The organism is Alteromonas sp. ABV4_150, assembly GCF_056311745.1.
In genome coordinates this window covers 3690458-3805800 of sequence record NZ_CM149971.1, presented here as the reverse complement: position 1 = coordinate 3805800, position 115343 = coordinate 3690458, and the positions used below count along the sequence as shown (strand labels likewise).

Sequence of the window (115343 nt, the reverse complement as noted above, 5' to 3'; positions counted from 1 at the left end):
CCTTTTATGAAGCTAACGTAACGCTGCTGCTCTGGCTGGATGTCCCACTGGGTTAAATCAAAACGCACGGCCAGCTGCATTTTAGCTAAATCTAAATGTTCACGGGCAGACAGGTCTAATGAATTAGTCACCTCAACATGTGAACGAGTATTCAGTAGCGCTATCATTAAGTACTGTGTGGCTAGGTATTCATACTGGCAGAAGATAAGAAAGCCAGTTTCTACCGTACCTGTATCAGCTAAAGTACGTACTAAGCGGTTTGTCGCCGATACAGAAAACCCGTGAAACGCGTCTTCTACGTTGTCACCCGCTGCTTTTTGAATATCCATGTACTGCCTGAGGCCTTCGGCGAACTCAGCCACATTCTCGGTGCTTTTTTGTGTAGTAGCTTCGCCTTCTTCGTTTTCCACTTTTGCTTCGCGAGTAACTTCTGTTACAAAATGCCCCACGCCTTTTCCGGGTTTAGCATTGAAGCTATGGTTGATTTGATGGGCTAAAAGCTCAATTTCCGGCGTTACTGCCAAGCAGTTATCACGGGGAATTGCTTCAATTTTCTCTTCTTTGTTTACGATCAAGCGATGTACAACAAAGTGATGAATCAGTGCACTCATAGAGTATCTGGTGTCCTGTTGCTTAAAAAGTGTCAGAAATATTCAAAGAATTGCGGGATTTTAGAATGAATGATTGTACTCACTCAAACAACGATTATAATCATTTTACGTTTAAAACCATTCTTTTTATCAAAGATAATCATAAAAAAGAGGCGTAGCAATGCCCCAACAGAGCCGCTATAGCAACGACGAATTCGAAACGCTAATGAATAACGTTATTCTAACCCTAGAAGAAGGCGGTGCAAACCGCGATCTTTCACTTATGGTGTTAGGCAACGTCATTACACATATTTTAAATACTCAGGTTGCTCCTGAAAATCGCGAAGCCATGGCAGCACAGTTTGCCGATGTACTTAAGAAAAGCGTAACAAAAAGCTAAGGGATTGCATGATACTTGCCGAATCACCTCGTCGCCAGCGCGTTACTAAACTGGTAAATTGGGGGCACTGGTTTGCCCTGGCGAATATTATCATCGCCATTGTTATCGCCTCTATTTTTGTTTTCTCATCACCTATGCCAGGCACAGGTGTCGGCACCGTGTACCTTTTAGCTAATTGGTTTGGTCATATCGGCTTTATGACCTTTTTTGGCTTTGTCATTTTCGTTCTCCCCCTTTGTTATTTGGTTAATAACCCTAGAGTAATAAAGGCGAGCGCTTCCATTATTGCCGCTGTGGGCTTAGCGCTTTTAGCGTTTGATGCGTTGCTGTTTAACCGCACGGGGTTTCATATTAGCTTTCATGCTGCAGACTTACTGCGCAGTGAAGCACAATCCACTATGGCTATAGAAAGCTGGCAGCAGTGGGCGTTTTTGTTTCTGCTTTTCATCGTTTGGCTTGGCTTCCAGCTAGTTTTAGCTAATGCGATATGGAAGCGTGTAGAACGATTTACTCGCTATAAAGTGGGCATTCCTGTTACAACATTTTTCGTCAGTTGTTTCGTAACCAGCCACGCTATTCATGTGTGGGCTGATGCCAAGCTTTATCAACCTATTATTGCCCAAGACAATATGTTTCCGCTTTCCTATCCCGCGACGGCAAAAACCACCATGTCGCGCTACGGCTTGCTTGACTTAGCTGCCTATGAAGAGCGAAAGCAGCTGCAATTCAACCCTGATATTCACAATATTACCTATCCTGCAGAACCGGTTTATTGTTCTATTGAGACCGATAAAAACCTTACCGTGGTTGTTCAACTCGACGATGATAACGCCGTAGACTTAAGTGATATTGAAGGTGTATCGCTAAATACCCTTTCCAATTATTATTCAACGGCCAGCAGTGTTGAAGGTTTAATGACAGCAACTTTATTTGGCGTGCCCGAAATTTATCAGGATGCCTTATCTCAAAAGCGCCCTGTACTATTAGCCTTACCTTTGGGTTCGGGCATGCCAGTATCGATACACAGCGATGTCGAGCTTCCACTCCCTCAATTATCAGGTTATTTGCAACCTTTAAGCAATAACCATGAAGGTCTGCACATTGCGTTTATGAAGGGCTCGGATATTAAAGACTACGTTAAAAATACGATTGACAGGAAACATGACGTCATAGTAGCGACAGGATTTGGCAGTGAAAATGATAAGGGAACACTTTATAGCACCCTAGATGTCAAAGCTAAGTTAGCGAGTACGGAAGACTTGGCTCCAACCATATTGAATGCCTTGGGTTGTAATGCACCGTCAACCTTCTATTCAACTGGGCAAAATTTGTTGGCACCATCGCGTCCTTGGTTGGTAAGTACTTCAGGCGAACGCATCGTAGTATTTAATAATAATAAGCGAACAGATGTGCTGAGTAACGGTAGCTATGAAATTAGTGACTTATCTTCTGGCAAACGCAGCAAAGACGCTTTAAACATTGATTTACTCAGTCAGGCCATAAAGCATTTATCCCGCTTTTCTACTCAAAACTAGTCAGAACTAGACCTGTTCTGTTGCAACGATAGGCAAGCCTATCGCTGCAACACATCTTACCTTTCTCTCGTAATAACAAGGACTTAAAGAGTTACGCGTTACCCTTTTATTATTTCAGATAAGCTAGCAACGCGATATACACGGTGAGAAGAACTAAGTTTACTCAACTGCTCATCAGTTATAAGTTTATGTGACAAATAGAAGCTTTCCGTTAGACCGGCAGCATTAGCGGCCTCTATATCTCGCCAGCTATCGCCAATGAGTATGCTGTTGGCTAAGTCGATATCAAGCTCTCTAGCAGCATGATGCAGCATGCCTGGCAATGGCTTTCTGCACTGGCAGTCGATAGCAAACTTTTTTACACTACCTTGAATGTGATGAGGGCAGTAATAGACAGGGATATGGTTTATATCATGAGAGGCGAAATCTTTTTGCACTTGCTCCATCAACCAATGAAAATCTTTTTCAGTGTAATAGCCTCGCGCTATTCCACTTTGATTTGTAACAATCACAGGTAGGTAACCCTCAATTTGAAACTTGCGTACTACCTCGAAGATACCTTCTACAAATTCAAAATTTTCATAGTTACCTACGTAACCATGGTCAACGTTAATAACGCCATCCCGGTCTAAAAAAAGCGCTTTTTGTTTATGACCGGACATCTACTTTCTCATCAACTACGTTCGCGTCCTTTTTCCACACCTGAATATGAAAGTCTGCGGTTACCTTGCCTAACGACGTTACTATAGACTCAATTTTACCGTGTGGTAATTTCCAATAAAAAGGTGTCATTTTTATAAGTGCTAACTTGTGATCGTCACTTTCAAAATTGATGGGAAATGCAAAACACTCCTCATGGATGCGAGTGAATCCGCTCCTGGGTCCATCATCAATTTGATGTTTTCTAGGTGTATCGTAAACTTGCTGTTTAAGCTCAAACAGATGGTTCGGCGCTGGGTCTACGGTTAAAAGTAGCCCCTCTCTTTTCAGTACCCTTTCATACTCTTCGTTGCTTCCAGGCGCAAAGACCTGTATCACCAAATCTTGAGTAGACTTTTCAAGGGGCAGTTCAAAGCTGCTAGCCACAACAAACTGAGCATGTTTATAAGCCTTAGCGGCTAACTCCACAGCTATTTTGGATATATCACTGCCCGCGGCCTCAATAGAGAAGCCTTTAAGCGATAGACCTTGAACTATTGCGTCTAAATAACTTCCTTCGCCGCAACCCGCGTCGTAAATAGAGGTACATTGCTGCGAAGACTCTTCTGGCTTCGAATTACGCGGCTTAACAAAAAAGCGCTCTGCTAGCTCTACTAGCCTATCTTTCAACGGTTTATAGGTGTCTAATTGGTGAAACTCTCTTCTGGCTTTCACCATATCCTTATCGTCACCCGGAAGTTTCGATTTTTTAAACTGAACCGGCAATAAATTTACGTAGCCAGATTTTGCTTTATCGAAACTATGGTTATTATCACACCGGATTGGCGTTGAAGTTAATGAAATAGGTGATTTGCAAAGTGGGCAGTGCCACATGATGAGATCTTTGTTATTTTGAATTTGCCGCAAAGGATATCAAAGTCGGTACCTCCACGGCAATAATTGCGCAAAATAACGATTGGGGTGCTAAGTAAGAGCACTGAACTTTATTAGTGCTATATCAGTGCTGTCGAAAATGAGTTCGCTTACTTAACTTGTGCCTATTTGCTATAAATGCCTCTTCCACGTTCAGTCAAAAAAGCGTTTTATAAACCAGATAGAGGATGACTATCTGCAGGCCATGGAGAAGTAAAGAAATGCTCCACCACATCCTGCGGCACATCTTCTACTCTTTTATACTTCCATTGGGGCGACATATCTTTGTCAATTAATAAGGCTCTAACGCCCTCCTGAAACTCACCGCTTTCACCGCAGCGACAAGACATATTGGCTTCCATTCTAAAACAAGCAGCAAGGGTCATATTAGCCCCTCTATTACACTGCTCATAAACTAAATGCATAGTTATAGGAGAACCTTTTGCCAGTGTGCCTTGTGCTCTCGACAACCATTTATCATGGGCCATATCTGCGCCAAGAATGGCATTAACGATGTCGGCGACATTATCAGCCGCACACAGTTCATCAATGAGCGCCATATTAGGTTCTACATTGCCACTAGGTACAGATTCCGGTGTCGCTAGAGAATTGAGAATAGTCGATACAGAGTCACCTAGACTTGTACTTTCAATTTCATTCCATGAATAGTTGGATAGCTTATGTAAAAGAGCCTCTTTTTCTGAGCTAGCTACTAGCGCATCTGCTAGGCCCACAAAACGAGCGTCGGATCCATTCATTTGCCCGCCCGTTAAGCCTAAGAATAGACCTGACTTTCCAGGTAGACGGGGAAGGAAATAACTACCTCCTACATCAGGGTAGAGTCCGATAGTAATTTCTGGCATAGCTAACCTTGACGTTTCCGTTACCACACGATGGCTAGCACCACATAGAAGGCCCATACCGCCCCCCATCACTATACCGCTTCCCCACACAATAATGGGCTTGTTATAGTTGTGGATAGTGTAGTCCAGAGTGTATTCGGTCTCGAAAAACGTTTCCAAGAACGATGGAATTTGCCCCTGTGCCTCTACCATAGACCGATACATAGATACGATGTCGCCACCAGCACAAAACGCTTTATCACCTGCAGCATCCACTACCACAGCAACGACGTCACTGCGTGACTGCCACTGTTGAAGTGTCCTTAGCATGATTTCTGCCATAGCCAAATCTAGCGCATTTAGGGCTTTAGGCTTATTCAGTGTTAAACGCCCTATTGTAAAATCGCCGTTTGATGTTTTTAACTCATCAACAATGACCACTGACTCCGTATCTGTCATATCAACTTTTCTCCACTATTCGTTACATTGAAACGCATTTCGTTCTAATCTATTGCTAAATGAATTAAAGAACGCTTCGCTCATCTGAAAGTAAACGGCGCCCAATAATAACCCGCATGATTTCGTTGGTACCTTCAAGTATTTGATGAACACGAACATCTCTTAAGTGACGCTCAAGGGGATACTCTTTAATATAACCGTATCCACCGTGCAGTTGCAGCGCATCGTTACACACATTAAAACCCACATCTGTTGCAAAGCGCTTAGCCATTGCACAGTAAGTCGTTTTATCAGCGTCATTGTTGTCTACTTTACAGGCTGCCATACGCACCATTTGCCTAGCTGCAACTAACTCAGTTGCCATGTCAGCTAGTTTAAACTGAAGCGCCTGAAAGCCAGCGATAGGTTTACCAAACTGTTCGCGCTCATTCATATAATCACGTGCGACGTTTAGCGCTTGTTGGGCTGTACCTACTGAACAAGTAGCAATATTAATTCGGCCGCCATCAAGCCCTTGCATGGCCATTTTAAAACCTTGACCTTCTTCACCTAACAACCAGCTTTCTTCGAGCTTTACATTGTCAAATGTAATCATACGAGTGGGCTGAGCATTCCATCCCATTTTCTCTTCTGCTTTACCGTATTCAATGCCATCTGCATTAGCAGGGACAGCAAATGCAGATACCCCTTTTGGCCCATCTTCACCAGTTCGGGCCATAACTACTAAAACGTCTGTACTTCCTGCACCAGAAATAAACACTTTAGATCCATTTAGTATATATCCACCGTCAGCCTTAGTTGCTCTGGTTTTAAGTGAGGCAGCATCAGATCCAGCGCCGGGTTCTGTTAAGCAATAAGAGGCAAGTTTGTCACCTGTTACTAGCTGTTCACACCACATATCTTTAACTTCGCTGGTGCCCCATGTTGCAATCATCCATGTAGCCATATTGTGAATAGTTAACATGGCAGTAGTTGTGGTGCATCCCATTGAAAGCTGCTCAAAGATAATCGAAGAATCAAGTCTTGATAAGCCAAGGCCACCTGCACTTTCAGGGGCATACAAGCCACAAAACCCTAATTCGCCGGCTTTTTTAATTGCCTCTACGGGGAAATGATGCTCTCTATCCCACATAGCAGCATTTGGTGCTAGTTCTTGTTGGGCAAATTGACGGGCGGTTTCTTCAAAGGCTAATTGGTCATCGGTTAATTCAAAGTTCATTAGACATACCTTCAACTGAGTTGCTTTTTAAACACAATAACCAATACCTACCCCTTACGTAAACGTAAAGGTAAATATTTATTTAAATATATGCACGCATAACGTAAATATTTTGTGACGTGAAGCTTATTTTGATTCTGAACCTAATGCGAGTCGATAAAACTTATCCTTTTTAATAATGCACTTTTCCCCAGCCGCTGATAAGCTAGCTAAAGTTGTTATTATTCATATGATCGCCGTGGAATTTAGAATAGCCATAGTAGAAGACAATGCTACCGCTCGAACAGCGCTTCGAGGCCACCTCATGTCTATTGCTAACTTGTCGGTGAGTAGCTTTGCATCAGGCGTAGAGCTAAAAGCAGCACTAAAAAAGCAAAACTTCGAACTCTTGTTAATGGACTACCACCTAGGTCATGGGAAAACAGGAGTTGAGTGGGTACAAAATTTAAGAGAAGCAGGATTTATTCGACCGAGCACGGGAATTATCTTCCTGACTTCAGATCGCTCACCACAGATAATTGGCAGGATCATGGATCTGCAGCCGGATGTTTTGCTCATCAAGCCCTACACTATCGCTTCATTAACTCGGCAAATAAATCACTATTTAACGTACCGTGAATTTATCAAAAACGTTTTACACTCCTTGGACAATAAACAATTAGAGAGAGCGATCTCTGTTGTACGCGCCAAGATTTCAGAAGGCATTCCCCCTCGTCTTGTGGCAGATATACGTAAGCTATATGCACGGCTGCTTTATGAAAATGGCGATATTCAAAGAGCATTGAGTATTTATGATGATGTGCTTACCCGCAGTGATAAAGTGCTGTGGGCTCAATGGGGCAAAGTTAAATGTCAGTATGCATCTGGGCAATGGCCTCACTGTAAAAGCCATTTAAGCCAAATGGTAAATTCGAGCTTGGCACGAGATAAAGCGTTTGAATGGCTTGCCTCTATTTCCTTTGAGCAAGACTCATATGATCAGGTGGAAAAATATCTAAGTGAGATAAAGTTTAGCGAATTGAGTTTACCCGCAGCAAAACTTAAAACTCTTGCATATCAAAAACAGGACAAGGTTGTTGAAGCTATCGATCTTTTGCAGAAAAAACGTGCGATGCATCGAAGTGCTAAAGACAGCTTTAACGACTTCACCTTTGAATTAGCAGAGTTTTACTTATTTTTGGCTGAAGAATCACCTGAAACCAATAGAGAGGAGAGCTTATCTCAAGCTAGAAAATTAGTTGGTATTGCAGGAAGAAGCCAAGGCGACCCACAGACACTACAAAAAAGAGATTATCTGTTGGCATTTTCAGCAGTATTAGATGGCGACTTTGAAAAAGCCGCTCACCTACTAGAAGGCGACCATATTGAAAATTACCTGCGTACCGAGCCATCTATATTAGTTATTGCTGCAAAGGTCCATCACGGGCTTGGCGATGAACGCAAAGCGGGAGAACTATTGTTAATGGCAAAACAGAAAAATGCTGAACTGCGAGCCATATCAGAACAAGTGATGAACGATGAGTTAATTTTCTCTGGAGGTGAACGCTTAGGGCTCAATCACGAGCAGGCTATTTCTATTAACGAAACTGGCACTCAGCTGTTTATTGAAGGGATGTTTGATAAAGCAATGAAGCATTTCTACGATGCATTTCAGCTTTCGCCGGACACCGCAGCTTTTGGGTTGAACCTGCTTCAATGCATGATTGAAGCAGACACCGGCGTTTACCGTAAATTCAACATCAATTTCCTACTTGAAAAAATCACTTCATTACCCTTGAGCGAAACAAATAAAAGCCGATTAGAACAGCTTACCTTGTCCGCCCACGAGCAATCACTTTAGTTATTCAAAGAGCGGTAGCGTTTTCTGGCGATAAATACCCTCCAGAACAAGACTATTTTAATCGGGTAAGCAAGCTAGAAGTATCCCAACGACCACCACCGAGCTTTTGAACATCTGCATAATATTGGTCAACAAGCGCCGTTAGCGCTAGTGTAGAGCCGTTTTTACGTGCTTCATCAAGTGCAATACTTAGGTCTTTACGCATCCAATCTACAGCGAAACCAAAATCAAAATTGTTATTTAACATGGTGCTAGCTCTGTTTTCCATTTGCCACGACTGTGCAGCGCCTTTGCTTATAACATCAATGACCGCGTTACAATCTAACCCAGCGCGTTGACCAAAATGGAGCGCTTCGGCTAAGCCTTGGACAATGCCGGCTATACAAATCTGATTCATCATTTTTGCTAGCTGTCCACTGCCGCTTTTGCCTAGCAGTTGGCTATGGCGAGCGTAATGCGCCATGACAGGCTCTATTTGAACGAAAACATCTTCATCGCCACCAACCATGATAGTCAGTTGACCATTTTCAGCCCCAGCCTGCCCACCAGAAACCGGTGCATCTAAAAAGCCGATTTCTTTATCTTTACTGCATGCGTAAAGTTCTCTCGCTACATCTGCCGATGCGGTTGTGTGATCGACTAGCACACTACCCGCTTTCATTATTTCTAATGCTTGTGTACCCACGTCTCTCACGTCATTGTCATTACCTACACACATGAAAACGATATCAGCGTCTTCACACGCTTCAGCGACTGAGCTGCAGGCGCTTGTTTTTGCATCAGCGTTGCCATAGGCGGCAAGCCAATCTTGTGCCTTTTTCGCGGTACGGTTGTACACGGTGACAGAATGCCCCGCTTTGCTAAGGTGTCCAGCCATAGGAAATCCCATCACACCTAAACCTAAAAAACTCACTTTTAAATTACTCATACAGAATATACTCTAGATGAAAAATAGACATGTTTGCATTACTTAAGAGTAACAGACTTAACGACAACAAAAACACAGGAATATAACTTTGGAACTCTATGCTCACCCTATTACGTTAAACAACGGCGAACAAACTACACTTGAGCAATACAAGGGAAAAGTGCTACTTATCGTTAATACAGCCAGTAAATGTGGCTTTACCCCCCAATATGAAGGACTTGAAGCGCTTTATAAGAAATACCACGACAAGGGTTTTGAGGTTTTGGGTTTTCCTTGCGATCAATTTGGTCACCAAGAGCCAGGAAGCGATAGCGATATAGCACAGTTTTGTAGCGTAAATTTCGGTGTGTCGTTTCCTCTATTCAAAAAGACAAACGTAAACGGCCCAGATGCAAACCCGCTCTTTGAAGCTTTAAAACAAGACGCTCCTGGGCTGCTGGGAACTAAACGTATTAAGTGGAACTTCACTAAGTTCCTGGTTAATTCGGAAGGTAAAGTGCTTAAGCGCTATGCACCTACCGTAAAACCTGAAGCCATTGAAAACGATATTGTTAAACTTTTAGTGGCGTAAGTCCTACGCACGCGCTCCGATGCTAAAAGGGTGTTTTAACATTAATTACGCCCTTTTGATTTTATTGATCTGTGTCTACACACTTTAAGTTTCACCGTGCTAAGTTATTGCGCACTGATATATTTATCGTGCAATAACCGCTGGATACAAAAATGAAAGTCACTTCATGCAAAAAAGCGCACTCAAACGAAAGCAACTTTAGTGACAAAAATATCGTTTTCTTCAGTACTCGCTCTTACGAGCAAGTGATATTTTCGGAACTGTTAAAAAATCATAATGACTCTGATGGTCAAACTATTAAAGCTTGCTTCTTTGAACACCCGCTTAACCCGTCAACTGCTATAAGCTGTGAGGGATTTAGCGATGTGGTTGTATTTGTGAACGACGATGTGAATTCAGCAACCATCAAGGTGCTAAAAGACTGCGGTGTTAAACACATAGCATTGCGCTGTGCAGGTTTTAATAATGTAGATATGGCCGCTGCGGCTGAAGCTGACATTGCAGTAAGTCGCGTGCCTGCATATAGCCCTGAAACGGTTGCTGAACATACGCTCGCTCTCATTCTTACCTTAAACCGAAAAACCCATAAAGCTTATAATCGGGTGAGAGAAGGGAATTTTAGCCTAGATGGATTAATGGGGTTCACACTACACGGCAAAACCGTTGGCGTTATAGGTACAGGGAAAATTGGTAAAGCCGTTATTCGCATACTTTCAGGGTTTGGGTGCAAAGTTCTTTGTTTCGACCCAAGCCAAGATGATGATGTAAAAGCTATGGGAGCGCAGTATGTTCCGCTAAACACGCTGTTAGAGCAAAGCGTTATAGTGACGTTGCACTGTCCGCTTAATGAAAAGAGTTATCATATAATCAATGCCGACAACATAGCGAAAATGTCAAAAGGCGTGATGCTCATCAATACCTCTCGTGGCGGGCTTGTTGATGACACTGCCATTATAAAAGGGCTAAAGTCGAAACAAATAGGCTGTTTGGGGCTAGATGTTTATGAAAGAGAGTCTGAACTCTTTTTCAGTGACCACTCACAGGAAATCATACAAGATGACATTTTTCAGCGTTTAACAACCTTTCCCAATGTATTAATAACCGGGCACCAAGGCTTTTTCACTTACGAGGCATTAAATGAAATCGCGGAAGCAACCCTTAAAAACATCCTTTCCGGTGAAAATACACTATAAGCAACTTGTTGGTCACCCCAAATACATTAGAGCTGACTGTAACCTCAACCGACTTGTGGCTTTTCCAGAATGAGTTGGAAGTATTTACCTAGCCACAAGTAGGGCTCCTGCTTGTGATACTGCCTTTCAAGTGCAAGCAGGTCGTCAAATTTGCTGCTTTGGTGAGTAATATCGCGCATATAATCGTGAAAACAGCGAACGCCCGCTTTATCCAGTATGTTAAAACCCAACGATTCACAGTGTTCGACAACACGCATCGCGCTAAGCGGCTGATTCGGGTTTAGTCTAACCTGCTTTTTCGCCTTCATACCTTTGGCTATATAATCAAAATTGCCGTAGATGGCGTTAGCAAATAAGTTCGCATCTTGATTAAAGAAGCTCAAGCTTAAACGTGCACCGGGTTTCATATTACTATATATAAAATCTATGGCGTCAAAGGGCGCATCTAGCCATTCTAGAACCGCATGACAAATCACAAAATCGAAATCGTTTAGGTCTTCTAATTGTTGTAAATACTGATGCCGAATTTTTATATTCGGCGCGCCAGAAAGTAAAGACTCTGCTTGATTAAGCACATCTTTTGACGCATCGGTGAGCACAACAGCATGTCCTTTCGCGGCTATATGAGCCGTCATCACCCCTGTGCCCCCACCTATTTCAATAACGCGAACAGGCGCTTTTAAATAAGGTTCAAGAACATCACATAGTAATGAGTGCCGCAATTTACCCTTGGTCGTTCCGTAAATATTGTTTGAGAACTTTTCTGCAATACCGTCGAAGATACGATCGTTGTTCATAAACTACAAACTTCGCTATGCCGGGTTGTCGATGTCAATAAACTCAACAGACACGTCGAATTGCTGCTCAATATGCTCGCCCAAAGACTTCACGCCGTAGCGTTCGGTTGCATGATGGCCGGCCGCAAAAAAAGTAATACCCATTTCCCTTGCTGTATGCACGGTTTGTTCTGATACTTCACCAGTAATAAATGCATCTACACCCAACTCTACAGCTTGTTCTATAAATCCTTGGCCACCGCCAGTGCACCATGCAAGGGTTGAAATTGGTTTTGACATAGGCCCTTCTATCAGCACATCTCGTCCCAGCAACTGCTGCAATTTAGCTTGTAGAGCCAAGCCTTCAATTGGTTCCTCGAAGTTTCCTTGCATAACAACTCCCACAGGTTTAACGCCAGTAACTGCGCTGATATTTTGAATATCTAGAATCGAAGCAAGTTGGCGATTATTGCCAAATTCAGGATGAACATCTAAAGGGAGATGGTAAGCAAACAAATTTAGATCATTGGCGAGTAAAGTAGAAAGACGGCGCTTTTTCATGCCGGCTACAGCCTGCGATTCACCTTTCCAAAAATAGCCGTGATGCACGATTATCGCGTCGGCGTTTGCTTCTATCGCCGCATTTACTAAAGCCTGAGATGCAGTTACGCCTGTCACAATTTTCTCAATATTGCCTGTTCCCTCTACCTGCAGACCATTGGGGCAATAATCACTGATTTCGCTAACCCTTAACATTCCATCAAGATAATTTTGTAGTTCTAGGCGGCTAATAGACACAAGTCCTCCGGTTGAAAGTTAGACAAATTGTTAAAAAAACGCTATAAAATACGCGAACGTTTCGTATAACACCTATAAGTCGACAAACGCTTATCGCGGGAAAGCGAAAAAAGAGTGGATTTCTGAAAGCAATACCTACTTTTTAATTCGCTTTATCGATAGCGCGTTGTGTTTTAATTAATCAGTCGTCACTTATTAGTATTACAAGTCAAAAACGTTCGTCATCTTAACAAAATAAAGAGCAAAAAAGCATGGCAAACTTAGACAAAGATGCAGTTATCGCGGCTTTCACTGAAGCCTATAAAAAAGCTAATGGCAAAGCGCCGACTATTGAAAGTAAGAGCGGTTGGTACAGCGTAGATGGCGGCAAAAATATGCGCTTAGCACAGCTTCAGGAAATGGCAGAATCGCTAGCATCGAATTCGTCTGAAAAAACAGAAACGAAGAAAGAGAAAAGCGAGACCAAAGCAAAAGCCAAACCTGCTACGAAAAAAGCATCAGCTTCTAAAAAATCAGGTTTCTCAGTTAAGGATTTTTGGGCTGAGAAGCTAAACGCTGAAGCACCTGGCGCGACTCTTCCCCGCTAGCTTCAACAAGCATTTCTCATAACGCCTATTCCACACTATGCCTAGCCTTCATTTTGGAGGCTAGCGCTTTGTTTATACGTAAGCTATAAAAATGGTTTATTTGCCGGCAAGTCCCTGTGCGACAAATGGAACAAGATGCTGGATGACTTCTTTTATATCTACGTGTTTATGAAAATCGGACTCAGCGATTTCAGTTAATGCCTGACTCGATGCCATCGAAAAGACAAAACTTCCCATCGCAAAATGCAGTCGCCAAAACAATTCTTCCTCAGGAAGTTCAGGTAAACAGCGTCTGATAGCGTCTACTAGAGCGCGTATACAGTCACCGTAATCATGCATCAAAAACTTACGCAAGTGCCCTTGTGTTTCGTTATATCCTCGGCCGAGCAGCTTAACAAAAGTGGCAGTGCCCTGCTCGGAGATAGCATTAAGATTTAACATGGGAGGGATAAGCGAATATAAGAGCTGCTCAACGCCTTTGGCGCCTTCAATAGGCGGTAAACCGTCTAAGCAAACCTTTACCTGTGGCATAAGCTCATCAAAGTATCGCTTAAACACCGCTTGTATTAAGTTTTTCTTGCTACCAAAATGGTAATTCACCGACGCCAGATTTACTTCTGCTCTGGCAGTGATTTCCCGCATCGAGGTTTGGGTAAACCCACTTTGAGAAAACAAGTATTCTGCCGCATCTAATATATCGTTTTTAGTATGCCGTGCCATATTCTTTTTATTATCTTTTGTCGGTTAAAAATTTAACGTCCATCTGTGCTTATTGACGGTGGGTGCTATACGTCATGCCGTAATAAACACAGATGGTTTATAGCTATTAAAACCAATGGCGCGCTTTGTTCATGCTTTTCATAAACACACGCTCAACAACATTAGCTGCCGACATACCCAGCTTTTCCGCAACGTTTTTCTTCACAGCATACTTAACGCTGAAGATTTCGCGCGCAGGGTAATGCGAAAGAATGTAGTCATCGGACGTCGTTATATCGTCAACCAAGCCAAGTGTTTTTGCCTTGATTCCTGGCCAGTATTCACCAGTAGCTACTTTGTCTATATCCATTTCAGGACGCTGACTTTGCACGAAGTCTTTAAAGAGCACATGAATCTCTTCAATTTCCTCTCTAAACTTAGCGCGACCTTCATCATTATTTTCACCGAAAATCGTTAGCGTGCGCTTGAACTCTCCCGCGGTATGCTGCTCAAATTCTATATCGTTTTTCTTCAGCAACTTATTGAAGTTAGGCAATTGAGCTAGAACGCCAATGCTGCCGATATATGCAAACTGTGACGCTAACAACTTATCGGCAACACACGCCATCATATAACCACCACTTGCCGCAACTTTATCTACGGCAATGGTTAATTTCAGCCCCTTTTCTTTAATGCGCTGTAGTTGCGACGCAGCAAGTCCATAGCCATGTACTACGCCACCGCCACTTTCAAGGCGTACTAAAACTTCGTCTTCTTTATTTGCTACGCATAAAATCGCAGTGATCTCTTCACGCAGGTGCTCGACCTCATTGGCATCCATAGACCCTTTAAAGTCGATAACATATAACCGAGACTTTTCAGACTCTTCACCCTGCTCTTTTGCCTTGTTCTTAGCCTTGCTCTTCGCTTTGGCCTCTTTTTTCTGTTCTTTAGCTAACTTTTTTAATGCGTTTTTATCTAAAAGGACTTCTTTAGCGTAGTTTGTAATGTCCTTTAACTGCTCAGATATAGACACGATTTCAAGTTGCCCTTTCCCCTGCTTCTGTTTACTTGCTACACCAACTATGGTGGATACAACAACAACGAAGGCGACAACTAACGTTACTGCTTTGGCAACAAACAAACCGTACTCGTACAAAAACTCCAAACTTTACTCCTAGTAAAATAAACGGGTAAGCAAGGTTGTTTACCCACAACATAAAGAGCGGCCTTACCCAATATAAGGCAAAGCCGCTGATGTAATTGCGTTATAATACCAGTCTCATCTTATTCTGACGATAGGTTAACCTGCTCTATCTTGTTTGCTTCAATCTCTTCATCAGTGAAATAGATATCCCGCAGTGTAGGTTGCGTAGAATAAAGTTGTGTTTGGTCTAAGAAGTGCTCACTGCCATATTTACGAGACTGTGAGTAAGTCAATATACCTCGGCCCTTTGGCCCTTCATCGGTGAAGCTGATAACCATCGCCCAACTTGTGCCATAGTTAATGTGATAGCCCTCAGCTTCAGCACTCATTGCTGTATTACTGTTTATTGTTTCGTAGCTATGTCTCGGCAACTGGGTTCCATTTCTACTGCTACTAACATCAAATACGTTAAAGCCACCTTCAATGTTATGTGCGCCAGCCCACGGTAATTTAACACCTGAGGCAGAACCATCGGGTAAGCTACGTTCGACAAATTGCACATCACCGAGCGGGGCATCAAATGCTACCCCAGCTTGTTCAACAACCTGTGTAGCGCGTGCCAATTGCTCAAGGGTAGTATCGTTTTGGACTAAACCTGATGGCGTAGTCACAGGTGCATCAAGAGAGAACGGTACTTCCCACTGGGGAGCTTGGTTAAACTGAAAGGCAAATTCTCTGAATACGTGTGCACCAGTACTCGCGAGGTTCATTGTACCGTCCCAGTCCTCTAGTGCTGCACAGGCTTGTGATACATCAACACTAGCTCCATCAACATCTACTGGTGTATCACCTTGATCTGCGCATAGTTCAAGGAGAGATGGCAATATGTTTTCTGCCAAGTAGCTTCGGTTATTTAATAATAGCCCTTCAACTTCCTCAGGTGTGAAAGTACCATCACTTCCAGCTTCATTTTCAATAAACTGCTGCCCTAAACGTGAACGCAGTGTTTGCTGATATTCCACGCTACCAAACAACGGGTTGCTCACAACAATCGGTGAATTTAAATTGGTTAACCAGTAGCTGTCATTTGAATTTTGAACTGAGTCTGTTCCCTCGTATTTCGGCGCCTCTTCATAAGGAACTGGGCCTTCAAAATCGAATTGAGAAATATTACCCGGCAATACGGTAAAACCGGCTGCCGCTTTAGTTTGAATAAGCAAGGGGTTCGTTGTTAGTTGTTCAATTGCAGTTTCAGTTAAGTTCGGTACGGTTGAATCGTCAATATAGAATACCTGGCCATCGGCTGAGGCCGCCATTGTGTTATTGAATATAACCCCATCATAGTCTTTAAACGCCTGCTTAAATTCGTCCATTGACGTAGCCATATTCATGGCAAGCCAATGATCAACAATATCAAAGTTAGGCAGATTGGCGTCTTTAATGGCAAACGCATTGTTTGAGTTCCAATCGAAGTTACCAGGCACTTCAATCATTGGGCCGTAGTTCGTGTAGTATGCGGTTTTATTAAGTTTGATGGTTTGTCCGCCACCTACAGCAACGTCAATTTGAAGCGGCTTCTCGTAAATAGTGCGCTTATTGCCATCAACTATATGAGTAAGCCCTGACTCATCGTTCTCATCAAGGGTTAGCTGATAAACCACGAAGTGTTCAGCAGTTGAAAATGTGTGAGTCCAGGCTACGTTTTCATTGAAGCCGATGTTTACCGCGCCGGGTAACCCTGTGAGAGAGCCACCTGTAACATTCAAATGACCAGGTACTTGTGCGTGAAAGTTCCAAAAACGTAAGTTTCCAGTGTGAGGGAAATGAGGATTACCTAATACCATTCCCTTCCCATTAGTGGTTTTATCGCTTCCTAACCCCCACCCGTTAGACCCCATTTCCTGTGGATTTCTGTCAGGCAGCCCCACTGTTGGCGAAATCGTAAATGTAGAGGCAACTTCACTTGATGACTCGGCAGGTGTTGGTAAATAGCTCTCACCTTGTGGCGCAGCAATAAACATTGGGCCTAAAAAGTTTGCAGCGCCGGGTAAAAGCGCCACGCCCAAGGAGTATGTTAGAAGGTCAACGCTATCAATTTCTGTTACCCAAGGTTGTCCTGCACAGCTTTGGTCTTGCTCTTCTACAGGTGTTTCATTCAAGTATCTGTTATACCCTGCCGTATAACCCTGAAACATTGCGCGAGAATTAGCAGACAAACGTGGTAAATTCTCTTCCGCGAGCTCTCTAATACCAAGTGTTAAAAAGCCAAAGTCGTTAATGAGGTGCTCAGAGTCGCCGCTTCCAGGCACTTGATCTGGGCCGAAAAACTTGGCACGCTCTGAGTTGTATTTAACAATTTGGTCAGCCAGTACGCAAAGGTTATCTCTCGCAAATGCGTACCCCACCCCATAGGCCATGCTCTCGAGATTATCAGCTTTTACATGCGGAACACCGTAGGTTGTCCATGTTACGTCAGCAGACAAAGTACCATCCGGTGAAAAAGCAGGAATAGGCGTAGGCGTAGGTTCTGGGTTTGTGGACGTGGGCGGCGCTGGTTGTTCTACATTGGAAAAGTCGTTGTCGTTATCGCCACATGCGGTTAGTAGTCCGGCAAGTGAGAGTGCAATAAGCGTCCGCTTAGCGGTAAATGTGTTTTGGTTGGTCATCGCAAATGTTCCCTAAAGAATAAAAGATAAGGTCCTTCTCTCGTGCTTTTATGATCGTCAACACATTGATTTTTATTACCAATGAAACTGATCGGACCTTAAATTTACACTACATTAACATTCGCAAACATTCAAACAACATTCGTCTTTTTCACACAAAAAAGCCGGCTTTTAAGCCGGCTTAAACTCACTAAAATGTAAGCAGCTGTTACACTGCTTTTTAAAACAAATTATGTCTGCTTAGTTTGCAACGACACTCTCGTCAGAAATGGGAAGCGCAAGTGCGTCAGACGCAATATATCCTGCCACCTCTTTTTGCATCTCTGTGGTTACCGCCGCGCTTGCCGCTGGACTTAAGCTAGAGGCATGTGCGCCGCTATTGAACTGCACAATACCGCTAATTGGGTCTGTACCAGGCCCTTGAGTAGTAGTAATTTGCTCTAGACCAATTGTAGCCGCTAACGGAAGCTGACCAGAAAGAGGCAAGGCAGTCGAAACTGGAATTACCTGATCAGGTAAGTTTTCTTCGCTACCATCACCTACCACTGTCATCATGTGAACGGGTGTATTACTTCCTAGGGTTTGCGCATAATTAGTAGGATCACCAGCATCCATCACCGTTTGTGCAGCGAATGCAAATTCAGCAAATACAGCATTCACTTCTGCAGCTTGCTCTGCGGTTAGATTATCTTCAAAAATGGCAACTGCTGCACTAAGCTGCTCTTCACTGACATCTGTTGTTTCATAAAGCTGATTAAGCAATGCAACAAAGTCTTCAGACGCTTGTGATAGCAATAGGCCTTTAATTAGAGGTCCGAATGAAGGCGACTCTAATAAGAATTGCGCTACGCCGCCTCCTGGCGATTCAAGGGAGGCTTGTCTAACAGCAAACATACCATCAAGTGCTGCTAAATCGCCGCCCATTGACATATTTGCCACCGCGGCAAAGTTACCACCTGTTATTGCACCAAGTGACACGCCCATGATAGATACACGAGACATATCAAACTTAACGTTTTGTGCTGCAGTTGTATCTACAACAGCATTAAGTCCTAAACGTAGACCCAATAAATCAGAGACGCTTTGACGTAAGTTATCGCGGGCAGTGGGTAGGCTAGCAAGGTTCATATAATGGGTTGCACTTACGCTTGTAGCGTTTAGGTCATCTGTACCGTCACCATCAAGGTCGAAGCCACGGCTACCGTGTAAAGGTTGGTCTATAGCAACTGATGCAATACCTGCAAGTGAGAGCGTACCTGTAATAGCAAGCATGTCTTCTTTTTGACTGGTAATACCGTGAGCCAATATAACTACTGGCCAACCAGCTTCAGGCATACTGATCGGGAAGCCTAACGCGCCCGCGATAGCTGGATCAGGAATAGTAACCTGCACATCTAGTGTTTCTGTTCCCATGTTCCCGCCTGTCGGCTGTGGATACGGGTTAAATTTGGTAATATTCCTTGCGCTATCAAGCATTTCGCCATTTATTCGAACGTCTGCAAGGCCTAGTGAAGAACACATTGCTGCATTTGGGCCTGGTTCAGCGTTAGCGAGTAACTCTTGCGGTGCACCTGCTAGCACAATTCCGCTGTCGCACGCCGCTTTCCAGAAGTCATTAACCGGTGCTAATGGGTTTTCAGCACTAGGTACACCCAAGAAATAAGGTAATGCTATATTGCCTTCATAACGTTGAGCCGCACAAAATGGCCCTGCTTGTGCAAGAATACCTGTGGATACTCCAACAGCAAATTCATTCAACGCGCCCCACTGTGCAGCAAGTTGACCCGATACCGTACCGGCAAGGCCCGCACAGGTTTCAAGTAGGCTAAAATCTGTTGCATCAATGGCCGCTTGGATATTATCTGGCAGACCCTGCTTGCCTAGCTCGACGGCACCTGCTACAACAGCTTCGTTAACAAGTCCTAGCGCTTCCATGGCATTTGGCGCTGCAGACACATCGCTAACAGTAATAGCTGGTAGTGCAGCTGCGGCTGACGGATCGCCGCCAGCTGCAAGCTGAGCGAAGGTACCAATCATTACCTTCTTAATTGTATCAAGTGAATTTCCTACCGATTGCGTAGTAAACGCAGAGACATAGGTTAAATCTTCGCGGGCAAAGCCAGCTTGCAGAAGCGGGTTAACATAAGAATTAACCAAAGCCTGTAGGTCTAACTGAGAAGCGCTTGATAGCGGATCGGTATTTATATCTTGTCTTACCAAATCCCATGTCGTTGAACCCTGCACTGACTTACCTGAAGAATCTTTCAAGTCTGTAGTCATAACCAGCATATAGCCTTGAGCAGGCTTAAGAGGCTTTAATGGAACAAATGTGATGGTATTGCTATCGGCGAGGCTAAGTACGTAATCCACGCCAAAGGTAAGTTGATCACCAAGCTTACAACCTGCAGAAGGTGTTGCTACCTGAGCACAGTCTGGGTCGTTTTGGTCAAGACCCAGCGTGGCTTCATATAGCAATACACCAGAAGCTAGCGTGCTTTCGTCTAGCGAAGCGCCCGCTGGTGTTTCAACGTTGATAACGAAAGGATGCTGCGTCGACCAGCCGTCTAGCACATTAAGTGCATTTTGCGGGTCAGCAAAATCTGTGGGATCAGCCACTGGAATGTTGAGTGTATAATCAAAGAAACCGTCATCGCCAGGAAGCATTAGAAGGTCGTTAGGAATATTTAGGTTACCATTGGCAGGGTCAAAAAGGATCCGCGAAAATGGTGTTTGGACTTCTGTTTCGGCCTGAATGTCGGAAAGGGTTTCATCGGAGCCACCACAGCCTGCTAGACCCAGCGCAAGGGCCACACTGGAACTTAATACGAGTTTTCTCATCTCTACTCCCTACAAGCATTGTTGTTATTCTGTGTCTAAAACTGAACTCTATTAAAAGTAGCTTGGTCTACCCTGTCTTAACAGGCGTAGATGATAGTTTTAAACATGTTAGACCAGTTGTATCTTCCTCAATCTTATTGACTTTGTTGCAACTTTGCAAAGTTTTGTTAACTACTTTTGTTAACTTTTTTTACGTTTGAAGAATTTTTCATTCATTGTTTTACTTGTGAGTCAGGCTGAGTATGATCTGATGTATGATTCTTAGCGGGGTCTACAAGCCCCATATAATGCGAAAAAATTAACCTTTTGAAGGAAAACGATGAACGATTACAACGCACCAGCGGATTTACTACGCGATAAAGTTATTCTTATCACCGGAGCTGGCGATGGAATTGGTGCTCAAGCTGCAAAGACGTATGCTGCACACGGCTCTATTTGTATTCTATTAGGGCGCACCGTGTCGAAACTTGAAGCCGTGTATGACGATATTATCGCCGCAGGCGGTCAGGAACCTGCCATTGTTCCTTTAGATATAAAAGGTGCAACGCCCTCTCATTATCAACAAATGACACAGACCATTATTGACCAGTTTGGTCGACTAGATGGTGTCCTTCATAACGCTAGCATTTTAGGCCATCTTAGTGCGTTTAAAGATATTGATGCGCATGAGTGGCAAGACGTAATGCAGATAAACCTTAACGGCATGGTCTATATGACTCAGGCCCTTATCCCGGCATTAGAAAAAGCGGAAAATGCATCAGTTATTTTCACTACATCGAGTGTAGGAAGAAAAGGTCGCGCATTTTGGGGAACATACGCTGTATCGAAGTTCGCTACAGAAGGCGTAATGCAAACTCTAGCAGATGAATATCAGAATAAGACGCTGCGTTTCAACTGCATTAACCCAGGCGGCACCCGCACACATATGCGTGCACAAGCTTTTCCTGCAGAAAATCCGGATACACTTAAAACACCAGAAGATATTATGCCTATGTATCTTTACCTAATGGGTGATGAAAGTAAGGAAGTAAACGGTCAGTCTCTTGATTGCCAGCCGAAGTAAGCAATTAAGCCCCATGCTTTAAAAACAAAAACCGCTTTAGTTTGCACTAAAGCGGTTTTTTATTTAAGCATATAGCGCGTAATCAATAATTACATTACTCGCCCATTTTAGCCCATGTGTCTCTTAGCCCTACCGTGCGGTTGAAAACTGGTTTGTTGTCTGTGCTGTCTTTATCTACACAGAAGTAACCAGTACGCTCAAACTGCCAGGCGCCAACTTCAGGAACATTGTCTGCCAAACCAGCCTCTACCCAGCCTTGTTTAATTTCAAGTGAACCAGGGTTTATTGCATTTGTGAAGTCTTCTTCAGCCGCTGGGTTAGGCACGTTAAACAAACGGTCGTAAAGCCTAAACTCCGCTGCCTGTGCTGTTGCGGCATCAACCCAATGAATAACGCCTTTAACTTTGCGGCCATCAGCCGGATCCTTACCTAAAGTATCCGCATCATAAGTACAATAAACGGTTGTTACATTGCCGTTCTCATCTTTTTCAACGCGATTAGCTTTAACTACATAGGCGTTACGTAGACGTACTTCTTTATCTAGTACTAAACGTTTAAACTTTTTGTTTGCCGATTCACGGAAGTCTTCTGCTTCAATATACACTTCGCGGCTAAAGCTGATGCTACGTGTACCCATGGTTTCATCGTTAGGATGATTCGGTGCAGTCAGCGTTTCTGTCTGTCCTTCATCGTAATTTTCAATGACAAGCTTAATCGGGTCTAATACTGCCATCGCACGCGGCGCGTTAGCATTTAAGTCATCGCGAATACAAGCTTCCAACATAGACATTTCAACCATGTTGTCCATCTTGGTTACGCCAATTCGCTTACAGAATTCAACCACAGAGCCTGGTGTATAACCACGACGGCGTAAGCCTGCAATAGTAGGCATACGGGGGTCATCCCAGCCACTTACGTGATTCTCATCGACTAATTGGATAAGACGTCGCTTACTTAATACCGTGTATTCAAGATTAAGACGGGAAAACTCATACTGACGAGGCGTACAGTCAATTGAAATATTTTCAATAACCCAATCATAAAGGCGACGATTGTCTTGAAATTCTAGGGTACATAATGAATGCGTGATCCCCTCAATAGCATCTGAAATGCAATGCGTAAAATCGTACATTGGGTACACACACCATTTATCACCAGTCTGGTGGTGGTGAGCATGCTTAACGCGATAAATTACCGGGTCACGCATACACATAAATGGCGATGCCATGTCAATTTTAGCTCGCAAACTACACTCACCTTCTTTGTAGTCGCCCGCCGTCATCTTCGCAAATTCACGAAGGTTAGTTTCAACGTCTGTGTCGCGATAAGGGCTGTTTTGGCCAGGCTCTTTCAGCGTACCACGCATCTCGCGCATGACTTCTTGCGCAGAAAAATCGACGTAAGCTAAACCTTTTTCAATAAGCTCAACCGCATATGCATGAAGCTGGTCAAAATAATTCGACGAATAACGCGCTTCGCCATCCCACGTGAATCCAAGCCACTGAACGTCTTCTTTTATCGAGTTAACGAACGCAATGTCTTCTTTTGCTGGGTTGGTGTCGTCGAAGCGCAAGTTGCACGACCCTGTGTAGTCTTGTGCAATACCAAAATTCAAGCAAATAGACTTGGCATGACCAATATGTAAAAAACCGTTCGGCTCTGGTGGAAACCGAGTTTTAATAGCGTCATGTAGACCACTAGCCAGGTCTTTATCTATAATCTGACGGATAAAATTGGTCGGACGGTGTTCAGTCTCGGCCATTCGCTTGTTCCCCTTATGCACGTAATATTTCAAAATCTCGCTGAGTATAACACTCTCGTAATTACTTCAACCATGTTTTATTCAAAGAAGCCTAACAAGTGATTGATTTAAGAGCGATCCACTCAAAAACCGCACTATAACCATCATAATAAAACCCGCTGAAACGTACTTTATGAGTAACGCTTCATTAATTTTGATTAGCATTTAGGCGCATATACAGCAAAAAGCGCGCGCTATTCGAAAAATATGGTAATCTAATTCGGCGACAACATTGTCGTAGCAGCAAAACATGGTGTTTATGAAAGAAAAAGCAACCTCTTTTGATATTGCACACTTGGCAGGGGTTTCGCAATCAACCGTCTCGCGAGCGCTAAACAACAGCCCGCTAGTCAACCAAGAAACTCGTGAACGCGTTCAGCGCATTGCCCGGGAACTTAATTACAAGGTAGATAAGAACGCCAGTAATTTAAGAAAACAAAAGAGCAGCACAATTGCCCTACTCTTATTTGAAGATCCTACGTCTGACGACTCAATGATCAATCCTTTCTTTTTAGCCATGCTTGGTAGTATTACTCGCGCTTGTGCGCAAGCGAACTACGACCTACTCGTGTCGTTTCAAAACTTAGAAGACGACTGGCATGCAGAATATGAAGATTCAAACAAAGCCGACGGGATTATACTGCTAGGCTACGGCGACTATACTGATTATCAAAACAAAGTCGCTCAGCTTGAGTCACAAGGTACACATTTTGTTCGCTGGGGCGCACCAGATGAAGCGCACCCGGGTGTAAGTATCGGCTGTGATAACTACCAGGGTGGTCAAAGCATTACCTCACACCTCATCGAACTGGGTAAAACATCGTTTGCCTTTATTGGTGATAATGGCGAGCACGCACCGGAATTTAAAGCACGCTTTGACGGATATTTTAAAACTTTACAATCTCATGGCTTAGCGCAATCAAGTGTCCAACGTAACGCCATTTCTACCGAAGATGCTGGCTCAGAAGCAGTTAGATCATTGCTGCAAGCAGGCGAACTACCCGAAGCTATTGTCTGTGCGTCAGACCTTATTGCTATGGGTGTTTTACGTGCGCTGCGCCAAGCGAAAGTGAATGTTCCGGACGATGTTGCTGTAGTGGGTTATGACAATATTGCGGTGTCTGCTTACACGACACCTTCGCTTACCACGGTACAGCAAAACACGAAGCTTGCCGGTGAGCTATTGGTAAATACCCTATTGAAAGCGATAAACAATGAAGAGGTAGAGGATTACTTAATGCCAGCCGACATTATTGTACGTCAATCTTGTGGCAGCGAATAAACGGCTTAAGCTTGTACTCTATCTGAATAGCCAACTAATCAAACGAAAAGCCCCGAACGTTTAACGTTCGGGGCTTTTTTTACTTTCTATTAATTGTGCTTTGAGTGCTTTTATTGACGGGCCAGCTGATGTTTTATTTGAGAGAGCAACGCCGGGTTGGTAGGTTTGCCCTCGAGAACCCAAACTTGAACGCCATTAGCCTGAACCTTAGCGATTAACGCAGAGCCGTTCGCTACGACCTGTGTTTGCCCCGACAATTGCTCTACCCAGTTTCCTGACTGCATGAAGTTACTCACCTCAAATGATTGTGCCTCATCACTCTTGTTCAGCAGCACAAGCGCTGTTTGCTGCGCATCTTTAGTGTCGACAACGCGATAGAATGCGGCACGATGACCGCTAAGCTCTAGATTAACCTGCACACCGCGCTGCAAGGCGACAGTATTTTTACGTACGTTGGCGATTTTTGTTAGCGCTTGTTGAATAGGATGACTCTTAGCCTGATTAATGCGTTCTTGACCAAGGTAATTACGATTACCGGCATGTTCAGCCGTACCGCGCATGAAACCTATCTCAGAGCCCATATAAACAACCGGTATACCTCGAACAGTAAATAGCCAGTTGTGCGCATTTATAAATCCTTCATCTGTGGCGTTAATGCGCGCCATATCATGGTTGTCATAGAAGGTGGTTAGTTCATAGGGGTTATTATAAGGGCCGTGAGTAAGATGAAGTACCTTTTCTAAGTCTGCAAAATCGCTTTTAAGCGGCTTTTCAAACACGCTTACCATGGCTTTTTGCATAGGAAAGTCTAGGACGCTTACGCCGCCATTTTTAGGTAACGTATGCTGCGCAATATTGTTAGCTTCGTAGTCGAACGCTTCGCCAAACATAAAAAAGTCTGGGTTTTGTTTGCGAATACGGTCAGACGCTTCACGCCAAAATGAATGCGGTACGTGCCTTATGGTATCTATTCTAAATGCATCAGCGCCTTGCGATATCCAATAAAGATAACTGTTAATTAAATAATCCCGAACTTTTGGGTTCTCGTCATCCAGATTTGAAAGCTTGACTAAATCTGGATAGTTGTGAAAAAAGCTATGCAGCGGGTTGTTTTTAGGGTCTAACTCTTCAGGTGCTAGGTTTTGATGGTCAGCAACTAAGTTTCCATCTTTATCGTAAAGCTCACCATAACCTGGCAAGTCTTCTTTCATTGTGAAGCTTGGTGTGCCGTGATTGGCAACGATATCAAACACTGACTTAAGGCCGTGTTCGCGCATCTTCGCGGTATAGTCACTTACGCTCAAATCGTCACTAACGAGATGCTCATCAGCTTTATAAAAGTTTGTCGCCCAATAACCGTGATAGCCAGTTTTTCCGCCATCTTTGAATGCACCGCCATATGTAATAGGCTCGTCGCCGTTAAACGCATAGTCAGGGTTATCGTGAACAGGCGTCATCCATACGGCAGTGAAGCCCATATCTTTAATGTAATCCGCGTTATTTAAGATACCTTGTAAATCACCGCCCATGTAACCCACATAGGCTTTTTCACCGTCGGGCCCTTCCAGCGGCAACTGCCAAGTGGGATGTTCCCCGCCTTGGTCTTCGTGGTTATTCGAAGAGTCGCCGTCGACAAAGCGATCAGTTACCACAAAGTAAACTGCCTCGCTAGCAAATGGCGTACTGGTGCCTACAATAGCCTGAGCGGTATGCTTTTCACTATTGTCTAAAGACGATGTAGCCGTGCTAGTGCAAGCAGAGCAAAATAAACCGGCTAACGTTAATGCAATTGCTGAACGTTTGAATAACATATTAAGATCCCTGCTCCGCTTCAAGTTCTTGTTTATCCGTCTCTTTAACGAAAAAGACAGACACTGCGCCAATCAGCATAGAAACACCGGCCACGACAATTATGTACTTGGCATCGTTGTTAAATACACTGCTTAAGATCCAACCGGCAGTTAAACCTGAAACAATTTGCGGTGCAGCCACGGTGAAGTTGAATATCCCCATGTAAACACCCGTCTTATTCGCTGGTAATGCGCCGGCTAACATGGCGTAAGGCATAGCAAGAATTGCCGCCCACGCAATACCTACCCCTATCATTGGGATAAGTAGTTTCACTGCGCCTAACGGCACAGTTACTTCAGTAATAAGCAGGTTAACGTTCACCATAGTAAGGTCTTGGAATAGTAGGAAACTTACATAGCTAAGGCCACCTAGCGCTAAAGACGAAGCGTATACAGTCTTGCGACCGAATTTATCTGCCAGCTTTGCTAAGAAAATGGAAAAAATAGCAGCGAACACAGAATATGCCGCGAAAAGTATACCTACCCAGTCACCAGCAGCACCTTTTGCCATAACAATAGTTTCAGGCACCATAGGCGCAGCGGCGATATAAGCGGGATCAAACCATTGCTTATCTACGTTCCAAATATGTTGAGTAATCGCCGGTGTGGTGTAAACCCACATAATAAAAAGCGCAAACCAAGAGAAAAACTGAACAACAGCCAGTTGTTTCATGGTGGTTGGCATGTCTTTTACTAAAACTAAAAACTCACCTAAGCGCTGGCCAAGCGGTGCTTTAGCCTTACTTTCACTTGCAGGGGCTTCTTCGGTAAGGCCCTTGTAGCGATTGTACTCGTCTGGCGCATACTCTTTCGTGCGTATAACGGTCCAAATAACCGTACCTAGTAGTACAGTCGCACCTATGTAGAATGCCCACATTACAGAAGGCGCAACCTCCCCCATTTGAGCGGTATTTTCTAGGCCTACCACATTAGTTAGAATGAATGGCAGTATAGAGCCAATTACCGCGCCGATATTGATAAGAAGCGACTGAATTGAATAACCCACGTTGCGTTGTGACGCTGGTACCATGTCTGATACTAACGAGCGAAATGGCTGAAAACACACATTAAACGAGGCGTCCATCAGCGCAACCATTAAAGCGCCCATAACCATAGGCGCTAAGAAGGCAACGAAGATCGGAGCATTAGGTAACAAAATCATGCCTACCACTGCAGCTATTGCACCAGCAAGTATAAACGGCCGACGGCGACCTAATCGATTCCACGTTCTATCAGATGCTGAGCCAACAATTGGCTGAACGATTAACCCCATTATTGGCGCTACAAGCCAAAATAATGATAGCGAGTGAAGGTCAGCCCCTAAGTCTGAAAGGATCCGGCTTACGTTTGCGTTTTGCAGTGCAAAACCGAATTGAACACCTAGAAAGCCAAAGCTGACGTTCCATATTTGCCAGAAAGAAAGGCGTGGTTGAGTTGCTTGCATATTTTGCTCTATTTATTGTTTTACTGTAATTGATACGGTTATTGCACAATGAACACGTTAGCCGACATTGCAGGAAGACTTAAGGTTTCAGAGGCGTTAAATGTTTGACCGTCGCTCACGCGAGTTATTGATACATCTGTACCCAATACCTCTGCGTACTTTGCTAAAGATAGATCTACCGTTTTTTTGTTAAGGATAACCATAAGCTTCTGTGCTGTTTCGTCGGCTACACGAAAATACGTGTAAACACCGTCTACGGGCGCATAATGTTTAAGCTCACCTTTAAATAGTTGGGGATGAGATTGACGTAGCGCTAATAAAGTTTTTATACGCTCTTGCGCCCAAAGTTCGTCATCAGAAAGGCCTTTGCCGCTAAACGCATTTTTTTCGCTATCCGATGGCCACCCGCCAGGAAAATCTGATCGAATAATACCGTGATCTTCTGTTCCTTCATTACCCATCAAAATCTCGGTTCCATAGAATACTTGAGGTATACCTCGAGTAGTTAAAAACAACGTCATTGCCATATTCCATTTGGCTCTGTCGTTGTTTAATTGGGTGAAAATTCTGCTCATGTCGTGATTATCCGGAAAGATAACCAGATTATTTGGATCACCATACAAGAAATCGGTAGCTAATGTCTCATAAACTGAAATAAACCCAGAGTTCCAGCTTTCATCGCTATTAAGCGCCTTAACAACCGCAGCCTGAAGAGGAAAGTCCATTACAGATGGCAAAGCACTGTCGTAATCGTCGTGGCGTTTGCTACCTGCTTGCCAATAAGCCGTAATGGCAGGGTTTACCGACCACTCTTCCCCTACAATATTAAAGTTAGGATATTCTTTCATAATACGGTTGGTCCACTGACTTAAAAACCCTTTGTCAGGGTACGAATAAGTATCTACTCGTATGCCGCTTAAATTTGCGGTTTCCACCCACCAAATGGCATTTTGAATCAAATAATTTGCCAAATGTGGGTTGCGCTGATTGAGATCTGGCATGGTTGGTACAAACCAACCGTCGCTAAACCCTTTGATATCGCTCGCTATGGCGTGAGGGTCGTGAAGCGATTCACGCTTGTGGGTAGTGCCGACAAACTGACCGTTGTTATTTATCCAATCAGAAGACGGCGTATCCTCCATCCATACATGCTCACTACCGATATGATTAAGCACCATATCCATAATAACGCCAATGCCGTTTTCGTTGGCTTTTTTACTTAGCTTTATTAAAGCGTCATTAGAGCCAAAGCGCGGGTCTATAGTGTAATAGTCGGTGGTTGAATAGCCATGGTAACTATACTTCTCCATTGCATTTTCAAGCATTGGCATTGTCCATATTTGGGTGAACCCCATCTCTTTTATATAGTCGATGTTGTTAACAATGCCCTGAATATCCCCGCCATGACGTCCGCCTTTAAAGGCCCTATCTACTTTATCTTGATACCCATCAATGTTGTCATTTTCCACGCTGCCATTAGAGAATCGGTCAGGGGCAATCAGGTAGATGGCATCTTCTGGCCCAAAGCCTTCCCTCGCTGACGAACCTTCAGCACGCTTTTCCAATGAATAGTGAATGTCTCGCGAACTACCGTCTTCGTCCTTTAATGATAACACCAATTCTTGCGCACTCGCGTCGCCAATATCTAGCGTTACAAATAGATAGTTTTCACTGTCAAGTGCCCTGCTCTGTTTTATTTGCACACTGCCTTCGGACACGGAAACTTTATCATCAGCAACGTCTTTGCCATAAATCATCAGTTCCACTTCAGTATGTTGCATCTCTGCCCACCAGTTAGGTGGATAAACACTTAGGCTATTTTCTTGTGAAGAAAAAGCAGAAATTGCAGGCAAAAGTGTAGCAGCGCCGACAAAAAGTGAGAGCGAAACACAGCGTGATGGAAAAATACCATTAGTAACGCGGTTACGATTAAACATAGAAACACCAATGTTAAAAATACGTTAAGTGCAAGATAATACAGAGATACTACATTGCATAAGCAAACTGACCAATGCTCTGCATACGTATTCACGAGACACCATGCCAATAGCCATGGCATCTCGTCTAGATAAAATAATTAGTATTAGATTACGTTAACAGCGCTAAACACTAACTAGAAGGCAAATACTTTCGTCTCTAGGCCATTTAGAGATAACGAAGCTTTGTAGTTAACATCGTCCTTTTCTAAGCTAATGCCGTCATGAAAAAGAAGTGGCTCAAGGCTAATAGTTTTACTACTTACACCCATCACACCAGCCGGAACAGTGATTTCCATTTGTCCTGTAGGTTTATCACTGAAGTTTGCGATAACCACAAAACCATGCTCGCCTTGCATACGAGTAAATATAAATTGCTGCTCTGAATACGCTGAATTTTCGACGCCAAGATTGAGTGCATGAAGGCTGCGGTACTCACCTATAACGGCTGGATTACTAGCGGCAATAGACATTACGTGTTCGTAAAAGTTATGCAGATCTATTTCAGCTTTCGTAGATTGACCACCATCAAATTTGCCATCATTCATAAATCGCTGATGGGCAGGAACACCAACATAGTCGAAAATAGACGTACGCGTTGGGTCGCCAAACCCTGTCTCTTCACTTCCGTCTTCGCCTACATCTTGTCCAAAATAAAGGAGCGTTGGTGAACTACTTATAAGCGCACTCACAGCAAGCGCTGGCTTGCCTTTTTCAGCGCTACCCGCGAAGTCAGGACTCGAAATACGCTGTTCATCGTGATTCTCTAAGAAGTGCAGCATATGTGGTGCAATATCGCTAATTTCCTCATGGACAGCCACGAGATCGCTCACTTTTCCCTGCCCTTGCATGATTGTTTTTAACGTATCGTAAAACCCTACTTTGTCGTAGAGATAGTCCATCTTGCCTTTATTGAGGTAATCTCTGTATTTGTCAGGCTGGTAAACTTCTGCTAGTAAGAAAGCATCAGGTGCTTTTTGCTTAATGCTGCTGTTGAGAAAAGACCAGAACTCTACTGGCACCATTTCAGCCATGTCAAAACGAAATCCATCAACACCTTTATCAATCCAATAGTGAGCAATGTCTCTGAATTTGTACCACGAGTCAGGAAGAGCTTTTCCTTGCCAAAACGCGGCGTGTTCTTCGATGGATTTTTGACTGTATTCGTCAGGTAGCAAGGGAAAATCATAAGTGCCGTCTGGCTTCACGCCATAATTCACCTTTACCGTTTCATACCAGTCATTAATATCTGGCTGCGCTGCTCTTGCACCGTTCCCTGTCCATTTCGCAGGAAACTCTTCGAACTTACCGTCTGACAATGGGTGGGGTTCGCCGCCTAGAGGCTGGTAACTGTCGGCGGTGGGCACTTTAAACGACTCTCCAACAACATAATAGAAATTGTTATCTCTGGCATATTCAACAGACGTATCGTCTTTCGCACCAAAATCACTTACACCTTCAGGAGCTGAGAGCGAATGATAATCACGGGCTACGTGATTGGGAACAATGTCGATAATAACTTTCATCCCCGCAGCATGAGTTCTTTCAATCAGAGCTTCGAACTCTTCTAGCCGCTTCTCTGGGTTATCGGCCAGGTCAGGGTTAACATTGTAGTAATCTTTTACAGCGTATGGGGAACCTGCGCGTCCTTTCACTACATCTGGGTCGTCATTTGATATACCGAAGTCAGTATAATCGTTGATTACGGCGTGATGCGGCACACCGGTATACCAAATGTGGCTGGTGCCTAAAGACTTTATGGCTTCAAGGGCTTTAGGGGTAAAGTCGCTGAATTTGCCTACGCCATTTTGCTCAATCGTACCCCAAGGCTGATTTGTAGAATTAGTGTTTCCAAATAGTCGAGTAAATACCTGATAGACCACAGGCTTCCCTTGCCTTTCACTGTTTTCAGAATGCGTTGACATATCACTCTGTTGACTTGGCGACGAAGGCTTACTCCCTACGCTACTTTGTGTTTGGTTATTTGTTGAAGGCGCTGGACCAGAACACGCCATTAAACCCAATGAAAGCATAGCAACAGATAATGCCTTAAGAGAAAAACCTGACTTTTTATTAACCATAGTACTCGTGACAAAATTGTAAATTATGCCAACAGGATACGCGTTAAAGGTATGTTAAAAAACATGCATACGTATTCAGAAACGAAAAAGCCGTCCAAGGGGACGGCTAATTAATAATGTGATGTTAAAATTTAGGCAGCTTGCGCCACTCGCAATGGTTTTTGCGTTGGAAGAGCGGTATGTGATGGAAGAGTTTCAATAGCTTTTAAGGCACTATTAAGCTCGTTATTGATCTTCGTGTGAAAATTTTTAAGAGGCTTTGCTAAGTCCTCTAATAACACCTGTGGCGATAGCCTGTAAGGCACACGCTTACCGTTAAACTCTACTGCGTCGCCTACTGAATTAAAATGAATACCAAATGCTTTCATTCTTCGTGCTAACTTTGGCTCCATCAAAACGTATGCGTGCTTAACATTTAGATGTTGGCAAATGCTGGTTGCCATTAAATACAGCGCAATAGAAAGGTATGGAAAGTGCTCTACATTAAATGGCGTACTCTTCTTTCGCTTTATTTTTTCAAGCTTCTTCGATGGCAGAATTTTAGCACGCATTTGACGAACTCTGAACTCTCTTGGGATTGCCAATCTTGATATCTCACACACGCTTAACGGGTCGCAGTTAGAAGGTAGAAGAGCACTATCCTCAAATGCTTCACCGCACTTTTCCTCTAAAGGTAACGACAATCCAGCTTCTGTTGGCAATACCAGCCGAATTGTACCTGCGCATTCACCGGTAGGCCGGTGTTTGATATAACAATTGATTGCGCGATCATCGTACTTATCTTTTTCAATGGCAGCGGCATTTTGTTGCTCGAAGTTCATTTCCTCGCAATAGACTTTGTGACGAGTTTTATAGCTCACTTGTTTGTCAATGTCTTCGTTTGCTATAACAAGTTCATAACGACTAAAAAAGAAGTTGGAAATACTTTCTTCAAGCGACAACCGACGTGGAAATGCTTTTAGTAGTTGTTGCGGTAACAGGTTTAACTTATTAGTCACTGCACTATTTAGCGCACGAGCAGCGCTTATTGTAGTTTTCAACGCAAAAGTCCCCTAATTTTAAATAATTGTTTGGCACGTGGGTAACTTCCTGTTAGCAGCAGTAGCCTTAGGTATATTTTTCTAAATTGGTAATTAAGTCGTTATCTAATCTTTGTTTTATTATTCGTGTCTCGGCTTTGTCTGATAAGTGCATCCCCACTTACGTACTCAGACTTTGATAGACGGTCATACAGTAAAACATTGGCTGTTGCCGCCAAATTCATACACGAATAAGTGGGTACATAAACGACGTGATCGCACCATGACAAAACATCTTCGCCCACGCTTCCATCTTCTGGGCCTAAGATATAAAAGGCATTTTCTGGGTGTTCAAACGTCGGTAAAGCTTCTGCACCTTCGACAAGTTCTACTGCAACAACAGATGCGCCTTCTGGGACAACATCCCGTAAGTTTTCAACGCCAACTGTCGGGATAACCTTGTGAAACGCTTTTGTATCTGCATTAAAGTCTTTTGCAAATCTATAACGCTGACCCGTATAAAATACGCTCGCGACGCCATAGCACCCTGCAGCACGAAGGATCGACGCAACATTCACCGGATTCTTTGGATTTACCAATCCAATTGAGATTTTTTGCTTCGCTAATTGCACGTTTTATTTTGCTTTTTCTAATTATTCTCAAATACTGCCACGTCTCTTTGCCCACATCTATGCATAGCAAGAAAAAGTAGCCTTAAGTATTATGCTGCATACTTAAAAGTTGTATATCATTTTATGATTGCTAAGCGCTATCTGCGTAGCGCACGACACAGTCAATGTAGTGCGGTAGAGCTTGTATATATTGTTTTTTATGATGTTTTTTGAAAATATCGCTTTCTTAAAAAAACATATGACATAACGTGTCTGCAATTCAGCTTGCGTCACTACAATGTATAGACGCGTATAACTTTACCTTAAAACTTTCAGCAAAATACAGACCAATACTATGAAACTTTTGCAAGTTGAGTGAAAAGTTTACACACAACTATTTAAGCTTTAGTTAAAGTTGCTAAATATCAGATGGTTATGAAGGTGAGCGCTAAGCGTTGATTTTTGGTGCTGTAGTGATGAAAACAACTGGAGCTTTGGTACGGGTGTTACCACTAGAAAAATACTGGTCGCGATAGCTTAAAAATGGATAAATCCACAAGGGTTGTGTAGTCAATTTGCAACACTGCAACCCATTGAGAAACAAGCATTTTGAATCTATAAACAAAAAAGCCTGGATAAATCCAAGCTTTCTGGCTCTACTGTTGCTGAATCGCTACATATTGTACGGGCCAAAGTTTATGCAGACTTCTGATTTATCACAGGGCCGAGGGCTTTAATATAGCGTCTGGCCATACGTCTACCCTGACCATAGCCCCTTAACAATTTTTTCTTATCCATGGTTAGGCGTTTTACGCTGAAAGCTTCGTCTGGCGCAATTACTTTGATGATGCAGTCGCTTGGTGGATTATTTAGAAAATCTAGCGTTTCGTTATAAATGGCTGCTCGCTGGAGCATCTTTTCAAGGATCGCAGGCTGGTTTCCATACATTTTTTGCATTAACCAGGTTGATTTGACTTCAGGCTTGGTAAACCCAAGTGGCTGAGAAAGTATTACGGTAATGTCCCTTGCGCCCATGTCATAAGCTTTGATTGCCGGTATTGCATCTGCAACTCCGCCATCTAGGTAACGCGTACCGTTAATGACTATTTCATCTCGATATGCAGTGGGTAACGCACAGGACGCCACCATCAACTCGTCTACATTATCTTCTGTGGCCTGAATATATTCACATTCACCTGACTCAGCATTCGTAATCCCCACATACAAAGCCATACTGCCCTTTTCACCTGGAGCGGGAATGTTCATTGATTGCTTTGAGTGATGCCATAACCAATGAACATCTGTCATGTGCCCCCCTTTTATGAAACGAAGCGGGCTGAAAAACTCTCGCTTCGTTGCATATTGGGTGATAATGGTTTTGCTCAAACCTTGCATTTTAGACACGTAAGTCGACAAATTTGTCGCACCAGCAGACACCCCTAGCGTAAAATCAAAGGGGTAATAGTCTTGCTCCATGAATTTATCTAGTACGCCAGCCGCAAATATTCCGCGCATAGCGCCGCCTTCTACAACTAATGCACTTTTCATCGGTTCTCTCCCTGTAGATACATTTAAAACCTTCTGGTATGACCACTCCCAGTATCAACTATCCTACAAGAGAATCAAGAGATATGCCAAGAAGAAAAAACCGCGAACAAGGTCGCGGTTTTTAAATTGTTAACACTTAGACGTTAACTAAACTTTCTGATGAGCGTTTATTTCATCGTTACTGTCAACATGGGGGCATTACCATCGGGCCCGGCAACCTTAAACTCATACAGGCCAGATTCAGCGATTTCAATCATCAAATTGTTATTGCTTGCGCCTAAAGCTTTAGGCTCACCTGGCATGACGATATTACTCGCTGCATCATTAGGATTACCAAGGTTCACCGTCGACCAATCTTCAGAGGCAACTTTAAATTCGATGCTACCTGCACTTAACTCGATGTCGGCGGCGTAGATACCCTCTCCTTGATATTCAAACATATCTACTGCGCCCCAACCGTTCATACCACCGCGGATATAAACTTGGGTGTCTCCCCAAAACGCTTCTTTAAATACACTAATGGTAGGGGCATCTAAATCAGTCACGTTGAACACAAACACATAGCGATCAGCGGTTTCAATGTTTAGAACAAGGTTATCGTTAGTCGCAGCCAACCCAAGGGTTTGACCTGGCGCTAAGTTACGGTCGGCATCGTCGGCAGACAAAGCCCCAAAGTTCACTGTGCTCCAGTCTTCAGACGCAACTTTGAACTCGTACATTCCAGGCTCAATATCTCGAGCAAAGGTATAGATACGCCCACCTTGGTAAGAGAACTCCTCGTCTGTCCCCCATCCATTCATTGCACCACGAAGATACACAGGCGTTCCAACGTAGGGCTCTTCGTTTTCAACCATCAGAATAGGCGCTTCGCTGTCTGATGCATCAATGGTAAACAGGTAAGTCGCGCTGATATCAGGTGTAAACGATAGATTGGTATTCGTACGTGCGAGTACTTTTTCTTCACCTGCTATCACTAATCCATCTTCACCATCTGCAGCACCAAAATTCACGGTACTCCAATCTTCAGAGGCAAACTTAAACCCATAAGTTACACCACCTTCAAGTGAAGCGGTAGCTGTATATATACCGTCGCCTTGGTAGGTAAATGCATCATCAGTTGACCAACCGTTCATGTCTCCACGAAGGTAAGCAAGGGTATCGCCGTAAGGCACAACGTCAGGTGCGCCAGATGTTGCGAACGCTGATAGACCATAACCTTGAGCGCCAGACTGTGGCTTAACGAACACGGCAATAGTAAGTGCAGGTACAGTAAAGGTACCGTTACCGTCTTCACCCTCAACAAAAGTAGCACCACGTACCGCGGCATCAACCGAATTCATTTGTGTAGCGTGAAGTAAAAAGCCGGTTGCTGTATTTACAGTGATAGATTTCTCTTCGTAACCCGTGTTAACGAGTACCATCACCGCATCGTTCATCATATCTAAGTCTTGACGAGGTACTTCGCTGTTAGCTGATACACCGTCGTCAATACTCATCGCAATAAGACCACGCTGTTGGCGGGCGCCAATATTGTGAAACCCGATACGATCGATAATATCTTCTGCCGTGGTTAATCTGAATAAGGGGCTGGTCATTCTAATATTAAGCAATTCTGCAAACACATCAGAAGCAAACATAATGTCCGCCATAGAAGCTGCACGGTTAGGGTTGTAAATGAACTCCCCCATTTCTTCCCAACGGGTTTCATTGTCTTGTGCTAATGGTAAGCCTACATTCCAGTTATTAGTCTCATATGTGAAGTCTACATAGTTAAACCAGTCACCAGAATCGTAAGTATTTCTGTCCATTGATTTAGAACGAAGCATGTCGCCGCCCATTTGTAAAAATGGAATACCTTGCGACACTAGGTTGATACCCATAGCCACATTTTGTGCGCGTACTCGCTGCTCAAGCGTGATGTCCTGTGGAAGTGTGTAGTTTAATTGGTCCCACAAGGTTTCATTATCGTGTTTAGACACATAGTTAATAATATCTGCTGGATCTTCGGCATAGCCGCCCAAGTTACTCGTCGCACCAGCACTGCCTGAAGAGGTCTCCAACACATAGTCTTTAAGCGTACCAATCATGCCCATTTTTACACGGTCTTGTGCACTTAACAGCCCATCATCTTCGGGTCTGAATATCGCGCCCTGACGAATAGCTTCACGAATGCGGTCGTTATAAGTGCCAATTTCAGTACCAGCCATATTAAGCTGGCTGGCTTGTTCGTAACCGCGGTCTATCTTGGTCCAACCCTCGCCATAAAAGTAATTGTCTTCGTCAATAGCTTGAACAGCATCACGAAGGCGTACCATGGTATCTTTGGTTGCCTGGCTCATGATATCGAAACGGAAAGAATCGTACTTGTAGTGTTCAGCCCACATAAGCAATGAGTCTTCCATGAATTTTTCCATCATGACATTGCGTGGCTCTGTATCATCACAGCAAGTTTCGCGAACAATCGCCCCGCTATCTACTTCATAGCGGTGGTAATACCCAGGTACAGCTTTATCTAGAACAGACTTACTGAAAACACCAGATGCGTTGGTATGGTTATAAACCACATCAAGTGCAACGCGAAGGCCCATTTCATGAAGCGCTTGGATCATAGCGCGCATTTCTACAATACGTTCAACACCTTCAGCGCTTGATGCATAGCTACCTTCAGGCGCATTAAAGTGATGAGGATCGTATCCCCAGTTGAACGTATCCAGATTGCGTAAATCATTAGTCAACTGCTGAGCTTTACCCGCTTGTGATAGCGGGTCGTAAGCATTGTAAACGTCAATCAACAAAGCGTCCGCGCTTTCTTCTTCACATACCGCAGCACTGCTATTTAAACGACAAAGCTTACCCACTGTATCGTACAAATCAACAGTGTTGCTTGGGTCTTCATCAATAGTTGCGATGTCATTTGCCGGAAGGATATGGTAATAGGTTAACCCTGCTTCTACTAATTTTTTAAGATGTTCAACCGGTGCCGTGCCCTCCTCGGTAAAGGCAAGGTATTTGCCACGATTTTCTTCAGAAGTAGACATATCGCGCACACTGAAGTCACGTATGTGACCCTCGTAAATAACCGCGTCTTCATAGTTTTCAACCGTAGGAATGGAGTGAGTATCCCACCCCTCAGGTTTTAAATCTTCATCAGCAAGGTTTACAAAGCGTGAGAAACGCCCGTTAGTGCTAAGCGACACAGAATATGGGTCTGTCACAAGCAGCGTTTCTACGTTGCCTGTTATAGGGTGATATACCGTAATCTCATAGCGATAAAGCTGACGGTCTAGCGACATATCGCCTTCATAGCGCCATACGCCTGACGCGTCATCACGCAGCATATCTATACGCTGACTCAACGTTTTATCATCGTTATAAAGCAAAAGGTCGACATTTGAAGCGGTAGGCGCCCACAGTGCAGCGGTAATACCTTGGTCTGTATAAACCCCGCCAAGTTGCGCTTCGTCGGCATCGTCGTCACCCATCGTATACAGCGCATCAATGGCGTTTGCCAATTGAATACCGGTCGCTGCTACAAGGGAACCATCAGCATCATATCCACCAACGACCGCTTGTGTGGTCAATACACTTTTAGCATCTTCTACCGACCAGTCGCCTTCCCAAGCCTGCATAGAAGATAGATGAGGTGCGCGAGCAGATTGCTCTTCGGTAAGTGTTGTACCTATTAGCGCTACTTCAGTACCATTGATACCCTCTTCCAAGGTGCTCTCTAAATCAGCCTGTGCTGAATAATGAAGCTTCACCTCTGATACAGTCTCGGGAACATCCCATAAAATGGTGTTTGCATCTAACCAATGGGCACCAAAGCCTTCTATATCAACTGGCTGTGGACCTAACGACATGATCGGGAATTCAAAAATCGTTGGCTCGCCTGAAAGCGTAAAATTCATTCGCACAAAAGTTTCATCGTCCTGCACTAATGAACCTTGGAAATCACCTCCCCCCATTTCTTTACCGGCGTCATCGGTACCTTTGTGTATGATAAAGTTATGACAGCTTCCGTAATCGTCTTTAAGGTCTAAGATCCAGTACGCACCATAGTTTGGATCGATGCCGCTATGAATACGGCCGTTTGCCCAATCCGTGTCTGCGTCAGCATACGCATCACACTGGTCATTGTTCCAAGTATGTAGTCGCCAACCTTCATAGGCAGCGTCGTTACTAGAGTTATCCGCGTCAACAGCAGCGCGGTTATAGTAAAGCACAGCTTGATTAGATGAAGGGGTAAATACAGGCGCAGGGAGACTCGGATCGGCCCCAGCTTCACACGCGTCGTTTGCTTCGTTAGGGACTAACGGCGCGTCACACTGAATAGGAGGCGGCGGCTCGCATGCTGTTCCTGCTGCATTAGGTACATTGGGCACGTCACAGGTAAGCAAATCGTTTGTACCTGACTCTACGCCGGATCCACCGCAACCTGTAAGTGTATAAGCGCCTACTAAAAGTAACGCTGTCCGCATTACTCTCTTTTTAGTAAACATAAAATTCTCCTGAATATTTTCACTGTTTTTGGCAACCGAACATTTCTTCATGTTGCTAATTAAATTACCTAAGATGTCATTTTTCATAGTTGATATGTCATCCCTAGGTAATATTGGGTGCCAAAGTACTGAATAGTGCCGGTTTGCTCTTTTGATGCGAAATAGCTTTTGGTTGGCTCATCCGTTAGATTGTTTACTTGGAACAGAACGCTCCAATTATCGTTAATTTCATAAGACGCTTGGTAATCAATAACCAGTTCGTCATCAAAGTTAACAACCTGATCGTTAACCGCTACTTGCTGAGATACGAAGGCATCGCGATAGCGACTAGACAGGCGGGTTTCAAACCCTTCGTATTCCCAGAAAACAGTTAATGTTGCTACATTTTCAGAAAGCCCTGGTAAATTAGCGGCGTAAACGCCATCGCCAAGGGTGCGCTGGATTTCGCTTTCCGTATAAGAGTAGCTAGCGCTGACACCTAACCCTGACCATAACCCAGGTAACATGCTGTATATTTGCGTGTATGCGACTTCTAAGCCTCGAATGTAACCACCTTCTGCGTTATTAACCGCCGTGCTATAGCTACCATTTTCTGTAGGCACTGTCACAAAGATAGGTTCGCCGTTTTCATCCCGTGCTAGTTCGGCTTCTTGCCCAGTAAATTCTGGGGTTAAGTAGACTGGAACGCTCACGTTGTCAGGTATGACTATACCGTTTGCTTCAAAATCATAGGGTTCTATTTCAATGTCTTCTACAAACGACTCGATGTCTTTGTAAAAGCCCGCTACAACCAAAGCACCTTCTGTGTCTGAGAAGTAATACTCCCATGACACATCGTACTGTGTAGCGTAAAACGGCTCTAAGTACGGACTATTACGGGCGTTACCACTGACCCGCGCTGTTGGGTTTGAAAGCGTGATTTCACCTGAGTCTCTGTCTTGGAACGCAGTAACTGTTTCAATAGTGGTAGACGCATTCGCCGCAAAACGGTTAATTGGCGCTCTCCCCATTACTTTCGCTGCCGCTACTCGAAGTTGAGTATCATCAGTAAGTTTAAAGTTCAGGTTAATAGAGGGCAGCACATCTGAATACTCGTGGCTAATTAACGCTGGACGATAGAAGTTATTGATGAGCCCTACGTCATCTGTAATGTTTTGTGCACCAGCTGTTGGGTCGCTTACCTCAACTGACGTACCCGTTTCTAAGTCTTGAATAAGCTGGGTAGCACGCTGCAGTGTAGTTGAGCTTTGTTTACTTTTAACGTATCTAACACCGATATTACCTGTAACGGGAATACTGCCAATTTCGGTATTGATGTTTGCCATTAAGTAAGCCGAGTTTACGGTTTCAAATACATCACCGCTTTCTTGTAGTGTCCACGCTGTAGCCGGGCCTGTTCCTGGGCCATTAATGACGCCAGCAGCCCCTGGCCCCCATGTTTGAACTGGCTGCGGTCTACCCTCTGGGAACCAGGCATTGAGCGCGCTGTTTAAGTCGACGGATAAATAGCTTGGGAAATATCCAAAGTCACCGCTCCAATCAACTTGTTCAACCATGTCTGATGTTAAGCGAAGTGGCGGTTCACTGACCGAAAAGGCACTGTCATTACCGTATTCAAAGACAGAGCGATCGTTATTGTATTCCCGATCTGAATAACGATAGCCAAATTCAAATCCCGAGATGATTGGTACGTCTACGTAATACTGGAAGTCGACACGGTATGCATCTAGCTCATCTTTGTTTTCAAATGGATAGATACCGTACTTGCTCACCATGACCCGGTCTAAATCGGTAAAGGCATCGGTTTGGTTAAAACCAATATCAGGCAGGTTTAAGCCGTTCAGCAAATAAGATATTTGAACGTTTTCATCAAATACTGGGTTCGCAGCTGTTGCATCTTCGCCTACAAGCGACCATAACAAGCCGTTTCTAAAGTCACTTTCAGCACTTGAACGAGATACGTCAAACTGAACCGATAAATCAGGAGATATCTCCCAGCTAGCATTAACACCTAAGTTAGTAACACTGTCGAAATCTTGATTGTCGTCATTTACCAATTCAACTCGAGTAAAGCTATTGTCCGTGCGAGAAAAAGTACCGCCAACAACACTGTTGTTAACTACAACCGGGTTAGTAATACCCGCATTAATACCGCCTAACTTAACGCGAAAGCCTCGAGCAAATGCTTCAGAATCAAATTTTGAAATGAAGGCATCAGCTTTTAAGGTAAACGTATCGATAGGCGCCCATTCAAACGCAGCAACATAGCCATCGCGGGTTTCTTCACCGCCTTTGTGCTGCATCTCAAAACCTTCTGAGATTAGCTCACAGTTTGGACAATCTGCCGGGCCATCGGTATCCCCTTCCAGGCCATCAACATCTACCTGACCGTTATAAGCTAACCCGATGAACTGCGTAGAAACGCTTGGCTGGAATAGACGAGCATAGCCCAATGATACACCCAGGGTGTCGTCTAAAAACTTGCCTTGATAAGAAAAGCTCAGTCTATGACCGTATTCCGTAGCATCGCTTATTTCGGAGGCTCTATCGTTATACATACCACGCATGTTTGCGCTAAACTTATGCTGCTCTTCAATGGCCAGTGGTGATGCTGTTTTTAGTTCTACCGTACCCGCAATACCGCCTTCAATTAGCGATGCCTTGGGAGATTTATAAACCGCTGCCTCGCTAATAAGCTCAGACGGATATTGGTCAAATTCAATAGCGCGACTTCCGCTGGTGGATACCTGCTCCCTACCGTTTAAAGTAGAAAAAACAAAGTCGCCTGATAAACCGCGAATATTGATTTGTGCTGCTTGCCCGCCGGTCCTTACCGCAGAGATACCCGGCAAGCGGGTCAAAGCATCTGCCATAGAAACATCGGGAAGCCCGCCAAGATCATCGGCAGATATTTGTTCAGAAACCGTGTCAGAGAAACGTTTTTGATTGAGTGATTGAATTAAGCTGGTACTGAAACCACGTACTTCGATACGCTCTAAGGTATCTTCTTGCGGTCGTTCAACTTCACCTACGGGAGAGTCTGGTGACTCTTGAGCATAGAGCGGCAACGCACTAAACGCGACCCCACTACTGATCAAGGCCGCCATGATAGTGCTGGGTTTGAATGTTTTCATTGGTGTCCCATCCTTGTTTATTATCGACATTTTTAGGAATACCACACCCAAAAGTGCCTCTTATGGAATACCAAATACTACTGGTTTGTATAAAAAGGGAGCAATGCTATGCATACGTATTCATTTACATATATTAAACATTTATGAAACAAATAGTGGAAGCTATTGATTTTTATCGCATTTGCATGGAGAGATTCGAGAGATTAGTGTGGTTACTTATGAGGAATTATACCAACCTTAATAGTTATTCCTGACTTTCAAGGTTGTCACTTTTAGCTTTGTTGCGTTTCAAGCACGACATTATGTTGTTTAAAGTTCAAAGCACAACCCTGTACAAAACGTTCGATGTTTTGCTCTTTGTATAAGTCGCCTCGACCGGGTTGATTCTGTGCCAGCGGTGGAAAAGCACCATAACCCGCGAATAAACAATGCCATGATACTGAATCCCAGTGCATTCCTATATTTTGACGCTTAATCTCATTGGCGAGATCTTCACGTTGAAACCATGTATTAATAATTGATTTAAGTGAGTCTGACAGCTCCATGTTATTTCTGTTTGCGCGCCAATAATCACTATCGTCACGGGTATTAAGTTTATAGTGCGCGACAATGTAGTCTCTCACTCTGTCGAAACGTGCTTTGGCAAACGCATTATAAGCGGCTCTCTCGGTGTTAGAGAAACCACCCTTTTCAAACATATCTGTGAAGTACTCAATGCAAATCTGCACAAGGTGAAGTGCCGTTGCTTCAAGCGGCTCTATAAACCCTTGAGATAGCCCTAAAGCCAAACAGTTGTTCTGCCAGTGCTGCTCAACTTGCCCTACTTTCATTTTAAGGTGTCTGGCTTCAATATCGCTGTTTTCAAGACCTAGGTGATGTCGCAATTCTTCTTCGGCCTTATCCTTCGATAAATGAGCAGCACTGTAAACGTAGCCATTACCTGTGCGGCTTTGTAACGGTATTGTCCAACACCAACCGTTAGAAAGTGCTGTAGACTGAGTTTCTACTTGAATATTCTCTTGTGCATGTGTGGGTAAAACTACTGCAGAATCGTTGAATAAGTTTTCAGAATAAGACTTAAATTTTACACCTAAAGCCTGCTGTAATAAGGTTGAAGAAAAGCCTGTACAGTCAACGAAAAAATCTCCTTCAATACTGCCTTTATCCGTTACGAGATGGCTAATATCGCCGCTAGGATGTAGCGCCACATCACTAATAATGCCACTAACGTGATTAACGCCTTGACCAACCGCCACATCGTGCAGATAGTTGCCTAGCAACGCGCTGTCGAAGTGATAACCGTATTCCATTCTAAATGGAAAGTTTTCCGGAGTAAGCGGCGCTTTGTTTTGCTTTGCCAACACGCCATTTATCAAAAAGTCTTCAGGGCTAACGTGCGTATCAAGCCCTAATCTACGAGTCCGACAATTGACCTCAAAAGCACGTTGAGTAAAGGTATCAGTTTGAGAAATAAATGGATGCCGATATTGTTTTACACCGGACCCCGGACTCCAATCATTAAACTTAATGCTTGTCTTATACGTTGCATTGCACTTAGGCATCCAGTCGCTTTCGGCTATGCTGAGTTCCTCAAAGAAACGTTTAAGTGTGGGTGTAGAGCCCTCCCCCACACCTATGATGCCAATCTCAGGAGATTCAACAAGGGTTACCTTAACCTTGTCCGATGACCATTTGTGCGCAAAATAATTTGCTGCCATCCAGCCGGCGGTGCCGCCCCCGGCTATAACGATATGGGTTGGTTTATTCATAGTTCGATTCTAACCACAGAACTGCTTTAAGAAGTCATCGTGAGTTGCAATTTTTCCGATAGGTTCATTCTTAATGCGTTTAATGTTTTGCATCAACTCTTGCAGCTTTTGTTCAGACAATGCATTGGCAAGTGGATGGTAGTCTTTCTGCATCACCCCTTGTCCCATCAGTACTTGCAGCCATGAGCTTTCAAGGAATAAATCATTTTGCTCTCTGAACAAATTTCCTGACTCTCTAAATAGCTCTATTTTATGGGTTAAACTGTCTGGTACATCCATTTCTCGTAAGTCTTTCCAAAAATGCGAGTCAGTTCTTTCATTGACGTGATAGTGCAAAATAATGAAATCACGTATTTGTTCATATTCAAGCTGAGACTGCTTGTTGTACTCATCTATCTGATATTGCTTAAACCCTTCGTGTGGGAATAAGTGAATTAACCTAACTACTGCAGACTGAATGAGATGAATACTGGTTGACTCAAGGGGCTCCAAAAATCCACTAGAAAGCCCTACAGCCACTACATTTTTATTCCATTGCTTACGTCTTCGCCCTGTTTTAAAGCGAATAAAATTAGGATCGGCAAGTGGTTTGGTATCTAAGTTACTTGATAGTATGTCTAGTGCTTGCTCGTCAGAAAAATAATTACTGCTGTATACTAAGCCATTACCATTGCGGTGCTGAAGCGGAATACGCCATTGCCAACCTGCAGAGTGCGCAATCGAACGAGTATAAGGACGGGTATGTTCGTGACGCTCTGAAGGCATAGCCACTGCCCGGTCGCAAGGTAACCAATGCGACCAATCCTCGTAGCCGGTATTCAGTGTTTGCTGCGTAAGTAGCCCTTTAAACCCTGAACAGTCAATAAACAAGTCGCCTTCGATATGAGCACCGTCTTTAAGCGTCACCCCGGTAATAAAGCCGCTGTCAGCATCCTGTTTAACATCAGTAATAATGCCTTCTTTGCGAGTAACGCCCATCGCCTCACATTTCTTACGAAGGAATCGAGCGTACAGCGACGCATCAAAATGATAGGCATACGGCATTTCTATAATTGGATCGGGAGATTTGATATGGGCAAATTTACCCGCTTTACAGGCAAGGTAGTTTAGATCGTATTCCCATATCGAGTCAGATAGCCCTAACTCTTGAGCGCGTTTGAAATAATGATGAAAATGACAAAAAGCGTAGCTTTTACCCGGGGCGCCAAAAGTGTGGAAATAGCTTTCCCCTTCTACCCGCCAGTTTTCAAACTTAATCGCCAGTTTCATGGTGGCGTTTGTTTCGCGTAAGAACTCTTTCTCATCTATTCCTAAAACATTATTTAGTGTAATAATAGGTGGAATAGTTGCTTCGCCAACACCGACGGTACCGATCTCTTCAGACTCAACTAAGGTTACGTTTACGCCCGCACCGATAAGACGCTTAATTACCGCTGCTGAAATCCAACCTGCCGTGCCACCACCTACAATAACTACATTTTTTACCGCTTTGTTCATCATATTTCTGCCGTCAGCATTTTTTTGTGCCCACATTACTATCATCTCTAAATATCATGACATCTAGTGCTATACAACAAAAAGCCCCAATACATTACGTGAATTGGGGCTTGTTTAATGTTACTCGTTTAAGCGCTCGCATATAACAAGCGATGTTTCAACAACCACTTAGAATGTGTAGTTGAAGCCAAGTAGGAAGTTACGACCAAAGCTTTGGTGTTCAATAATCTGGCGGCTATCTCCAGGATTAACACGTACTGTTGGTTCATCTGTCAAGTTCTGACCCTGAAGCGTAACGCGAAGACCTTGCAGATATTCAATACCTGATTCGCTGAAATCATAACCAATCTGCGCGTCAACTTGTTTAACACCGTTGTCCTGAATTTGAGCAAGTGACAAACTCTGCGCACGGGTTTCGGTTGCAAACTCATCGCGCTTAGTTGCCGAAACACGTACTTCAAAACCGTTGCTTTCATAGAAAGCAGTTAATGAGTATGTTTCATCAGACAAACCTGGTACTTGATCGCCATTATCAAGCTCACCATCTAAGAAGGTCGCGCTTGCAAACAAGCCAAAACCTTCTAGTGAATCATGAACCAATTCAAGAGGTAAGCTACCCTGAAGCTCCCATCCACGAACAAAACCTTCTAGACCATCTTCTCTAAAATCTACTGGCCCGATAAAAGTACCTGGTGCGACAATATCAGCATCGTTGGTAAGACCGTCGTCATTAATATCCGTATTTCCAGATGTTTGGTGGAAACCTTCGATATATACGTTAGAGAAGTCATTGAACGAACGACCCGCAACATGCCAGTTAGTTAGATCTTTGTAGAAGAAACTTGCTGCGAAATATCCGGTATCAGCAAAGTAATTCTCGTACGCGATATCAAATTGATTAGCTTCTAGCGGTTTAAGACGCGCATTACCCGCACCTGCTGACCAAGGACCATTATTTGGATTTGTAGAAATAATCTGCTGGTCGTTAAATGTGAAACTAACTGTGTTATTAGGTCTCATGTCATCCATACGTGGGCGACTGATTACCTTACCCATTGCAGTACGGATAAACTGATTTTCTGCAAACTCAAAGCTTAAATTGATTGTTGGCAAAATATCGTAATACGAAGTACCGTCCGAAACAGGAGCGATTTCTGTAAAGCCGGTTGGTCCAGTAACCGTATTAAACCCACTGCCCTGCTGGTCAACGTCAACAACCTGAACACCAACATTACCTAAAATGTAAACGCCGTTAATTTCTGTATCAATATCAAGCTTGGTGTAAATGGTTAATAGCTCTTCACTAATTGTGTATGAATCACCGAAACGACCATTTTCAAATAGTTCAGCTTCTGTTTCGATATAGAAGCCGCTACGGTATAAACCCAGTGAATCGTAGGCAAGAACACCATCTATGCCAATGTGGCTTAGATCGGCTACACCAATTGGATCTGGTACTAACTCAGCATTAGGCCATGTTGGCGCTGTTAAGAACGCACCGTTATTATCTTTCGTCTTTTCACGATCTTGGTAGTTCACACCTGCACTGAACTTCGAAAAAATGCCCCACTCAACAAAACCTTCGATATCAATACGAACTGCATCAAGCGTCTCGTCAAAATCAGGTTCGTTAACAAAACCATCCTGTGCCGTTTCAGGCCCGAAACCTTCAACCCCTTGGAAACGCTCCACTGGCGCTAACGAGCCACCCCAAGCCTGTGGGCCTGCAAGGAAGATTGCATTTGGATCAGTAAGGTCTACGCTATCTAGCGTTGGATGCGCGCTGTATACTGCGCCTGAAGAAGTCATCTGCCATGAACGTGGTGTAACGGGTCTGCCGTTCACGCCTGCTCGACCAACTCCCGAATAACTCTCAATATCAGTGATTGTCTTATCAACTTCACCCATTGAAAGATCAAGCGTAGCTGTCCAGTTATCGTTTAACGCATATTCTACGTTCAAGCCAAATGTAGTTAGCTCAGCTTTCTGTTGACGCGAATCATTACGAATTACCGAAAGGAAGCCGTCATAAAAACCCGATGTAACCAAACCATCTTCTACGCCAGTAATAGTGTACGCACTGGTACCCCATTCGGCACCGCCTTCCTCAACACCGCGACGGGCATCATTCTCTTCAAAATCAATGTAAAGCGCATCGAATTGAATTCTAAGGTCGTCTGTAGGAGCGTATTCAATAACACCAGCTATTGAGGTACGTTCAAGCATCGCTGAACGCGTGAAAGAATCGTGGCCACCAAGAATTACTGTGCCTTCTGGAACTTCAACACCCTCAACCGCGTTATCAGCATTTGCTGTTGCGTAACCCCAGCCTCTGAAGTATTCCTCCTGACGAGGCGATTCCATATCAGCTACGGCTAACGCTAAACCTAACTTGTCATCAGCAAACTGGTCAACATAGTTAAACGACAAGCGATGCCCATTGTTATCGAAGTCAGGGTTACCAGCGTCATATTCGTTTGCTTCATAAGTACCGTTAAACGCAAAAGTTCGTTCAGCACTTAATGGCCTTACAGTCTGAATATCGACTGTACCACCAATACCTTGTGTCATTAGCCCAGCTTCAGGCGTTTTGTAAACAAGGATATTTGAAACAATTTCTGTTGGGTAAAGATCGAACTCTACCCCACGGTTATCGCCCATACCTAGAAGTTCACGACCGTTAAGTGTAGTACCTACGTAGTTCTCGTTAAAACCACGAACAGATATACCGCTAGTACGACCGTTGCGGCGTTCACCCGCTAAGCCAGGAAGACGTGCAATTGACTCTGCAATACTGGTGTCTGGAAGTTTACCGATATCTTCAGCAGATAACGCTTCAACAATTGACGTGTTGTCCATTTTAATGGCTTGTGCACGCTGTAGACTGCCGCGAATACCGCTTACTTGAATAACTTCTAGATTAGCTTCATCAACAGCATCAGTGTTTGCTTCTTGTGCTAGTGCAGGTGCACTACCAAATGCCATACCGCCTGAAATAAGCGCAGCTTTGATTAGGTTGGGTTTAAATTGTTTCATAAAACGGGTGTCCCATACGGTTATAGTTGTTGTCTTTTTGTTGTTCTTATGACAAATAAATGACAATACATTTCACGGGGACAATGCTATAGATGCCCTAGGTTTTGCACAATTGCCTGCATACGTATTCAATAAAATTTATGCAACACAGTTTTAACAAGTCACAACGAAATATTGATGTAATTTTACAACATATGAGCCGTCTAACGGCTTTTTTGTAAAACTCATATGAAATTATATTTCATTAAAACTAAACCTTTACAGTGATTAAAAGATTTTGCAGGAATATCAGAACTAGGGTTTTCTAAAGCATGGAAATGAAAGTAATCTGACGTACTTAAGTTAGAAAGCCTCGTAAAAACGAGGCTTTTCTAGAAATAGCAATAGTTAAAGGCTAATTATTTTCTAATCATCTTCAAAATCACACGTTTTTTCGGCTCGCTTATAAGCTAGCGCAGCGTCCTTTCCCATTTGTATAAAACTTTCACTGATTTAGTGCCAAGTGTCATCGTCATATAAGTATACATCAGAACTAGACATGTAAGTTGCGCAACTCTGATTCAACAAAAAGCTACTGCGCTGAATGTACCCTTTCTGTGTATGGCATAATATTTTGTTGACCTTGTTCAGAATCGGTAATTTTCCCAATAACAACCGGTAAATCATCGGACCTTAATGCTGAACGTAATTAATACACTAAAGAAGTGAGGTTATTGAATTTTCCATTGGCGGATTCCTCGCTCGCATCGGCCTCGCCTTTCACCCAAATAATACCCATAGATTCCAACGTATCTAATTCCCCATCAAGGTCATTGACTGAATAGTCATTTTTAATCGTTTCTAGAGCGAAGTCTTACCGATTATGATCTTTACCCTCGGTTAAATTCGCGTACCAGTTGCTATAACCCGTATTAAGTGCAAGTTCAGTACCGCCTACCGCATACGTTATAAAGGCTGCTCGTAAACATAATCATAACAATGTGAATACGATTGCAAGCTTACGGAAACTCTGAAACTTAATAATACTAAAAACAAAAAAGCCCGCTAAATGCGGGCTTTTATCACAAAATTGTTAAGCGTTAGCTTACCAACCAGTAGTCTCGCGAAGCGCCTTGCCGATTTCAGCAAGTGAGCGTACTGTCTTAACGCCTGCGTCTTCTAGTGCTTTGAACTTCTCGTCAGCAGTACCTTTACCGCCTGCGATGATTGCACCAGCGTGACCCATACGCTTGCCCGGAGGAGCAGTAACACCAGCAATGTAAGAAACAACTGGCTTAGTTACGTTCTCTTTAATGAACGCAGCCGCTTCTTCTTCTGCAGTACCACCGATCTCACCGATCATTACGATAGCTTCAGTTTGTGGATCGTCTTGGAACATCTGAAGGATGTCGATGAAGTTTGAACCAGGAATTGGGTCACCACCGATACCAACACAAGTAGACTGGCCGAAACCTTCGTCAGTAGTTTGTTTAACCGCTTCGTACGTAAGCGTACCAGAGCGAGAAACAATACCAACTTTACCAGGCTTGTGGATGTGACCAGGCATGATACCAATTTTACACTCTCCAGGAGTGATTACACCTGGGCAGTTTGGACCGATCATGCGAACGCCTTTCGCTTCTACGTATTCTTTAACGTAAAGCATATCTAGCGTTGGGATACCTTCAGTGATACATACGATTAGCTCGATACCCGCATCTGCAGCTTCAACAATTGAATCTTTACAGAAAGGTGCTGGTACGTAGATAACTGTTGCAGTTGCGCCAGTTGCTTCTACCGCTTCACGTACAGTATTAAATACTGGAAGACCTAGGTGCTCAGTACCGCCTTTACCTGGAGTTACACCACCAACCATTTGCGTACCGTAAGCAATTGCTTGCTCAGAGTGGAAAGTACCCTGACCGCCAGTGAAACCCTGACAAATTACTTTAGTATCTTTATTAATTAATACAGACATTATTTGCCCTCCGCTGCAGCAACAACTTTCTGCGCTGCATCAGTTAGCGATTCAGCAGCAATGATATCTAGACCAGAGTTCGCTAGAACTTCACGGCCAAGCTCTGCATTGGTACCTTCAAGACGCACAACTACTGGTACTTCTACGCCTACTTCTTTAACAGCACCGATAATACCTTCTGCAATCATGTCACAGCGAACGATACCACCGAAGATGTTAACCAATACCGCTTTAACATTGTCATCAGAAAGGATGATTTTGAATGCTTCAGCTACACGCTCTTTAGTTGCGCCGCCACCAACGTCTAGAAAGTTAGCTGGCTTGCCACCGTGTAGGTTTACGATGTCCATAGTACCCATTGCTAGGCCTGCACCGTTAACCATACAACCTACATTGCCGTCTAGCGCAACATAGTTTAGTTCCCACTGAGCAGCATGAGCTTCACGCGCATCTTCTTGTGAAGGATCTTGCATATCTTTCAGCTTAGGCTGACGATATAGCGCGTTACCGTCGATACCTACTTTTGCGTCTAGGCAGTGTAGGTTACCGTCAGTTTTGATAACTAGTGGGTTGATTTCGATAAGCGCAACGTCAAGCTCTTCAAACATCTTAGCTAGGCCAAGGAAGATTTGAGTGAATTGCTTAATTTGAACGCCAGAAAGACCTAGAGCGAACGCCATTTCACGCGCTTGATAAGGCTGAGGACCTACAATTGGGTCGATTTCAGCTTTAAGAATTTTTTCTGGAGTTTCTTCTGCAACAGTTTCAATCTCAACGCCACCTTCAGTAGATGCCATAAATACAACGCGACGGGTTGTACGGTCAACTACTGCACCAAGGTAAAGCTCGTTAGCGATATCTGTGCAAGATTCAACTAGGATTTTGCTCACAGGCTGACCGTTTTCGTCAGTCTGGAAAGTCACCAAATTTTTGCCAAGCCAGTTTTCAGCGAAAGCGCGAATGTCGTCTTTGTTTTTAACTAGCTTTACACCGCCAGCTTTACCGCGACCGCCCGCGTGTACCTGACACTTAACTACCCACTCTTCTCCGCCAATTCGGTCAGCGGCTTCTACAGCACCTTGAGCAGTGTCTGCTGCGTATCCTTCAGAAACAGGCAAACCGTATTCTTTGAATAGCTGCTTACCTTGGTATTCATGCAAATTCATGGTGTTTCTATCCGATTTTTAGTAAGACAAAAGCCGCAAATGCGACTTGATTATTAAGACTGATATTATAGGGTAAATATCAGCGTTGCGTTAGGCGCTAAGCAAGATAACACAAGCCAAGCGCCCAACCACAATTAAGCGAGACGAAAGTCTTATACGTCTAGAAGTAGACGTGTTGGATCTTCTAGCATCTCTTTAACTGTTACCAAGAACCCAACTGATTCTTTACCATCGATGATACGGTGGTCATAAGAAAGCGCTAGGTACATCATTGGTAGAATTTCTACTTTGCCATTAACTGCCATTGGGCGGTCTTGGATTTTATGCATACCCAAGATTGCGCTTTGCGGCGGGTTAATGATTGGTGTAGACATTAGTGAACCAAACACACCACCGTTGGTGATTGTGAAGTTACCACCTTGTAGTTCAGCCAATGACAGCTTACCGTCACGACCTTTAAGTGCTAGTTCCTTAATTCCTTTCTCAACACCAGCCATACCGAGTGTGTCAGTATCTTTAAGTACTGGCGTAACAAGGCCACGTGGTGTAGATACGGCAATCGATACATCGAAATAGTTGTGATAAACAATGTCATCACCGTCGATTGACGCGTTAACTTCTGGGAAGCGCTTAAGTGCTTCAGTAACTGCTTTAACGTAGAACGACATAAAGCCTAAACGAATGCCGTGACGTTTTTCGAAGCTTCTCCTGATACTGTTTACGAAGGTCCATGATAGGCTTCATGTTAACTTCGTTAAACGTAGTTAGCATTGCTGTAGAGTTCTTCGCTTCAAGTAGGCGATTCGCAATAGTCTTACGAAGACGCGTCATTGGAACACGCTTCTCAGTACGGTTACCCGTTGGTAAATCTGCCACTGGTGCTTCAGCTGCCGCAGGCGCTGCCTTAGCTGAGCTATCACCACCTTTAAGATACTTTTCTACGTCTTCTTTAGTGATACGGCCATTTTTACCCGTGCCTTTCACTTTAGCTGCGTCTACGCCTTTTTCGGCAAGTAGACGACGTACAGACGGACTAAGCGCATCGCTGCTGTCTTCACTGTCATCGCTTTCGCTAGATGCTGCTGGAGCAGAAGCACCGCTTGCCGCACCTTCTACAAACTTCGCAATAACTTCTTCAGCTGTAACAGTCGCACCTTCTTCTGCGATGATTTCAGCTAGTGAACCGTCTGCAGGAGCCACAACTTCAAGTACTACTTTGTCAGTTTCGATGTCAACCAAGTTTTGGTCACGAGAAACTGCTTCACCCACAGCCACATGCCACGTTGCGATTGTCGCGTCAGCTACAGACTCTGGAAGTACTGGTACTTTAACATCAGATGTTTTTCCAGAAGCCGCTGGAGCCGCATCTGATTTAGAATCGTCTTTCGCTTTGCTTTCTGTTTTAGCTTCAGCTGGTGCAGCAGCACCACCCTTTTCTAGTTTAGCAATAACTTGCTCGCCTAAAACAGTTGCACCCTCTTCGTTTAGAATCTCACCGATTGTACCGTCCGCTGGCGCCACAACTTCTAAAACCACTTTATCAGTTTCAATATCAACCAGGTTCTGGTCTCGTTTAACTGCGTCACCGGCCTTTACGTGCCAGGTTGCAATGGTGGCATCGGCAACTGACTCAGGTAGAACCGGAACTTTTATCTCAATTGTCATTACTGTTCCTTATTTAATTGTGAGTGCGTTTTCAACCAGGGCTTTCTGTTGCTGGTTGTGAACGGATACATAACCTACTGCAGGTGACGAGGATGCATCACGGCCTGCATATGTTAATTTTGCACCATCTGGAATTGCTTGCCAGAAGTGGTGTTGGCTACAGTACCAAGCGCCTTGGTTTTGAGGCTCTTCTTGACACCAAACCCAATCTTTTACGTGGCTGTATTGTGCCACAACTTTAGCGCATTCTTCTTGTGGGAATGGGTAAAGTTGCTCTAAACGAATGATTGCAACGTCTGTTTGCTCATTTTTACGGCGTTGGTCTAGCAAATCGTAGTAAACCTTGCCTGAACACATAACGACGCGCTTGACGTTCTTAGGATCGATATCGTCAATTTCACCGATGACGTTATGGAATTTACCTTCTGCTAATTCCTCTAACGATGATACCGCCATTGGATGACGCAACAATGACTTAGGCGACATCACGATAAGTGGTTTACGCATTGGGCGAACAACTTGACGACGAAGCATGTTATATACCTGTGCAGGTGTGGAAGGCACACACACTTGCCAGTTGTGGTCAGCACACATTTGAAGGAAACGCTCAAGGCGTGCAGAACTGTGCTCTGGCCCCTGACCTTCGTAACCATGTGGAAGCAATACTGTTAGACCGCACAGACGACCCCATTTCGCTTCACCTGAACTTAAGAACTGATCAAATACAACCTGCGCACCATTGGCGAAGTCACCAAACTGGGCTTCCCAAATAGTCAGACACGTAGGCTCTGCTGTCGCATAACCATACTCAAATGCCATTACTGCTTCTTCCGAAAGTACAGAGTCGTAAATTTCAATCTCACCCTGGCCTTCGCGAATATGTTGCAGAGGCATGTACGTCGATGCGTCTTTTTGATTGTGTAATACCGCGTGGCGGTGGAAGAAAGTACCACGGCCAGAATCTTGACCTGTAATACGAATGTCTTCACCAGCGTCAACAATTGTGGCATAAGCTAAGTTTTCTGCCATACCCCAATCTAGCTTTTTGTCGCCAGCAACCATGGCTTTACGGTCTTGGTAAAGCTTGTTAACACGAGACTGAAGCTTGTGATCCTCAGGAATAGTGGTGATTGATTCACCGAGCTCTTTAAGCTTCTCAACTGAAAGCGCGCCGTCGTATGGTGTATCCCAGTCGTGACCTAAATACGGAGACCAGTCTACACTGTGCTCTGTCATCGGACGCCATTCTTCAACAACACATGCACCGTGATCTAGCGCTTCGCGATATTCTTCAAGGTAGCGATCAGCATCACGTTGCTCAATGACGCCTTCAGCAATTAGCTGATCAGCATAAAGCGCTCGTGGAACTGGGTGCTTTTTAATTTTTTGGTACATCAACGGCTGCGTTGCATTTGGCTCGTCCGCTTCGTTGTGCCCATGACGACGGTAACAAACAAGGTCAATTACTACGTCTTTCTTAAACTTATTGCGATATTCAAGCGCAAGCTGTGTCACAAAGGCAACCGCTTCTGGATCGTCAGAGTTCACGTGGAAAATTGGTGCCTGTACCATCTTGGCGATGTCAGTACAGTACTGCGTAGAGCGAGTATCTTCAGTCTTAGAGGTGGTGAAACCAACTTGGTTATTTACCACAATACGAACCGTACCACCTACAGCAAAGCCGCGAGTTTGCGACATGTTGAAGGTTTCTTGTACTACACCCTGACCAGCAATTGCAGAGTCACCGTGAATAGTGATAGGCAGTACTGTATTCGTGTCATCATTGCGGCGCGCAAGACGTGCACGTACAGAACCCATAACTACAGGATTTACAATCTCAAGGTGAGACGGGTTAAACGCTAGTGCTAAGTGAACATTGCCGCCCGGAGTCGCGAAGTCTGAAGAGAAACCTGCGTGATATTTAACATCACCCGCACCTAGCGAGTCATCGTGCTTACCAGAGAATTCATCAAACAAAACAGAAGGGTTTTTACCAAGAACGTTAACCAACACGTTCAAGCGACCACGGTGGGCCATACCGATAACAACTTCTTTAGTACCTGCTGTACCGGCTTTAGTGATAAGACCTTTCAGCATAGGAATTAGAGCGTCACCACCTTCTAGTGAGAAACGCTTCGCACCTGGGAATTTAGAGCCCAAGTATTTTTCCATACCATCAGCTGCGGTTAGACCTTTAAGAATGCCTAATTTTTCATCGCGTGAGATTTCTGGTTTGGCTTGAACTGATTCAATCTTTTGCTGTAACCAACGCTTCTGTTCAGTATCGGTGATGTGCATGTACTCTGCACCGATAGAACCACAGTATGTGCGGTTAAGAGATTTAAACAGCTCACCTAGCGGCATAGACTCTTTACCAATGGCATAAGAACCTACATTGAATACTGAATCAAAATCCTGTTCAGAAAGGCTGTGGTGAGACAATTCTAAGTCGCGTACACGTGCCTGCTTCCAAAGACCAAGTGGGTCTAAATTAGCGTGCTGATGACCGCGGAAACGATATGCGTTGATTAACTGGAGAACTTTAACTTGCCTATCGTCTGAAACATTTGCCGAAGGCACAGACGGGCTAGACATGCGGGCTGTGGGCCCTAACGCAGCAAGTTGCCTAAACTGATTTTTGATAGTTGTATGATTGGTTTCTAACTCTACGCCATCGACTTTGGGGAGGTTATCGAAGATTTGTCGCCAATTTTCAGAGACGCTTTGAGGGTCTTCTAAATAGGTTTCATACAACTCTTCAACATAGGCAGCGTTGGCACCTGCCATGTGCGAGGAATCCCACCACGCTTTCATCACGCTTTCTTGCATTTAATTTGCCTTGCTACGTTTTATAAAATCTAGTTAACAATCAATAAGTATTATAAGGTTATTCTCGGCATAACCAAGTGTTATAACAGCTAATATATAAAAAAATAGCCACCCTTTTGGGATGGCTATTTAGAGCATCACTTTCTGTAACTAAAAGAAGTTATCAGAGTGTAGTACTAAACAGCCCGTTGTAAAAGCATAGACTTGATTTGGCCTATTGCTTTTGTTGGGTTTAAGCCTTTAGGACATACGCTCACACAGTTCATGATACCGTGACAGCGGAATACGCTGAATGCATCATCAAGGTCGTTAAGACGTTCTTCAGTTGCAGTATCGCGACTATCAATAAGGAAGCGATATGCGTGAAGAAGACCCGCAGGACCAATGAACTTATCTGGATTCCACCAGAATGATGGGCATGATGTTGAACAACAAGCACAAAGAATACACTCGTATAGTCCATCAAGTTTCGCACGTTCTTCAGGCGACTGTAAGTGCTCGCGCGCAGGCGGCTGCTTGCTGTCGTTGATTAAGAACGGCTTAATCTTTTCGTACTGTGTATAGAACTGCGTCATATCAACAACTAGGTCACGTACAACGGGTAGACCTGGAAGTGGACGAACGACTATTTTACCTTTGCCCAGTGCAGAGAGCGGAGTAATACATGCAAGGCCATTTTTGCCATTCATGTTTACACCGTCTGAACCACATACACCTTCACGACAAGAACGACGGAAAGAAAGCGTCGGATCCTGCTCTTTAAGTGCAAGTAGCGCGTCTAGCACCATCATGTCTTGACCTTCCTCTACTTCTAGAGTGTAGTCTTGCATGCGTGGCTTCGCATCTACTTCAGGGTTGTAACGATAAATCGAAAAAGTTAATTGCATGATCGTTGCCTCTCTTAATATGAACGCACTTTAGGCGGGAATGCTTCCCTAAGCTTAGGCGCCATATTCACTTCACGTTTAATCATTTTATCAGTGTTCGGATCGTAGATGCTGTGGCATAACCAGTTGTCATCGTCACGGTCCGGGAAGTCGAAGCGGCTGTGTGCACCACGGCTTTCCGTTCTGAAGTTCGCTGCTACTGCAGTGCTGTACGCGGTTTCCATTAGGTTATCAAGCTCTAGGCATTCAATACGTTGAGTATTGAAGTCTGAACTTTTATCGTCAAGGCGTGCATGCTTAAGACGCTCGCGAATTTCGCCAAGTTCCTTAAGACCTTCCGCCATGGCTTCACCTTCACGGAATACTGAGAAGTTAAGCTGCATGCATTCTTGCAAGTCTTTCTTAATTTGAACAGGGTCTTCGCCCTTTCCTTTCTCTGAATTTTCCCAACGGTTGAAACGTGTCATTGAGGCTTCTAGGTCAGACTCAGACGCGTCGCGTGTTGGTGCCATTTCAGATAATGTCTTACCAAGGTGTAAACCAGTCGCACGACCGAATACAACAAGGTCAAGTAGTGAGTTACCGCCAAGACGGTTCGCACCGTGTACTGATACACAGGCAATTTCACCACAAGCAAATAAGCCATTTACTACTTTGTCGTTGCCGTTTTCGTCAACCGTTAAGCACTGGCCGTCAACGTTTGTAGGAATACCACCCATCATGTAGTGACAGGTAGGAATTACCGGAATCGGCTCTTTAACTGGGTCGACGTGTGCAAACGTACGTGAAAGTTCAAGGATACCTGGTAGACGAGATTCAAGAACGTCCTTACCAAGGTGGTCAAGCTTAAGCTTAATGTGTGTGCCCCACGGGCCTTCACAACCACGACCTTCACGGATTTCTGTCATCATTGAACGTGCAACAACGTCACGACCCGCTAGGTCTTTCGCGTTAGGTGCATAACGTTCCATGAAGCGTTCGCCGTCTTTATTGAGAAGGTAACCACCTTCACCACGACAACCTTCTGTTACCAATGTGCCTGCGCCAGCGATACCCGTTGGGTGGAACTGCCACATTTCCATATCTTGAACCGCAACGCCTGCACGTAGTGCCATACCAACACCGTCACCGGTATTGATGTGTGCGTTTGTAGTAGATGCATAGATTCGGCCAGCACCGCCTGTTGCTAATACAACAGCGCGAGACTTAAAGTAAACTACTTCACCGGTTTCAATATCGATTGCCGTACAACCAACTACGTCACCGTCTTGATTTTTAACTAAGTCTAATGCATACCACTCAGAGAATACTTTAGTCTTATTCTTTACGTTTTGTTGGTAAAGAAGGTGAAGTAGCGCATGACCAGTACGGTCAGCTGCTGCTGCTGTACGTGCGCCCTGCTCGCCGCCAAAGTTCTTTGACTGACCACCAAAAGGACGTTGATAGATTTTACCATTCTCAAAGCGAGAGAAAGGTAGGCCCATATTTTCCATCTCAATAATGGCTTCTGGACCAGTTTTACACATGTACTCGATAGCGTCTTGGTCACCGATGTAATCTGACCCCTTTACAGTGTCATACATGTGCCATTCCCAGTTATCTTCGTGTGAATTACCTAATGCTACGGTAATACCACCCTGTGCAGATACAGTATGAGAACGGGTTGGAAATACTTTAGACAACAGTGCGCATGATTTACCAGATTCTGAAATCTGTAGCGCCGCGCGCATACCTGCACCGCCTGCACCAATTACAACTGCATCAAACTCGTGAACGGGTAAACTCATTTTACACTCCCCACAGTACGAATAGGCCAACAGCTACATAGCCGAACGCGATGATATTTAGTATATATTGTAGTCCTGCGCGCAGACCTGTTGCTTTAACATAGTCTGTTAGCACCTGCCATAGGCCGATGCGCACGTGGATCATCACTGCTACAAGTGCTGCCAATGTGAAAACTTTCATGGCTAGGCCAGAGAACAACCCTCGCCATTCGATAAACGTTAGGTTATCTGTGGTGATGAAAAACCACGCCATGAAAACCGAGTACGCGAAAATAATTGCTGCTGTAGCGCGAAGTGAAACGTAATCTTGTACGCCGTCACGCTTAATGCTTGCTTGGTTGGTTACCATAATGCAACTCCCAATACTACGGTCAGTACAACCCAAAGTGCGATTACTGCTTTTGCACTTGTGTTACCCGACTCTAATTCTTCCCAGTGACCTAAATCCATAACAACGTGTCTTAGGCCGCCTAGAATGTGATATGTCAGCGCTGAAGCTGTGCCAATTGCGACAAATTTTCCAAGGAAACCGTCCATGATTGCTTGTACGTTCGCGAAACCTTCTGGCGAGTGAACAGATACTGCCCACGCCCAAATAACGAAAAGTAGCGCGAAGAACATTGCAACACCGGTTACACGGTGGAGAATTGACGAAATAGCAGAGGGCGGAAATTTAATAGTATTGAGTTCTAAATTTACTGGTCTTTGCTTTTTCACAATGTATGCCTGTTTAATCCGTAGGGGATAATGAATTCCTCACCTTTATTATGTCCTGAGTAAGTAAATTCGATTTTTAACCTGTTAATTGCCTCATCCGTTGAGTTGTTAACAATTTGTGAATTTTTCTTTAATGCCTGTAACAGAATAAATATTCTGTTTCTCAAGCACCGCTGAGTATATCCAGCGTAGTATATAATTACAATTTTTTGTGCCGTAGTAAGACTTTAGTCGCTATATGCACTTTAATGATAATTATTTTGATAAAAAAAGATCAAAATTGGGCGCAACCCGTTATAACGAGTGCAATTACAGTTCTTAAAAGTTTATCAGTAGCTATTTGGAATAACTATGCATATCAATAAGAAATTAAGCACTTTTAATCTGTATGCGTAATTATTCCCCATGAAAAGGTTACTTTTTAATCTGACCTGTTAATATATTTATTAATCGGTGGTTTACCTTTAGCTAAAAGCCATCGATAATTGCACTGTATCGGGCAAAGTGATTTCCCAACGAGTTAATCGAATGTGACTTTATTGCTAGTATTTTTTACGCAATTCAGAATATTTATTGTTCAAATATGCAATTAAATTGACTTGTTGGTACATAATAAAGTACAAATACGCCCACTTTTCCCAACGAAGCGGACATTTTCGTCCGTTTTCGCTGCAAACAGAACCATTCTGAGGAGAGCATTTTATGGCAGATCAGAAAGCCATTCTTAAAGCCGGCGGTAAGGAAATCGAGCTTCCTATCTTGTCTGGCACCGAAGGACAAGATGTAATCGATGTCCGTACGTTAGGCCAACACGGTTACTTCACGTACGACCCAGGTTTTATGGCGACAGGATCTTGCGAGTCTTCAATTACCTACATTGATGGCGCTCAAGGTGTTCTATTACACCGCGGTTTCCCTATCGAAGAATTAGCGCGTGATGCAGACTACTTAGAAGTTTGTCACATGCTTCTTCACGGTGATGCACCAACAAAAGAGCAGTACGAAGAGTTTAAAGAGACGATTACTCGTCACACCATGGTACACGAACAAATTAACATGTTCTTCCACGGTTTCCGCAACGACGCACACCCAATGGCAATGCTATGCGGTACCGTTGGCGCTATGTCTTCGTTCTACCACAGTGATTTAGACGTTTCTAATGAAGAGCAGCGCATTCGCAGCGCGCATCGTCTAATCGCTAAGATGCCAACGCTTGTGGCGATGTGTTACAAGTACAATATTGGCCAGCCATTCGTTTATCCACGCAATGACCTAAGCTACGCAGCTAACTTCCTGAACATGATGTTCTCTGTACCAGCAGAAGAGTATCAAATCAGCCCAGCTGTTGAGCGCGCAATGGACCGTATCTTTACGCTTCACGCAGATCACGAACAGAATGCGTCAACGTCTACCGTACGTCTAGCTGGTTCTTCTGGTGCAAACCCATATGCATGTATTTCTGCAGGTGTTGCATCACTTTGGGGCCCTGCTCACGGCGGCGCGAACGAAGCATGTCTTAACATGCTAGAGGAAATCGGTACTGTAGACCGCATTCCAGAGTTTATTGCTCGTGCAAAAGACAAGAGCGATCCGTTCCGTCTTATGGGCTTTGGCCACCGCGTTTACAAAAACCACGACCCTCGTGCTACGGTAATGCGTGAAAGCTGTCACGAAGTACTAAGCGAGCTTAACGTTAAAGATCCACTACTAGAAGTAGCAATGGAACTTGAAAAGATTGCGTTAAGCGACCCATACTTTGCAGAGAAGAAACTGTTCCCGAACGTAGACTTCTACTCAGGTATCGTGCTTAAGGCAATTGGTATTCCTACCAACATGTTTACGTGTATCTTTGCCCTATCTCGTACAGTAGGCTGGATTTCACACTGGCATGAAATGATGAGCGACCCTAAACAAAAGATTGGTCGTCCTCGTCAGCTATACACTGGTCACAACCAGCGTAAGTACACGCCAATTAAGTAATAATTCAGGTAACACTGAACTAAGTATTACGCTTAATAGTAAAAATAGCGCCTTCGTGGCGCTATTTTTGTTTATACAAACCACCGTTAAGGAACAACCATGCCCTACTCTGCGGTTTTTTTAGGTATCGCCGGTCTTATTCCTTTTGTTGCTATGCCACTGGCTTATCAGCTTAACTTGTTATCACTAACACAAAGTGCTGTTTACTTTGTTCAATACTCCGCTGTGCTGTTATCTTTCTTTGGCGGTATTCATTGGTGGGACTCTGTAAGTAACCAGCGATATGACAAGCAAATGCTAATAGCAATGTTGCCCACTATTATTGGGTGGTTGTGTTTGATGTTCTCTCACGACGTGAAAGTGTTTGGCGTTTTATCGCTAAGCTACGTCGCCGTGCTTATTTACGACAAGTTTATTCTTAGCCTTCCTAAAGAGCAGATTGTAAGTTACATAAGCCTGCGAATGGGACTAACAAGTGTTGTCGTTATCTGTCACGCTTGGATGATTTACTTGCTTGTTTAGCCTTTATCCTAAAAACTTAGTTTTACAGCCAACCATTAGATATATGCGACAAAAACAACAGAGGGTAAACCCTACTGTACTACCGAAAGTGTCTAACTTAGGCAGCTTGACGGTTACGCGTAACAAACTTAAACGGTTGATAAAAATAGCTTTAACAACTTTATATTTAACAAATAAAAAAGGCGATAATATCACTATATTATCGCCTTCGCTTCTTACCTATCTAGCGGAATTAACGAAAAGAACCGTGGTTATTCAGCGCGAATAAGCGAAAGAAGTTCTTCGGTTTTTTGTTCCATCAACGTAATGTCGCCTTTACTTTCAACGTTTAAACGAATAACTGGCTCAGTATTCGATTTACGTAAATTAAAGCGCCAAGTACCAAACTCCAGACCCAAACCATCGGTAGTATCGATTATGCTGGCTAGTGGCTGATATTTAGTTGTAACGCGTTCCAGCGCTGCGTCAGCATCTTTTAGTTTACTGTTAATTTCACCAGAAGATGGAAACGCTTCAATTCGCGCTTTTACCATACTCGCTAGTGTTTGCTTTTTCACACACACCAATTCGGCAATTAACAACCAAGGGATCATGCCTGAATCACAGTAGGCAAAATCTCTAAAGTAATGGTGGGCACTCATTTCACCGCCATAGACCGCATCTTCTTTGCGCATACGTTCTTTAATAAACGCATGGCCGGTTTTCGACTTAATAGGTGTACCACCTGCATTCGCTACGATATCTTCTGTATTCCAGTATACGCGAGGGTCATAAATGATTTTACTGTCGGTGTTTTTCTCGATAAAGGCTTCAGCAAGCAAGCCAACGATATAATATCCTTCAATAAATTCACCATCAGCGTCAAACAAGAAGCAACGGTCGAAATCACCATCCCATGCAATGCCAAAATCAGCTCCCGATGCTTTAACGGCATCGGCCGTGTCAGCACGGTTTTCAGGTAACAATGGATTGGGGATGCCGTTTGGAAATGTACCATCAGCATTGTGATGTACTTTTACAAACTCTATCGGAACACCCTGCACTTTCATTTCTTTTTCAATAGCGTCTAGCGCGGGGCCTGCGGCACCATTACCTGCATTAACCACCACTTTTAACGGCGTAAAATTGCTCAAATTAACGTAAGAAAGCATGTGAGAAACATAGTCAGACATACACGATTTAACCGCATATTTATCGGTTTCAGAAAGCTTGTCTTCTTTTACATGGGCCGTACCGTTAAAAAACGCATCAGCATCAATCAACGCACCCTCAGTGTAGTGTGCTAATCGCTCTGACACGAAGCTATCTTCTAGTGCTTCGGCTTTCTCTTTTATCGCGTTTAGGCCTGTGTCGCCACTAATTGGAACAGAGCCTGACTTCACCAGTTTCATACCGTTGTAATTAATTGGGTTATGACTTGCCGTTACTTCAATACCACCATCAACGCCAAGGTGTTTGGTAGCGAAGTAAATTTCTTCTGTTCCTGCCATGCCAATATCGGTCACTGTTGCACCAGCATCGATTAGACCCGCGCTTAACGCTAATTTTAATGGTGTTGACGTAAGACGCACATCACTACCAACAACAACAGTTTTCGCATTTAATTCTTGCGCAAAAGCATAGCCAATTCGATACGCTACATCTTCAGTCAGTTGTGAGTTCAATTCGCCACGAATATCGTACGCTTTAAAGCAGGTAATTGGGGTTGCCATCTAGATCGAAATTCCCTGTGTTTTAACTATTTATGATTACATTACCTTCTTTTACGACTTAAAAGCGCACATCGCACCTTTGTTTTTATCGTAAGAGAGAAAAGTATGTGATTATACCAACCCGTATATATCATTCTCCACTCAGAAGGCGCGGACTGGTATTAGAATTACTGATATTAAATCACTTGAGGGAGTGAATTACTAATTCAATTTAAATAACCCAAGATGTGGCTATCCCGGTGTACCATCAATGAGCTTATAGCGCGAGTTCGAAGTAGATACTGTTATGAAGAGTGCCTTGATGACGATACTTTCGGCGAAAGCACAGCGTAGGACTAAAACCATTCTTGATAAGGACTTTTTCAGAAGCGGCATTGTTGTCCATGACTTCTGCAGTGAGCAATTTTATGCCCATGCTTTTGGCCTCCTCAATTAAAAATGAGACGCAGTGAGAAGCAATGCCTTTTCCACAATCCTTCTCTGCAACTCGATAGCCGATTTCCGCCTTGTCGCCTGCTCTATTTTTGATATTAGCACGCGCTACAATCTGGTTATTTCGTTGCTCATCAACAAGTACATAACCCCAAGCTCTTTTCTGCTGTTGTAAGTAAAGCAATTCGCTAATGTGGTAGCCAACGCCATCCAATGAATAAAACGCTGCCTCTCTTGGTGCTATAGACAATTCAAAATAGGCTTTGTTACTACGCTCAAATTCTAAAAGTGATAGCACGTGTTTTTCGGCGACGCTTTCAAAATGCATTGGCAGTGCTGCTCCTTGCTGAACCTAATGAAGAGGTATTGATTAAAAGCCTAGTCTAATACCACTCCGCATAGATAATTACCCATAGTCGAATCAAGACAGACAAAACTTGAATCTACTTCGCTAATGAACCGCTTTGGTAATCGTTAAATGCCTGAACAATTTCCTGCTGAGTGTTCATTACAAAAGGCCCATATTGGACCACAGGCTCTTCAATAGGTTTACCTGAGACCACTATAAACTTACAACCTGTATCTGCGGATACAGATAGCTGCTTGCCACTTTGTGACAAAACACACAGCTCTCCCTGCGACACAATTGTTTCTTTGCTAAGTTCGCCGCTATTAATGACCACGCTTCCCTCATACACATAAATAAAGGCAGCTTCATCCGAACCCAGTGCAATTTCCGAACTCCCGCGTCGTAGTGCAACGTCTAAAAAAGTAGGAGCAACCGCCGTTGTCTTCACAGGCCCTTTCACACCGTCAATTTCACCTGCTAACACTTTGATTACTGCATCTTGAATGTGTACTGTTGGGACGTCATCTGGCTGTATGTCTTGGTAGTTTGGCGCCGACATCTTTTCTGCAGCCGGAAGGTTCACCCAAAGCTGGAAGCCTTGTAACAAACCCTTTTCCTGTTCGGGCATTTCTTCGTGAATGATACCACGCCCTGCATTCATCCATTGTATTCCACCAGCTTCAATGACCCCTTCATTGCCAACAGAGTCTTTATGACGCATTTTACCTGCAAGCATGTAGGTTACTGTCTGGAAGCCTCGGTGAGGATGTGGAGGAAAACCAGCAATGTATTCACCCGGATTATCTGAACCAAAAAAATCTAACATGAGAAAGGGGTCGAGCCGAGGTAGATCAGGTTGCCCAATAATACGGGTTAAAGACACGCCCGCTCCATCACTGGTTGGCATACCTGTTACCACTTTTTCTATCGCCTTTTGTTCGTTCACTTCAACTGACATTATGTGTATCTACCTTAATCTTCGACCTTCAATCTCTACTTCGAGTTTCGCGTTTAGGACTTTTAACTTTTTATTTTATCGCGTCCGTGAGGCGCCATAAGATCTTGCTCTGGCCCAACAGGAATGACTTGCGTAGGGTTAATCATTGTATGGCTGTAGTAATAGTGTCGTTTGATATGGTCAAAGTTGACTGTCTCAGCAATACCCGAAACTTGATAAAGCTCTCTCATGTACCCGTAAATATTTGGATAGTCTGAAATTTGCTTTTTATTGCATTTAAAGTGTCCGTGGTAGACAGCGTCAAACCGAATGAGCGTAGTGAATAATCGCCAGTCAGCTTCCGTAATTTGTTCACCAACTAAATAGCGTTGTTTACTTAACCTTTCTTCGACTAGGTCCAGCGAGTCAAACAATGCTGTGACTGCCTCTTCATAAGCCTCTTGTGTTGTTGCAAACCCGGCTTTGTACACACCGTTGTTAATGTCGTGATACACCATGTTATTGATGGTATCAATTTCTTCGCGTAGTGCCTCGGGATAGTAATCGTCGTCATTATTAGTAAGTGAGTTAAACCCACTATTGAATATACGAATAATCTCAGCTGATTCGTTATTGACGATGGTTTCAGTTTGTTTATCCCACAGAATTGGTACCGTAACGCGAGTTGTTATTTCGGGCTTTGCTTTAGTATAAATTTGGTGTGCGTAGTCAAAACCGTAAAGCTTATCTCCCGTCGACCCCGGATAATCTTTAAATTCCCATCCTTCATTCAGCATTTCAGGATGAACTACGGAAACATCAATATGCGCCTCTAATTCCTTTAGCTTTCTAAATATAAGCGCTCTGTGCGCCCATGGACAGGCAAGAGAAACGTAAAGGTGATAGCGGCCTGACTCAACGGGAAAGGTTGCGTCTTCGCTATTGCTAATAGAGTCACGAAACTTAGATGCCTGACGCTCAAATTTGCCACCGTTCTTACTGGTGTCGTACCACTTATCTTGCCATTTTCCATCAACGAGTAAGCCCATATGCCTCTCCATTTACAATATATAGTTAAACAATGATTTTATTTAAACATGTAATGGGTAGAACGTATGTTGCTTAAAATCGGATTTATTATTCGAAAAAACTGGAGTGTATTGATCTTTAGTGTTCACTTTTGAGATGATGCGCGCCCTGCTAGCGTGTTTGCACGTTTTTGTGTAGACACACGCCTTTGAGTTAGTTTATTTTTAAGTGAAGTGAAACATGTCTGATGATCCACGTTTAGGCGGTATTGTGCGTTTGTATGGCGCACAGCAAACTAATAATTTAGCCAACAGTCATGTGGCTGTAGTCGGCATTGGCGGTGTGGGAAGTTGGACTGCAGAAGCACTAGCTCGTTCAGGCGTTGGTACTATAACCCTTATTGATTTAGACGATGTGTGCGTGACGAACACAAACCGCCAAATTCACGCGCTTTCCAATACTATAGGAGAAGCAAAGGTCGACGCCATTGCATCGAGAATTCACTTGATAAATCCTGCTTGCAAAGTGAATTGTATTGAGGATTTTGTCACCCCAGACAATACGGCCACACTTTTAACCAAAGAAATGCACGCTGTAGTCGATGCCACCGACAGTATTCGCGCTAAAGCGGCGATGATAGCTCACTGTAAACGCAACAAAATTCCCATTGTTACGGTTGGCGGTGCGGGCGGTCAAATAGACCCAACTCAAGTCACAAAAGGCGATTTAGCTAAAACAACACAAGATCCCCTTGCGGCTAAGCTACGCAGTGAGCTTAGACGTAACTATAACTTCAGTAAAAACCCAAAACGTCGCTTTGGCGTTGAGTGTATCTATTCAACAGAGCAATTGCGCTACCCACAACCAGACGGCTCGGTTTGTTATAACAAATCTGCAATGGAAGGTGGTACTCGACTAGACTGTGCAGGCGGCTTTGGTGCTGTGGTCACGGTAACCGCCACCTTCGGTATGTTCGCTGCTGCAAGTGTAATTAATAGATTAACTGGACAAAAATAGACTTTAGCCGATAACTTACGCACAATAGTTAAAAACATATAACACCTTGTCCTGAGGGCTTTTTAAGCGTTAACTTGGTGTATTAAAAGCACTGGTGAGAAGGAGAACAAAATGTCACCTGATGAACTCAATAAATTAATGGCCGATTGCGCGAAGGACGCTGTAGCTACTGCAGCTGATGAGTTCGAAATTGTACTCGACCACTCACCTGATAGCGTCACATTGGTAGATGATATTTTACTTAGCTTTGTGGATAAATATCATGATTTAGCGTTAGAAGACGAAGCTGTCTTCACCATTTGCAATATTTTCGGCGCTTATGTCGGTGAAATTTTGAAAGCGCAGCTAGATGGACAGTGGATTTACGACCAATCTAATCCAAAAGCGCCATCCGTATTTCTGAAGGTTGGTGAAAATACCTATGCATTAGCAGGTATTTGCTACGAAAGGCTGGTCAACGATAGTCAAATAAGCGTTAATTCTTATTATGAACAAGCGCTGGGTAATCACTTAGGTAGCCACTAAATATTTATTGGCCTTGTACTTAATTAAACCCCAGCGTGATTGAGCTACACGGTTGGTGGCTCTCTCGATTATCTCCTCTCTAGGTTGTTGCTATCGGTTATTGGTTCTTAGGAACCATACTTTCAAGGATTGGGCGTCTCCCAATCCTCAACCATCCACTTCAAATGGCGACTCTTGGAAATAGCGTATAAAGCAATACTGTAATAAACAATTTTCACACCTGTAATAAATTCAAAACCCCAGTGGTGATGCATAGCGTAGTATAGTTGCACGCTCAAGAGTGCCAACACACCTAATTGTGCCAATGGGACAACCCATTTACGCCATGCAAGGTACCCATTTTTCCACAAGCGATCCCGCTGACTAACTAGAGATAAAGCAACTAACACAGGTAAACTAGCTGCAAGCCCTAACCCTAATGTTTCTTTTTGCGGGTAAAAGAATGCGAGTAATTCACTGGTTTGGGTACGTGAAGCAAGCGAAAATATAAACGCTAACCAATCAATGCAAAGGAGGATTAGCACGCTATAGAGCCAACGGGGCGGCAGAATTCTCCCTGACTCATCATAAAAAGCTAGCGGTAACTTAAGCATATTTTCACTTCTATGTTTTCAACTTTAAATCTTCAAAAAAGAGTGAGTTCTGATAGTGTTAATCTCTAAGACGTGTCTTATGTGGGGGTAAACAATGCTTTTTCAAACCTTATAATTGTCGCTTGACGCTTTTACCTATCTCTTTTGCGTTTCTTGCTCTCTTAGAACTTTTTTCAAAGCGCTATTTTAAGCGTGCGCTAACGACTTATATCGTCAACGCTAAACATATATACTGCGAAAACGCATGTTTTCCTGTATAATCCGCGGCCATTTTAAGCTCAGTCATTTTCCAGGTGATATTTTAGATGACAGTAGAAACGTTTAATCCAAACAAAGTAGTAAATAAAACCACCACGCTAGAAACGCCAGTGAAGGTATTAAGTGATAACAAACCTTCGCAACAAAGCAATGGCAGCAGAATTGGTTTTGTTAGCTTAGGTTGCCCTAAGAACTTAGTTGATTCTGAGCGTATTCTTACTCAACTTCGCACCGAGGGTTATGACGTGGTGCCTACCTACAACGATGCCGATTTGGTTATCGTTAACACTTGTGGCTTTATTGATGCCGCGGTTGAAGAGTCGCTAGATACCATAGGTGAAGCGCTTAAAGAAAACGGTAAAGTCATCGTGACTGGCTGCTTAGGTGTTAAAGAAGACGAAATAAGAGAGCTTCACCCGAACGTGTTAGCGATCACTGGTCCTCACGCCTACGAAACGGTAGTTGAACAAGTACACGAGCATCTTCCAAAGCCACAGCATAATCCATTTGAAGACCTTATTCCTGACCACGGCGTAAAATTAACGCCGCGTCACTATGCTTATCTGAAGATTTCAGAAGGCTGTAATCATCGCTGTACGTTCTGCATTATCCCCTCTATGCGAGGTGACTTAGTCAGCCGCCCAGTGGGAAACGTGCTTGATGAAGCTAAGCGTCTAAAAGAAGCCGGCGTGAAAGAGCTATTGGTTATTTCACAAGATACCAGCGCCTATGGTGTTGATGTTAAGCACAGAACGGGTTTCTGGAACGGCATGCCAGTTAAAGCACACATGCAGCAACTGTGTGAAAAACTTGGTGAAATGGGTATTTGGGTCCGTTTGCACTATGTATACCCCTACCCGCACGTCGATGACCTTATCCCGCTAATGAACGAAGGTAAAATTCTTCCGTACTTGGATATCCCCTTCCAACACGCCAATAAACGCATCCTTAAATTAATGAAGCGCCCAGGCAGTGCCGAGCGCGTGCTTGAACGCGTTAAGAAATGGCGCGAGCAGTGCCCGTCGCTTGTCATTCGTTCAACATTTATTGTTGGCTTTCCGGGCGAAACAGAAGAAGAGTTTGAAGAACTATTGGATTTCCTTCGTGAGGCCCAGCTTGATCGTGTTGGCGCATTCGCTTATTCCCCTGTTGAAGGCGCAAAAGCAAACGATTTACCTGACCCAGTACCCGAAGATATAAAACAAGATCGCCTTGCGCGCTTCATGGAAGTTCAGGGCGAAATCAGCAAAGCTCGTTTACAAGCTAGAATTGGCAACGAATATCAAGTTGTTATTGACAGTGTCGATGCAGAAGGTGCAGTTGGTCGTACCTACGCAGATGCGCCAGAAGTTGACGGCCTGGTTCATTTAAACGGCGTTTATGACGTAAAACCGGGCGATCGTGTATGGGCAGAAGTAATACACGCTAACGAACACGACGTATGGGCAGTATTGTCTGAAGACCAGGACGAAGAAGAAGACGCAGATCCCGCACTGTAACTTTCGAATTAAAAGCAATTTATACTCGTAAGCCATCTATTCGTTGCTTCTGTAACCCTATCGGCTAATTGCCAGTCGATAGGGTTTTATGTATAAAGGGTTTATACATAATTAAATAAGTAACACAATCAACGCCATCTTCTGTGGTACGTAAATAAAATATGGCAATGTTCCCCTACTCCAAACTGAAGCATTTATCTCACTACATCTCGTCGTTTGGCATATTTCTCATTTTGACTAGTGTGTTCAGTCTTCATGCACTTGCCAGCACAGAATGTAAAGCTTTACGAACCGCGGGAGCACAGCAGTGGTTTCCATACGCCTTTAACGAGTTTGATGGAAAATTAAAAGCCACGGGGATAGCCTTTGACGTATTAACGCTATTATCGCAGGATTTAGGCGTCACACTAAAAATAGAAACCGGATTACCTTGGAAACGCATAGAATCCAAACTCGATGCAGGTGAACTTGATATTCTAGCGGGCAACTATTGGAACGAAGCCCGTAGTCAAAAGTGGCTTATCACCGCGCCGTTCGCAACAGATGAGGTATACCTTGTGCTCTCGCCATCATTGGTGCAAACACGAGGTACTGAGATTTCGCTTAACGCACTTACGCAATATATTGGTGTAGTGCCACGAGGTATAAGCTTAGGTGAAAAATTCGATACCGTTAAATCAAACTTGAAAATTATCGAAGTTAAAGACCACGACAAGATGTACGAAATGATACGTCGACATCGTGCTGACTACGCAGTTTCCCCCCAAAGCGCAGCACTCACCCACTTGAGCGCCCCAGAAAACGATGGCATGCAAATAAGCCAGTCACCTTTATCATCAAACAATGTGCATTTTGCTATCTCTGCCAAATCGAAATGTGCATCATTATTTCCAGAGTTTAACGAAGCCCTTAGCGCTCGTTTAAAAGACGGGTCTATTGAGCAGATTATTGATACATACAATCTAACGCGCTAGCGATCTACGACTCGATACGAAAACGTAGTTGAAAGGTAAAATAGAAAAATTAAAGGTTAAGATAAAAGAGCACTTAGTTATAAGCACTCTTTTAATATAATGCGTTTAAGTTTGTGACAAGCTAGCAATCAGTTTACCAAGGCAATACTTCACCATTTGAATGAATAAAGCGCCCCGCGTTATTCACATCTAGTTCATCGATACGCTGTGACAAACGTTCGGCGCAAGTATCGGCATCAATATCCCCTGCTCCGTTGACCATCTCAGTCTGCACGAATCCAGGGTGAAAGATACCTACAGCAATTCCTTTAGGCTTTAAGTCATTCGCCATAGAAACACCTGCTGCGTTTAACGCGGCTTTAGACATTCTATAACCGTAATAGCCACCGGAGCCATTGTCAGCCATAGAACCCATGCGACTGGTAATCAATGCAATTTTGCTGTCCTGCGACATTACAGGTAAAAGTGTTTGCGTAACTAGAAGTGGTCCCATCGCATTAACACGAAACTGGTAGTCGATAGTGTTTGGGGCCCAGTCATCAAGGCTTTCACGTCCAAGTACACCAGCATTGTTAATAAGCAAATCAATGTCGATGTCCATCAAAGGGGTAAGTTTTTCAGCCAATGTCTCAGGTTGAGATACATCTACACCTTTAATGATGTTCACACCTGCACTATTTAGTTCATCACAGCTATTACGACATGTGGCATAAACCTTAGCGCCGCGTGCTTTATATTGCTTAGTGAGCGCAAGGCCTATGCCTCTATTGCCACCGGTAATTACTACGTTCATAACGGTTCCCTTGTTACAATGTGTATGCTCTCAAAAGGTTTCACTAACCTTTTACAAGAAGTGGCTGATTCATTAGGACCTATCGCTTAGTAAAGATAAGCATCAAGCCCTATTTCAGCACTCATTTCTTATTAATTTATAGTCTTCAAAAGGCGTTCTAGATCTTCTGGAGTATCAATTCCAACAGGAGGCGGCGCTATCGCAACTTCACAGTGAATTTTATCGCCATACCATATAGCACGTAGCTGCTCTAATGACTCAATTTGTTCCAGTGAACTAGGTGCATAAGCCACATATTGCTTAATGTATTGAGCGCGGTAGGCATAAATACCTATGTGACGTTTATAAAGCGACGTGTTTGCAGATTGTGGGTTTGCCATCATGTGATCCCGCTCAAAGGGAATGGGAGAACGAGAGAAGTAGATTGACTCACCCTTTTCATTCACCAACACCTTTACGATATTAGGATTAAACACGTCTTCAACACTGTCGATTGGCGTAGACAATGTGGCCATATGACACTGAGGCGCATTAGCAAGGTTGTCGGCAACCTGCCTTATATTTTCTGCAGGTATGAAGGGTTCATCGCCCTGAACATTCACCACAATAGTAGCGCTGTCAATGCCTTCTTTTTCCACTACTTCGGCAATACGCTCAGTTCCTGACTGATGATTAACAGACGTCATACAGACCTTGGCAAAACCGGCCACAACGTTTTGAATACGCTCATCGTCGGTTGCCACTATGATGTTATCGGCGCCAGCCTCCTTAGCGCGCTCAACGACGTGTTGAATCATTGGCTTTTTGCCAATTAACGCTAGAGGTTTGCCTGGAAAACGGCTTGAGCCATATCGAGCGGGTATCACAACTGTAAATGACATAACTTTTATTTGCCCCCTAGTTACCACTTAATTAAACGTTTGTTAGCGCGTTGCGTCTACTTCGTCTAACGACAATGCAGTTGCTTTACTTTCGATAAGTACAGGGATGCCATCTTTAATATCAAAAGCCAACCTGTCGAATCGGCAAATTAACTGAGTGTTGTCTTCACTAAGTACTAATTTTCCCTTACACACTGGGCAAGCCAAAACTTCTAAAAGCTTCTTATCAAAGGCCATTGTTATTATTCCTGTCCGTTTTGGTGAATCTTTAAACCTGCTTTGGCAAGTTTTACGTTTACTAAATTAAAAAAATCTGGTGCCAAATGAGCAGTAACGGGTAAGAACCAGCAATCTTCGTGAGCGAAGGATGCCGCTTTTACCGCATCTTTTTCCGTCATTAACACTCTACCATTAGGTATATCTGAGGGCGTTATAGCATGATGATCAGCCAAAGGAGTGGCAGAAGAAATTTGAATACCCATTTCTCTAAGCTGAGAGAAAAAGCGTTGCGGAGAACCGATTCCAGCAATTGCACTGCAAGGCACTTTTTTAATCTCCTCAAGCGTAGTGGTTTTCACTCTGTTAGCAACACAGGTAAAATCCCCTGCGACTAACGTCATCAAATATTGAGGCGCTACGGCATTATTGAATGTTGGCATTGAACGGCTGTTATGGATTAACGCATCAACAGTATTTAAACGCCATTGTCCTTCACGTAGTGGCCCCATGGGTAACAAAAAACCGCTGCCTACTTTTCTGTCATCCATTACCACAACTTCAACATCTCGATGAAGCGCGTAATGCTGAAGGCCATCATCACAGATAATTAAATCACACTGTAATTCGTCACTTAAGTAAGCGGCCCCGCGTGCGCGAAATGGATCAATTACCACGTCACATTGGCTTCTTATAGCTAATAAGCGGGGCTCGTCACCTACTTCAGAGGCATCGTCCTCTCCGTTAACTAGTCGTGGGTAAAACGGCGACTTAGCGCCATACCCGCGACTTAAAATACCAACCTTTACGCCTTGTCTTTGATAGTAATCGGCTAACGCCAATACAACCGGAGTTTTACCGTTTCCACCTACCGAAATATTGCCAACTACGATGACGGGCGCACTCGCTTTGTAAGCTTTTTTAAGGCCTACTTTAAATAATAAACGTCGAAGTGCTGAGACAAAGTAAAACAACAGCGCAAGTGGTGAAAGAAGCCACACCAAAGGATGGCCAAAATACCACTTATCGTGCTTGGTTTTACTTTGCAACTGGCTCACTTAGCCTCACCAAATTGCAGTGCGTGCAGCTGAGCGTAATGACCGCCTTTTTCGAGCAACTCATTGTGTTTGCCTTTCTCGAGAATGCGGCCTTGCTCGACCACCATAATGCAGTCTGCATTTTCAATGGTAGACAAGCGGTGCGCCACAACAATACTGGTACAACGTTTTTGCAGCGTTTCCAGCGCATCTTGAATTAAACGCTCAGATTCAGTATCAAGGGCAGAAGTCGCCTCGTCCAAAATCAGAATGGGCGCTTCGGCAAGGATGGCCCGAGCAATAGCAATACGCTGTCGCTGCCCCCCGGAAAGCATAAGGCCGTTTTCACCGATAACCGTATCTAAACCATCAGGTAGGTTCGATAAGAACTCTTCAACATGGGCCATCTTAGCGGCATTCTCAATGTCTTTTCGCGATACGTTCTCTCGCGCTCCATAAGCAATGTTGTTCGCAATGGAATCGTTAAATAGCGTTACATTTTGTGAAACGACGGCAAACTGGGCTCGCAGATTTTTTAGGTCAATGTCGTTAAGCGGCTTGTCGTCTAGGCGTATTTCACCTTCTTGCGGTACATAAAAACGCGTAAGTAACGATGAGATTGTCGATTTACCACTTCCCGAACGCCCTACTAGAGCAATTGATTGGCCGGGGTTAGCTTTAAAACTCACGTTTGACAATGCAGGTGTCTGCTTGCCCGGGTAAGAAAAGGTTACGTCGTCGAATTCTATTTTACCTGTGGCCCGTTCAACCTTTTCTTTACCTTTATCTTCTTCATCATCTTCATCAAGAATCTCAAATATACTGGCACACGCTGCCATGCCTTTTTGGAATTGGTTGTTAATGGTAGTCAGTTGTTTTAGAGGCTTAAGCAGCATTACCATACAAAATACCACGTTGATAAATACACCAGCCGTAAGCTTTTCTAGCATGCCTGGCGTACTGGCTATAAACAGAACAACAGCAAGTGCTATTGACGCAATAACTTGAATGGACGATACGCTTAATATAGAGGTCACATGAAGCTTCATCGACTGCTGGCGATTGTGGTTGTTTTTTTGTTTGAAGCGCTTTTGTTCTATTTCTTGGCCGCCAAACATGATCACAACTTTGTGACCTTTAACCGCCTGTTCTACTGAAGACGTAAGGTTGCCCATTGATTTTTGGATGCTTTTGCTAACGATGCGAAAACGTTTACTGACAATAGATACAATGACCGCCACGATAGGACCGATCAAGAGAAAAATAAGTGAAAGCTGCCAAGAGTAATAGAACATGACACACAGCAAACCAATAACCAGCGCGCCTTCTCTGACAAGCGTTAACAAAGCCTTTCCAGATGCGTTAGCTACTTGCTCTGTATCATAAGTGACCTTACTGATAAGCCCGCCAACCGCGTGATTGTCGTGGAATGACACGGGTAAATGGATGTATTTATCAAACAGCTGTTGGCGCATGCGCATAACAACTTGGGCACCAATCCAGTTTAATGTGTAGCTGCCTAAGAAATTGAACACGCCGCGCAATAAAAACAATGGAACGATGGCATATGCAGCCATCCGAAGATAGTCTTTATCGTTATTACCTAGTGATTCATCAATCATTGGCTGAAGCTGAGAAAATACAAAAGTATCTACCGCGGAATAACCAATCATACCGATAATGGCAAACACAAAAGGCACTTTATACGCTTTCAGATACTGTAAAAAGCGTTTAATTTGATAATCCGAGTTGTCGGCTTGTTGCATGTAGTTTTTTTAACCTGTTTAAAACGTTTACGAAAACGCGTTAAGAGTATTGTACTCGTTCTCACTCTAATTCACTAATATAGAGGCAAAATTGGTTAGTCTGCCAACTAACTGAACAATGTGTGGCCACTTAACGATTATTTAAAGGTTTTGCTGAATATAAGTGTTTTAGACAATTAGCTTTGTTGCTTAGTATTCTCGATAGCTCGGAGCTAGCTTTTGAGGTGCCGGCTTTTGAGGTGCCGGCTTTAGAGGTGTTAGATGACGATGAGCTAAGGTTGCGCTTCTAGATGTCGCGGGCTTATGCCTCGTAAATACCAGCGCTTATGCAAGGTTTCTCGATGGGTATCTATATAATAACCGCCCTGAGTAAACGTTGCCCTTACATAGCCGTGATAACTGGTTAAATACTGCTTTACTTTATGATGCTTGTATCGCGTAACCACTTCACTTGCCGGAAACTGCCAGCGATTTTCGAAACCTTGGGTAAAGATCACAGCCTCAGGTGCAACGTGCTCTATAAAGATATCTGTAGATGAAGTCTTGCTACCATGATGGGGCGCGATAAGAATGTCAGCACGCAAATGTGAAAAATTCGGTAATAACGCTCTTGCTGTTGCCGAATTATTTTCTTTTTCACGATTATCGGTTATTTCGCTAGTGCTGTTTATTTCACGTGTAAGCAGGGCGTACTCACTTGCCTTTTCAATATCACCTGGGATTAAAACGCTGCCAGATTGGCTAGAAATTCTTACCACACAGGACATGGCATTATTGTCCTGTCTATTACCCTTTGGAGGCCATAAAAATTCAATGATCAAATTCTGCCAATGGATACGCTTTCCTCGTTCGCATCCCGCGGTAGGCGAATGAAAGCTGGCTTGTGTTGCCAACCCGTGTTGCTTAACCGCAGATAAACCTCCCGCGTGATCATTATCACCGTGTGTATGAATAACAACATCAATGCTTGAAACATATGTACTTTCAAGAAAAGGCAGCAAATGTGCGGTCGCAGTATGGGCAATACCGTTAAACTGAGCACCGGAATCTATAATGATTGCTCTATTCCCTTTCGTTACAGCAATCGCGCTAGCCTGACCGGCATCAAAAACGTGAAGCGTCCATTGCTCGTTATTAACGGGTAACCATTTTTGAATGAAACTAAAAAACGGTATGGACAGAATTAGGACACATACTTTCTTGTAGCGCCATGCAGGCAAGAGAAATATAACAAAAGCAGCAATCAAACAGAGCGTAGCACCATTACCTAGGTGAACATCAAATGCGCTTATGGAAAAACCACTAAGCTGGTTCAAGAATGACAATAAATATCCCAAACACGCATCACTTCTTTGAAATAATGTGCTTGCCAATTCTTGGACTGGGCCGAAATGAATAAAATGAAGCAGCAAAAGAGAGAGTAAACAAACAGGCAGCAGCAAAGTAATAACGGGCATGACAATCAAGTTTGCTATAAGCGCAATAATACTCGCATTACCGAACCAGATAAGTGTTAGCGGCATCATTATTAGCGTTAGCGCTATTTGCAATTTTATCAGCGACGCATACCAAGATGCTCGCTGTAGCCCCCACGTGGTCACTAAAAACCAGATACAGACCACCGCACCTACGCTTAAATAAAAGCTTGCACTTAACATAGAAAGCGGGAAAAGCAGCAAACTTAACGCCAGCATAACTAACGCAATATTTACTGGCCTCCAAGCATTATGTGAAAGCGACAACGCGCAGCCAATAGCTATAAGAACCCACGCTCGCACAACGGGCAAGGCACTTCCGCTTAACAGCGCGTAAAAAAAACAAATAACCAAAAGCAAGCAGAGCACTATGGTTCTAATCGGCGCTTTAATAGTTAATAGCTTTGAACGTCGAGTAGTTTTGCTCTCTCCATCACTCGTCTTTAGTCTTAGGCTTATTAAGCTGGCTAAGAAGTACTGCATACGGCCGAATATATCGAAAACCTGTCTGAGTATGAAAATTATCGGGGTAAAAGCTAGTAGGCATATTCCGGCAATAAGTGATAAGTGCATACCCGATATACTAAATATGTGCCCAGTACCTGTGCGTTGTAACAGTACCCAGTTGTTTTTCGTAAACCCAGCCTTATCGCCAAGCAGTAGCGCGCGCCACCAAGTGAGATTAGTAAGATTCTGCGCTTCTAGCGTTGTCGCAAGGTCATAGCGCAATGAATGCTCATGCGCGGTTTTATCGTGCTCTATAGATTTTATGTATCCAGTGACATGAATAAACTGACTGACCAGCTGCTGCTGGCGGCTTGCGCCAACGGGGTTGGCTTTACCGTATGCAGGTTTGAGTTTAACAACCGCTGTAAACATGTCGCCATTGTGCAAACATTGAAGTCCAGCAGGCTTTTCTGACGCTTGGGATCTTATGAGCTGCTTTACACCGCCTAAAGTGCGCTGTGAACTTTTTACTCGTTCAGTACTGTTACTCGAAAACTTGTATTGCTTTTGAGCAAGGCGAACTCTAAAGTTGAAAGCGTAAGGCAAAACAGCAGCCAAGTGTGCTGGTATTATGCCTTTATCTAAAAATGTCGCGGTGCTCTCATCGTTTACTGCCTCAATGCTAACCACATAATTAAAACCAGCTCCTACATCGTCATATTTTCCAGAAACACATCCCCCCGATAAGACTCGCCCCGATATTGTGACATCTTGTTGAATTTTACCCTTGGGCAGTTGCCAAGCGTAGTAAAAATGCCCTACACTCGCCACCCACAGTACGCCGAGTAATAAGCCACTCACTGCACAACATAGCTGTACATCAAAGACGGTCTTATTGGACCTAGGTTTTTCCAAAGAAAACAGTAAGATGACAACTATAGCTATCACCAATATGGCAATCATCAGCGCCATGGTGTCGGTACTTGGAAGTTTTTGCCATAAAACCGCACTAATTGCGCCAACACAAAAACAGCTTAGGCAAATTGTGATACGATTGACCATGTTTTCACGTAGCAATTGAAAGTAAGTGAACGTTGCTAATGCAAAACCGTGCTGCGCAATCCCATTTGCTGTTATTTTTTCTGTCTTTTTTGATTTTATTTTCGAGATGCATTGATATTTATGCCTAAGAAATTTATTCGACGTTTTTTGCCAGATCACCAAAGCATCAAGCAAAACAAAGCGTTAAAAATATTTGGTAGCGTATTGCACGAACCTAATTTATGGCACCTGAACCGTCGCTCTGCATCTGGCGCGTTTGGCATAGGCTTATTTTTTGCGTTCTGGCCTGTGCCGTTTCAAATGTGGCTTTCCGCAGGTTTAGCTATCCCCTTTCGAGCAAACCTTCCCTTGTCTGTCGCAACAGTCTGGGTGACAAATCCATTTACCATTCCCCCCATATTTTATGGCGCTTACAAAGTGGGGACTACTGTACTTGGGACCAAACCTGAACATTTTGAATTCCAGTTTAGCTGGCAATGGGTGGTAGAAAGCATTAACACCATTGGGCCCGCTTTTCTGGTTGGTTGTGGTATTTGTTCTGTGGTCTTCGGGTTGGCGGGTTATTTTTCGTTAAACTGGGTATGGCGCTTTCAAGTGAAAAAAGCGTGGGAAAGACGTAGACAAATGCGTAACCAGACAGCTCAATAACAAAGCCCCGTAGAGTAGATAGCAGCAAGAGTAAATAGCAGCATTTGCTTTCGATACGTTCAAAAAAACGCCACATTTCGAAGTGGCGTTTTTTTGTTTTTATCGGAGGTGAGAATTGACAGTGCCTGTGTTTCGCAATTGAACTGGGTTAGGTCGAAAAGTGCTATCAAAGAGACTTCGGCCTAATTGCATTTTTAGCGTTTATTTCACAGATCTATTTTTCATGCTCAGCGAGGAAGGCAACCAATGCAGCTTCATCCCACACATCTACATCAAGCTCTTGTGCTTTGGTCAGTTTAGAACCTGCTTTCTCACCCGCAACTAAAAAGTCAGTGTTCTTACTCACTGATCCCGCCACCTTAGCACCAAGTAACTGAAGCCGCGCTTTAGCATCAGAACGGCCCATTTCACTTAGCGTGCCGGTAATAACGCAAGTTTTACCTTCAAGAGGCAAGTTATCCGAATCTGGTTTTTCAATGGCGGGCCAATTGATTCCCTCTTTAAGAAGTGCGTCGATCACATCGGTGTTATGCGACTCGTTAAAGAAGTTGAATATATGGGTAGCGACCACTTCGCCCACATCCTGCACTTCTACTAAAGCTTCTAATGAAGCTTCACGAATGGCTTCCAAGGTTTCAAAGTACGAAGCCAAGTTTGCCGCCGTTGCTTCACCAACCTCGCGAATACCCAGTGCGTATAGGAATTTAGCGAGGGTAGTTTGCTTTGATGCTTCAAGAGATGCCAAAAGCTTGCTTGCTGACTTTTCAGCCATACGCTCTAAGCCAACAACATCACCCAATGACAGGGTAAAGAAATCTGCGGGGCTGTGCACGAGATCGGCATCTACTAGTTGGTCAACGAGCTTATCGCCCAGACCATCTATATCAAACGCTTTACGCGAGGCGAAGTGTTTAAGCGCCTGTTTACGTTGCGCTGCACAAATTAACCCTCCGGTACAGCGAGCGACTGCTTCATCTTCAAGCTTTTCAACTTGTGAGTCACACACTGGGCACTGACTTGGGAAACTAATGTCAGTTTCACTACCCGTGCGATTTGCTTCAACTACAGAAACTACCTGAGGGATAACATCACCGGCGCGACGAATAACAACAGTATCGCCAACTTTAACGCCCAACCGGGAAATTTCATCCTGATTATGTAATGTGGCATTAGATACGGTTACGCCACCGACAAAAACAGGCTCTAAACGCGCTACCGGTGTAATTGCCCCAGTTCTGCCCACTTGAAACTCAACGTCCACCAGTTTAGTCACTTCCTCTTGCGCGGGAAACTTCTGAGCAATCGCCCAACGCGGAGCTCGGGCTACAAAACCAAGGGTGGTCTGCAATTCAATACGGTCTACCTTAAAGACTACGCCATCAATGTCATAAGGCAAGTCATCACGCTTTTCCAAGATGTGGTTGTAATAATTTAGGCAACCCTTACCGCCTTCAGCTGTGTCGATATCTGGGCACAACGGCAGCCCCCATTTACCCAATTGTGCAAGGCGCGCGCTGTGGGTTTTAGGTAGTTCAAAGCTTTCTGGTTGTACTACGCCTAGTGAGTACGCATAAAACATCAGCGGGCGTTTAGCGGTGATTTTCGAGTCTAACTGACGCAAACTTCCGGCTGCGGCATTGCGCGGGTTGGCAAAGACCTTACCGCCCGTTTCTTTTTGATGTTCGTTTAATTTTGCAAAGCCATCTCGCGGCATAAACACTTCACCACGCACCTCGACGCGGTCTGGATAGTGATCTCCTCGAAGGGTTAAAGGTACATTTGAAATAGTACGCACGTTAGCAGTGATGTTTTCGCCTACCTGTCCATCGCCCCGCGTTGCAGCGCGAACTAATTCACCGTTTTCGTACAAAATACTCACGGCTAAGCCATCTAACTTAGGCTCACAGCTAAAATCCAAAGTAGCAGTATCTTTAAGCCTGTCTTTTAAGCGCTTCTCAAATGCTAGTAGAGACTCTTCATCGAAGGCGTTATCTAGCGACAGCATAGGCACATCATGAGTAACTTGCTCAAATGCAGACAGCGCAGCGCCTCCCACCTTTTGACTTGGAGAATTGGGGCTATGCAATTCAGGATATTGTTTTTCAAGCGCTATTAACGCCTGCATCTCTCTATCATAAACGGCGTCGGGAACCGATGGATCGTCTAGTACATAGTACTGATAGTTGTACTCATTTAACGTGTTGCGAAGTTGTGCAACTTGTTGCTTTGCTTGTTCTAAAGAGTCTGACATGGAGTTGTTTTCACGCCGTATAAATAATTAAAAAGTTTTACAATTTGTTGCTTAGGCTACTTAACCCAAACTAGCTTATGTTTTAAATGGAGCTGCTAAGCGTCGCTTTTCATCGGCTGGTATACTATGCAGCCAAGCTATAGCGCTCCTCAATAGAAAAGGACCTGGGTATAAGCCAAGTCCTTTTTATTACGCTATCACGCAAACACGTATAAAGCGTGCGATATCGACACTTAAATAACTTGCATTAGCTGCGAGCAATCATACGCTTGCGTTCAAATTCACGAATTTTTTCGACGTATTGCTGTAAGCCCTGTTTAGTTAACACGCTGCGACGACCATCTAGTACCTGAGCGCCGAACTCGTCTGCCAGCTTACGTGCCGCGTTGTGCATCATATTAAATACTTGATGAGGGTCGCCTTCAATGGGCAATATCATAAACAAAGATACACCTTGGGTTTCAAAATTTTCCAAGTTATCAATATCAAAAACACCCGGCTTGAACATGTTAGCTAGGCTAAACAGTACTGGCCCCTTGCCATTGGAGTTAACGTGACGGTGGAAGATGTCTTGGTCACCAAACTTAAACCCTAGCGTAAGAAGCATTGGCAAAAGCGCAGCACCAGAAATCGGCTCACCTTCTGGCGTTCTTACGTTCAACACCAATACTTCAGGTTCAACACTTGACGGTTTCGCAGGCTCAGATGAGCTGGTCGCACCGTCACTGTGTGTGTCATTAGCGCTGAAGCTCTCTTCCCCTAAATTAGGATTACCCTGCTCACTGGTGTCGAAGTCGATACGCATTTGGTCATCACCAAAATTAGGCTCTTCCCGCTTTCTAACTGGTGTTTTGTTTCGCTTACTACGTGCAAAACGGCGCGGCTGTTCATTCTCTTCCTGGGTACCCCGCGAAGAAGTTACTTCCTCTTGCGCGTCTAAACTAAAAGTAGCCACTTCTCGCTCGTTCTTAGCTGGCGCTTTACTTGGTGCTGGTTCTTCTTCAAGCGTAGGGTCTACATAAAACTTTTGTGCAGGGCGAACCGGTGCTGCGGGCGCCTGTTGGGGTTGCGCCGTGGTTTGGTTATCGGAGTACCCGTTATCTGCGTCATTAGCGTTGGATAGCGCTGAATAAGACGCGCCTTGTGCGTTTTCTTCGCTCTTAGTTTGTGGCGCTGACTGAGCCTCATCATCGCCTTCCCGAAGTAGAAAACCTGGAGGCTCAGGGAAAGCTGCAACGTTTTCATCGCTTTTATTTGCTGCAGTATCAAACGAACGAGCCTGACCTTTCATGTGTGGTTTGGGGTTCGTTACTACAGAACCATACAGCTTAGGCGCTTCTTGAGCGTCTTCTTTTTCGCTCTCTTTTTCGCCGTCGCTTTCACCCTCTTTTACGACTGGTGACACCGAAGAATCATCATTGCTGCTACCGCCATTGTGCTCTTCGACAGCGTCGTCTTTACTGCTATGGATGTGACTAGATGGAGTAGATTGACGAGAGGGATTGCTCTCGCCACCACCGAATTGTTGAGGTTCGCTGTCGTTTAGCGGGTTATTCGGGCTATCATAAAACGACTGGCTCGAAGCTGCGCTGTTCTCATCTGCTCTATTATGCGAGCTTTGCGGATTGCTAACCACTCGAACCGCACCAATACCAAGCTCATCAAAGCCTTCCTGAGCTTCGGCCTCTAATTCGCCATCATCATCCTGCCATTGTCGGGGCTCTAAGCGCTCTTTTTCCGAAGGCTTACCGTTTTTACGAATTTTCCAAATACCGTGGGCAAGCACAGCAATGATAAAAACCGTGCCCCCAAGGAGTAAAAATAGACGTAATTGATCTTCCATTTAATTTCTTTCGCCCTTTGTTATGCTTCTGCGAAGGCTACAGCCTCGTCAACATCTACCGCTACCATACGTGAAACTCCAGGTTCCGCCATAGTAACACCAGTTAGGTGACTAGCCATTTCCATCGCTATTTTATTGTGGGTGATATAAATAAACTGCACTGTTTGTGACATTTCTGACACTAAGTTACAAAAGCGCCCTACATTTGCATCATCCAATGGTGCATCTACTTCATCCAGCAAGCAAAATGGTGCTGGATTTAATCTAAAAATAGCAAACACCAATGATAAAGCGGTTAATGCTTTTTCTCCACCGCTTAAGAGGTGAATCGTACTATTTTTCTTACCAGGGGGGCGAGCCATTATCGTCACCCCGGTCTCCAATAAGTCATCATCGGTAAGTGCTAGGTATGCTGACCCACCGCCGAAGACTTTAGGAAATAACATTTTAAGGTCTTCGTTAACCTGCTCAAAAGTGTTTGAAAAGCGCGTGCGGGTTTCTTTATCAATTTTCCGAATGGCTGATTGTAGCGTTTCTAAGGCTTCAGTAAGGTCGTTGTGCTGTGTATCTAAATGAGATTTTCTTTCTGACTGAGCTTCATACTCCTCGACCGCAGCTAAGTTCACTGCCCCTAAACGCTGCAAATTAGCCTGCGTTTTTTCAAGGTCATCTTGCCAGCGTTTCTCTTCGGCGTCTTCGGGTAAGGTTTCTACGATGCTTTTCAGTGACTGCTGTGTTTCGTCAAGCTGCTCTAGGATCGTGTTTGCGCGTACACGATACCCTTCAATATCGATGTTAAGTTTATCGATGTTTGTCTGTCGGGTTTGAATGTCTTTACCTAGAGCCTGATGCCCTTTTTCAGCTTCTCGCAACCATTGCTCAATATCTTCAAGGCTGCGCTGCTTAGCGCTTTTCAGCTGTTCTAATTCCGCTTTGTTTTCTAACAGAGACTGAAGTTCTGCTTCCTGAATTTCTTCAGGAGACGTCAGGTGCGCTAGTTCTTTTTGCAACCTTTCTTTGTTTTTTATGTATTCTTCACGCTGCTCAAGGTTACGCGTAACCTGTTGACTGTATAAGTTTTGATGATTTTCAAGCTGCTGCTTTTTTAACGCAAGCTCATGATTTTGCGACGTTAATGAATCGACTGAGGCCCGCAATTCTGACGTAGTTCGCTCATTTTCTTCACGCTTGGTGTTAACTTCATCAATGTGCACTTCATATTCAAGGATTTGCGCTTCTTGAAGTTCTAATTTTTCAGACAGTAGCGCTAACTGCTCTTCTTCTTTAGCAAGCATTAACTCTTGCTTTGCCAATTCATCATTGAGTTTAGCGCTGCGAGTAGACTGCTGCTCTTGTTGCATTTCAAGTAAAGATAGCTTGTTTTTAATCTGAGCCCGTTGATTTTCTTTTTCAGCTAAGGCGTTTTGAGCCGTATGCTTTTTAGCTTCGATTGTTTCAAGAGCCTGCTTCGCTTCCTCAATGGAATGCTCGACTTCTTCAATGAAAATCTCAATAGCTTCAATATTACCTGTAAGCGATTTGATTTTGTTAGCACGCTGTAGAGCACCGTCATTCACCTCACCTGGTTTAACGACCCAATGGGAGCTGGCCCATAAACCTGAAGGTGAGATTGCGCTAGAAAAGCCATTACCATCGCTTTTCATCTCGTCATCAGATAAGTGTTCCACCTTACTTTTCAGGTCTTTATCGTCTTCACACAGGTAGATATCATCAAAAAATGCGGGAACACGTACCAGTGAAGTGTTGCTTCCGCCAAGCTCGGTTAATAAGGCATGGGCTAAAGAGCCGACTTTTGCCGAACCTGTTAACACGCTTTCGGTGTATACCTTTATGCCTGAAGGAAGACGCGATTTGTTTTTAAGAAGCTCTTTTACGGGGTAGCTTTTGGCAACCACAGGGTCCTTGGCGTGCTGCAAAATGGCTTCAATACAGGGTGCTAACGCTTGGCTTGAACTAAATTGCTGCCAAAGCTTTTCAATTCCTTCTAGCTGCACATTTTCGAAGTTAGAGGCATCTTGCTGAAGAGCTTCTAGGGCAGATTTTGTTGATTGCGCGGTTTGCAGCTGACCCAGCGCCTCACGACGTTTCGCTTCAATGACTTGCACTTCAGCATGTTGTTTCTGTACTGTCTCGCTAGCTGCTTGAACCGCCTGTTTACCTTCTTCAATATCGAAATCTAACTCGTTTGCTTGCTCATCTAGCAATGCAATTTGCTCTGAATAATCTTCGTCATCGAGTTGTTTTAGCTCGTCTTGCAGTTCGCTAATACGCTGAGATGTACGAAGCTGCATACTCATTGTGGACTGAATTTGGCTATGGCACTGTTGCACGTCTTGTCGAAGCTGGTTGTACGTTTGCTCTTGTTCACGTGCTTTCGCGTTAAACTCTCTTAAAGCCTGCTCAACGTCTTCAAAACGTGCTTTTGCATGTTCTAGTTCAGCTTCTTTAAGTGCAAGCTCTGGCTCAATGTTTTCAAGCGCCTCGTTTGATACGGCAAGTGCTTCCTGTGCCTCATCAATAGAGTGGTTTAGCAATTCATGCTGTTCGTTGATTCGCGTTAATTCTTGCTCTATTTGCCCTTGTCGCTGTTTCGCATGCAGAGCGTTTTGCTCTAAACGCGTTATTGCATTGCTGGTGGTGAATAATTGCTGCTGAAGATCATCGATGGCTTGCTTGGTTTCGACTTGCCTAGTTTTATACGACTCAAGCCCGGCTTCGTCACCTTGTAACCTAGCATTCAAATCGTCGACTTCTAGTTGCAGTGTTTGCTGCTGCTTTTGCAGCGCTTCAATATGTTCGCTATTTTTAAGAAATCTAATCGCCGCAAGCTGGCCTTTTAACTCTCTGGCCTGCGCGCGTAAAGTTTTATAGCGGGTTGCTGCCGCGGCTTGTCGCTGTAATTTTTCTAACTGCTTGCCAAGTTCATCGCGCACATCGTTTAAGCGTTCGAGGTTGTCTTGCGTATGTCTTATACGATTTTCTGTTTCTCTGCGGCGCTCTTTGTACTTTGATATTCCCGCCGCTTCTTCAATAAACACGCGCAGTTCTTGGGGCTTAGATTCGATAAGCCTTGAGATCATACCTTGCTCGATAATGGCGTAAGAGCGTGGCCCTAGCCCTGTTCCTAAAAACAGGTCGGTAACGTCTCGCCTGCGACATTTGGTACCGTTGAGGAAGTAAGTCGACGTGGCATCTCGGGTGACTAATCGTTTAACAGACAGTTCGTTGTAATTGGCAAATTCGCCCGCGATCCGCCCTGCACTGTTATCGAAAACAAGTTCAACGCTACACTGCCCCACGGGTTTTCGTGAAGATGAACCATTGAAGATCACGTCTGTCATCGCATCGCCGCGTAGATTCTTCGCTGAACTTTCACCTAATACCCAGCGAACAGCATCAATAACATTGGATTTACCACAGCCATTTGGCCCAACAATGGCAGTCATTTCCCCAGGAAATGGAATAGAAGTAGGCTCAACAAAGGACTTGAAGCCCGCTAGCTTTATCTTCTTAAGCCTCACGCATCATCCCTCTGATATGCAGAGTTGATTGACGAAATTGTCATAGTTTCAGCCCAATATCCCTTGGCGGGATGCTGAATTAGCGGATGATATGGAAATGATGTAATCACACAGAAGGTTCTTTTGTTATTATGTTTCGACTCTACCAAAACTAACAGCTTGTAACAATTACCATTTCAGTGAGTTGGGCACAGAACGCGCCAAGGGCGTATGATAGAGAAAATAGTTAATAAACAAAGCGTTTAAAATAACGCGAAGGAGTACGAATGAGTTCAGGTGGTGTGCATTATTTCTTTGAAGGCTTTTCGCTTATCAAAACGAAAGGGCTAAAGCGTTTCGTGTTTGTGCCCCTGACTATAAACCTTGTTCTGTTTTCCGTTGCTTTTTATTTCTTGTTCAGTCAAATAGAAATGGGCATAGCCTATGTTATCGACCTTGTACCTGAATGGTTAGGCTGGATAAAAACGGCTATCAGTTTCTTCTTATGGCCTTTAGCGGTGATCAGTGTGTTACTTATCTTCGCACTTATTTTTGGCACGCTGGCCAACTGGATTGCAGCGCCTTTCAACGGCGTATTGTCAGAAAAGGTTGAGCGTCATTTAACGGGTCAAGACCTGGGTGATGAAGGCGTTATGTCTTTGGTAAAAGACATTCCCCGTACCGTGGGTCGCGAACTGACTAAACTTATTTGGTATTTACCTCGCGCCATCGGTTTTTTGTTACTGTTCTTTTTCCTACCTATTATCGGGCAAGTACTTTGGTTCTTATTTAACGCCTGGATGATGGCGATACAGTATTGTGACTATCCTTATGATAACCACAAGGTAGATTTCACTCGAATGCGCTTGCACCTGGGCGAACACAAAGGAAAAGCAATGACCTTTGGCATGATGGTAAACGTGTTCTCGCTCATTCCCGTGGTGAACTTCATTGTTATGCCGGTAGCAATTTGTGGTGCCACATCTATGTGGGTAAGAGAGCTGAAGCCTACGCTTCGTGGGTAGCGAGAAATAACCCGTTGCAGTATTTGTGAAGGTGGTTGTTGAATAGAACTATGGCGTTATCGAAAAAGAGTGTGCGGCTGCTTATTTGGTGCCGGTAAATGCTTCGTACTCAGCTAGCCAGTGGGCCGCCTCTTTTCGATTACCGCTATTGTGAAAAGCTTGGAAGAAATTCATTGAGATGGGCCGCTGCGCATTTTGCTTTTCTAGCTGTTGCTGCCAAAGGACCAGATATAAAGGCGGGATCACGCCGCTATCGTGGTGTTCCATAAAGGTGATTCGTCGGCTAGGTTTGTAGCTATTAATCCCCAACACTGCACATGTTTTAGCGCGAGCGATAATCGTTGCGGGGTCTATGGCCAGCCAATTCTCTACCGTTTCATGAGGTGCATACCAATAATCTGTATCCACAACAACGTTGGGCGGTCTAAAGTCTTCAATTCCATCTTCATCACACAGTTTGTTTGCCATACCCTTGCCAATAGGGTATTCGTCAGCGAAGCCAGCAAAATGCGCTAGTTCGTGCACGAAAACTGTATAAGCGTCACTAATATCTAAATACATTACACCATTTTGAACATTCGCTTTTCCCTGCTCGGCCACGACAACTGCATGACTAAACTTACGCTTTTTGGCAATACTTGCTAACGGGGAAATATCACACCCCAAGATACCAGCCCTTCTGTAGTTGGCATCGCACTCCAACACATCGGAATTAAGCCAAATAGGCGGCGCTAAGCAAATAGAAAGCTCTTTAAGACGCGTATCATTGTTAAATGATTGATAATGTTCATGCGCTCGCATGATGGTCGCTAAGCTTGTAGCAAAAGGTTGCACACGTTGCAGGCAATTTGCTTTATCGTCCCAATGAAGCGCACCAGATTGCTTTATTGCTTGCGCTACTGAGTAAGGAGAATAAAGCTTAATAACGTTTAGGGCTTTTTTCGCTTGTTGATGGCCTTTTTGCGCCGCGAATTTAAAATGCGGCTTAGCTTGTGAGAAGTTGCCCTCGTCCCATAAAAGCATTGCGTACTTGAACGCACTTTGCATATCTAGCCTAGCTGTAGCTTCCAGCAGTGGTTTGGCTAACTGCTGTTGCCCATGAAGTAAGTACCAATCGGCCAGTGCAGCCTGTGCAGGCAAATATTCTTGTGACGCTGCGCGTATCAGCCACTTTTCTCGCTTTTCTGGCGAATCGGTAGACATTGCAAAGGCGAGTTGTGCTTCAGCTACATCGCCGAGTGCTGCTAGGCGCATAAAACGCTCTGAAGCACCCTCTTCACCTAAAATTTGGTACAACAACCACGCAGCATCCGCATTTTCTAGGTTAACAAGCTTTTCCAGAAAATAGGTGGCTGTCTCTTGGTCAACAGAAACCGTAGAAGAAAAGCCATTGTTATATGCGCTCTCAAATATTTCGAGCATGTGGACTTGGGCAGTGTCACTACCCTGCTTTGCAGCCAGCCATAGCAGCGCTAGCGCGTTATCTCGTGAATTATTTTCAAGGGTAGTATCGCTGCTATCTGGGGCAATAGCATCAGGCTGAGCGCTATCGGACTCGCCTGTTTCCTCACTTTCTAACGAAGTTCCACCTACAATTTGATGTGATGGTGATAGCACGCTAATCGCGTTTGAGATAAGTTGAGGGGCGTAGCGCCCGCTATCGCCCGCAACGATGAGCAGTGCGAAGACTGCTAAAAATAAGCCTCGCATAATGCTTTGCGTTTACTCTTCGCTGACTACTTTGTTGCTAGCTTTATCACGCAAACGGTTAAGTTCCATTCTTGCGTAACGATGCTCTACGTAATCGAATACATTTGTACTTAGCGCAAGCTTAAAGTAATTCGATGCGATTCCACTATTTCCGTGCAGAGAATGAAATTTACCTAAGTAGAAATACGCTTCACATAATCGATCAGTGAGTGCTTTTTGGCTTTTAACACCGTCTAGCAGTGAGTTAAGCACATCATTTTCACCGACACTACCTAGGAATAAATCCACCAGCGTGGTTGCCCAATGTTCATTGTCGAGCGTAGGACGAATCGACGCTAAGTAAGTTTGCCCTTCAAGTTCTGTCACATCGTGATGCGCAAAGTAAGCCCACAGCGCACGAAACGGATCGCTGTCATCTTTCTTAAAAAAGCGATTTAAATCTTCAACGGCAAGCTCTGCTCTACCGCCATAATAAAGCGCGATACCACGGTTTAAGAACGCGAAATCATACTCTGGGTTAATTTCTAACGTAGAGTCAAATGCCTCATAAGCTTGAAGGAAGTCACTCTGTTGAATGTAATGAATACCCATAGAGTTATAGGCTTCAGCTAAATCGGGCTTTAAGTTAATTGCTTGTGTGTAATCGAACTGAGCTAGACCTGCAAGACCTACACTGTCATAAAGCATGCCTCGTTGAAAATGCAGTTCGGCTTTGTCTTCATCTGAAAGCGCCGGGCTAGTTAATACCTGATTATAGCGTGCTATTGCCATCTCAGAACGCGGATTTATAGGAGCAGGCTCAGCTAAAAGCAGATTTCCCATCTGTGGTCTTTCTGAAACTGGGGGTGTTTGCGCACAACCGGTTAAAATAGCAGCGAATAGAGAAAAAAAGATGAGACTAACGTTTCTGCACATGGTAAAAAAGCATTCTATAAAAAAAGAAAAAACCGCCTGAGTATTAAATATACGCTTGTCCGCGGCGCTAATGCCGCCAACCTTCTCGCATTTGATGATAAAAGTAAAGCGTATTGGGTGGTTAACACAGGTAGCTATGAAGAAAAATAATTTAGAACAACTATCACAACTTGCTTTTAACGCACAGAAAAACTCTCATTCACCCTATTCCAATTTTAAAGTTGGTGCTGCAGTGCTTACCCCGAATGGGGAAACCTTTGCTGGGTGTAACGTGGAAAGCGCGGCCTTCCCTTTAGGGCAATGTGCAGAAGCCACTGCTATTGGCAATATGGTTGCGCAAGGCCAGAAGCGCATTTCACACATCGTTATTGCCAGCCCAAACGAAGAATTTTGTTTTCCATGCGGCGGTTGCAGACAAAAAATCGCCGAGTTCGCGCCAGATGAAACGCCCGTGACCATGATTAGTCAAAGTGGTGAAAAGTTTGAAACCACAATTGGTGAATTACTTCCCAATGCCTTTAGGGCGCACGATCTAGACAAATAGGTTTATCACGATACCTTGCAATAACGAGGCTCTGGAAGGTTCCACATCTACCAGCCTCGTTTTTGCGTTTCTAAAAATAAATTGCACGCATTTATATATCAGCACATCAACGGCTTAGTAGACTGTTTTATAGACAGTATCCTTCCTTGACTATCGAATGCTAGCGCAACTTGAGTACCTACGTTGATATCCCCTTCTATACGGCCGTTAATATCTAACGATGTAATAAGGCTCTCAGAAACGACAACTTGCTGATTTTCACAATTTACTAGTAGCCAATAACCATCTTGTGATTGCAATGTAGCTGGCTGCTGGGTTACCGCTTTAGCAACTAAACTACTCTCGACATATTGGCGAGTATAGGCATTGAAACGGGCTTGATAGTCATTATTGAGATTATTAGCCAGCATTTTATCTTCACCTGCAAAACCGTGGTAATGAACAATATCTACGCTGTGTGCAGCAGTTTGCATACCTGGCGAGTGGCGACTTTGGAATGTTCCGATGTTGTACACCCCGAGCATGGCAACAATAGCAAAAGCCACAGCGGTAAAACGAAGGGTTGATGATGCGAAATAGGCGCGAAGGTGCGAAGCCACCGCAGCAAACATAAGCTCTGATTCTCTTTCGTTTACTTTCGCCTTGTTGTGCGCAAGCACGTTGGTGCGTACCCGGGCGTTTGCTTTTTGAGTTGTTGAATCATTTTGCTTTTGGATCAGCTGGCTGCGTTTGAAGGCTTCTTGTAGCTCTTTATCTGAGATAGACATGATTACAATTTCTCCAGCATAATTTTAAGACTGTCTTTTGCATATCGAATTCGTGTCTTAACCGTTTCTTTTTCAGCGCCGCACATATCAGCTATTTGCGATAAACTAAAACCTTCAAACTGCAATGAAAGCGCCTCTTTCTGTTTGTAAGGCAATTGCGCTAAACAAGCTTTAAACACGTCTTTTTCTAACCCTTTGGCCACGTCATCTTCTACCGAAGACTGCGCATGCTTAACTAGCTCAGAAACAGTAAATTCTTCTACAGCTTCGTTACTATATTCAAGCTTGGCGTTTTTACGAAACTCATCAATAAGTGCTCGCCTAGCAATAGTGAACAGCCAAGCTTGGAAATTGTCGCCACTTTTAAATAAATGGCGGTTCTCAATAACTTTTATCCATGTACGCTGGCTTATATCTTCAGCTATGGTGCTATCGCTTAATACCTTAAGAAAATAAAATAGCTTGATGCTGTGTAAATCAAAAAGTGCGGCTAACGATGCTTCATCACCTTTTGCGCTGTATTGCAGCATTAGCCTTTCACTCATTCCCAACGCTGTTTCGCGCTTACCTTGAAACAGGCTTTGCAAGCTTGCGCCTATACTCATAGGCTATCCTTATTGTTCTAGTTTGAAATCTAATACTACAACCATACCCGGTTGACTAACAGGTTTACCGCCATCCAACTTAGGCTTGTACTTCCATTTTTTAAGCGCGCGGCGTGCTGCTCTATCGAACATACGCTTGGGCTCAGAATCTAATACCTTTATATCCGATACAGCACCGCTAGCACTTACCGTAAACCCAAGCTTTACCCAACCTTCAACACCGTCTCGACTCGCCTCTGGCGGGTACGTAGGATCAACCCTGAACTGAGGCGTAGCCTGCATATCACTTTGAACACTATTCAGATTTATTGATAAATCTAAAGCCGTATTAGGAACCTGTGTGTTTATTTCGAAATTACCTGGGCCGTCATTTGGCTCAGGGTCAATCTCGACCTTTTTTTGCGGCGGCGTTTTGATGACTTGCTCAATAGGCGCTATGGGCTTTTTGGTAATAGTTCGTTCATCTTCAGGCTGATAAATGATGGGTTCAAAAAACACCGGCGGCGCTTCACTTACATGCACCTTATCTTGCCTTATCAGCTCTGCCATTAAAATGAATAGACCGGCAGTAACCACTCCCCCTGCAAGAGCAATAGTGGTTGCGTTGATAGCCCGCTTGTGGAAAGGCGCTTTTGCGAAAGGTAGTAGGCTAGGTTGTACCAGATCTTGTGAATTAGCGCGTGGTAGAATTGTTGTTTGCATATTGTTCCCCCTTTTTTCACTAAACGGAGGAACTAAAGAAAAGGGGTGAAAATATTTATTACTTTCCTGCAATTGGCCTTACAGCTTTTAAAGCAAGCTTGGCAGGCCTTTAATCATTATTTTTATCTTGGCGCTTATTTAGCTTCGCTGCTGCCATAAAGCCGATAATAAAAATGGCGAAGATAACCACGCCTACCCAAATCAATACGTTAAAAAGAAAGTCCATGTTATTCCCTAATCACAGTTTTGTGATTCAACTTTATCATTTATTTGATTGAGTAGGCGAATTAGATCAACTAGCCTATTTACTTCATAAACAATGTTATTCAGATTTTACTACACCAATCGCCATTACAGACTGACCATCTTTAATGGCTGGCATTTGATTAACCATCATAACCGTGCCGTCAACAGGCGATTTGAGGGTTTCAACAAGATTACCAAAATAGTCGGTGACAGCACCTATGTCCTGCCCAGTTACCACTTTATCGCCTATCACCACTGAGGCCTTAAAAAAACCGGTTTTTGAGCTTTTAGGGTATTTAATAGTTTCGTAAATAATTGGCTCAGGGTGCGGCTTTGGTTTTTCTGGCAACATTTTTAGAAAATACATAGCGTTCTTAGCCACCTCTAGCGCTTCTGCTACAGACTCTTCATCTGTCTGCGCTAAGTGCCCTATTTCGGTGGTAAGGCCAGGCTTTCCCCTCGTCATCGCAGTGTTAGGGTAAGAAATTGAATTGTTAGGATCTCTTGGGCGGTCGCCATACATCACAATATGCTGCATGCCAGTTGCTTTCGCGAATTCAAATGTTAAAGCGTCAAGCTCTTCGTCGCCCACAAAAGGAGAATACACATGATTCAATAACGTTTGGTTTGCACTGCCAGAATGCATGTCTATTAAAAAGTCAGCTTTGCCAATAAACTCTCTGGTTAACAACTCAGCAATTTGTTCTGTCGGTGTGCCATCCGCGCTCCCTGGAAACTCCCTATTCAGGTTTTTCTCATCTTTAGGGTTTAACGCAATTCTATTTCCATGAAACCCATCTAAGTTTGCCAAGTGCAGCACAACCAACACACCGCTTATCTCGTTAGGATTAAGGTTTTGCTGAAGTTGTTGTAAGGCGTACATAGACGGGAACTCATCACCATGAATACCAGCGGTAAGTAGCAGTACTGGACCGTCATCTTTTCCGTTTATAACCGTCACCGGCAGCGTTATACTTTTCTCTGTAGCAACGTAGGACGCTTTCTGGCCCGTTTGGGTGGTCACGCCCATCAATTCATAAGGTTCATTTGCGCTAGCGTTTAGGCTAAACGCAGAACAAAGGGAAACAAGAACACCGGCTAACGCTTTCTTTTTAAACGACATATATAGAAACTCATTGGAAAATAACGCACTAGTAGTGCAAGAACGTTTTAACTTAATCAATAAAAAGTATTTTAAAACACCCTTTTGAAAAAACACCCGCTGTCTGCGGGCATTGCGTTATTCTAACGAAATTAAAAGCTGGTCAACTTCACTTTGCTGGTTCTAGGTTTGATACTTCGTCAATTTCTGGCTGTTCATTACTTCGCTCCTGCATTGCTAACTGAGTATTAGAAACGTTTTTAATCATTAACCAGGTAACTAATGCTAAAGGAATTGAAATAACTTCTGAGGCCTGTGAGACCAAATTCACATTCATAATTTCAGAGATTTCTTCCGCTCTTCTAGACATTCTAAATGCCGCCTGCCCCACCATGCTATTTGCAATCCAGAAAAACCACCAGATTCCCAAGATAGAGCTTACTTTTTCTACTGGCCAATTAGTTGGGTTTTGACTTGCCTGCCAGATTTCTTTCATCGCTTGATAGGGCTTCCAAAGAGAAACAATGGGAATGAAATAAAAACCTATCGACCAGCCTGGCGAAAACGCCATGTCTTTCGCACCAAATTGACGTGCATTTTGATTTGCTTGATAAATCCATCTTAAAATTAAAACGCCAGAAACGATAAACACGCCAAGGTAAGAAAAAGCAATAACGGCTTGCCTCATGTCATTAGCTTCTGCATCGGCCACCGCCATTTCTTGGCTAAAATAAACGCCGTTTTGAAAGTCGGTTAAAAGCTGGTACTCCATTAAATTTGAGCCGATAGCGACGAACGAAAGGACAACTTGAAAGCATAGAAAGTACTTAATCCACGCTGTAAGGTTTGTAGGGTCTTTGAATTCTTCTTTTTTATCTGACATTTCTGTTTGCTACCTTTCGTCTTTGCCACTTTTCTAAGATATTTTATCTGCTTTCGCCGAGGCTATTGTTTATGTTTATTATTCGATACCAACTGCTATCACGATTAAATAGCGTTTGTTTACTACCTGGCTTTTAATTAAGCGTTTTACCTGAGCCTGTTCTCTAAAAGTTCCTGAAACGGCTTTGGCAACGCATTACGGGCTTTACGCGTGATCTTAACTTCATGTTTTTGCCACAATATTCCTATATACACCACGCCTAGACCAATAGCCGTTAACGCAACAGGAAAAAGCCAACTGTCTTCAAACACATTCGAGGCCAAGTGCCCTAAATAGAAACAGCTTCCTAACGCACCAAATATCACAAATACTTTTCGAACCAATAATGCGCCTAGCCCAACCATGAATAGGTTTATACAAAAATAGAAAAACTTTGAAAGTTCGCTGTCTGAGTTTTGGCTAGTAAGCCCGCCCCAAAACGCAATAACGCCGAATAAATATAACCAAAATGCGTAGTCGGCAGTGTGCCTTGACCGTAAATCAACCCAAAACGCCAATGCGGTCATGAGTATGCCGAAGTACATAGATACTTGTGCGCGAAATTCCCACGTGTATGAATTCCACATGTTGTCTTGGTCGATGAGAAGCATGACAGCATCCATACTGATATACCAGAGTGTTACAGCTATAGGCATTATCAAAAATGGATACTTGTAGCGCCAAGCTACGATCAACCCAGTCACCAATGTACCTAGTTCCATGTACAACCACAGCCATTTAACCCGTGTATGAAACTGACGATAAGCTGCATCGCTCTCGGGCCAAAGGCCAAGCCACTGTTGAAAACCGTAGATAGCAAGCGGTGTTAAACACACTACAAAGGTTGCGCAAATACCGGCAGGAATAATAAGGTTTTTATTTGCTAAAGAGTTAGTAAGCTTTATCCCTACACCAGCGTAGAGCAATGATATGAAGATTATCCCCAGCCCCCCAAACTGTTCCCACCCTAAATTCACAAACAAAGTCATGGCGCCAATAGCGATAAGGCCGCCCAAGTAATAGAGAATGTGGGTAAAGGTGAAAGCAGGAGTATGCTGGCTTTCTGCCTGAAAGAAGCTGTAGAGGTCAACGCCTTGCTGTTCAGAGATGATCTTCTTCGCTACTGCTTTTTGAATACTTGCTTTCGATACTTCCATGTACTTCTCTGAATTAGCTTGTAGAAATTAGAACTTTTACTTTACTGGGTTATAAGTAAAAAGCCAGACTAGAGAAATTACAGAGTATTACTTACGTGTTTTTCGTAAGTTTTTTCACATTTATTCCACGTTAAGTGGCCAAAAGCGATACCTGCAATGGGAAAAATGATCAAAGCGATGATTAGGCGCACACAAATATTTTCTAATGGGTCAAGAAATTCCATTAGTAGGGCCCAGAGGATGGCAGTAGGTACGCCCCACCCTAAAACACCGTTAACTAAAACAAAGTGCTGCTTTCCTTTCTCTCGCGTTTTTGCCCACTTTTCCATTTTCATGTAAATATCCTTTTTCCAAATATTAAACAAGCAGTACAAGGCAAACAAAAACAACTATTGAGCTAACTAAACCAACACCGAAGGTCCTTGCTTCGTCTCTACCCGCTCGCGGATATTTGCCAAAGGTTAAAAGTTTGAGCACTATATGCCCTATCCCTTTTATAACGAATTCAATGATAGCTTCTACGACTATCCATTTGAGTATCCGAAGTATAAAGCGGCCCAGTGGTTCTAAAACGTCTTCCATAACTTTAATGCTCGTTTTTGCTTTTATTAAATAGTGCTTTTATTAAATGGTGCTTTTACTAAACAGTGGCTGTCTTTTAATTTTGTCGCTAACGACACACTTTACTCGGTATTCTGGTTCGTCTAACGGCGGGACTACAAGCCAATTTCACCAATAAAAATCATCGCCCACATAGCCAACACAGCGACAAAATTGATGGTAAACACCATACCACGCAATCTAATATTGTTGGTAAATATTTGAACAATGCTGTGCAACACTCTGCCAATTACAAATACCCAAGCCAAGTAGATTTGCACACTGTCTGTTGGCTTATCCATTGCTATAAGCAATACACTGGCAATGTAAAAAAATATTGGCCACTCGAATTGATTGCTTAGATTCCCACTGATCTTAGGCTGAATATTGCTAAAAGGGTTTGAACCATCTTTGGTCTGCCCCACTCCCCACACAACGGGGGCGCGAGCTATGGTGAGTAATGCGTAAAGTACAGTACAAAGAAGTACATGCGTAAATAGTGGAAGTATTAAACTGGACATATTAATGAACTACACATATTCGTTAGTCAAACAGCGCCAGCGAATCTAATTTAAAGTGATAAACAGAAAAGGAAGTATCTTCTTCTTTGAGAGTAATAGTTAGTATAGCGTCTCCATTCTCATATACAGCAGGTACTGTATAGGTAACAAAGGTGCCCGACCCTCCCCCTGCAAGCGCTCGTGATGTCACTGTGTTGAACTGATACTCACCAATTTCAACTAACTTACCCATTTTTGATAAAGCCCTTATGAGCCTTTCTAGATCGCTCTCATTAATATTTTCAAGCTCAGATTCAGTAAGATATCTTTTAAACGTCTCTAATTCCCATGTGGAAATATCTTCTATTGCAGTATCCATATAGGGAATGGCTGTTTCTTCATACTGAGAGGATTTATAGCCTGACCATACAGCGACTAGGGTAAACAAAACGACAAGGGAGAGTATCGCGATTCCAAATCCCTTTAAAATTTTCTTGAACATAATTTTCCGTATAAAGCGCTGTATTGAATAGCCTAAACATCTATAGGTTCGCAATTAACCGACCAAGTTTCGAAGATTAGCGCAAAGCCTAAACTCTTCATGACTGCTTACTAGGCCAACATCTCGATAAAGTAAAAAATAACACTATGATTGATGCCTTACCATTACTCTTCGTATTTTCTTATCACAGCGACTTTACCATCTTCAATCTCTAGAACTTCCAATGTTTGATACTGGAGTTCAACTAGCTCTTTGGTTTGTGGGTGAATGCCCTTACTCGTTGTAGTGTATGAAATAGCTACCGCATTGTGCGCAGGTATAATGTGGTTAAGTTGGGCGGTATAAGAGACGTGTGCACCTAAGTAATAAAGCATCCCCTCGCGAATGCGCGCTTTACCATTGGGCATGCGGGAATCGTCAGAATCGTACGGTAAATGCTGATGAGCGACGTCACTACTAAGAAACGATAGATATTTATCTAAATCATGCTCTGTAGCATTTGGAGATTGCGTTGCTGACCACGCATTAAAGTATTGTCTGCCAAGTTTTTCTAAATCAGTTTGTGCAAATACTTGTATCGACCACAAATAAATAAGCGCTGAAAGTAAAACGCTTTTCATGAAAACCTCCCTGTTGATTTTTGCTCAAACGCTAATCTAGCGTTTTACTTATCGCCCTACTAACATTTGAGCTTCAAAGCTTCGATAGCTCGTTAACGTTAGTTGAAAATAGCATAACAAACATTGCACGGACACTATAAAACCATGAATATCGAGTAGATTAACAGCCAAAGAATCTGGCAGCCGTAACTTAGGCATTGATAGAGCCCTAGTACAGTTTTTCGTTCAAGGGATTTTGCTAGTTTATAAGAAACGAAGGGACAAAGAAGCCTGTCCTGTTTAATTACCTAAAAGCTGAAAGTGATACGAAAGACAATCAACCGCATATTCTCCTGATTAAACATCTTGGCTTAAGCACATTATTTTATAGGTTGACGCTCAATAAGCCTTCCTTGCATAGTAACTCCTACGATGTTTTCAGGGTTATCAAGGAAGAATATAAAAACCTGCATGAATTTAAGTTCATTGCTTACCAAACAATCGTATTGTTTTAAAGTAACATTCTTAATACCTGACTCCATGTTTCTATTTTTAGATTTAAACCAATTTTGAACTTTAGACGTTGCTTGGTTTATATCTAATAGAGGTACTTCGGTTTCAATTAACCCCAGAATATCATTATGGAAATCACTCTCTATAAAGTACATACCTTCATTGTTTCCATTCACCATTAAGGGCATCTTTAAACAATCAAACCTCTCTCTTTCTGCATCACCAAATGCATTAAATGGTAATATACTCGCCAATAATATGAACAGATATCGCATAACTACCCTGTGTTATTGTTTCGGCAAGCCCGCGAGAAAAATTATTCGATCGTTATTCATTACGTTGGTCATTGATACAATTAATGTAACCGTCAGCACTTTCTTTCCAGCTTGGTTCTGTTTTACTTAACCTTTCAAAAAGTTTAAGGGCGTCGTCATGTTTATCGAGCTTGTATAAAGCCCGTGCTTTAGCCCACACGAAGTCAGACTCTCCAGGAAACATTTTTATATAAGAATCTACGTTTTCGAGGATAGAGTTGTATTCAGCTTTACTGTCCCAATCGTTAATTCGTTTGACAAATCTTTCATTTAATCTGGGAAATAGTAATTTCTTGATCGTAAAAGCGGTTCTGAGTACCCACAAAATCATGCACGTACCAAACAGGTAAAAAAGTATATCTATTTTTTCTTCCATATAAATCAAATCTCCATGAATGAATAGTGCCAAGCTAAATGGGGCAATCTTAGTCTACTAAAATTAGCGGCTAAGGAGCGCAACCTTGCTGTTTTGCGACCTTTTGGGTAACTTGTTATTGTGCTTTCTTGAGATCAATGATTATAGTGTCCGTTCTAGAGTATGTAGTTCCTTTGGTTTCCTCATTAAGAAAAATTCTTACATTTTTAGAAGCATATTCGACAACATAGGCTTTTTTATCCACCTGAGTTACTTTATCAGGAATACCAAAAGGAGTAATAGCCCACTCTACTACTGAGTCAGCGTTCATAGAGTCAAATAGCTGCTCGTTATTTTTATAATCGCTAAATACATTATGTGGGGCTGTTGAAAGTAGAGCTCTTTCAGATTTAGCAGGGGAATTTATACAGCTAAACTTATAACTAAGTGCGAATTGATCTTGGCATCCATATGTTCCGCAATTCATGCCTGGTATTTGACTTTCGCTAAACATTGAACCACTTTTAGTTTCTACAATATTAAAGTCATCCCCACATACTCTTTTAGCAAAAATATGCATTAGTTTTTTATTTTCTTGCGTCGCTCCTGCTGTACCACCATGAATTTCTGCATAATACACATTATGCTCTATCTCCATTGCTCCTTGCCTAACCCAAGTGGCACAGCTAGTTAACGCAACAACACTAATTAATACTATCCATAACCGAATAAAATACTTCATTCACAACCTCCTTAAACAGTGCGAATAAGACAGGTATGAAATTTGTAACTTTGTAGCGAAACAAGCCTGTCTTGTTTACTCATTTGTTTAGCTAACGCAATGGTGCTAATAGATGTTTGTTAGTGTTACGCTCACTCGGTAGTTACCTATTATTTTTAATTGGAAATTTACCTTTAATTGCAAACCAAATACCTGGAAAGCCAAAAGCGAAAAAGAATAATATCGCATTGAATAAAGATGGTTCAGATCTCTTGCCTGATATTAACTCACCATTTCCTAGTTGCCCTAGTAAATACCAAATAGATAACCCAAATACAGTTAAACCAATTACTCGACCTAAGTAATTACGTAACTTTCCAGTAGTGATACACATTACAAAAATGGTTAAGCAGAAAGCACCAAACACATAAATTCCGATTGGCTTACTCATTTCTGGCGCAATTAAAATCATAACAACACCAAACAACCCTGTAATACTACCGAGTAATATTCTAGATAAAGGACTTAACCCTTTGTTTAGGACATATTGACCAGATTTGTACATACTTTCCTTGTAACCCTAATGCTCCATAAAGAATGTAGCGAAACAAGCCTGTCTTGTTTACTCATACTTCATGTGACTTCCTTGTTTCGTTCTAGACGGTTTAATCATGGATAAGGCGTGTATTAGTACTTGTACGCCATAAAGATGCCTGTCTTGATTAATTTGTGCTTTGTCTTGTTTAATTTGTGCTTAGCTTTACTCAAACGCTAAGCTAGGTTTCACTTATCGCCTTGCTAACATTTGAGCTTCAAAGCTTCGATTGCTCGTTAGCGTTAGTTGAAAAAGAACATAGTTGTCGTTTTATTGTTTCTATTAGTAAATCAGGTGAGTCTACACCTAAGTATACGGCATGCTTACCGTTTATAGGTGAATGTAGCTTTATTTTCACGTTAGGTACACCCGAATAGTTAAACCGTTTTATACCCTTATCTCTCTTCACGAACGTTGTGTTTGTGCTGATATCAGAGATGTTTGAAAAAGTGATTATAAACGGTTGAAACAACCCGTATCGAACAATGAGGTTATCTTTATAAATCGAAATGGGCCGTATTGCCACAGCTTTATATTCAGCATAGAAAAACACTAACCCAAATAGGGTAAAGGCCGAAACTATGTTGGCAACTGCGCTAGACCAAACAAAATGCAGTAGCAGATGCATAAGCGGCAATTCCATCATCATGACCACAATGAAGCCCATCAAATTACTTTGCGCCCCATCTTTTTTATAATAGTAAAAATGCTGATTACCTAAATATGTACTGCTTTTAATACGTGAAGCGAGTAATGCGAAAGACCACATACGCCCCTCGAACTGAAATAAGTTACTAAGCAATGATGAGCCAAAGATACGTTCTATAGGTATTTGCAACGCTAAATCGGGGTCTTCTTTTTTAATAAGAAGTGCGCGAACTGCAACACTTACCGTTATTAAGGTACCTATTTCTATTGCTAATAAAGCTCCGATAGCAAAGTAGCGGCCACTTTCAAGGTAGTGAAACATCACCTTGTTTTGTTCTGGAATGATAATGGCGCCAATAAAAACCGCACTACAACACAATATAATGGCTTTCAAAACCGCTTTTTGCTTATCTGGCTCGCACAAAAAACACAGGACTGGCAGCACTAGTAAGGCGTCTAGCATAAACAACCACTCGTGCTTTTCATCACCATAGTCGTTGATAAAGTTCGAGGAGGAATAGTAAAACCACCACCAAAGTGATGCTAAGCATAAGAAAGCTAGAGGGATAGAGCTTTTAAAGCGAGTGTTCATTGTACGGCTCTATAAAATCATGAATATTGAGTAGATTAACAGCCAAAGAATTTGGCATCCGTAACTTAGGCGTTGATAAAGCCCTGGTACAGTTTTTCGTTCAAGGGATTTTGCTAATTTATATGAAAAGAAAACGCAGCCAATAACGCTTAATGCAGACAGAATCCTCAGCGGCCAAGCATAGAAGCTAGAAAAAGTAACGATCAGCGGCGCCACGATAAACGAAACTAACATTATTAGCCCTGACCACGTATGGATTTTACAACTTTTCGAAGGTGTTGTTGTATATGGGTCGGCGTCCATTGGGAAGTAGCCACAAACCCAAGTACAGATGCCATGTATTATTGTCATTGCACCGATAACCATAGTTGGCATATGGTCTGGATGTGAGTTTATAAGGTAATACCCAAACAGAGCGAACAATAAGCCCAACGGGTAATTATTGATTGCAGGAGAGAGTTTCTGTGTTGGGCTACCAAACGCACCAAGTTCACTACAAAACTGCTTCGTATGGCTATAGTTTGGATAAAAACGAGAAGCGATGTAAATACCTAAAACTATCCAAACCGATGCTGCTATCCCTGTAAAAGATAAAAAGCTATACAAGATGGTGTCCTCCATGATTTTATTGCGCTTAAAGTAGTTATGCGAAGTCTCTATCCATAAGCCGAATAATGTTTTAACTGGCTTGGTGCGGTATATTTTGCGTTATCATTTTTTTATTGCCGCTATAGTTTTCAAAAAACTGCTGGTGAGCAGTATAAGAAAACGTATCGTCTCTTTTTGTATATTGGGCAATCCAGTCTATCAGCATAGGTAAATTATTATCTTGCGCTTGTTTGGTATCGTATTTATGGGGCTCCCAAGGTCTTGCTTTCGCGTTAGCAATGCACAACTCAATGGGTAAATTCATAAATATAATTTCTGAAGACTGCCTCTCTACAAGCTTAAGTAGGTCTGTGTAACACCCTTCAATTACCCAAGTCTCATTAGAAGCGGTAAAAGCCTGTATTTCTTGTTTCGATTCCTTTATCGGTTTTCTTTCTGGTGGGCTTGAGGGCTTCCATGCATGGGTATCGAGATCTAAATGTGCTAAACCGTGAATTTCACACAAACGGCGCGCTAGCGTAGATTTGCCAGAACCGGAATTTCCGAATATTAAAATTTTAGTCACGGTGTTTTCCTTATTACCTTAGCAAAAGGCATCGAGAAACGCTTATTATTCTATAGCGTGTACCCAGCTAATCATGAAACTTAAGCCATTTCTCATCTTTGCGAATAAACCCAGTTTTTGTTACTGAATGAGGCCACTGATTTTCCGGGTTGTGCACTATCCCTTTCACCGTTTCTATACTATCCGTATCTTCTGAACCCGTTACAATTACAACGTCTCTAGAGGGTACATAAACAACTATATCGCCTTTCACCGGAAAGTTTTCTTTCGTCCAAAGCGCATCATAAATTAGAAAAGACGCTTCGTAAGTGCCATCGGCCACAATCATCGAGATGGTCGAAGGGTCTCCTTTAATTTGTAGTGACTCAATAGTATTCATCAAATTAGACATTGAGAGGTCCCTAAGCTCTTCCTCTTTTACGTCTAAGTTAGCAATGTCTTCTTTCGGTATGAACTTGATAGATGAAGGTGTATCAATGGCATAAAGAATATAGAGAACATCATTTAGCTTTTCATAAAAGAAAGGCAGCTCATCTTCGCTCATCAATTCAGTTATATGGTTTATATAACCTGAATCTTTTATTACGGGAAAAATATTCGCTTTATCTATGTTGGCTTTAGCGTCATTACTGTTCTTTGTTAACGCACTGATGTACGTTTCTATAATTACGTCGAGCTCTTCTGGGTCAGAAAGGTAATTCATATAGGCATTATCGAGATATGCGGTAGACGTTCCTCCACCACTGTAAGTCATCTCAACCTCTAGACGGTCTTTTATTCGCGCACTCACAACCTCTGGTTTGGTGGTAACAGCCTTCACATACCTTTGAGTAAACGCACTTTCATCTAAATTGCTTTCGGCAACCACACTACTTATAAAAAAGCATAAAAACGCTATTATGAATGTTTTCATTTTTCATGGTTTTCTTTTATTAGCACATCAAAGTATTGAGTATCGTTTGGGCATTCGTCGCTGTTTTTGGCGAAATCGCTACTGCACCCTGGATTACAAAAGCCAACGGTATAGCCCCTGTATTCGGCAAGCGAATCGGGCTTTACGGGCTTGCCAGATCTAGGGCAGAACTTATTGATGGGTTCCATAGTTTTTCCTTTTAAACAGCCTTAAACAAACGAAACAATACCAGCACTTCACTCTTTATTAGTTATACATTGAAAGCTTAAAAGTTAAGTTATCTTTAACAGCTAGCCACTCTGTATTAATGATTGAAAACACAACCGTATCTCTATAACCACCATTTGGCATTTTTTGATGATTCCTTAGCACACCATCCTGTTTAGCACCTAAACGCGCAATAGCATTACGTGAAGCTTGGTTATGCCAGTTTGTTCTGAACTCTACAGCGATTGCTTCGAGGTTTTCAAAAGCGTGTGTAAGAAGAAGTAGCTTACATTCGGTATTGCATGATGTTTTCTGATAGCTTTTGCTGTACCAGGTGTAACCAATTTCCACCCTTTGATTTAAAAGGTCAGCATTACAAAAGCGTGTTGAGCCGATAACCTCTTCACTCGCTTTGTCTATAACCACGAACGGTAACGATAGCCCTTTGGCTTTCTGCTCTAGTGCTGTCGTAATATAGTCATCAATAATTTCAGCGCTTGGTACAGAGGTGAACCATAGCTTCCACAATTCACCGTCGTTTGCTGCGTTCACTAAAGCATCTGCATGTTCCATTGTTAACGGAGTGAGCTTTATATTCTCAGACTCTAACTCAATATCTTCAAACCACATTTCACTTTCCATGTATTTCTGACTGTATGTTGCTAAGCATACAATGACTCTAAGAAGTACGTTACACCTAGCGAGACAATAACAAGCGATGCATTAAGCAATGCGCTAAAACGCAAACTAACCTACCCGTGCGTTCCCCCAAAACATACCCGACAAGATGCCTGTCTAGTTTTGCTTAGCATCAGCTATCTTTGAGAAACTCATTCAACCTCTGTAGATTGTATTTTATCACCATCTTGTCAATGTAAGACAGGCTGCCTTTTTTCAGATAGTTACTCTTTATTTCTAAAGTATCGTCAGCAACTTCTACATAACGGGACAAGTCTAAAGCCTTGAACTCTTCATAAACACTGACTAGTTCTTTACTGTTAATATCAATTTTATCAATCGTCCACGATAGTCCATCTCGTTTAACAACGAATATAATGTTACTAAGAGTATTTTCGCTTAGGTTTTCAAAGGTAACGTGAACAGAAACAAAGTTGTTTGAACTAAAAGGAGTCCAGTATTTACTCAAGTCAGTCGAGTATACAACACTACTAAAGTCCTTTAATTCGAGGGTTTTCATTAGGGAAATCAAAAATAAAAAACTTTGATCTTCACAAGATAGTTTTTGATCGTCGACACTTGAACTCTTGAAGTTTAGAGGTATGCATTTTTCAGCTTCAAAGCCCACCTTCACAGTTTCTAGATAATTTTCAACAAGCTCTTTAGCTCTGTGATTTTCACCTAAGATACTTACCACAATAAGCAAAAAAACGATGGGGAGAAGCCCAAGATACTTCAATAAAACTATGCTTCTAAATTTCATAACTTCCTTTTAGCGTTCTGACTTTTCAAGAACAATCCTTTATATGTAAGGCACTACGCGAACATGCCTGTCTAGTTTTGTGTTCCGTGTGTGTGGAGTTATTATGCATCCAAGGCTTTTTGCCAAAAAACAGCGCTGCCAGCCTCTGGGTCTAATTCGTAACTACTAAATCCAAATTTTTTATACGCCGCTTTAGCAACATCATTATTGCTCAGTACCTCAAGGGTAATTTTACAGCAACCACGTTCCTTAGCTATCGACTCCACTTTTTCCAATAATTTTTGACTAAGCCCCAGCCCTCTATAGTTTTTATGAACGCAGATATCATGGATGTTGATAAGAGGTTTGCAAGCAAAAGTTGAAAACCCTTCAAAGCAATTAGCTAACGCTGCCGGGCTGTCGTCAACGTATACTAAAACACTAAAAGCGTGCGGGATATTAGAAAGCTTAACAGAAAGGTTTTTCATAGTGGATTCTGCTAGCGGATCTCCTCCCCCCATAGGATCACAAGCGTATTCGTTTAGAAGAAACGGGATATCTCGAGCGTGTTGTTTATTTTTGTAATCAGCTTTTACTATCTCTACATTCATAATGAAACATTTTTCCTAGGGAGTTATTTTGAAATGTCGTTTTTACTTAAGTAAGGCACAATGGAGCTTAAAATGCCTGTCTTTCTTAGTTCTGTATCATAAAGACTTTAGACGTGAATTTACCTACAAGCATTAGTAACGTTAAGATTCGCTTTTTTTCCAGTCGTCTTTGAGTTTACCTGCGAAGCCCCAGTCCTCATTTTAAACTCCTGAATTACAACGTGCGTTTATTCCGGCTTTTTACCTAAAACTCGTTCTAATGAGCCGGTGATATCTTTCACTATTTCAGCCTTCTGCTCGCGACTTGCACCTTTAGTAATCTGTACGTTCACGTAAGGCATAATAAACTAATCAAGACAGGCATAATTAAATATTACATAAAGTGCCTATCTTCTATAGTTCTAAAAGTGCCGGTACATATCGCTAAGCTTCGTTCCGCCTTTTGGCTGAAAACATGCCGAACCAAAATGCCCCTTCTAGAACAAGCCCCAAAATGATGAATAGAAACACACCTGACTGAATACCCATACTGTAAGATGCGATAGCTGCGACTAGAAGAACCAGAGCGATAAGAATTCGATAAACACCATTCATTTAAACTCTCCTTTTAAATGCCTAACACAAAGACACAAGAATGCCTGTATTGTTTAAACTACAAAGACACATAAATGCCTGTCTTGTTTAAACTAGTTTAGTCAACTTTTAAGCTTAAGGCTTTAACCAATTTGTAACATGATGTCTTTAGCGATTACTCTAGGCCTTTGAACCTTTTTAGTACCTTTTTATTGGGTATTTGACAGTGTTGTGTACCACCAAAAAGCTTGATGCGATTACGAGCAAAGGCTTTATAGAACAGGTCTCTAAATGTTCTTGGTAAAACTCTGAATATGCCGAACAAAAACCAGAAACCACTTAAATCTTTGGCGATTTCAAGTGCTGCGTCTGACCACAGAAAGACTTTCCTGTCTTTAACCAACATGAAAGTATCAACACCTACTGTATCGACTTTATAGCGTTCTATAACCTCCTGAGCGTAAGTTGACTGCATTGGGGAGAAAATAAAGCGTTCCATTTTGTCGCGCTTCAAAATGAATGCGACAGCTCCGTTACAGAAGTTACACACTCCATCGTAAATAATTAAATCTTTTTCTTTCAATGAATAAGCCCAAATAATATATCGCTGCGCGACTACATAAAGATGCCTGTCTTGTTTAAACTTCGAAATTAGGACAACATGCTGGACCAGCGCTAGAGTACTATAGCCGTCCATTATTGATAAGGCCAATAAAAAGCCCAGTATATCCCGCGACTACCCCCAGTAAAATGCACGCTCTACTCAAGTTAGGGTGCCAAAATCTCCTGCGAGATTTTACTCCCTCGTCAGATTCAATAAGCAACTGAGAGCGTCTACTCAAAACATAAAGTCCTGCAGAAAAAACGGTAAACGCGCCAATCGGCGCTGCGGCGCCTTTGGTAAATTCATAAGCCGCAGACAGAAGTATACCGCTTAATAAGATCCAAACTATGGTTAAGTTACGCAGTTTGAGCAACTGCTTCTTTTTGCTCTCGGACTGCATGTTCTTAAGTGGAAATCGCGAACTTAGAAAGACCACAACAGCCGCAAAGGATGACGCAATAGCTGCGCCACTCAGCAACCAACTCCACTTTGTCAGACCCGTTGCAGTTGCACCACCTGTTGCAGTTGCAGCCGAAGCCGGTGCACTCATCGTTAGGTTTGCCAACGTCATTGTGGTGAAGGTCACCGCTGGTGCCGTTGCATAGATGGCGCTTCCCATTTTAGTTAATGCATCTTGCTTCAACACCTCTCTTGCCCGTGACAATTTCTTGCGTACCGCAGCTTCTGAAATCGATAGCAGTTCAGCAACTTGCTTGCTGGACATCTCCTCCCTGTAATACAAAAGAACCACTTCTCTTGTCTCTTCGGGTAGATTGTCTACGAGTTGTACTACCACCTTTTTCATCGTATCAGTTTCGTAGTACTCTTGAGGGTCTTGATCCTGCGTGCAGTAAGAGGCGAGTAACTTATCGGCCTCGTCACCACCAATACGTTTGGAAAGCTTGTTGTCTCTTATGTAGTTAAGTGCTGTATAGCGGGTAGATTGCCTAACCCAAGGTAAAAAGCTATTTTCACTTTTGAGCGAGCTTAGGTTTTGCCAACAATTAATGTAGACCAACTGTGCCACTTCCTCACTGGCATCTACATCTTTGATAATTGAAAGGGCTAAACTGCTAACCATATTCCGCGTGTGATTAATTAACCGTTCAAACGCTTTGAGATTGCCAGTCTTAGCTTCGATAACATCAGCGGCGAGCGTATTCATGTTGCCTTCTCTCCTTTCCTTAGATTACATGAAGCTTGCTATCTGCGACGTCACCCACTCTGGCGCTTCCCACATCATAAAGTGCCTGGCATCTCTATTCATCAAAAGTTTTGCTGTCGGTGCCTGAGAAACCTGTTGTTGATACAAACGCTCAGCAAATTCATGTTCTTGCTCGCTGGAAAATGCGCCACTGGCACCTAACACCAATATAGGTGTTTGCGTTGTCGTAAGATCTTCCCGTAAATCCGTGGTCATTAACTCACTAATCGCAATACCAACGGTACGTGGGTCTGAACGCTCTGCCATTGCCAATATTTTTTCCTGAGCGTCTTCGTTCCTAGCTTGGATATAGACGCCATTGCGAGTGCTTTCCCGTACCTGTTCTGGCGAGAGTGCGGCATAATACTGTTTCATTTGTTCAGCACGTTGTCGCATATCTTCAGCCTTAGTCTGAGGATCACGGGTGAAAATAGGTGCTAAGAATGGCAACCCATCAACAGAGACCACTTTACCCACCGCTTGAGGATAATCGACAGCGAGCTTGAGAGCAACAAACCCGCCAAGGCTATGCCCTACTATAAGTGGCGCTTGTAAGTCGTTGTCGGCAATATAGCGGGCTACCTCGCCCACTACCCGGTCAATAGACCAGTTCTTTATCGGCGCTGAACCGGCAAAACCGGCTATTGATATCTGGTGCACCTGGTGTGCTTGTTCAAACTGCTCTGCAAAATCGTCCCAGACAGAGCTGTCTGACATAAGCCCGGGAATAAAAATAATAGCGGGCCCCTTTCCTTTTTGTGAAGCCGTGAAAGTATCCTGAGCTGCAATAGAAAAGCTGGCAATAAGAAAGCCAATTAGCAGACCAATTAATTGATACTTGCGATAGTGTTTAGCGAGGTGTTGATTGATAGTTGTCATGTGATTAATGTCCTTTTTACTTAGTGTTATTACTTAGTAACCACAGACGACAAAAGTGTGACTAATTTTTTTTGGCAATATTGCCTGAGAGCTTAGCTAGACGATGTTGCTCCTTCTCTGTAAGGCAAGACAGAATGCTACTCAAACTTAACATGACAGGCATGACTTAAAAACTTAACAAGACAGGCATAACTAGAAAAATCACAAACTGTCCCCTCGTACACTTTCTTTAATTTAAATCCCTATTCAAACTGCTGAACAAGTTAATCAGAGTAAGACAGATGTAATGCCTAAAGCCCGAAAGTCTCAAATTAGTTTATCGGATACACCCTATTATCACTGTATTTCCCGCTGTGTACGTCGTGCCTTTTTATGTGGTGAGGAAAACGGTAGAAGTTTTGAACATCGTCGCCAATGGGTAGAAGACCGTATTCATGTTTTAAGTGAGGTGTTTGCAATTGATGTATGTGCCTATGCAGTAATGAGTAATCATACGCATCTGGTATTGCACGTAAACAAAGAGAAAGCAGACGCACTAAGTACAGAGGGCGTGATTCAACGATGGCACAAACTGTACAAAGGCACATTACTCTCGAAGCGCTATATGTCAGCAGATGCTCGTAAAGAATTACATGAAACCCAAATTAAAACGGTGGAGTTAACGGCTGAAGTATGGCGTAAAAGGCTATTTGATATCAGCTGGTTTATGCGTGCACTAAATGAATACATTGCCAGGGCCGCAAATAAAGAAGACAACTGCACAGGGCATTTTTGGGAAGGACGGTTTAAATCTCAAGCGCTGCTCGATGAGTCAGCCCTAGCCGCCTGTATGGCTTATGTTGATTTAAACCCAGTACGAGCAAAGATGGCCAAAACGCCTGAAACATCGGACCATACCAGTATTAAATACCGAATTAACGCAGCCAAGGTAGGCAAAACACCGAAAAGACTTATGCCTTTTGCAGGCAATCCAAGACTAGAGATGCCACACGGTTTACCTTTTACTCTTCCACACTACTTACAGCTTGTAGATATAACCAGCCGATATATTCATCCAAACAAACGCGGTAAGGTTCAGCATAATCTGCCCCCTATTTTAGAGCGCCTCAATATTGAACACGAACATTGGATAACTTTAACCACGCAGTTTGAAACCTGCTTTAAGCACGCCGCCGGCAAAGTGACTTACTTGGAGCAATACGCACACAATCAACACCAGCAACGGGTTCAGGGCCGACAAAATGCTATGCGATTACTTGGTTAGCTTTGCAATTTAATAGAGAGTAAGACAGGCACTATATGTATACATCTCCACATAACAATTCCCCGGGCTTGTTAAGAACCTAATTTTTTGCAATGCGCATCTCTATGCGTATACTTAATATGTAGAACAATTTGGAGTGATAGTATGCAAGATTTATATGACATCCATGCCCCAAAAAAAGCGACTAATTTAAGCTTAAACAGCGACTTATTACAAAAAGCTAGAGACTTAAAAGTTAACCTGTCTGCAACCTTAGAACAGGCACTTAAAGACAAGTTAAAAAGCGTTGAAGAAGAAAGATGGAAAAAAGAAAACAAAGCTGCCATCGCTGCGTATAACGAGTTTGTTGCTGAGAACGGCTGTATAGGTGATGAGTACAGGAACTTCTAATGGCACAGTTTGATGTTTACAGAAACCCAAGCTCAAAAACTAATAAAGCTTACCCTTTTCTTGTAGATGTTCAGAACTCCGTAATTGACCAATTAGCAACAAGGTTAATTGTACCGCTGACAAAGAATAAGACTAGCAATAGTCTTTACATGAAAAACCTAACGCCGGAGATAGAATTCGAAGGCGAGACGTACCTATTCCTGGCTCAACAACTGAGTTCCATACCCGAAGATGTGCTCAAGGACTGCATCGGTTCTTTGGACCAATCCCGCGAATTGCTAATAGGTGCAATAGACTTTGCTATTACTGGAATATAGCTTTCAATAACAACTCAGATAGGTGGGTATACAGAAACATGCCTGTCTTGTTTAGTTTCACGCGTTAAGCGCCGGCCGATACTACAAGTAACCTGCTTTTTGGTACTTTTCATACCCTGCCCGAGTCAATTCCTTGAGCTTTTGAAAGAGTCTGGCATCTGTTGCTTTAAAATTAAAGCACGATTTGCCTTGCATTCGTTTTTGAAGCTCTGGCGATAGACTTTCTAATAATTCTGGAAATACATAAACGGGCATCAGATGAAAGCTGACATAATTCTTATTGATTTTGACTGAGCCAAAATACATTGGCTTCTTGTTTTTCATAACGTGATGCGTGTTCAAATAAAAATTATCGGGATTATCAGTGACCACGACCATGCCATTGGAATATGGAGTCAGTATATCTTTGAGATGATGAAAAACTTCGTCTGGATTATTCACTTTTTTAAAACCTCAAGAGAAAAGAAATTGGACACGCACAAAATGTATATCTCGTCACACAGAAGTATAAAGTGCCTGTCTTCTTTAGTTTTTCTTTAGTTTGTAGTACAATTGACAGCCTGGAGGCTCATATGTGTTATACATACACTACCCCTCGGGCAATATGTGTTTCAGATTACATTCAAGTTGCTTCTCTTTTGGCTCAGTTTCACACTCCTTAAGAGGGTATTCTGAAATAAACTCTTCAATTTCCAAGTTCGCTAAAAGCAACCCATCCTCACCGCCAACTCTTTCTCCAAAAACACCTTTAAACCTATCTTCTTCAGTGAACTTCATTAGTATCATTCGTTTCATGAATTCTTTAGCTTCATCAGGCGATTGTTCGCTCTGTTTATAGAGGTTAATTAACTGAGAAACTTCGAAAACACGGTTTGATCTCACCAGATCAGACATGACCAGGAACCCTTCAGTTACACCCTGATGGTAGTTTTTAACCGCATATAGTGTACCGCCGAAAAAGGAAGTCAATGCAATTGCAGCAACCGCAATAACTTTCCATAAATGCTTCAACTAATCGCTCCTTTTGGTGTATGTATAACTGTTTACTCGTCCCCAAACCGTCATGCTATTCAAACAAACATTCCTGTCTCGTTTAGCCACAGATAGGTAGGTATACAGAAACATGCCTGTCTAGAAAAAAGAAATATGCCTGTCTTGTTTAGTCTTCCAGATCAGACATGACCAGGAACCCTTCAGTTACACCCTGATGGTAGTTTTTAACCGCATATAGTGTACCGCCGAAAAAGGAAGTCAATGCAATTGCAGCAACCGCAATAACTTTCCATAAATGCTTCAACTAATCGCTCCTTTTGGTGTATGTATAACTGTTTACTCGTCCCCAAACCGTCATGCTATTCAAACAAACATTCCTGTCTCGTTTAGCCACAGATAGGTAGGTATACAGAAACATGCCTGTCTAGAAAAAAGAAATATGCCTGTCTTGTTTAGTCTTCTCTCTACCAGTAACCTAATATCTCGAGTGCTTTATCTGCTTTTTTATTTCTAATTGGGTATTTTTCAGGGTAACACCAACCATTAAACTCTCCTATTGCAGAAGTACCGAAAAGTTTCAAGGCATATTCAGGTTTCGACAAATCTTCAATTCTTTCATTGAGATCAATATTTTCGTCTACGAGGTGCCTCATAGAAACAAGTATATTTGCTCTTGGGTTTTCTTCGAGAAACTTGACATCATGTGCAAATCGCAAAGTTCTACTGCGTGTGGAGTGAAGCGTTTTAAATACCGTCAGAATTTCTTCATCAGTGAGATTTTTTTTAGACAAAAGCAGTTTTCTAAACTTCAGTGAGCGTTGAAAAATACCCTTGGTTGGTTCTCCATTCTCAAAATCCCAATTTACAAAGCTTTTAAATAATTCCACCAAATACAACTCATTAGAATCTCCTCTCATTTTTTCTGAGATTACATCATGAAAGTCTTCTTTAATTTTAACAATGAAGTGCCAAAAGTGGTCAATAACTAAATACTTCGGAATACTCGGGAAATACTCAGATAACTCATCTGAAACAAGATCGGATATTAAATCTACAGCAAACCACAGTTTATTGTAGCCAGTATCAAACGATGTTTGTGGCGGTTTAATCGATTT

The 115343-nt window shown here is 43.2% G+C and carries 99 protein-coding genes and 1 pseudogene (2 of these 100 running past the window's edge); 20 read left to right on the top strand and 80 right to left on the bottom strand.

Annotation, left to right across the window (positions count from 1 at the left end; all coding sequences use genetic code 11):
• On the bottom strand, positions 1-611 hold the 5' portion of the coding sequence (gene yejK / locus ACYX4M_RS16475; protein WP_476080931.1) for a nucleoid-associated protein YejK. 496 nt of this gene lie to the left of the window's left edge; only the first 611 of its 1107 coding nucleotides appear in the window; the start codon lies at positions 609-611; the stop codon falls past the left edge of the window.
• Between the two features lie 160 nt (positions 612-771).
• Here yejK and ACYX4M_RS16470 point away from each other — a divergent pair, with 160 nt between their 5' ends.
• Entirely contained in the window at positions 772-990 is a 219-nt protein-coding gene (locus ACYX4M_RS16470) for a YejL family protein (protein ID WP_179983423.1), read from the top strand.
• An 8-nt stretch (positions 991-998) separates the two neighbouring features.
• Positions 999-2525 (top strand): DUF3413 domain-containing protein, encoded by a 1527-nt coding sequence (locus tag ACYX4M_RS16465; protein ID WP_476080930.1) that lies wholly within the window; start codon positions 999-1001, stop codon positions 2523-2525.
• A gap of 98 nt (positions 2526-2623) precedes the next feature.
• Here ACYX4M_RS16465 and ACYX4M_RS16460 read toward each other — a convergent pair whose 3' ends face one another.
• The 4 genes from ACYX4M_RS16460 to ACYX4M_RS16445 all read right to left on the bottom strand — a co-directional run bounded on the left by ACYX4M_RS16460 (position 2624) and on the right by ACYX4M_RS16445 (position 6617).
• On the bottom strand, positions 2624-3187 hold the full coding sequence (locus ACYX4M_RS16460; RefSeq protein WP_476080929.1) for a D-glycero-alpha-D-manno-heptose-1,7-bisphosphate 7-phosphatase: 564 nt from the start codon (positions 3185-3187) through the stop codon (positions 2624-2626).
• Positions 3174-4058 (bottom strand): putative RNA methyltransferase, encoded by an 885-nt coding sequence (locus ACYX4M_RS16455; RefSeq protein WP_476080928.1) that lies wholly within the window; start codon positions 4056-4058, stop codon positions 3174-3176. Before ACYX4M_RS16455 ends, ACYX4M_RS16460 begins: the two co-directional genes overlap by 14 nt.
• A 209-nt stretch (positions 4059-4267) precedes the next feature.
• The gene (locus tag ACYX4M_RS16450) at positions 4268-5398 is read right to left on the bottom strand and encodes an enoyl-CoA hydratase/isomerase family protein (RefSeq protein WP_476080927.1); all 1131 of its coding nucleotides are present in this window, start codon (positions 5396-5398) and stop codon (positions 4268-4270) included.
• Between the two features lie 64 nt (positions 5399-5462).
• A complete protein-coding gene (locus ACYX4M_RS16445) occupies positions 5463-6617 on the bottom strand; it encodes an acyl-CoA dehydrogenase family protein (RefSeq protein ID WP_476080926.1) in 1155 nt (384 codons plus the stop codon).
• Positions 6618-6873: 256 nt separating this feature from the next.
• Here ACYX4M_RS16445 and ACYX4M_RS16440 point away from each other — a divergent pair, with 256 nt between their 5' ends.
• Entirely contained in the window at positions 6874-8457 is a 1584-nt protein-coding gene (locus ACYX4M_RS16440; protein ID WP_476082898.1) for a response regulator, read from the top strand.
• Positions 8458-8509: 52 nt separating this feature from the next.
• Here the strand turns inward: ACYX4M_RS16440 and ACYX4M_RS16435 are convergent, their stop codons facing one another.
• Positions 8510-9385: an NAD(P)-dependent oxidoreductase gene (locus ACYX4M_RS16435; RefSeq protein ID WP_334060100.1), complete on the bottom strand. Its 876-nt coding sequence runs from the start codon at positions 9383-9385 to the stop codon at positions 8510-8512.
• Positions 9386-9473: 88 nt separating this feature from the next.
• On the opposite strand from ACYX4M_RS16435, the gene ACYX4M_RS16430 reads away from it, so the two are divergent.
• Positions 9474-9956, top strand: coding sequence for a glutathione peroxidase (locus ACYX4M_RS16430; protein WP_476080925.1), 483 nt, complete (start codon positions 9474-9476; stop codon positions 9954-9956).
• A 152-nt stretch (positions 9957-10108) separates the two neighbouring features.
• Positions 10109-11149 (top strand): 2-hydroxyacid dehydrogenase, encoded by a 1041-nt coding sequence (locus ACYX4M_RS16425; RefSeq protein ID WP_476080924.1) that lies wholly within the window; start codon positions 10109-10111, stop codon positions 11147-11149.
• Between the two features lie 44 nt (positions 11150-11193).
• Here ACYX4M_RS16425 and ACYX4M_RS16420 read toward each other — a convergent pair whose 3' ends face one another.
• Positions 11194-11946 (bottom strand): methyltransferase domain-containing protein, encoded by a 753-nt coding sequence (locus ACYX4M_RS16420; RefSeq protein ID WP_476080923.1) that lies wholly within the window; start codon positions 11944-11946, stop codon positions 11194-11196.
• Positions 11947-11961: 15 nt separating this feature from the next.
• The gene (locus ACYX4M_RS16415; protein ID WP_476080922.1) at positions 11962-12723 is read right to left on the bottom strand and encodes a Nif3-like dinuclear metal center hexameric protein; all 762 of its coding nucleotides are present in this window, start codon (positions 12721-12723) and stop codon (positions 11962-11964) included.
• A 251-nt stretch (positions 12724-12974) separates the two neighbouring features.
• Here ACYX4M_RS16415 and ACYX4M_RS16410 point away from each other — a divergent pair, with 251 nt between their 5' ends.
• Positions 12975-13310 carry a hypothetical protein gene (locus tag ACYX4M_RS16410; protein ID WP_474825530.1) on the top strand — a complete coding sequence of 112 codons (336 nt, stop codon included), beginning with the start codon at positions 12975-12977 and terminating at the stop codon, positions 13308-13310.
• 96 nt (positions 13311-13406) lie between these two features.
• Here ACYX4M_RS16410 and ACYX4M_RS16405 read toward each other — a convergent pair whose 3' ends face one another.
• The 4 genes from ACYX4M_RS16405 to ACYX4M_RS16390 all read right to left on the bottom strand — a co-directional run bounded on the left by ACYX4M_RS16405 (position 13407) and on the right by ACYX4M_RS16390 (position 20660).
• Positions 13407-14030 carry a TetR/AcrR family transcriptional regulator gene (locus tag ACYX4M_RS16405; RefSeq protein WP_474806821.1) on the bottom strand — a complete coding sequence of 208 codons (624 nt, stop codon included), beginning with the start codon at positions 14028-14030 and terminating at the stop codon, positions 13407-13409.
• 106 nt (positions 14031-14136) lie between these two features.
• Positions 14137-15177, bottom strand: a complete 1041-nt coding sequence (gene sohB, locus ACYX4M_RS16400) for a protease SohB (protein WP_476080921.1) — start codon at positions 15175-15177, stop codon at positions 14137-14139.
• 119 nt (positions 15178-15296) lie between these two features.
• A complete protein-coding gene (locus ACYX4M_RS16395; protein WP_476080920.1) occupies positions 15297-17822 on the bottom strand; it encodes an acylase in 2526 nt (841 codons plus the stop codon).
• Positions 17823-18062: 240 nt separating this feature from the next.
• On the bottom strand, positions 18063-20660 hold the full coding sequence (locus ACYX4M_RS16390) for a VolA/Pla-1 family phospholipase (protein WP_476080919.1): 2598 nt from the start codon (positions 20658-20660) through the stop codon (positions 18063-18065).
• Positions 20661-20979: 319 nt separating this feature from the next.
• Here ACYX4M_RS16390 and ACYX4M_RS16385 point away from each other — a divergent pair, with 319 nt between their 5' ends.
• A complete protein-coding gene (locus ACYX4M_RS16385; protein ID WP_476080918.1) occupies positions 20980-21723 on the top strand; it encodes a YciK family oxidoreductase in 744 nt (247 codons plus the stop codon).
• Positions 21724-21817: 94 nt separating this feature from the next.
• Here the strand turns inward: ACYX4M_RS16385 and glnS are convergent, their stop codons facing one another.
• Positions 21818-23485: a glutamine--tRNA ligase gene (glnS, locus tag ACYX4M_RS16380; RefSeq protein WP_476080917.1), complete on the bottom strand. Its 1668-nt coding sequence runs from the start codon at positions 23483-23485 to the stop codon at positions 21818-21820.
• 298 nt (positions 23486-23783) lie between these two features.
• Between glnS and ACYX4M_RS16375 the strand changes: the two genes are divergently transcribed.
• Positions 23784-24806, top strand: coding sequence for a LacI family DNA-binding transcriptional regulator (locus tag ACYX4M_RS16375; RefSeq protein ID WP_476080916.1), 1023 nt, complete (start codon positions 23784-23786; stop codon positions 24804-24806).
• Between the two features lie 110 nt (positions 24807-24916).
• Here the strand turns inward: ACYX4M_RS16375 and ACYX4M_RS16370 are convergent, their stop codons facing one another.
• From ACYX4M_RS16370 to sdhC, 20 genes and pseudogenes are all read right to left on the bottom strand, one after another.
• Complete coding sequence (locus tag ACYX4M_RS16370) at positions 24917-26617, bottom strand: alpha-amylase family glycosyl hydrolase (protein ID WP_476080915.1); 1701 nt, start codon at positions 26615-26617, stop codon at positions 24917-24919.
• A 1-nt stretch (position 26618) separates the two neighbouring features.
• A complete protein-coding gene (locus ACYX4M_RS16365; RefSeq protein ID WP_476080914.1) occupies positions 26619-28100 on the bottom strand; it encodes an MFS transporter in 1482 nt (493 codons plus the stop codon).
• Between the two features lie 38 nt (positions 28101-28138).
• Positions 28139-30037 (bottom strand): glycoside hydrolase family 13 protein, encoded by a 1899-nt coding sequence (locus ACYX4M_RS16360; RefSeq protein ID WP_476080913.1) that lies wholly within the window; start codon positions 30035-30037, stop codon positions 28139-28141.
• A gap of 176 nt (positions 30038-30213) precedes the next feature.
• Entirely contained in the window at positions 30214-32157 is a 1944-nt protein-coding gene (locus ACYX4M_RS16355) for an alpha-amylase family protein (protein WP_476080912.1), read from the bottom strand.
• 131 nt (positions 32158-32288) lie between these two features.
• On the bottom strand, positions 32289-33197 hold the full coding sequence (locus ACYX4M_RS16350; protein WP_476080911.1) for a PEP-CTERM/exosortase system-associated acyltransferase: 909 nt from the start codon (positions 33195-33197) through the stop codon (positions 32289-32291).
• A gap of 101 nt (positions 33198-33298) precedes the next feature.
• Entirely contained in the window at positions 33299-33808 is a 510-nt protein-coding gene (locus tag ACYX4M_RS16345; protein ID WP_476080910.1) for an RNA methyltransferase, read from the bottom strand.
• 675 nt (positions 33809-34483) lie between these two features.
• Positions 34484-35335 carry a patatin-like phospholipase family protein gene (locus ACYX4M_RS16340; protein WP_476080909.1) on the bottom strand — a complete coding sequence of 284 codons (852 nt, stop codon included), beginning with the start codon at positions 35333-35335 and terminating at the stop codon, positions 34484-34486.
• Positions 35336-35502: 167 nt separating this feature from the next.
• On the bottom strand, positions 35503-39834 hold the full coding sequence (locus tag ACYX4M_RS16335; RefSeq protein WP_476080908.1) for an alpha-1,6-glucosidase domain-containing protein: 4332 nt from the start codon (positions 39832-39834) through the stop codon (positions 35503-35505).
• Between the two features lie 83 nt (positions 39835-39917).
• On the bottom strand, positions 39918-42968 hold the full coding sequence (locus tag ACYX4M_RS16330; protein ID WP_476080907.1) for a TonB-dependent receptor: 3051 nt from the start codon (positions 42966-42968) through the stop codon (positions 39918-39920).
• A 272-nt stretch (positions 42969-43240) separates the two neighbouring features.
• Positions 43241-44737 carry a tryptophan halogenase family protein gene (locus ACYX4M_RS16325; RefSeq protein ID WP_476080906.1) on the bottom strand — a complete coding sequence of 499 codons (1497 nt, stop codon included), beginning with the start codon at positions 44735-44737 and terminating at the stop codon, positions 43241-43243.
• A gap of 9 nt (positions 44738-44746) precedes the next feature.
• Positions 44747-46234: a tryptophan halogenase family protein gene (locus ACYX4M_RS16320; protein WP_476082897.1), complete on the bottom strand. Its 1488-nt coding sequence runs from the start codon at positions 46232-46234 to the stop codon at positions 44747-44749.
• A 168-nt stretch (positions 46235-46402) separates the two neighbouring features.
• Complete coding sequence (locus tag ACYX4M_RS16315) at positions 46403-49270, bottom strand: TonB-dependent receptor (RefSeq protein ID WP_476080905.1); 2868 nt, start codon at positions 49268-49270, stop codon at positions 46403-46405.
• Between the two features lie 1084 nt (positions 49271-50354).
• Positions 50355-51227, bottom strand: coding sequence for a succinate--CoA ligase subunit alpha (sucD, locus tag ACYX4M_RS16310; RefSeq protein WP_025255209.1), 873 nt, complete (start codon positions 51225-51227; stop codon positions 50355-50357).
• Positions 51227-52393, bottom strand: coding sequence for an ADP-forming succinate--CoA ligase subunit beta (sucC, locus tag ACYX4M_RS16305; RefSeq protein WP_012518365.1), 1167 nt, complete (start codon positions 52391-52393; stop codon positions 51227-51229). Before sucC ends, sucD begins: the two co-directional genes overlap by 1 nt.
• Positions 52394-52545: 152 nt before the next feature.
• Positions 52546-54058, bottom strand: a pseudogene (gene odhB, locus ACYX4M_RS16300) (2-oxoglutarate dehydrogenase complex dihydrolipoyllysine-residue succinyltransferase).
• Between the two features lie 9 nt (positions 54059-54067).
• Entirely contained in the window at positions 54068-56887 is a 2820-nt protein-coding gene (locus ACYX4M_RS16295) for a 2-oxoglutarate dehydrogenase E1 component (protein WP_476080904.1), read from the bottom strand.
• A 176-nt stretch (positions 56888-57063) separates the two neighbouring features.
• Entirely contained in the window at positions 57064-57774 is a 711-nt protein-coding gene (locus ACYX4M_RS16290) for a succinate dehydrogenase iron-sulfur subunit (protein WP_012518362.1), read from the bottom strand.
• Between the two features lie 14 nt (positions 57775-57788).
• Positions 57789-59561: a succinate dehydrogenase flavoprotein subunit gene (sdhA, locus tag ACYX4M_RS16285; protein WP_334060533.1), complete on the bottom strand. Its 1773-nt coding sequence runs from the start codon at positions 59559-59561 to the stop codon at positions 57789-57791.
• Position 59562: 1 nt separating this feature from the next.
• A complete protein-coding gene (gene sdhD / locus ACYX4M_RS16280; RefSeq protein WP_159579156.1) occupies positions 59563-59910 on the bottom strand; it encodes a succinate dehydrogenase, hydrophobic membrane anchor protein in 348 nt (115 codons plus the stop codon).
• Positions 59904-60278 carry a succinate dehydrogenase, cytochrome b556 subunit gene (gene sdhC / locus ACYX4M_RS16275; RefSeq protein WP_071814724.1) on the bottom strand — a complete coding sequence of 125 codons (375 nt, stop codon included), beginning with the start codon at positions 60276-60278 and terminating at the stop codon, positions 59904-59906. Before sdhC ends, sdhD begins: the two co-directional genes overlap by 7 nt.
• A gap of 702 nt (positions 60279-60980) precedes the next feature.
• Here sdhC and ACYX4M_RS16270 point away from each other — a divergent pair.
• Both ACYX4M_RS16270 and ACYX4M_RS16265 read left to right on the top strand, forming a co-directional pair.
• Positions 60981-62258 (top strand): citrate synthase, encoded by a 1278-nt coding sequence (locus tag ACYX4M_RS16270; RefSeq protein WP_118494947.1) that lies wholly within the window; start codon positions 60981-60983, stop codon positions 62256-62258.
• Between the two features lie 99 nt (positions 62259-62357).
• On the top strand, positions 62358-62780 hold the full coding sequence (locus ACYX4M_RS16265; RefSeq protein ID WP_476080903.1) for a DUF3429 domain-containing protein: 423 nt from the start codon (positions 62358-62360) through the stop codon (positions 62778-62780).
• Positions 62781-63031: 251 nt separating this feature from the next.
• Here ACYX4M_RS16265 and ACYX4M_RS16260 read toward each other — a convergent pair whose 3' ends face one another.
• From ACYX4M_RS16260 to ACYX4M_RS16245, 4 genes are all read right to left on the bottom strand, one after another.
• The gene (locus tag ACYX4M_RS16260) at positions 63032-64492 is read right to left on the bottom strand and encodes a phosphohexomutase domain-containing protein (RefSeq protein WP_476080902.1); all 1461 of its coding nucleotides are present in this window, start codon (positions 64490-64492) and stop codon (positions 63032-63034) included.
• 256 nt (positions 64493-64748) lie between these two features.
• On the bottom strand, positions 64749-65252 hold the full coding sequence (locus ACYX4M_RS16255) for a GNAT family N-acetyltransferase (RefSeq protein ID WP_476080901.1): 504 nt from the start codon (positions 65250-65252) through the stop codon (positions 64749-64751).
• 115 nt (positions 65253-65367) lie between these two features.
• Entirely contained in the window at positions 65368-66231 is an 864-nt protein-coding gene (locus ACYX4M_RS16250; protein WP_476080900.1) for a pirin family protein, read from the bottom strand.
• Between the two features lie 62 nt (positions 66232-66293).
• A complete protein-coding gene (locus ACYX4M_RS16245; protein WP_476080899.1) occupies positions 66294-67259 on the bottom strand; it encodes a glutathione S-transferase family protein in 966 nt (321 codons plus the stop codon).
• 220 nt (positions 67260-67479) lie between these two features.
• On the opposite strand from ACYX4M_RS16245, the gene tcdA reads away from it, so the two are divergent.
• Both tcdA and ACYX4M_RS16235 read left to right on the top strand, forming a co-directional pair.
• On the top strand, positions 67480-68256 hold the full coding sequence (tcdA, locus tag ACYX4M_RS16240; protein ID WP_474874188.1) for a tRNA cyclic N6-threonylcarbamoyladenosine(37) synthase TcdA: 777 nt from the start codon (positions 67480-67482) through the stop codon (positions 68254-68256).
• Between the two features lie 111 nt (positions 68257-68367).
• A complete protein-coding gene (locus ACYX4M_RS16235; protein WP_476080898.1) occupies positions 68368-68781 on the top strand; it encodes a hypothetical protein in 414 nt (137 codons plus the stop codon).
• Positions 68782-68903: 122 nt separating this feature from the next.
• Here ACYX4M_RS16235 and ACYX4M_RS16230 read toward each other — a convergent pair whose 3' ends face one another.
• Positions 68904-69374: a DUF2919 family protein gene (locus ACYX4M_RS16230; RefSeq protein WP_476080897.1), complete on the bottom strand. Its 471-nt coding sequence runs from the start codon at positions 69372-69374 to the stop codon at positions 68904-68906.
• A 305-nt stretch (positions 69375-69679) separates the two neighbouring features.
• On the opposite strand from ACYX4M_RS16230, the gene rimO reads away from it, so the two are divergent.
• Positions 69680-71131: a 30S ribosomal protein S12 methylthiotransferase RimO gene (rimO, locus tag ACYX4M_RS16225; protein WP_476080896.1), complete on the top strand. Its 1452-nt coding sequence runs from the start codon at positions 69680-69682 to the stop codon at positions 71129-71131.
• A 161-nt stretch (positions 71132-71292) separates the two neighbouring features.
• Positions 71293-72105 (top strand): substrate-binding periplasmic protein, encoded by an 813-nt coding sequence (locus ACYX4M_RS16220; protein ID WP_476080895.1) that lies wholly within the window; start codon positions 71293-71295, stop codon positions 72103-72105.
• 133 nt (positions 72106-72238) lie between these two features.
• Here the strand turns inward: ACYX4M_RS16220 and ACYX4M_RS16215 are convergent, their stop codons facing one another.
• The 6 genes from ACYX4M_RS16215 to ACYX4M_RS16190 all read right to left on the bottom strand — a co-directional run bounded on the left by ACYX4M_RS16215 (position 72239) and on the right by ACYX4M_RS16190 (position 79692).
• Complete coding sequence (locus tag ACYX4M_RS16215) at positions 72239-72898, bottom strand: SDR family oxidoreductase (RefSeq protein ID WP_476080894.1); 660 nt, start codon at positions 72896-72898, stop codon at positions 72239-72241.
• 131 nt (positions 72899-73029) lie between these two features.
• Entirely contained in the window at positions 73030-73779 is a 750-nt protein-coding gene (gene kdsB / locus ACYX4M_RS16210) for a 3-deoxy-manno-octulosonate cytidylyltransferase (protein WP_476080893.1), read from the bottom strand.
• Between the two features lie 42 nt (positions 73780-73821).
• Positions 73822-74016 (bottom strand): Trm112 family protein, encoded by a 195-nt coding sequence (locus tag ACYX4M_RS16205; protein WP_474806882.1) that lies wholly within the window; start codon positions 74014-74016, stop codon positions 73822-73824.
• A 5-nt stretch (positions 74017-74021) separates the two neighbouring features.
• The gene (gene lpxK, locus ACYX4M_RS16200) at positions 74022-75053 is read right to left on the bottom strand and encodes a tetraacyldisaccharide 4'-kinase (RefSeq protein ID WP_476080892.1); all 1032 of its coding nucleotides are present in this window, start codon (positions 75051-75053) and stop codon (positions 74022-74024) included.
• Complete coding sequence (gene msbA / locus ACYX4M_RS16195; protein WP_476080891.1) at positions 75050-76798, bottom strand: lipid A export permease/ATP-binding protein MsbA; 1749 nt, start codon at positions 76796-76798, stop codon at positions 75050-75052. Before msbA ends, lpxK begins: the two co-directional genes overlap by 4 nt.
• A gap of 272 nt (positions 76799-77070) precedes the next feature.
• Positions 77071-79692, bottom strand: coding sequence for a ComEC/Rec2 family competence protein (locus ACYX4M_RS16190; RefSeq protein ID WP_476082896.1), 2622 nt, complete (start codon positions 79690-79692; stop codon positions 77071-77073).
• Between the two features lie 210 nt (positions 79693-79902).
• On the opposite strand from ACYX4M_RS16190, the gene ACYX4M_RS16185 reads away from it, so the two are divergent.
• Positions 79903-80430 carry a DUF2062 domain-containing protein gene (locus tag ACYX4M_RS16185; RefSeq protein ID WP_179983377.1) on the top strand — a complete coding sequence of 176 codons (528 nt, stop codon included), beginning with the start codon at positions 79903-79905 and terminating at the stop codon, positions 80428-80430.
• A gap of 214 nt (positions 80431-80644) precedes the next feature.
• On the opposite strand, the gene ligA is transcribed toward ACYX4M_RS16185, so the two are convergent.
• The 3 genes from ligA to smc all read right to left on the bottom strand — a co-directional run bounded on the left by ligA (position 80645) and on the right by smc (position 88066).
• Positions 80645-82681 carry an NAD-dependent DNA ligase LigA gene (gene ligA, locus ACYX4M_RS16180; RefSeq protein ID WP_476080890.1) on the bottom strand — a complete coding sequence of 679 codons (2037 nt, stop codon included), beginning with the start codon at positions 82679-82681 and terminating at the stop codon, positions 80645-80647.
• A gap of 247 nt (positions 82682-82928) precedes the next feature.
• Positions 82929-84524, bottom strand: a complete 1596-nt coding sequence (gene zipA / locus ACYX4M_RS16175; protein WP_476080889.1) for a cell division protein ZipA — start codon at positions 84522-84524, stop codon at positions 82929-82931.
• A 20-nt stretch (positions 84525-84544) separates the two neighbouring features.
• On the bottom strand, positions 84545-88066 hold the full coding sequence (gene smc, locus ACYX4M_RS16170) for a chromosome segregation protein SMC (protein WP_476080888.1): 3522 nt from the start codon (positions 88064-88066) through the stop codon (positions 84545-84547).
• A 266-nt stretch (positions 88067-88332) separates the two neighbouring features.
• On the opposite strand from smc, the gene cysZ reads away from it, so the two are divergent.
• The gene (gene cysZ / locus ACYX4M_RS16165) at positions 88333-89070 is read left to right on the top strand and encodes a sulfate transporter CysZ (protein ID WP_476080887.1); all 738 of its coding nucleotides are present in this window, start codon (positions 88333-88335) and stop codon (positions 89068-89070) included.
• Between the two features lie 81 nt (positions 89071-89151).
• On the opposite strand, the gene ACYX4M_RS16160 is transcribed toward cysZ, so the two are convergent.
• A complete protein-coding gene (locus tag ACYX4M_RS16160; protein ID WP_476080886.1) occupies positions 89152-90780 on the bottom strand; it encodes an SEL1-like repeat protein in 1629 nt (542 codons plus the stop codon).
• 12 nt (positions 90781-90792) lie between these two features.
• A complete protein-coding gene (gene nlpI, locus ACYX4M_RS16155; RefSeq protein ID WP_476080885.1) occupies positions 90793-91695 on the bottom strand; it encodes a lipoprotein NlpI in 903 nt (300 codons plus the stop codon).
• A 136-nt stretch (positions 91696-91831) separates the two neighbouring features.
• Here nlpI and cdd point away from each other — a divergent pair, with 136 nt between their 5' ends.
• Positions 91832-92239 carry a cytidine deaminase gene (gene cdd, locus ACYX4M_RS16150; RefSeq protein WP_476080884.1) on the top strand — a complete coding sequence of 136 codons (408 nt, stop codon included), beginning with the start codon at positions 91832-91834 and terminating at the stop codon, positions 92237-92239.
• Between the two features lie 98 nt (positions 92240-92337).
• On the opposite strand, the gene ACYX4M_RS16145 is transcribed toward cdd, so the two are convergent.
• From ACYX4M_RS16145 to ACYX4M_RS16015, 27 genes are all read right to left on the bottom strand, one after another.
• A complete protein-coding gene (locus tag ACYX4M_RS16145) occupies positions 92338-93006 on the bottom strand; it encodes a hypothetical protein (RefSeq protein ID WP_476080883.1) in 669 nt (222 codons plus the stop codon).
• 2 nt (positions 93007-93008) lie between these two features.
• Positions 93009-93611, bottom strand: coding sequence for an RNA polymerase sigma factor (locus ACYX4M_RS16140; RefSeq protein ID WP_476080882.1), 603 nt, complete (start codon positions 93609-93611; stop codon positions 93009-93011).
• Positions 93612-93620: 9 nt separating this feature from the next.
• Positions 93621-94313 carry a TonB family protein gene (locus ACYX4M_RS16135; RefSeq protein WP_476080881.1) on the bottom strand — a complete coding sequence of 231 codons (693 nt, stop codon included), beginning with the start codon at positions 94311-94313 and terminating at the stop codon, positions 93621-93623.
• 322 nt (positions 94314-94635) lie between these two features.
• A complete protein-coding gene (locus tag ACYX4M_RS16130; RefSeq protein WP_476080880.1) occupies positions 94636-95682 on the bottom strand; it encodes a M14 family metallopeptidase in 1047 nt (348 codons plus the stop codon).
• 148 nt (positions 95683-95830) lie between these two features.
• Positions 95831-96544, bottom strand: coding sequence for a DUF4328 domain-containing protein (locus tag ACYX4M_RS16125; protein WP_476080879.1), 714 nt, complete (start codon positions 96542-96544; stop codon positions 95831-95833).
• A 146-nt stretch (positions 96545-96690) separates the two neighbouring features.
• Entirely contained in the window at positions 96691-97740 is a 1050-nt protein-coding gene (locus ACYX4M_RS16120; RefSeq protein WP_476080878.1) for a DUF2157 domain-containing protein, read from the bottom strand.
• Between the two features lie 77 nt (positions 97741-97817).
• Positions 97818-98075, bottom strand: coding sequence for a hypothetical protein (locus ACYX4M_RS16115; RefSeq protein ID WP_476080877.1), 258 nt, complete (start codon positions 98073-98075; stop codon positions 97818-97820).
• A 381-nt stretch (positions 98076-98456) separates the two neighbouring features.
• On the bottom strand, positions 98457-98861 hold the full coding sequence (locus ACYX4M_RS16110) for an MAPEG family protein (RefSeq protein ID WP_476080876.1): 405 nt from the start codon (positions 98859-98861) through the stop codon (positions 98457-98459).
• 22 nt (positions 98862-98883) lie between these two features.
• A complete protein-coding gene (locus ACYX4M_RS16105; protein ID WP_476080875.1) occupies positions 98884-99342 on the bottom strand; it encodes a hypothetical protein in 459 nt (152 codons plus the stop codon).
• A gap of 164 nt (positions 99343-99506) precedes the next feature.
• On the bottom strand, positions 99507-99962 hold the full coding sequence (locus tag ACYX4M_RS16100) for a nuclear transport factor 2 family protein (protein WP_476080874.1): 456 nt from the start codon (positions 99960-99962) through the stop codon (positions 99507-99509).
• 359 nt (positions 99963-100321) lie between these two features.
• On the bottom strand, positions 100322-100633 hold the full coding sequence (locus ACYX4M_RS16095) for a hypothetical protein (RefSeq protein ID WP_476080873.1): 312 nt from the start codon (positions 100631-100633) through the stop codon (positions 100322-100324).
• 148 nt (positions 100634-100781) lie between these two features.
• A complete protein-coding gene (locus tag ACYX4M_RS16090; RefSeq protein WP_476080872.1) occupies positions 100782-101144 on the bottom strand; it encodes a tetratricopeptide repeat protein in 363 nt (120 codons plus the stop codon).
• A gap of 115 nt (positions 101145-101259) precedes the next feature.
• A complete protein-coding gene (locus ACYX4M_RS16085; RefSeq protein ID WP_476080871.1) occupies positions 101260-101865 on the bottom strand; it encodes a hypothetical protein in 606 nt (201 codons plus the stop codon).
• A gap of 142 nt (positions 101866-102007) precedes the next feature.
• Positions 102008-102409, bottom strand: a complete 402-nt coding sequence (locus ACYX4M_RS16080; protein ID WP_476080870.1) for a hypothetical protein — start codon at positions 102407-102409, stop codon at positions 102008-102010.
• A 247-nt stretch (positions 102410-102656) separates the two neighbouring features.
• Positions 102657-103679, bottom strand: coding sequence for a hypothetical protein (locus ACYX4M_RS16075; RefSeq protein ID WP_476080869.1), 1023 nt, complete (start codon positions 103677-103679; stop codon positions 102657-102659).
• Between the two features lie 9 nt (positions 103680-103688).
• Positions 103689-104285, bottom strand: a complete 597-nt coding sequence (locus tag ACYX4M_RS16070; protein WP_476080868.1) for a DUF998 domain-containing protein — start codon at positions 104283-104285, stop codon at positions 103689-103691.
• A gap of 73 nt (positions 104286-104358) precedes the next feature.
• Positions 104359-104853: an AAA family ATPase gene (locus ACYX4M_RS16065; RefSeq protein ID WP_476080867.1), complete on the bottom strand. Its 495-nt coding sequence runs from the start codon at positions 104851-104853 to the stop codon at positions 104359-104361.
• A gap of 67 nt (positions 104854-104920) precedes the next feature.
• On the bottom strand, positions 104921-105766 hold the full coding sequence (locus tag ACYX4M_RS16060) for a DUF1444 family protein (protein WP_476080866.1): 846 nt from the start codon (positions 105764-105766) through the stop codon (positions 104921-104923).
• Complete coding sequence (locus ACYX4M_RS16055) at positions 105763-105954, bottom strand: YHS domain-containing protein (RefSeq protein WP_476080865.1); 192 nt, start codon at positions 105952-105954, stop codon at positions 105763-105765. The genes ACYX4M_RS16060 and ACYX4M_RS16055 overlap by 4 nt, the downstream gene beginning before the upstream one ends.
• A 58-nt stretch (positions 105955-106012) precedes the next feature.
• Positions 106013-106603, bottom strand: a complete 591-nt coding sequence (locus ACYX4M_RS16050; protein ID WP_476080864.1) for a GNAT family N-acetyltransferase — start codon at positions 106601-106603, stop codon at positions 106013-106015.
• Between the two features lie 181 nt (positions 106604-106784).
• The gene (locus ACYX4M_RS16045; protein WP_476080863.1) at positions 106785-107414 is read right to left on the bottom strand and encodes a hypothetical protein; all 630 of its coding nucleotides are present in this window, start codon (positions 107412-107414) and stop codon (positions 106785-106787) included.
• A 101-nt stretch (positions 107415-107515) separates the two neighbouring features.
• On the bottom strand, positions 107516-108004 hold the full coding sequence (locus ACYX4M_RS16040; protein ID WP_476073420.1) for a GNAT family N-acetyltransferase: 489 nt from the start codon (positions 108002-108004) through the stop codon (positions 107516-107518).
• A gap of 227 nt (positions 108005-108231) precedes the next feature.
• Entirely contained in the window at positions 108232-108345 is a 114-nt protein-coding gene (locus ACYX4M_RS16035) for a tautomerase family protein (RefSeq protein ID WP_476073419.1), read from the bottom strand.
• An 82-nt stretch (positions 108346-108427) separates the two neighbouring features.
• Positions 108428-108598 (bottom strand): hypothetical protein, encoded by a 171-nt coding sequence (locus ACYX4M_RS16030; protein ID WP_474856266.1) that lies wholly within the window; start codon positions 108596-108598, stop codon positions 108428-108430.
• A gap of 154 nt (positions 108599-108752) precedes the next feature.
• A complete protein-coding gene (locus ACYX4M_RS16025; RefSeq protein ID WP_476080862.1) occupies positions 108753-109160 on the bottom strand; it encodes a thiol-disulfide oxidoreductase DCC family protein in 408 nt (135 codons plus the stop codon).
• A 100-nt stretch (positions 109161-109260) separates the two neighbouring features.
• Complete coding sequence (locus ACYX4M_RS16020) at positions 109261-110346, bottom strand: RNA polymerase sigma factor (protein WP_476080861.1); 1086 nt, start codon at positions 110344-110346, stop codon at positions 109261-109263.
• Positions 110347-110370: 24 nt separating this feature from the next.
• The gene (locus ACYX4M_RS16015) at positions 110371-111264 is read right to left on the bottom strand and encodes an alpha/beta fold hydrolase (protein WP_476080860.1); all 894 of its coding nucleotides are present in this window, start codon (positions 111262-111264) and stop codon (positions 110371-110373) included.
• A gap of 286 nt (positions 111265-111550) precedes the next feature.
• Between ACYX4M_RS16015 and ACYX4M_RS16010 the strand changes: the two genes are divergently transcribed.
• The 3 genes from ACYX4M_RS16010 to ACYX4M_RS16000 all read left to right on the top strand — a co-directional run bounded on the left by ACYX4M_RS16010 (position 111551) and on the right by ACYX4M_RS16000 (position 113235).
• On the top strand, positions 111551-112528 hold the full coding sequence (locus ACYX4M_RS16010; protein ID WP_476073412.1) for a transposase: 978 nt from the start codon (positions 111551-111553) through the stop codon (positions 112526-112528).
• Between the two features lie 144 nt (positions 112529-112672).
• Entirely contained in the window at positions 112673-112918 is a 246-nt protein-coding gene (locus ACYX4M_RS16005; RefSeq protein WP_039220515.1) for a type II toxin-antitoxin system CcdA family antitoxin, read from the top strand.
• Positions 112918-113235, top strand: coding sequence for a CcdB family protein (locus tag ACYX4M_RS16000; protein ID WP_476054173.1), 318 nt, complete (start codon positions 112918-112920; stop codon positions 113233-113235). The genes ACYX4M_RS16005 and ACYX4M_RS16000 overlap by 1 nt, the downstream gene beginning before the upstream one ends.
• 81 nt (positions 113236-113316) lie before the next feature.
• On the opposite strand, the gene ACYX4M_RS15995 is transcribed toward ACYX4M_RS16000, so the two are convergent.
• The 4 genes from ACYX4M_RS15995 to ACYX4M_RS15980 form a co-directional block, all read right to left on the bottom strand.
• Positions 113317-113676 (bottom strand): hypothetical protein, encoded by a 360-nt coding sequence (locus tag ACYX4M_RS15995; protein ID WP_474806948.1) that lies wholly within the window; start codon positions 113674-113676, stop codon positions 113317-113319.
• 147 nt (positions 113677-113823) lie between these two features.
• The gene (locus ACYX4M_RS15990) at positions 113824-114246 is read right to left on the bottom strand and encodes a hypothetical protein (RefSeq protein ID WP_476073410.1); all 423 of its coding nucleotides are present in this window, start codon (positions 114244-114246) and stop codon (positions 113824-113826) included.
• 148 nt (positions 114247-114394) lie between these two features.
• Complete coding sequence (locus ACYX4M_RS15985; RefSeq protein ID WP_476080859.1) at positions 114395-114532, bottom strand: hypothetical protein; 138 nt, start codon at positions 114530-114532, stop codon at positions 114395-114397.
• A gap of 160 nt (positions 114533-114692) precedes the next feature.
• Positions 114693-115343: the 3' portion of a phospholipase D family protein gene (locus tag ACYX4M_RS15980; RefSeq protein WP_476080858.1), read on the bottom strand. 489 nt of this gene lie beyond the right edge of the window; only the last 651 of its 1140 coding nucleotides appear in the window; its start codon lies beyond the right edge, outside the window — the gene reads right to left on this strand; the stop codon is at positions 114693-114695.

What these genes read in the sequence shown, in the direction of transcription:
- ACYX4M_RS16030 (WP_474856266.1), bottom strand. Translation starts at nt 108,598, where the DNA reads ATGAATGGTGTTTATCGAATTCTTATCGCTCTGGTTCTTCTAGTCGCA.
- cysZ (WP_476080887.1), top strand. Translation starts at nt 88,333, where the DNA reads ATGAGTTCAGGTGGTGTGCATTATTTCTTTGAAGGCTTTTCGCTTATC.
- ACYX4M_RS16090 (WP_476080872.1), bottom strand. Translation starts at nt 101,144, where the DNA reads ATGGAAGAAAAAATAGATATACTTTTTTACCTGTTTGGTACGTGCATG.
- ACYX4M_RS16320 (WP_476082897.1), bottom strand. Translation starts at nt 46,234, where the DNA reads ATGAACAAAGCGGTAAAAAATGTAGTTATTGTAGGTGGTGGCACGGCA.
- ACYX4M_RS16060 (WP_476080866.1), bottom strand. Translation starts at nt 105,766, where the DNA reads ATGAAAACATTCATAATAGCGTTTTTATGCTTTTTTATAAGTAGTGTG.
- tcdA (WP_474874188.1), top strand. Translation starts at nt 67,480, where the DNA reads ATGTCTGATGATCCACGTTTAGGCGGTATTGTGCGTTTGTATGGCGCA.
- ACYX4M_RS16040 (WP_476073420.1), bottom strand. Translation starts at nt 108,004, where the DNA reads ATGAATGTAGAGATAGTAAAAGCTGATTACAAAAATAAACAACACGCT.
- kdsB (WP_476080893.1), bottom strand. Translation starts at nt 73,779, where the DNA reads ATGTCATTTACAGTTGTGATACCCGCTCGATATGGCTCAAGCCGTTTT.
- nlpI (WP_476080885.1), bottom strand. Translation starts at nt 91,695, where the DNA reads ATGTGCAGAAACGTTAGTCTCATCTTTTTTTCTCTATTCGCTGCTATT.
- ACYX4M_RS16395 (WP_476080920.1), bottom strand. Translation starts at nt 17,822, where the DNA reads ATGACCAACCAAAACACATTTACCGCTAAGCGGACGCTTATTGCACTC.
- ACYX4M_RS16290 (WP_012518362.1), bottom strand. Translation starts at nt 57,774, where the DNA reads ATGCAATTAACTTTTTCGATTTATCGTTACAACCCTGAAGTAGATGCG.
- ACYX4M_RS16255 (WP_476080901.1), bottom strand. Translation starts at nt 65,252, where the DNA reads ATGCATTTTGAAAGCGTCGCCGAAAAACACGTGCTATCACTTTTAGAA.
- ACYX4M_RS16375 (WP_476080916.1), top strand. Translation starts at nt 23,784, where the DNA reads ATGAAAGAAAAAGCAACCTCTTTTGATATTGCACACTTGGCAGGGGTT.
- ACYX4M_RS16160 (WP_476080886.1), bottom strand. Translation starts at nt 90,780, where the DNA reads ATGCGAGGCTTATTTTTAGCAGTCTTCGCACTGCTCATCGTTGCGGGC.
- msbA (WP_476080891.1), bottom strand. Translation starts at nt 76,798, where the DNA reads ATGCAACAAGCCGACAACTCGGATTATCAAATTAAACGCTTTTTACAG.
- ACYX4M_RS16095 (WP_476080873.1), bottom strand. Translation starts at nt 100,633, where the DNA reads ATGGTGAATGGAAACAATGAAGGTATGTACTTTATAGAGAGTGATTTC.
- ACYX4M_RS16265 (WP_476080903.1), top strand. Translation starts at nt 62,358, where the DNA reads ATGCCCTACTCTGCGGTTTTTTTAGGTATCGCCGGTCTTATTCCTTTT.
- ACYX4M_RS16110 (WP_476080876.1), bottom strand. Translation starts at nt 98,861, where the DNA reads ATGTCCAGTTTAATACTTCCACTATTTACGCATGTACTTCTTTGTACT.
- ACYX4M_RS16365 (WP_476080914.1), bottom strand. Translation starts at nt 28,100, where the DNA reads ATGCAAGCAACTCAACCACGCCTTTCTTTCTGGCAAATATGGAACGTC.
- sucD (WP_025255209.1), bottom strand. Translation starts at nt 51,227, where the DNA reads ATGTCTGTATTAATTAATAAAGATACTAAAGTAATTTGTCAGGGTTTC.
- ACYX4M_RS16020 (WP_476080861.1), bottom strand. Translation starts at nt 110,346, where the DNA reads ATGAATACGCTCGCCGCTGATGTTATCGAAGCTAAGACTGGCAATCTC.
- ACYX4M_RS16315 (WP_476080905.1), bottom strand. Translation starts at nt 49,270, where the DNA reads ATGAAACAATTTAAACCCAACCTAATCAAAGCTGCGCTTATTTCAGGC.
- ACYX4M_RS16325 (WP_476080906.1), bottom strand. Translation starts at nt 44,737, where the DNA reads ATGAATAAACCAACCCATATCGTTATAGCCGGGGGCGGCACCGCCGGC.
- ACYX4M_RS16080 (WP_476080870.1), bottom strand. Translation starts at nt 102,409, where the DNA reads ATGTACAAATCTGGTCAATATGTCCTAAACAAAGGGTTAAGTCCTTTA.
- ACYX4M_RS16000 (WP_476054173.1), top strand. Translation starts at nt 112,918, where the DNA reads ATGGCACAGTTTGATGTTTACAGAAACCCAAGCTCAAAAACTAATAAA.
- ACYX4M_RS16250 (WP_476080900.1), bottom strand. Translation starts at nt 66,231, where the DNA reads ATGTCAGTTGAAGTGAACGAACAAAAGGCGATAGAAAAAGTGGTAACA.
- ACYX4M_RS16215 (WP_476080894.1), bottom strand. Translation starts at nt 72,898, where the DNA reads ATGAACGTAGTAATTACCGGTGGCAATAGAGGCATAGGCCTTGCGCTC.
- ACYX4M_RS16185 (WP_179983377.1), top strand. Translation starts at nt 79,903, where the DNA reads ATGCCTAAGAAATTTATTCGACGTTTTTTGCCAGATCACCAAAGCATC.
- ACYX4M_RS16330 (WP_476080907.1), bottom strand. Translation starts at nt 42,968, where the DNA reads ATGAAAACATTCAAACCCAGCACTATCATGGCGGCCTTGATCAGTAGT.
- ACYX4M_RS16405 (WP_474806821.1), bottom strand. Translation starts at nt 14,030, where the DNA reads ATGGCACGGCATACTAAAAACGATATATTAGATGCGGCAGAATACTTG.
- ACYX4M_RS16075 (WP_476080869.1), bottom strand. Translation starts at nt 103,679, where the DNA reads ATGAACACTCGCTTTAAAAGCTCTATCCCTCTAGCTTTCTTATGCTTA.
- ACYX4M_RS16340 (WP_476080909.1), bottom strand. Translation starts at nt 35,335, where the DNA reads ATGAAAAGTGCATTAGTTGTAGAAGGCGGCGCTATGCGCGGAATATTT.
- sdhA (WP_334060533.1), bottom strand. Translation starts at nt 59,561, where the DNA reads ATGAGTTTACCCGTTCACGAGTTTGATGCAGTTGTAATTGGTGCAGGC.
- ACYX4M_RS16130 (WP_476080880.1), bottom strand. Translation starts at nt 95,682, where the DNA reads ATGTCGTTTAAAAAGAAAGCGTTAGCCGGTGTTCTTGTTTCCCTTTGT.
- ACYX4M_RS16005 (WP_039220515.1), top strand. Translation starts at nt 112,673, where the DNA reads ATGCAAGATTTATATGACATCCATGCCCCAAAAAAAGCGACTAATTTA.
- ACYX4M_RS16470 (WP_179983423.1), top strand. Translation starts at nt 772, where the DNA reads ATGCCCCAACAGAGCCGCTATAGCAACGACGAATTCGAAACGCTAATG.
- ACYX4M_RS16035 (WP_476073419.1), bottom strand. Translation starts at nt 108,345, where the DNA reads ATGCCTTACGTGAACGTACAGATTACTAAAGGTGCAAGTCGCGAGCAG.
- ACYX4M_RS16445 (WP_476080926.1), bottom strand. Translation starts at nt 6,617, where the DNA reads ATGAACTTTGAATTAACCGATGACCAATTAGCCTTTGAAGAAACCGCC.
- ACYX4M_RS16135 (WP_476080881.1), bottom strand. Translation starts at nt 94,313, where the DNA reads ATGCAAACAACAATTCTACCACGCGCTAATTCACAAGATCTGGTACAA.
- ACYX4M_RS16010 (WP_476073412.1), top strand. Translation starts at nt 111,551, where the DNA reads ATGCCTAAAGCCCGAAAGTCTCAAATTAGTTTATCGGATACACCCTAT.
- ACYX4M_RS16235 (WP_476080898.1), top strand. Translation starts at nt 68,368, where the DNA reads ATGTCACCTGATGAACTCAATAAATTAATGGCCGATTGCGCGAAGGAC.
- ACYX4M_RS16120 (WP_476080878.1), bottom strand. Translation starts at nt 97,740, where the DNA reads ATGGAAGTATCGAAAGCAAGTATTCAAAAAGCAGTAGCGAAGAAGATC.
- ACYX4M_RS16295 (WP_476080904.1), bottom strand. Translation starts at nt 56,887, where the DNA reads ATGCAAGAAAGCGTGATGAAAGCGTGGTGGGATTCCTCGCACATGGCA.
- ACYX4M_RS16050 (WP_476080864.1), bottom strand. Translation starts at nt 106,603, where the DNA reads ATGTGGTTTGAAGATATTGAGTTAGAGTCTGAGAATATAAAGCTCACT.
- glnS (WP_476080917.1), bottom strand. Translation starts at nt 23,485, where the DNA reads ATGGCCGAGACTGAACACCGTCCGACCAATTTTATCCGTCAGATTATA.
- ACYX4M_RS16465 (WP_476080930.1), top strand. Translation starts at nt 999, where the DNA reads ATGATACTTGCCGAATCACCTCGTCGCCAGCGCGTTACTAAACTGGTA.
- ACYX4M_RS16390 (WP_476080919.1), bottom strand. Translation starts at nt 20,660, where the DNA reads ATGAGAAAACTCGTATTAAGTTCCAGTGTGGCCCTTGCGCTGGGTCTA.
- ACYX4M_RS16245 (WP_476080899.1), bottom strand. Translation starts at nt 67,259, where the DNA reads ATGGGCTTACTCGTTGATGGAAAATGGCAAGATAAGTGGTACGACACC.
- ACYX4M_RS16190 (WP_476082896.1), bottom strand. Translation starts at nt 79,692, where the DNA reads ATGGCGCTGATGATTGCCATATTGGTGATAGCTATAGTTGTCATCTTA.
- ACYX4M_RS16100 (WP_476080874.1), bottom strand. Translation starts at nt 99,962, where the DNA reads ATGAAAAGCGTTTTACTTTCAGCGCTTATTTATTTGTGGTCGATACAA.
- ACYX4M_RS16460 (WP_476080929.1), bottom strand. Translation starts at nt 3,187, where the DNA reads ATGTCCGGTCATAAACAAAAAGCGCTTTTTTTAGACCGGGATGGCGTT.
- ACYX4M_RS16270 (WP_118494947.1), top strand. Translation starts at nt 60,981, where the DNA reads ATGGCAGATCAGAAAGCCATTCTTAAAGCCGGCGGTAAGGAAATCGAG.
- ligA (WP_476080890.1), bottom strand. Translation starts at nt 82,681, where the DNA reads ATGTCAGACTCTTTAGAACAAGCAAAGCAACAAGTTGCACAACTTCGC.
- ACYX4M_RS16220 (WP_476080895.1), top strand. Translation starts at nt 71,293, where the DNA reads ATGGCAATGTTCCCCTACTCCAAACTGAAGCATTTATCTCACTACATC.
- ACYX4M_RS16015 (WP_476080860.1), bottom strand. Translation starts at nt 111,264, where the DNA reads ATGACAACTATCAATCAACACCTCGCTAAACACTATCGCAAGTATCAA.
- ACYX4M_RS16355 (WP_476080912.1), bottom strand. Translation starts at nt 32,157, where the DNA reads ATGGTTAATAAAAAGTCAGGTTTTTCTCTTAAGGCATTATCTGTTGCT.
- ACYX4M_RS16055 (WP_476080865.1), bottom strand. Translation starts at nt 105,954, where the DNA reads ATGGAACCCATCAATAAGTTCTGCCCTAGATCTGGCAAGCCCGTAAAG.
- sucC (WP_012518365.1), bottom strand. Translation starts at nt 52,393, where the DNA reads ATGAATTTGCATGAATACCAAGGTAAGCAGCTATTCAAAGAATACGGT.
- cdd (WP_476080884.1), top strand. Translation starts at nt 91,832, where the DNA reads ATGAAGAAAAATAATTTAGAACAACTATCACAACTTGCTTTTAACGCA.
- ACYX4M_RS16450 (WP_476080927.1), bottom strand. Translation starts at nt 5,398, where the DNA reads ATGACAGATACGGAGTCAGTGGTCATTGTTGATGAGTTAAAAACATCA.
- ACYX4M_RS16140 (WP_476080882.1), bottom strand. Translation starts at nt 93,611, where the DNA reads ATGAGTATAGGCGCAAGCTTGCAAAGCCTGTTTCAAGGTAAGCGCGAA.
- ACYX4M_RS16370 (WP_476080915.1), bottom strand. Translation starts at nt 26,617, where the DNA reads ATGTTATTCAAACGTTCAGCAATTGCATTAACGTTAGCCGGTTTATTT.
- ACYX4M_RS16435 (WP_334060100.1), bottom strand. Translation starts at nt 9,385, where the DNA reads ATGAGTAATTTAAAAGTGAGTTTTTTAGGTTTAGGTGTGATGGGATTT.
- zipA (WP_476080889.1), bottom strand. Translation starts at nt 84,524, where the DNA reads ATGGAAGATCAATTACGTCTATTTTTACTCCTTGGGGGCACGGTTTTT.
- ACYX4M_RS16230 (WP_476080897.1), bottom strand. Translation starts at nt 69,374, where the DNA reads ATGCTTAAGTTACCGCTAGCTTTTTATGATGAGTCAGGGAGAATTCTG.
- ACYX4M_RS16455 (WP_476080928.1), bottom strand. Translation starts at nt 4,058, where the DNA reads ATGTGGCACTGCCCACTTTGCAAATCACCTATTTCATTAACTTCAACG.
- sdhD (WP_159579156.1), bottom strand. Translation starts at nt 59,910, where the DNA reads ATGGTAACCAACCAAGCAAGCATTAAGCGTGACGGCGTACAAGATTAC.
- ACYX4M_RS16045 (WP_476080863.1), bottom strand. Translation starts at nt 107,414, where the DNA reads ATGAAATTTAGAAGCATAGTTTTATTGAAGTATCTTGGGCTTCTCCCC.
- ACYX4M_RS16425 (WP_476080924.1), top strand. Translation starts at nt 10,109, where the DNA reads ATGAAAGTCACTTCATGCAAAAAAGCGCACTCAAACGAAAGCAACTTT.
- ACYX4M_RS16205 (WP_474806882.1), bottom strand. Translation starts at nt 74,016, where the DNA reads ATGGCCTTTGATAAGAAGCTTTTAGAAGTTTTGGCTTGCCCAGTGTGT.
- ACYX4M_RS16105 (WP_476080875.1), bottom strand. Translation starts at nt 99,342, where the DNA reads ATGTTCAAGAAAATTTTAAAGGGATTTGGAATCGCGATACTCTCCCTT.
- ACYX4M_RS16115 (WP_476080877.1), bottom strand. Translation starts at nt 98,075, where the DNA reads ATGAAAATGGAAAAGTGGGCAAAAACGCGAGAGAAAGGAAAGCAGCAC.
- ACYX4M_RS16125 (WP_476080879.1), bottom strand. Translation starts at nt 96,544, where the DNA reads ATGTCAGATAAAAAAGAAGAATTCAAAGACCCTACAAACCTTACAGCG.
- rimO (WP_476080896.1), top strand. Translation starts at nt 69,680, where the DNA reads ATGACAGTAGAAACGTTTAATCCAAACAAAGTAGTAAATAAAACCACC.
- ACYX4M_RS16410 (WP_474825530.1), top strand. Translation starts at nt 12,975, where the DNA reads ATGGCAAACTTAGACAAAGATGCAGTTATCGCGGCTTTCACTGAAGCC.
- ACYX4M_RS16145 (WP_476080883.1), bottom strand. Translation starts at nt 93,006, where the DNA reads ATGTCTATCTCAGATAAAGAGCTACAAGAAGCCTTCAAACGCAGCCAG.
- ACYX4M_RS16335 (WP_476080908.1), bottom strand. Translation starts at nt 39,834, where the DNA reads ATGTTTACTAAAAAGAGAGTAATGCGGACAGCGTTACTTTTAGTAGGC.
- ACYX4M_RS16420 (WP_476080923.1), bottom strand. Translation starts at nt 11,946, where the DNA reads ATGAACAACGATCGTATCTTCGACGGTATTGCAGAAAAGTTCTCAAAC.
- ACYX4M_RS16085 (WP_476080871.1), bottom strand. Translation starts at nt 101,865, where the DNA reads ATGAAGTATTTTATTCGGTTATGGATAGTATTAATTAGTGTTGTTGCG.
- ACYX4M_RS16385 (WP_476080918.1), top strand. Translation starts at nt 20,980, where the DNA reads ATGAACGATTACAACGCACCAGCGGATTTACTACGCGATAAAGTTATT.
- ACYX4M_RS16360 (WP_476080913.1), bottom strand. Translation starts at nt 30,037, where the DNA reads ATGTTTAATCGTAACCGCGTTACTAATGGTATTTTTCCATCACGCTGT.
- ACYX4M_RS16260 (WP_476080902.1), bottom strand. Translation starts at nt 64,492, where the DNA reads ATGGCAACCCCAATTACCTGCTTTAAAGCGTACGATATTCGTGGCGAA.